93 protein-coding genes and 1 tRNA gene (2 of these 94 cut by a window edge) are annotated in these 115,343 nt (G+C 60.5%); 26 read left to right on the forward strand and 68 right to left on the reverse strand.

What is annotated here, in order from left to right; translation table 11 throughout:
• The 7 genes from RCJ00_RS04950 to RCJ00_RS04980 all read right to left on the reverse strand — a co-directional run.
• On the reverse strand, positions 1 to 481 hold the 5' portion of the coding sequence (locus RCJ00_RS04950; RefSeq protein ID WP_316220628.1) for an ABC transporter permease. It extends 422 nt beyond the left edge of the window; only the first 481 of its 903 coding nucleotides appear in the window; the start codon lies at positions 479 to 481; its stop codon lies beyond the left edge, outside the window.
• Between the two features lie 102 nt (positions 482 to 583).
• Entirely contained in the window at positions 584 to 1,657 is a 1,074-nt protein-coding gene (locus RCJ00_RS04955) for an ABC transporter substrate-binding protein (RefSeq protein ID WP_316220629.1), read from the reverse strand.
• A 249-nt stretch (positions 1,658 to 1,906) separates the two neighbouring features.
• Positions 1,907 to 3,367: a glutamine synthetase family protein gene (locus tag RCJ00_RS04960; protein WP_316220630.1), complete on the reverse strand. Its 1,461-nt coding sequence runs from the start codon at positions 3,365 to 3,367 to the stop codon at positions 1,907 to 1,909.
• Positions 3,364 to 4,698, reverse strand: a complete 1,335-nt coding sequence (locus RCJ00_RS04965) for an aspartate aminotransferase family protein (protein ID WP_316220631.1) — start codon at positions 4,696 to 4,698, stop codon at positions 3,364 to 3,366. The genes RCJ00_RS04960 and RCJ00_RS04965 overlap by 4 nt, the downstream gene beginning before the upstream one ends.
• A gap of 288 nt (positions 4,699 to 4,986) precedes the next feature.
• A complete protein-coding gene (locus RCJ00_RS04970) occupies positions 4,987 to 6,438 on the reverse strand; it encodes an NAD-dependent succinate-semialdehyde dehydrogenase (protein ID WP_316220632.1) in 1,452 nt (483 codons plus the stop codon).
• Between the two features lie 4 nt (positions 6,439 to 6,442).
• Positions 6,443 to 7,960: an aldehyde dehydrogenase gene (locus RCJ00_RS04975; RefSeq protein ID WP_316220633.1), complete on the reverse strand. Its 1,518-nt coding sequence runs from the start codon at positions 7,958 to 7,960 to the stop codon at positions 6,443 to 6,445.
• A 118-nt stretch (positions 7,961 to 8,078) separates the two neighbouring features.
• Complete coding sequence (locus RCJ00_RS04980) at positions 8,079 to 8,789, reverse strand: GntR family transcriptional regulator (RefSeq protein ID WP_316220634.1); 711 nt, start codon at positions 8,787 to 8,789, stop codon at positions 8,079 to 8,081.
• Between the two features lie 131 nt (positions 8,790 to 8,920).
• On the opposite strand from RCJ00_RS04980, the gene aptA reads away from it, so the two are divergent.
• Positions 8,921 to 10,249, forward strand: a complete 1,329-nt coding sequence (gene aptA / locus RCJ00_RS04985; RefSeq protein ID WP_316220636.1) for an omega-aminotransferase AptA — start codon at positions 8,921 to 8,923, stop codon at positions 10,247 to 10,249.
• A gap of 31 nt (positions 10,250 to 10,280) precedes the next feature.
• On the opposite strand, the gene RCJ00_RS04990 is transcribed toward aptA, so the two are convergent.
• Positions 10,281 to 10,559, reverse strand: a complete 279-nt coding sequence (locus RCJ00_RS04990; RefSeq protein ID WP_316220637.1) for a hypothetical protein — start codon at positions 10,557 to 10,559, stop codon at positions 10,281 to 10,283.
• Positions 10,560 to 10,699: 140 nt separating this feature from the next.
• Between RCJ00_RS04990 and RCJ00_RS04995 the strand changes: the two genes are divergently transcribed.
• On the forward strand, positions 10,700 to 11,269 hold the full coding sequence (locus RCJ00_RS04995; RefSeq protein WP_316220638.1) for a hypothetical protein: 570 nt from the start codon (positions 10,700 to 10,702) through the stop codon (positions 11,267 to 11,269).
• A gap of 100 nt (positions 11,270 to 11,369) precedes the next feature.
• Here RCJ00_RS04995 and RCJ00_RS05000 read toward each other — a convergent pair whose 3' ends face one another.
• The 3 genes from RCJ00_RS05000 to RCJ00_RS05010 all read right to left on the reverse strand — a co-directional run bounded on the left by RCJ00_RS05000 (position 11,370) and on the right by RCJ00_RS05010 (position 13,235).
• Positions 11,370 to 11,570 carry a DUF3126 family protein gene (locus RCJ00_RS05000; RefSeq protein WP_316220639.1) on the reverse strand — a complete coding sequence of 67 codons (201 nt, stop codon included), beginning with the start codon at positions 11,568 to 11,570 and terminating at the stop codon, positions 11,370 to 11,372.
• Positions 11,571 to 11,755: 185 nt separating this feature from the next.
• Complete coding sequence (cysE, locus tag RCJ00_RS05005) at positions 11,756 to 12,583, reverse strand: serine O-acetyltransferase (RefSeq protein WP_316220640.1); 828 nt, start codon at positions 12,581 to 12,583, stop codon at positions 11,756 to 11,758.
• A 19-nt stretch (positions 12,584 to 12,602) separates the two neighbouring features.
• Positions 12,603 to 13,235, reverse strand: coding sequence for an NUDIX domain-containing protein (locus RCJ00_RS05010; RefSeq protein ID WP_316220641.1), 633 nt, complete (start codon positions 13,233 to 13,235; stop codon positions 12,603 to 12,605).
• Positions 13,236 to 13,283: 48 nt separating this feature from the next.
• Here RCJ00_RS05010 and RCJ00_RS05015 point away from each other — a divergent pair, with 48 nt between their 5' ends.
• Entirely contained in the window at positions 13,284 to 13,904 is a 621-nt protein-coding gene (locus RCJ00_RS05015) for a nitroreductase family protein (RefSeq protein ID WP_316220642.1), read from the forward strand.
• 7 nt (positions 13,905 to 13,911) lie between these two features.
• On the opposite strand, the gene RCJ00_RS05020 is transcribed toward RCJ00_RS05015, so the two are convergent.
• Positions 13,912 to 14,388, reverse strand: a complete 477-nt coding sequence (locus RCJ00_RS05020; RefSeq protein WP_316220643.1) for a hypothetical protein — start codon at positions 14,386 to 14,388, stop codon at positions 13,912 to 13,914.
• Between the two features lie 5 nt (positions 14,389 to 14,393).
• Positions 14,394 to 14,855, reverse strand: coding sequence for a preQ(1) synthase (queF, locus tag RCJ00_RS05025; RefSeq protein WP_316220644.1), 462 nt, complete (start codon positions 14,853 to 14,855; stop codon positions 14,394 to 14,396).
• 123 nt (positions 14,856 to 14,978) lie between these two features.
• Between queF and RCJ00_RS05030 the strand changes: the two genes are divergently transcribed.
• A complete protein-coding gene (locus RCJ00_RS05030; RefSeq protein ID WP_316220645.1) occupies positions 14,979 to 15,935 on the forward strand; it encodes an NAD(P)H-dependent flavin oxidoreductase in 957 nt (318 codons plus the stop codon).
• Between the two features lie 8 nt (positions 15,936 to 15,943).
• Here RCJ00_RS05030 and metC read toward each other — a convergent pair whose 3' ends face one another.
• The 4 genes from metC to RCJ00_RS05050 all read right to left on the reverse strand — a co-directional run bounded on the left by metC (position 15,944) and on the right by RCJ00_RS05050 (position 21,917).
• Positions 15,944 to 17,113, reverse strand: coding sequence for a cystathionine beta-lyase (gene metC / locus RCJ00_RS05035; protein ID WP_316220646.1), 1,170 nt, complete (start codon positions 17,111 to 17,113; stop codon positions 15,944 to 15,946).
• 198 nt (positions 17,114 to 17,311) lie between these two features.
• The gene (locus tag RCJ00_RS05040) at positions 17,312 to 18,196 is read right to left on the reverse strand and encodes a hypothetical protein (protein ID WP_316220647.1); all 885 of its coding nucleotides are present in this window, start codon (positions 18,194 to 18,196) and stop codon (positions 17,312 to 17,314) included.
• 254 nt (positions 18,197 to 18,450) lie between these two features.
• Positions 18,451 to 20,676 (reverse strand): 3-hydroxyacyl-CoA dehydrogenase NAD-binding domain-containing protein, encoded by a 2,226-nt coding sequence (locus RCJ00_RS05045; protein WP_316220648.1) that lies wholly within the window; start codon positions 20,674 to 20,676, stop codon positions 18,451 to 18,453.
• 23 nt (positions 20,677 to 20,699) lie between these two features.
• Positions 20,700 to 21,917 carry an acetyl-CoA C-acetyltransferase gene (locus tag RCJ00_RS05050; RefSeq protein WP_316220649.1) on the reverse strand — a complete coding sequence of 406 codons (1,218 nt, stop codon included), beginning with the start codon at positions 21,915 to 21,917 and terminating at the stop codon, positions 20,700 to 20,702.
• A 192-nt stretch (positions 21,918 to 22,109) separates the two neighbouring features.
• On the opposite strand from RCJ00_RS05050, the gene dgoD reads away from it, so the two are divergent.
• The 4 genes from dgoD (at position 22,110) to RCJ00_RS05070 (ending at position 25,950) form a co-directional block, all read left to right on the forward strand.
• Entirely contained in the window at positions 22,110 to 23,291 is a 1,182-nt protein-coding gene (dgoD, locus tag RCJ00_RS05055; RefSeq protein WP_316220650.1) for a galactonate dehydratase, read from the forward strand.
• Positions 23,292 to 23,406: 115 nt separating this feature from the next.
• Entirely contained in the window at positions 23,407 to 24,267 is an 861-nt protein-coding gene (locus RCJ00_RS05060) for an SMP-30/gluconolactonase/LRE family protein (protein ID WP_316220651.1), read from the forward strand.
• Positions 24,268 to 24,397: 130 nt separating this feature from the next.
• Positions 24,398 to 25,312 (forward strand): 2-dehydro-3-deoxygalactonokinase, encoded by a 915-nt coding sequence (locus tag RCJ00_RS05065; protein ID WP_316220652.1) that lies wholly within the window; start codon positions 24,398 to 24,400, stop codon positions 25,310 to 25,312.
• A complete protein-coding gene (locus RCJ00_RS05070) occupies positions 25,309 to 25,950 on the forward strand; it encodes a 2-dehydro-3-deoxy-6-phosphogalactonate aldolase (RefSeq protein WP_316220653.1) in 642 nt (213 codons plus the stop codon). The genes RCJ00_RS05065 and RCJ00_RS05070 overlap by 4 nt, the downstream gene beginning before the upstream one ends.
• Positions 25,951 to 25,956: 6 nt before the next feature.
• Here RCJ00_RS05070 and RCJ00_RS05075 read toward each other — a convergent pair whose 3' ends face one another.
• From RCJ00_RS05075 to RCJ00_RS05095, 5 genes are all read right to left on the reverse strand, one after another.
• Positions 25,957 to 27,021 carry a hypothetical protein gene (locus tag RCJ00_RS05075; protein ID WP_316220654.1) on the reverse strand — a complete coding sequence of 355 codons (1,065 nt, stop codon included), beginning with the start codon at positions 27,019 to 27,021 and terminating at the stop codon, positions 25,957 to 25,959.
• 127 nt (positions 27,022 to 27,148) lie between these two features.
• Positions 27,149 to 29,551, reverse strand: coding sequence for a membrane-bound PQQ-dependent dehydrogenase, glucose/quinate/shikimate family (locus RCJ00_RS05080; RefSeq protein WP_316220655.1), 2,403 nt, complete (start codon positions 29,549 to 29,551; stop codon positions 27,149 to 27,151).
• Positions 29,552 to 29,721: 170 nt separating this feature from the next.
• Positions 29,722 to 31,320: an ATP-binding protein gene (locus RCJ00_RS05085; RefSeq protein ID WP_316220656.1), complete on the reverse strand. Its 1,599-nt coding sequence runs from the start codon at positions 31,318 to 31,320 to the stop codon at positions 29,722 to 29,724.
• On the reverse strand, positions 31,310 to 32,878 hold the full coding sequence (locus RCJ00_RS05090) for an ATPase domain-containing protein (RefSeq protein ID WP_316220657.1): 1,569 nt from the start codon (positions 32,876 to 32,878) through the stop codon (positions 31,310 to 31,312). Before RCJ00_RS05090 ends, RCJ00_RS05085 begins: the two co-directional genes overlap by 11 nt.
• A 72-nt stretch (positions 32,879 to 32,950) precedes the next feature.
• Positions 32,951 to 33,376: a winged helix-turn-helix transcriptional regulator gene (locus RCJ00_RS05095; protein WP_316220658.1), complete on the reverse strand. Its 426-nt coding sequence runs from the start codon at positions 33,374 to 33,376 to the stop codon at positions 32,951 to 32,953.
• A gap of 100 nt (positions 33,377 to 33,476) precedes the next feature.
• Here RCJ00_RS05095 and RCJ00_RS05100 point away from each other — a divergent pair, with 100 nt between their 5' ends.
• Positions 33,477 to 34,340 carry an SDR family oxidoreductase gene (locus RCJ00_RS05100; RefSeq protein ID WP_316220660.1) on the forward strand — a complete coding sequence of 288 codons (864 nt, stop codon included), beginning with the start codon at positions 33,477 to 33,479 and terminating at the stop codon, positions 34,338 to 34,340.
• A 179-nt stretch (positions 34,341 to 34,519) separates the two neighbouring features.
• On the forward strand, positions 34,520 to 35,038 hold the full coding sequence (locus tag RCJ00_RS05105) for a GNAT family N-acetyltransferase (RefSeq protein WP_316220661.1): 519 nt from the start codon (positions 34,520 to 34,522) through the stop codon (positions 35,036 to 35,038).
• Here RCJ00_RS05105 and RCJ00_RS05110 read toward each other — a convergent pair.
• From RCJ00_RS05110 to RCJ00_RS05140, 7 genes are all read right to left on the reverse strand, one after another.
• A complete protein-coding gene (locus RCJ00_RS05110; protein WP_316220662.1) occupies positions 35,013 to 35,882 on the reverse strand; it encodes a LysR family transcriptional regulator in 870 nt (289 codons plus the stop codon). The genes RCJ00_RS05105 and RCJ00_RS05110 overlap by 26 nt on opposite strands.
• A gap of 70 nt (positions 35,883 to 35,952) precedes the next feature.
• Positions 35,953 to 36,951, reverse strand: a complete 999-nt coding sequence (locus RCJ00_RS05115; RefSeq protein WP_316220663.1) for a YeiH family protein — start codon at positions 36,949 to 36,951, stop codon at positions 35,953 to 35,955.
• 85 nt (positions 36,952 to 37,036) lie between these two features.
• On the reverse strand, positions 37,037 to 37,489 hold the full coding sequence (locus RCJ00_RS05120) for an NUDIX domain-containing protein (RefSeq protein ID WP_316220664.1): 453 nt from the start codon (positions 37,487 to 37,489) through the stop codon (positions 37,037 to 37,039).
• The gene (locus RCJ00_RS05125) at positions 37,476 to 38,486 is read right to left on the reverse strand and encodes a phospholipase C/P1 nuclease family protein (protein ID WP_316220665.1); all 1,011 of its coding nucleotides are present in this window, start codon (positions 38,484 to 38,486) and stop codon (positions 37,476 to 37,478) included. Before RCJ00_RS05125 ends, RCJ00_RS05120 begins: the two co-directional genes overlap by 14 nt.
• 35 nt (positions 38,487 to 38,521) lie before the next feature.
• A complete protein-coding gene (locus tag RCJ00_RS05130; protein WP_316220666.1) occupies positions 38,522 to 38,851 on the reverse strand; it encodes a 2Fe-2S iron-sulfur cluster-binding protein in 330 nt (109 codons plus the stop codon).
• A gap of 69 nt (positions 38,852 to 38,920) precedes the next feature.
• Positions 38,921 to 39,274 carry an Hpt domain-containing protein gene (locus RCJ00_RS05135; RefSeq protein WP_316220668.1) on the reverse strand — a complete coding sequence of 118 codons (354 nt, stop codon included), beginning with the start codon at positions 39,272 to 39,274 and terminating at the stop codon, positions 38,921 to 38,923.
• A gap of 99 nt (positions 39,275 to 39,373) precedes the next feature.
• Positions 39,374 to 39,841 (reverse strand): YaiI/YqxD family protein, encoded by a 468-nt coding sequence (locus RCJ00_RS05140; RefSeq protein ID WP_023458896.1) that lies wholly within the window; start codon positions 39,839 to 39,841, stop codon positions 39,374 to 39,376.
• 111 nt (positions 39,842 to 39,952) lie between these two features.
• Between RCJ00_RS05140 and RCJ00_RS05145 the strand changes: the two genes are divergently transcribed.
• Positions 39,953 to 41,107, forward strand: coding sequence for an FkbM family methyltransferase (locus RCJ00_RS05145; RefSeq protein WP_316220669.1), 1,155 nt, complete (start codon positions 39,953 to 39,955; stop codon positions 41,105 to 41,107).
• A gap of 124 nt (positions 41,108 to 41,231) precedes the next feature.
• Here the strand turns inward: RCJ00_RS05145 and RCJ00_RS05150 are convergent, their stop codons facing one another.
• Together RCJ00_RS05150 and RCJ00_RS05155 are read right to left on the reverse strand one after the other, a co-directional pair.
• Entirely contained in the window at positions 41,232 to 43,403 is a 2,172-nt protein-coding gene (locus RCJ00_RS05150) for a TonB-dependent receptor (protein WP_316221085.1), read from the reverse strand.
• 428 nt (positions 43,404 to 43,831) lie between these two features.
• Complete coding sequence (locus RCJ00_RS05155; protein ID WP_316220670.1) at positions 43,832 to 45,358, reverse strand: esterase-like activity of phytase family protein; 1,527 nt, start codon at positions 45,356 to 45,358, stop codon at positions 43,832 to 43,834.
• A 277-nt stretch (positions 45,359 to 45,635) separates the two neighbouring features.
• On the opposite strand from RCJ00_RS05155, the gene RCJ00_RS05160 reads away from it, so the two are divergent.
• Both RCJ00_RS05160 and adhP read left to right on the forward strand, forming a co-directional pair.
• A complete protein-coding gene (locus RCJ00_RS05160) occupies positions 45,636 to 46,736 on the forward strand; it encodes a DUF5694 domain-containing protein (protein WP_316220671.1) in 1,101 nt (366 codons plus the stop codon).
• Between the two features lie 134 nt (positions 46,737 to 46,870).
• Positions 46,871 to 47,899, forward strand: coding sequence for an alcohol dehydrogenase AdhP (adhP, locus tag RCJ00_RS05165; protein WP_316220673.1), 1,029 nt, complete (start codon positions 46,871 to 46,873; stop codon positions 47,897 to 47,899).
• A gap of 120 nt (positions 47,900 to 48,019) precedes the next feature.
• Here adhP and RCJ00_RS05170 read toward each other — a convergent pair whose 3' ends face one another.
• The 6 genes from RCJ00_RS05170 to RCJ00_RS05195 form a co-directional block, all read right to left on the reverse strand.
• Positions 48,020 to 50,896 (reverse strand): TonB-dependent receptor, encoded by a 2,877-nt coding sequence (locus RCJ00_RS05170; RefSeq protein WP_316220674.1) that lies wholly within the window; start codon positions 50,894 to 50,896, stop codon positions 48,020 to 48,022.
• 353 nt (positions 50,897 to 51,249) lie between these two features.
• The gene (locus RCJ00_RS05175) at positions 51,250 to 52,848 is read right to left on the reverse strand and encodes a rhamnogalacturonidase (RefSeq protein WP_316220676.1); all 1,599 of its coding nucleotides are present in this window, start codon (positions 52,846 to 52,848) and stop codon (positions 51,250 to 51,252) included.
• Between the two features lie 32 nt (positions 52,849 to 52,880).
• On the reverse strand, positions 52,881 to 54,011 hold the full coding sequence (locus RCJ00_RS05180; RefSeq protein WP_316220678.1) for an enolase C-terminal domain-like protein: 1,131 nt from the start codon (positions 54,009 to 54,011) through the stop codon (positions 52,881 to 52,883).
• Between the two features lie 13 nt (positions 54,012 to 54,024).
• The gene (gene uxaC / locus RCJ00_RS05185) at positions 54,025 to 55,452 is read right to left on the reverse strand and encodes a glucuronate isomerase (RefSeq protein WP_316220679.1); all 1,428 of its coding nucleotides are present in this window, start codon (positions 55,450 to 55,452) and stop codon (positions 54,025 to 54,027) included.
• Positions 55,453 to 55,465: 13 nt separating this feature from the next.
• Complete coding sequence (locus RCJ00_RS05190) at positions 55,466 to 56,239, reverse strand: SDR family NAD(P)-dependent oxidoreductase (protein WP_316220680.1); 774 nt, start codon at positions 56,237 to 56,239, stop codon at positions 55,466 to 55,468.
• A gap of 76 nt (positions 56,240 to 56,315) precedes the next feature.
• Positions 56,316 to 56,969, reverse strand: coding sequence for an RraA family protein (locus RCJ00_RS05195; RefSeq protein ID WP_316220681.1), 654 nt, complete (start codon positions 56,967 to 56,969; stop codon positions 56,316 to 56,318).
• A gap of 265 nt (positions 56,970 to 57,234) precedes the next feature.
• On the opposite strand from RCJ00_RS05195, the gene RCJ00_RS05200 reads away from it, so the two are divergent.
• On the forward strand, positions 57,235 to 58,002 hold the full coding sequence (locus tag RCJ00_RS05200; RefSeq protein ID WP_316220682.1) for a FadR/GntR family transcriptional regulator: 768 nt from the start codon (positions 57,235 to 57,237) through the stop codon (positions 58,000 to 58,002).
• Positions 58,003 to 58,132: 130 nt separating this feature from the next.
• Complete coding sequence (locus RCJ00_RS05205; RefSeq protein WP_316220684.1) at positions 58,133 to 58,378, forward strand: hypothetical protein; 246 nt, start codon at positions 58,133 to 58,135, stop codon at positions 58,376 to 58,378.
• Positions 58,379 to 58,461: 83 nt separating this feature from the next.
• On the opposite strand, the gene RCJ00_RS05210 is transcribed toward RCJ00_RS05205, so the two are convergent.
• Complete coding sequence (locus tag RCJ00_RS05210; protein ID WP_316220685.1) at positions 58,462 to 60,162, reverse strand: methyl-accepting chemotaxis protein; 1,701 nt, start codon at positions 60,160 to 60,162, stop codon at positions 58,462 to 58,464.
• A gap of 443 nt (positions 60,163 to 60,605) precedes the next feature.
• On the opposite strand from RCJ00_RS05210, the gene RCJ00_RS05215 reads away from it, so the two are divergent.
• Positions 60,606 to 61,094, forward strand: coding sequence for a hypothetical protein (locus RCJ00_RS05215; RefSeq protein WP_316220686.1), 489 nt, complete (start codon positions 60,606 to 60,608; stop codon positions 61,092 to 61,094).
• 63 nt (positions 61,095 to 61,157) lie between these two features.
• Here RCJ00_RS05215 and RCJ00_RS05220 read toward each other — a convergent pair whose 3' ends face one another.
• From RCJ00_RS05220 to RCJ00_RS05240, 5 genes are all read right to left on the reverse strand, one after another.
• Complete coding sequence (locus tag RCJ00_RS05220) at positions 61,158 to 62,462, reverse strand: hypothetical protein (protein WP_316220687.1); 1,305 nt, start codon at positions 62,460 to 62,462, stop codon at positions 61,158 to 61,160.
• A 366-nt stretch (positions 62,463 to 62,828) separates the two neighbouring features.
• Positions 62,829 to 62,904: transfer RNA gene (locus tag RCJ00_RS05225), tRNA-Lys, on the reverse strand.
• A 261-nt stretch (positions 62,905 to 63,165) separates the two neighbouring features.
• Positions 63,166 to 66,057 carry a TonB-dependent receptor gene (locus tag RCJ00_RS05230; RefSeq protein ID WP_316220688.1) on the reverse strand — a complete coding sequence of 964 codons (2,892 nt, stop codon included), beginning with the start codon at positions 66,055 to 66,057 and terminating at the stop codon, positions 63,166 to 63,168.
• 103 nt (positions 66,058 to 66,160) lie between these two features.
• Positions 66,161 to 67,132 carry a FecR family protein gene (locus RCJ00_RS05235; RefSeq protein ID WP_316220689.1) on the reverse strand — a complete coding sequence of 324 codons (972 nt, stop codon included), beginning with the start codon at positions 67,130 to 67,132 and terminating at the stop codon, positions 66,161 to 66,163.
• The gene (locus RCJ00_RS05240; RefSeq protein ID WP_316220690.1) at positions 67,119 to 67,745 is read right to left on the reverse strand and encodes an RNA polymerase sigma factor; all 627 of its coding nucleotides are present in this window, start codon (positions 67,743 to 67,745) and stop codon (positions 67,119 to 67,121) included. Before RCJ00_RS05240 ends, RCJ00_RS05235 begins: the two co-directional genes overlap by 14 nt.
• Positions 67,746 to 68,079: 334 nt before the next feature.
• Here RCJ00_RS05240 and RCJ00_RS05245 point away from each other — a divergent pair, with 334 nt between their 5' ends.
• Positions 68,080 to 68,355 (forward strand): hypothetical protein, encoded by a 276-nt coding sequence (locus RCJ00_RS05245; protein WP_316220691.1) that lies wholly within the window; start codon positions 68,080 to 68,082, stop codon positions 68,353 to 68,355.
• Positions 68,356 to 68,409: 54 nt separating this feature from the next.
• Positions 68,410 to 69,096 (forward strand): DUF6445 family protein, encoded by a 687-nt coding sequence (locus RCJ00_RS05250; RefSeq protein WP_316220692.1) that lies wholly within the window; start codon positions 68,410 to 68,412, stop codon positions 69,094 to 69,096.
• Positions 69,097 to 69,126: 30 nt separating this feature from the next.
• Here RCJ00_RS05250 and RCJ00_RS05255 read toward each other — a convergent pair whose 3' ends face one another.
• From RCJ00_RS05255 to RCJ00_RS05300, 10 genes are all read right to left on the reverse strand, one after another.
• Complete coding sequence (locus RCJ00_RS05255; RefSeq protein WP_316220693.1) at positions 69,127 to 70,977, reverse strand: family 43 glycosylhydrolase; 1,851 nt, start codon at positions 70,975 to 70,977, stop codon at positions 69,127 to 69,129.
• Positions 70,978 to 70,979: 2 nt separating this feature from the next.
• Positions 70,980 to 73,268 carry a glycoside hydrolase family 3 N-terminal domain-containing protein gene (locus RCJ00_RS05260; protein WP_316220694.1) on the reverse strand — a complete coding sequence of 763 codons (2,289 nt, stop codon included), beginning with the start codon at positions 73,266 to 73,268 and terminating at the stop codon, positions 70,980 to 70,982.
• A 91-nt stretch (positions 73,269 to 73,359) separates the two neighbouring features.
• Positions 73,360 to 76,254 carry a TonB-dependent receptor domain-containing protein gene (locus tag RCJ00_RS05265; protein WP_316220696.1) on the reverse strand — a complete coding sequence of 965 codons (2,895 nt, stop codon included), beginning with the start codon at positions 76,252 to 76,254 and terminating at the stop codon, positions 73,360 to 73,362.
• Positions 76,255 to 76,345: 91 nt separating this feature from the next.
• On the reverse strand, positions 76,346 to 77,353 hold the full coding sequence (locus tag RCJ00_RS05270; RefSeq protein ID WP_316220697.1) for a LacI family DNA-binding transcriptional regulator: 1,008 nt from the start codon (positions 77,351 to 77,353) through the stop codon (positions 76,346 to 76,348).
• A gap of 277 nt (positions 77,354 to 77,630) precedes the next feature.
• A complete protein-coding gene (locus RCJ00_RS05275) occupies positions 77,631 to 79,160 on the reverse strand; it encodes a tryptophan halogenase family protein (protein ID WP_316220698.1) in 1,530 nt (509 codons plus the stop codon).
• 17 nt (positions 79,161 to 79,177) lie between these two features.
• Positions 79,178 to 81,448 (reverse strand): glycoside hydrolase family 3 N-terminal domain-containing protein, encoded by a 2,271-nt coding sequence (locus RCJ00_RS05280; protein WP_316220699.1) that lies wholly within the window; start codon positions 81,446 to 81,448, stop codon positions 79,178 to 79,180.
• 24 nt (positions 81,449 to 81,472) lie between these two features.
• A complete protein-coding gene (locus tag RCJ00_RS05285) occupies positions 81,473 to 82,303 on the reverse strand; it encodes a carbohydrate ABC transporter permease (protein WP_316220700.1) in 831 nt (276 codons plus the stop codon).
• Entirely contained in the window at positions 82,300 to 83,193 is an 894-nt protein-coding gene (locus RCJ00_RS05290; protein WP_316220701.1) for a carbohydrate ABC transporter permease, read from the reverse strand. Before RCJ00_RS05290 ends, RCJ00_RS05285 begins: the two co-directional genes overlap by 4 nt.
• Positions 83,190 to 84,461: a sugar ABC transporter substrate-binding protein gene (locus RCJ00_RS05295; protein WP_316220702.1), complete on the reverse strand. Its 1,272-nt coding sequence runs from the start codon at positions 84,459 to 84,461 to the stop codon at positions 83,190 to 83,192. Before RCJ00_RS05295 ends, RCJ00_RS05290 begins: the two co-directional genes overlap by 4 nt.
• Positions 84,462 to 85,925 (reverse strand): glucoamylase family protein, encoded by a 1,464-nt coding sequence (locus RCJ00_RS05300; RefSeq protein WP_316220704.1) that lies wholly within the window; start codon positions 85,923 to 85,925, stop codon positions 84,462 to 84,464.
• Between the two features lie 194 nt (positions 85,926 to 86,119).
• On the opposite strand from RCJ00_RS05300, the gene RCJ00_RS05305 reads away from it, so the two are divergent.
• Positions 86,120 to 87,469 carry a GH1 family beta-glucosidase gene (locus RCJ00_RS05305; RefSeq protein ID WP_316220705.1) on the forward strand — a complete coding sequence of 450 codons (1,350 nt, stop codon included), beginning with the start codon at positions 86,120 to 86,122 and terminating at the stop codon, positions 87,467 to 87,469.
• A gap of 12 nt (positions 87,470 to 87,481) precedes the next feature.
• Here RCJ00_RS05305 and RCJ00_RS05310 read toward each other — a convergent pair whose 3' ends face one another.
• Both RCJ00_RS05310 and RCJ00_RS05315 read right to left on the reverse strand, forming a co-directional pair.
• The gene (locus tag RCJ00_RS05310; RefSeq protein WP_316220707.1) at positions 87,482 to 88,591 is read right to left on the reverse strand and encodes an ABC transporter ATP-binding protein; all 1,110 of its coding nucleotides are present in this window, start codon (positions 88,589 to 88,591) and stop codon (positions 87,482 to 87,484) included.
• A 91-nt stretch (positions 88,592 to 88,682) separates the two neighbouring features.
• Positions 88,683 to 89,588 (reverse strand): DUF4198 domain-containing protein, encoded by a 906-nt coding sequence (locus RCJ00_RS05315; protein ID WP_316220708.1) that lies wholly within the window; start codon positions 89,586 to 89,588, stop codon positions 88,683 to 88,685.
• 205 nt (positions 89,589 to 89,793) lie between these two features.
• Here RCJ00_RS05315 and RCJ00_RS05320 point away from each other — a divergent pair, with 205 nt between their 5' ends.
• The 3 genes from RCJ00_RS05320 to RCJ00_RS05330 are packed head-to-tail and all read left to right on the forward strand — an operon-like array spanning position 89,794 to position 93,348.
• A complete protein-coding gene (locus tag RCJ00_RS05320) occupies positions 89,794 to 92,025 on the forward strand; it encodes a TonB-dependent hemoglobin/transferrin/lactoferrin family receptor (RefSeq protein WP_316220709.1) in 2,232 nt (743 codons plus the stop codon).
• A 22-nt stretch (positions 92,026 to 92,047) separates the two neighbouring features.
• Positions 92,048 to 92,845: a DUF4198 domain-containing protein gene (locus tag RCJ00_RS05325; protein ID WP_316220710.1), complete on the forward strand. Its 798-nt coding sequence runs from the start codon at positions 92,048 to 92,050 to the stop codon at positions 92,843 to 92,845.
• A complete protein-coding gene (locus RCJ00_RS05330; protein WP_316220711.1) occupies positions 92,842 to 93,348 on the forward strand; it encodes an EF-hand domain-containing protein in 507 nt (168 codons plus the stop codon). The genes RCJ00_RS05325 and RCJ00_RS05330 overlap by 4 nt, the downstream gene beginning before the upstream one ends.
• A gap of 153 nt (positions 93,349 to 93,501) precedes the next feature.
• Here the strand turns inward: RCJ00_RS05330 and RCJ00_RS05335 are convergent, their stop codons facing one another.
• The 10 genes from RCJ00_RS05335 to RCJ00_RS05380 form a co-directional block, all read right to left on the reverse strand.
• Positions 93,502 to 94,824, reverse strand: a complete 1,323-nt coding sequence (locus RCJ00_RS05335; RefSeq protein ID WP_316220712.1) for an NADPH cytochrome P450 oxidoreductase family protein — start codon at positions 94,822 to 94,824, stop codon at positions 93,502 to 93,504.
• Positions 94,825 to 94,837: 13 nt separating this feature from the next.
• Entirely contained in the window at positions 94,838 to 95,830 is a 993-nt protein-coding gene (locus tag RCJ00_RS05340; RefSeq protein ID WP_316220714.1) for an FAD:protein FMN transferase, read from the reverse strand.
• Entirely contained in the window at positions 95,830 to 96,378 is a 549-nt protein-coding gene (locus RCJ00_RS05345) for a DUF2271 domain-containing protein (protein ID WP_316220715.1), read from the reverse strand. The genes RCJ00_RS05340 and RCJ00_RS05345 overlap by 1 nt, the downstream gene beginning before the upstream one ends.
• 13 nt (positions 96,379 to 96,391) lie before the next feature.
• Positions 96,392 to 97,024 (reverse strand): PepSY-associated TM helix domain-containing protein, encoded by a 633-nt coding sequence (locus tag RCJ00_RS05350; RefSeq protein WP_316220716.1) that lies wholly within the window; start codon positions 97,022 to 97,024, stop codon positions 96,392 to 96,394.
• A gap of 189 nt (positions 97,025 to 97,213) precedes the next feature.
• Positions 97,214 to 99,325, reverse strand: a complete 2,112-nt coding sequence (locus RCJ00_RS05355) for a glycoside hydrolase family 97 protein (RefSeq protein WP_316220718.1) — start codon at positions 99,323 to 99,325, stop codon at positions 97,214 to 97,216.
• 159 nt (positions 99,326 to 99,484) lie between these two features.
• Positions 99,485 to 100,465, reverse strand: coding sequence for a LacI family DNA-binding transcriptional regulator (locus RCJ00_RS05360; RefSeq protein WP_316220719.1), 981 nt, complete (start codon positions 100,463 to 100,465; stop codon positions 99,485 to 99,487).
• Between the two features lie 3 nt (positions 100,466 to 100,468).
• Positions 100,469 to 101,983 (reverse strand): tryptophan halogenase family protein, encoded by a 1,515-nt coding sequence (locus RCJ00_RS05365; protein ID WP_316220720.1) that lies wholly within the window; start codon positions 101,981 to 101,983, stop codon positions 100,469 to 100,471.
• 92 nt (positions 101,984 to 102,075) lie between these two features.
• Positions 102,076 to 102,759: a TetR/AcrR family transcriptional regulator gene (locus RCJ00_RS05370; protein WP_316220721.1), complete on the reverse strand. Its 684-nt coding sequence runs from the start codon at positions 102,757 to 102,759 to the stop codon at positions 102,076 to 102,078.
• A gap of 84 nt (positions 102,760 to 102,843) precedes the next feature.
• Complete coding sequence (locus tag RCJ00_RS05375) at positions 102,844 to 103,296, reverse strand: Lrp/AsnC family transcriptional regulator (protein WP_316220722.1); 453 nt, start codon at positions 103,294 to 103,296, stop codon at positions 102,844 to 102,846.
• Complete coding sequence (locus RCJ00_RS05380) at positions 103,293 to 105,242, reverse strand: isoaspartyl peptidase/L-asparaginase (protein WP_316220723.1); 1,950 nt, start codon at positions 105,240 to 105,242, stop codon at positions 103,293 to 103,295. The genes RCJ00_RS05375 and RCJ00_RS05380 overlap by 4 nt, the downstream gene beginning before the upstream one ends.
• 233 nt (positions 105,243 to 105,475) lie before the next feature.
• Here RCJ00_RS05380 and RCJ00_RS05385 point away from each other — a divergent pair, with 233 nt between their 5' ends.
• The gene (locus tag RCJ00_RS05385) at positions 105,476 to 108,235 is read left to right on the forward strand and encodes a TonB-dependent receptor domain-containing protein (protein ID WP_316220724.1); all 2,760 of its coding nucleotides are present in this window, start codon (positions 105,476 to 105,478) and stop codon (positions 108,233 to 108,235) included.
• A gap of 258 nt (positions 108,236 to 108,493) precedes the next feature.
• Here RCJ00_RS05385 and RCJ00_RS05390 read toward each other — a convergent pair whose 3' ends face one another.
• Together RCJ00_RS05390 and RCJ00_RS05395 are read right to left on the reverse strand one after the other, a co-directional pair.
• The gene (locus tag RCJ00_RS05390; protein WP_316220725.1) at positions 108,494 to 109,357 is read right to left on the reverse strand and encodes a TraB/GumN family protein; all 864 of its coding nucleotides are present in this window, start codon (positions 109,355 to 109,357) and stop codon (positions 108,494 to 108,496) included.
• A gap of 288 nt (positions 109,358 to 109,645) precedes the next feature.
• Positions 109,646 to 111,421, reverse strand: coding sequence for an amidohydrolase (locus RCJ00_RS05395; RefSeq protein WP_316220726.1), 1,776 nt, complete (start codon positions 111,419 to 111,421; stop codon positions 109,646 to 109,648).
• A gap of 80 nt (positions 111,422 to 111,501) precedes the next feature.
• Here RCJ00_RS05395 and RCJ00_RS05400 point away from each other — a divergent pair, with 80 nt between their 5' ends.
• From RCJ00_RS05400 to RCJ00_RS05410, 3 genes are all read left to right on the forward strand, one after another.
• Positions 111,502 to 112,437, forward strand: coding sequence for an ABC transporter ATP-binding protein (locus tag RCJ00_RS05400; protein ID WP_316220727.1), 936 nt, complete (start codon positions 111,502 to 111,504; stop codon positions 112,435 to 112,437).
• Positions 112,434 to 113,195, forward strand: coding sequence for an ABC transporter permease (locus tag RCJ00_RS05405; protein WP_023458079.1), 762 nt, complete (start codon positions 112,434 to 112,436; stop codon positions 113,193 to 113,195). The genes RCJ00_RS05400 and RCJ00_RS05405 overlap by 4 nt, the downstream gene beginning before the upstream one ends.
• A 406-nt stretch (positions 113,196 to 113,601) precedes the next feature.
• Positions 113,602 to 115,200 carry a phospholipid carrier-dependent glycosyltransferase gene (locus RCJ00_RS05410; protein WP_316220729.1) on the forward strand — a complete coding sequence of 533 codons (1,599 nt, stop codon included), beginning with the start codon at positions 113,602 to 113,604 and terminating at the stop codon, positions 115,198 to 115,200.
• Positions 115,201 to 115,204: 4 nt separating this feature from the next.
• On the opposite strand, the gene RCJ00_RS05415 is transcribed toward RCJ00_RS05410, so the two are convergent.
• Positions 115,205 to 115,343: the final stretch of a dioxygenase family protein gene (locus tag RCJ00_RS05415; protein WP_316220730.1), read on the reverse strand. 809 nt of this gene lie beyond the right edge of the window; the window shows 139 of its 948 coding nt (coding positions 810-948); the start codon falls outside the window, past its right edge; its stop codon occupies positions 115,205 to 115,207.

The following is a 115,343-nucleotide window of genomic DNA, read 5'->3' on the forward strand; positions in this document are numbered from 1 at the left end:
TCGGCTGGAACGTGCCCAGATGCCCGCCCGCCACCGCGTTGGCCAGGTCAAAGAACAGGTGATAGGTGGTGTTGATATAGCCTTCGGTCCGCAGGAAGGCCATGAGGGCATAGGTGCGGATCAGAAGATTGGTCCAGAACGGCAGCATGACGAGCAAGAGCAGCCAGGCCTTGGCCTTGGGCGGCGCAAACGTGATGGCCAGGGCGACCGGAAAGCCCAGCACCAGGCAGAAAAAGGTGGTGAGCGTCGCGATCCACAGGGATTTGACGAAGATGTCGAGATAGGGCTGACTGAGATCGAAGATATGGGCGTAGTTCGACCAGGTGCCAGTAAAGACGATATCGATCAGGCCGCGGTTTTCCCCGAAACTGTACAGCCAGACAATGCCCAGCGGCACGAAGAAAAAGACCACGAGCCAGAACAGGGGCGCAGTGAGCATCGCCCAGAACATGCCTTTGGCCTGTCGCCAACCTTGTTCCATTCTGTCGCTCCATAGACGGCGCACACGCCCGGAGGGGGCGAAGGCCGGAGGGGGATTTCAGTTGAAAAACGCGCCGCAGTGACCTGCGGCGCGTTTTCGGGTTTAGGCGGATTTGATGCGCGTCAAGGCCGCGTCGTAGACCTGGGCGCGGGCCGGGCCTTCGAAGGCCGCGTATTCGCACTTGGCCATCACCTCTGCAGACGGGAAGATGACGGGGTTGTTCTTGTAAGACTCCGGCATCAGAGCCTTGGCGGCGGCGTTTGGCGTCGGATACAGGATTTTCTCGTATATCTTGGCGCCCGCCTCTGCATCCATCATGTAGTTGATGAAGGCATGGGCTTCTTCCGGGTTCGGCGCATCCTTCGGAATGGCCAAGGTGTCGGAATTGATTTGCGAGCCTTCCTTGGGCACAATAAAATCCAGGTCCGGGTCTTCCTTCATTACCTGCGCGATGTCGCCATTATATTCCATGACGATATCGACTTCCTTACTGAGCAGCATGTCCTGGCCGTCGTCACTGTGGAAGGCCTTGATATAGGGCTTCTGCTTGATCAGCATGGCCTCGACCTGCTTGAGCACGTCATCAGGTATACCATTGACCGAGTGGCCGAGATATTTGGCGCCCAGGCGCATCAGGTCGCCGGCTTCCTGTAGCAGGGCCATGCGACCCTTGTACTGATCGGAATCGAACAACCACTTCCACGAATCGGGCACCTTGCCATCTTTCATGGCCGACTTGCGATAGCCGATACCCAGTACCAGCCAGGTATAGGGCACGCTGAACTTGCGGCCCGGATCGTAAGGCGGGTTCATGAAGGCCGGATCGATGTTCTTTAGGTTCGGCAACTTGGCGTGATCGAGCGGCAGCAGAAGCCCGGCTTCGGACATATAGGTGACGAAATCGTTGGACGGCACGATGACATCGAAGCCGGCATTCCCCGTCTTGATCTTGGCGAACAGTTCGTCATTCGTGGCGAAGATAGACATCTTCACCTTGACGCCCGACACCTTTTCGAAGTCGGCCAGAGTCGTGTCGCCGATGTAGGTGTCCCAGTTATAGAAGTTGATCGACTTGCTGACAGGCTTGGTGCACCCGGACAGGCCACCGAAGCTGATCCCCACGGCGGCGGCCCCCATGGCGGTCAAAAGCGAACGACGCGACGAACCCAAACTCATAAGCCTGTCTCCTGTGAAGATGTCTTCTGCAAAACCCGGAAGGGCTTAGAGGAATACGGGATGGCAAGGCTGTCAATCCCAAAATGTGATCACAACCCGGCTTATTGTTAATATTTTGCCCGGCGTGACAATCCGGCCCGATCGCCGCCGTGTCGCCCAGCCTCGACCCCTTGAAAAATAGCAGGCATGGGCACGCAGGCCGCCCCGCGACCCGCGCCATTTTACCGTTCGCGCCCGCCTGCGTTCAGATCAGGCGTTACGTAGATACCAGTCGTAATCCAACTCGGTGATTTCCTCAAAGAAACGCGCCTGCTCGGTGCGCTTCACCTTGACATACATGTCGATGAACCGGTCGCCGAGATAGTCGCGCAACACCTTGGATTTGTCGAGATAATCTATCGCCGCGAACCAGTTGGTCGGCAGCATGGCCCCGCTTTCGGCCGCCGCCGCATAGCCGTTGCCGGTGACCGCTGGGCCGGGATTGGTCTTTTGCGTGATGCCGTGGTGGGCGCAGGCCAGGATGGCGGCCAGCACCAGATAGGGATTGGCGTCCGCACCGGCGACGCGGTGTTCGACATGGCGCGTGTGTGCCGGCCCGGCCGTGACGCGCAGGGAAACGGTGCGGTTATTGACGCCCCAGGTCAGGCCGACCGGCGCGTAGGAATTGGCCTTGAAACGCTTATATGAATTGGCGCCCGGCGCCAGTATGCCCATGCAGTCGGCCAGATGGTCCTTCATGCCGCCGATCATAGTGTGCAAAAGCTTCGATCCTTGCGGGTCCTCGCTGGCGCACAGATTGTGCCCGTCGCGGTCGGCGACGCTGATGTGGACGTGGAAACCCGATCCGGCACGGTCTGACCACGGCTTGGCCATGAAGGTCGCCTCGATCCCTAGGGACAGGGCCACGCCCTTGGCCAGGCGCTTGTACATCACCGCGTCATCGGCGGCGCGCAGGGCGTCGGGCTTGTGCTTCAGCGTCAGTTCGACCTGACCGGGCGCGAATTCCGAAATCGCGCCTTCCAGCGGGATGTTCTGGGCGTCGGCGGTTTCCCAAAGCTGGCGGAAGAAGGCGCCGTGCTGTTCGATTTCCGGCAGGCCGTACACTTGAATGCCTTTGGGCGTTTCATCGGTATTGAAACTCGTCGCCGGCTGCAATTTCCCGTCATGGCCGCGTTCGATATCGACGAGATAATATTCCAGTTCGCACGCCACCACCGGCGTCAACCCGTCGGCGGCATAGCGGTCAAGCACCCCTTGCAGCACGTGGCGCGGATCGAGATCATTAGGTGTGCCGTCCAGTTCGTAAAGCGACAGCATGACCTGGCCAACATCATCGCCCAACCACGGCGCGGGCACCAAGGTGCCGGGCACCGGCCGCGCCACGCGGTCGGCGTCGCCGTCTTCCCACACCAGCCCGGTATCTTCGCAATCGGCCCCCAGCGTATCGACGACCAGGATCGAACCTGGCAGGAAACGGCCGTATTCATAGATGGGCAGAAGCTCATGACGGCGCAGGCGCTTGCCGCGCGGCACGCCTGTCATCGACGTGAACAGGATTTCGAAATAGACGATGTTCGGGTGAGCATCCAGGAAGGCCTGGGCCTCCTCGACCGTCGCGACACGCGGCGACGGCGGCAGGCCGCGATCGGATTTGGCCACGGCCTTGGAGGTGGTTTTGGCGGGAAGTTTCGACTTGCCGAATGTGCTCATTTGGGTAGGTCCTCAGAAAATTGCGCCACCGCCGCGACCAGCCGGTCGATCGCGTCGAATCCGGTCTTTGGCGAGATAAGCATCATATTGTGAAACGGCGCAATCAATACGCCTTGATTGATCAGATAGAGATGAAACGCTTCCAGTCGGTCGTGGTCCAGCACCGCGCGCATGGCCGCGGCATTTTGCGGCGCTTCGGGGGTGAAGATCAGCTCGGCACGCGCGCCGACATGGGCCACGCTCCACGGCAATGCCTTGTCAGCAATGACCCCACGCAGGCCGTCGACCAGCCGCGCCGCCCCATCCAGCATATGGGCATAGGCGGCGTCCGTCATCACCTCAGTCAGCATGGTTTCGATCGCCGCCATGACCAGGGCATTGCCCGACAAGGTGGTGCCGATGCCCGATTGCCCCGGCCCGATCCGCGCCTGAGTGGCATCCATGCGGGCGGCCACGTCCGCGGTCACGCCCCAAACGGCGGCCGGTATGCCCCCGGCAATCGCCTTGCCGACCACGAACATGTCCGGACTGAGGCCGTGAACGCCGCAATAACCGGCCGGCCCAGACGACAAGGTGTGGGTTTCATCCATGATCAGCAGGGTGCCATGACGCTGTGTCAGTTCGCGCAGACGCGCATGATACCCTGGCGATGGCGCGATCATGCCGCAATTGGTCATCACCGGCTCCGCCAGGACGGCGGCCACATCGCCGGTTTCCAGCGCCTCTTTAAGCGCCGAAACATCATTGAACGGAATGACGCGGGTGGTGCGCGTCTGATCGACGACCTGGCCAATCAGCCCCGCCTTGTTGACCGGCTGGCCATCCTTCAGCGCCACAAAACAGTCATCGACCATGCCATGGTAACAGCCGTCGAAAATCAGGATCTGGTCGCGGCCGGTAATGGCGCGCGCCCAGCGGATGACGGCACGATTGGCGTCAGACGCCGTGGTCGCCACCTGCCATTGCGCCAGACCGAACCGACAGCGCAACAGCTCGCCCACCGCATTGGACCGCGCGGTCGGCAGCATGAAGCCGACGCCCTCCCCGGCCTGACGCGCCACCGCCGCCGCCAGCTCAGGACGGGCATGGCCGAACATGGACGGCGTGTCGCCCAGGCAAAAGTCATCATAGGCCACGCCGTCGGCATCGATCAGGGTCGCGTCATGCGCCGATGTCACATAGATCGGAAAGGGCGTCGCCCAGTCGCGCATCCAATGCATGGGCACACCACCACGCCACGCGTTCCCCGCCTCGGCCAGCCGCCGCGATTGCGGATGCGCGCCTGCGAATATCTCGCGTTGTTCGGCGATGAAGTCGTGCAGCGTGCTCAAACCAGCTCCCCACTGAAAGGGCTAACGGCCTGCCCTCTTATACCGCCCCACCTGTGGGGCGGGGGACCGCACGAAGCGCGTCGCATTGACGGAACATATTCAAATACTTGCGTTTCCGTCGCGCAAGATCTGGGGGTGGGGGCCTTACGGACGTCTAAAACTACATTGAACAGGTTCTCACTAAGGACCAACTGGCTACTGGGTGTTTGGCGAAGCAAGTCCCCCGCCCCGCAAGCAGGGCGGTATAAGGAAAGGCACGCCTGACGCTGGGTCGCTTCCTTGAAACCTCTAGATCGCACCCAGGCCCCCATAGGAAATATATTTGACGCTGAGATATTCCTCCAGCCCCTCAACTGCCCCTTCGCGGCCGATGCCGGATTCCTTGATGCCGCCGAACGGCGTCACCTCGGTCGAGATCACGCCGTCATTCATGCCGACCATGCCATATTGCAGCTTCGACGCCACACGCATGGCCCGGCCGATATCGCGCGTATAGGCATAGGCCGCCAGACCGAACGGCGTATCATTGGCCATGCGGATGGCCTCATCCTCGCTGTCGAACTTGAACAGAGGCGCCACGGGGCCGAAGATTTCGGTCGAGAAAATCTCCATGTCCTCGGTCACATTGGTCAGGACCGACGCCTGATAGAACAGCGGTCCCTGGCCATCGACATGGCCGCCGGTGGCGACCTTCGCCCCATGCGCCACCGCGTCATCGACCAAGTGCACCACCTTGTCGATAGCCTTCTGGTTGATCAGCGGCCCAAGCTGAGAGTCTTCCTGCCAGCCCGGTTCCAGCTTCATCGCCTTGACCCGCTCGACCAGAGCGGCGGTAAAGCGGTCATAGATACCGGCCTGGACCAGGATACGATTGGCGCAGACGCAGGTCTGGCCGGAATTGCGATATTTCGATGCCAGAACCCCTTCGATGGCGTCGTCTATATTCGCGTCGTCAAACACCAGAAACGGCGCATTGCCGCCCAATTCCATCGACACCTTCTTCATGGTCGGCGCGCAGGCCGCATAGAGCAGCTTGCCCACCGGGGTCGAGCCCGTAAAGCTCAGCTTCTTGACGCGCGGGTCAGAGGTCATCGCCTCGCCCACCTCTTTCGCCGTGGTCGAGGTGATCATGCTGATCACGCCGTCGGGCATACCCGCCTGGCGGGCCAGTGTCAGCAGCGCCAGGGCCGACAGCGGCGTCTCTTCCGACGGCTTGATGACCACGGTGCAACCGGCGGCCAGGGCGGGCGACACCTTGCGTGTGATCATCGAAATCGGAAAATTCCACGGGGTGATGGCGGCGCATACCCCGACCGGCTGCTTGATGGTCTGAAGATGCTTACCCGGCAAGGTGGCCGGAATGGTGCGGCCATAGGCGCGCTTGGCCTCTTCGGCGAACCATTCGATGAAGGAGGCGCCATAGGTCACTTCGCCGCGCGTTTCCTTGATCGGTCGCCCCTGCTCCAGCGTGACCAGCATGGCCATGTCTTCGAGATGGGCCAGAACCAGCTCATTCCATTTTTTCAGGATGATCGAGCGCGCCTTGGCCGTAAGCCCGGACCAGCCGGCGAAAGCGGCATCGGCGGCGGCGATGGCGGCGGTCGTCTCCGCCGCGCCCTGATTCTGGACGTAGCACAGGGTCGAGCCGTCGGCCGGATTGAGAACGGCGAAACGGCCGGGTGCGGCGTCGGCGTGGATATAGTCACCCAACAGGGCCTTTTGCGCGGAAGACAATTGCATGAAATTACGCCTTGAAACTGATGGAAACCGCCTTGAGGTCGGCATATTTGTGGAGGGCGTGCAGGCTGCGATCGCGCCCGAATCCCGACTGCTTGACGCCGCCGAACGGCGAGGTGATGTCGCACGCGTCCCAGCCATTGATCCAGACCAGCCCGGCCTTAAGCGCCTTGGCGGCGCGCATGGCCTTACCGATATTGGCGGTCCAGACGCCGGACGCCAGACCGTAGATGGTGTCATTGGCAATGCGATAGGCGTCGGCTTCGTCGGTAAAGGTCATCACGCTGAGCACCGGCCCGAACACCTCTTCCTGCGCCAGTATGTTGTCGGGCGCGATATCGAGCACGGACGGTTCGACATAGAAACCGCCACTGTCGCCGCGCGCCTGTACGCCGCCCATCAGCAACTTGCCGCCGCCCGCCTGACCGCGTTCGATATATTCCAGAGCGGTATGCATCTGGCGCGATGAAATCATGGCGCCGAACCGCGTGGCTGGATCGAACGGGTCGCCGACCTTGATGGACCTAGCGACCGCCAGGACCTTTTCAACGAAGACGTCCTTGATCGACGCCTCGACCAGCAGCCGCGACGCCGCCGTGCACACCTGGCCCTGATTGTAAAAGACGCCCCAGGCGGCATTCGCCGCCGCGCCGTCCAGATCGTCACAGTCGGCGAAAACGATCTGCGGGCTTTTGCCGCCAAGCTCCAGCGACACCCGCTTGAGATTGCTGTCGGCCGAGGCGTGCATCAGCATCCGCCCGACCGGACCGGAGCCGGTAAAGGCGATCATATCGACATCCATATGCAGGGCCAGCGCCTCGCCGGCCTCACCGCCCAAACCGGGCACGACATTCCATACACCCGGCGGCACACCGGCTTCGAGCGCCAGGGCTGCGGTATAGAGGGCCGTCATCGACGAATTTTCCGCTGGTTTCAGCACCACGGAATTACCCATGGCCAGGGCGGGCGCCACCTTCCACATCGCCATGTGCAGCGGGAAGTTCCACGGCACGATGGCCCCGATCACGCCCAACGGTTCGTGGACGACATAGCTCAGACGGTCCTCAGGCGTAGGCGCGACCTCGCCATAGACCTTGTCGATGGCTTCGGCGTAATAGCGCGTGCTGTTGATGGCCAGCGGGATATCGACGGCGCGGGCGTCACTGATCGGCTTGCCCGTGTCCAGGCTTTCCAGCAGGGCCAGGTTTTCTGCATGGGCACTCATCAGATCGGCCAGCCGGTGCAGGATGATTTTGCGCGCCTTGGGGGCCAGGTTGCGCCAGCGGCCATCCTCGAACGCTGTGCGCGCCGAATGAACGGCGGCATCGACATCGGCGGCATCGCAGGCGGCAATGCGGTTGATCAGCGATCCATCGCGCGACGACAGGTTGTCGAAGGTCCGTTGCGAGGCCGACCCTACCTCCATGCCTTCGATGACGGCCTTGTCGGGCTTGGCGATCGCCGCCATCGCGGCCAGAACGCCGGTAAGCGTATCAGCGGGGGTCTGCGGCGGAGAAGTCGGCATGGGTCACCTCAGGCGTCTTGTGATCACAATTAGACAATGCCGGTCATGCGGGTGTCAAGGCCCCGCAGCGGTAGAGTTTACGTGAGGAGGCCCCGGCAAATAACCTGCCCGCGACGCGCTATCCCCGCTTGCGCCGCTTGGCGGGCTCCGCCTGCGACTGGGCCTTGATGGCGTCGAGCATCAGGTTCATGCCCTCATGGATATCGGCGGCCATCGATGCCTTGACCGCTTCGGCATCGCCGCGCTCAAAGGCGGCGATCATTTCCTGATGGTGATCCTTGGGCAGATGCACCGTGCCCATGCGCCCAAACACAACGCGCATGAACGGCCCGACCTGAAGCCACAGCGTCCGCGCCATGTCGTAGAACAGGTCGGCATCGGCGCGGGCATAGATCGAAAAATGGAAATCCTGGTTGGCCTGCATGTAGCCCGACACATCGCCCTTGCTAAGCGCGGTCATCAGCTTAGCGTCGTCGTCGCGCAGGCGTTTTATGCTGTCGCGGGTCATGCGCGAGGTCGCCAGATAGGCCAGCTCCGGCTCGACCCACTGGCGCGCCGTCATCAACTGTGTCAATCGCTTTTCCGTAAGGTCCGGCACCCGCAGCCGCTTGTTCGACGGTTGCAACTCCAACGCCTTTTCCGCGATCAGGCGGCGCACGGCTTCGCGCACCGGCATGGGCGATACGCCCAGACCTTGCGCCAGCGATCGCAGGGACACCGATTTCAGGGGGGGAATCTGGCCCTGAATCAGGGCCTCGGCCAGGCGGTCATACACCTGGTCGTGCATCTTGGCGTCCCCTGACGCGGTATCCAAACTGATGACGACCATTCACTCCACCTCTTGCAGCCCGAAGGCTTTTGTGATCACACTCAGGCAATCTTCCCCACCTTAGCACAGATCGTGCCGGATTCGTAAACGAAACCGAACCTCTCTGTTAAGCCTTGCGACGTAAAATCAAAATGAACACACACGCTTCGACCGAAAATATTAATCTCGAAAACTTCTGGATGCCGTTCACGCCCAACAAGGCGTTCAAGGCACGGCCAAAACTGTTGGTCAGCGCGCGCGACATGCATTACCGCGATGTCGATGGCCGCGAAATCCTGGATGCCACCGCCGGGCTATGGTGCGTCAATGCCGGCCACGGGCGGGCCAAGATCACCGAAGCGATCCAGGCCCAGGCGGCCATTATGGATTTCGCCCCCACCTTCAATATGAGCCACCCCCTGGCCTTCGAATTCGCGCACAAACTGGCCGGCATACTGCCCGGTGACCTCAAGCGTGTCTTTTTCACCAATTCGGGTTCGGAATCAGCCGACACGGCGCTCAAAATCGCGCTGGCCTATCAACGCAATCGCGGCCAGGCCAGCAAGACCCGCCTGATCGGACGCGAACGCGCCTATCACGGCACCGGCTTCGGCGGCATCAGTGTCGGCGGCATCGTGCGCAATCGCATGTATTTCGGCTCGCTGCTGACCGGTGTCGATCATCTGCCGCACACCCATGGCGTCGGCGGCAACCTGTTCGCCAAGGGCGAACCCGATAACGGCGCCGACCTGGCCGATGGGCTGGAACGGCTGGTCGCCCTGCATGATGCCTCCACCATCGCTGCGGTCATCGTCGAGCCGGTGGCCGGATCGACAGGCGTTCTAGTGCCGCCCAAGGGCTATCTGCAACGCTTGCGCGCCCTGTGCGACAAACACGATATTCTGCTGATTTTCGACGAGGTCATCACCGGTTTCGGCCGCCTGGGCGCGGCCTTCGCCACCGACTATTTCGGCGTCATGCCCGACATGATCTGTATGGCAAAGGGCATCACCAACGCCACCGTGCCCATGGGCGGGGTCGCCGTGTCCAACCGCATCTACGACACCTTCATGCAAACGGCCGATACCCCCATCGAACTGTTCCATGGCTACACCTATTCCGGCCATCCCCTGGCCTGCGCCGCCGGCATTGCCACGCTTGACGTCTATGCCGAAGAGGACCTGTTTGCCCGCGCCGCCACAATGGCGCCCTACTGGGAAGCGGCCGTCCATTCGTTGCGCGACGCCCCCCACGTCATCGATATCCGCAATCTCGGCCTCATCGGCGGCATCGAACTGCAATCAAGGCCCGGCGCGCCCACCGCCCGCGCCATTGAGGTCTTCGACCGGTGCTTTGAAAAAGGCCTGCTGATCCGCGTCACCGGCGATATCATCGCCCTGTCCCCGCCGCTGATCATCGAAAAATCGCATATCGACCGGACCGTCGAAATCATCCGCGACGCGCTGAACGAAACCGCATAGGGCCAGTTATGCCTTGCCAATCAGGCCTCACTCAGGCTTGCCCCGTCATGCCCTTGGCCTGGAGAATGGCGACAAAAACGAAAAACACCAGGCAGGCGGCGACATTGAACACCGCCGCCGTCACAACCCGCTTCACCAGCACGATGCGCAGGCAGAACAGGCAAATGACAAAGCCGACACAGACCTGACCCAGCAGCGGATCCTTGCCCCACTGCATGAGCCCACCCCACAGGAAGCCCAGCGACATAAGCCAATATAGCCCCGCGCCGATCACCTTGGCCGAATGCCATATGCCCTGAAGAAACAGCATGCGTCCTGAAATCCACCCGTTAATCTTTGGCCGTGTCTACCACGTGGCCTCGTGCGACATAAAGGGGCTTTATTCATATTGTCCTTTTATATATTTGTGCCGTTAGATCGGCCCAAGTGATCAGATTCCCAGGAAGCCAAATGTTCAATTTTTCCCACCAGTTCGAAAATTTCAAATCCTCACTGATCGGGCTGGTGCTGATCCTGGCCTCGGCCATGCTGGGTTTGATCTGGATCAGCATCGGCATCCACAAGATCGCCGTCCAATTGCTGGGCGAACTGTGGGGCCCGCTGGCCCTGGGCGGCATCTTCCTTTTGCCGGTCGTCATCTATTTCGGCCTCAAGGCCTTGCCGCAAAACCAAAAGAAGCGCCGCCAGTCGATGATCGACGAAGCGTTTGCCAATTCATCGGTCGGCAGCATTTCGCGCATCATCGATACCCTGTCGCCCGTGTCACCTGTGCTGGCCACAGTGGCGGCAATCGTCGCGGGCTTTGTTGCCACACGCTTCCCGCAACTCCTGCCCACCTTCTCGCAGATCGTTCAGGCCTTGGGCGAGGAACTGCAATTGCGTAAGGTCAATAAGGCCGAGGCCAAGGTGCGCAAGGCACGCGCCGAATATGAACGCACCGCCACTCCGCCGCCGCCCGACGTGGTGCCGGTCGCCAAGCGCCGCCGCAAGAAGGACGCCGACCCCTACGCCGAGATGTAGGGACATATTTTCAGCTCAGACTAAACCAAAGCCAATAAAAAAGCTCCGGACATCCGCCCGGAGCTTTTTCAATTGTATCTTAGGCGGGAAACGCCCCGGCTTACAGGTCTTCCTTGAGGATCGCCATTTCGAAGATGTAGGAACCTTCCTCGTCTTCATCGACATAGACCACGCCGATGAAATCTTCACCGATATAGACTTCGGCCGAATCCTTCTGCTTGCGCGGCTTGAGCTCAAGGCCCTTGGTCTTGAAAGTGTTGAACAGGTAATCCTGAACCTTGGTGATTTCTGCGGGGGTCATATAGGGCCTCGGATGGATGTACGGGGTTCGTCCTGCGGTTATGCAGACTAAGCACAATTCGCCCGGACGAGGGATAAACTTTGTGTGTGGCGAGCTTTAAAGCGCCCACGCATCCGGCGCAAACCCTTTTCGCGTCCGAACCCCATCAATCCCCAAGCTATCAGCCCGGTTCTCCGCCGAGGGTATCAAATCGAATAATCGATATCGATATCCGGCATGGTGTGGTCCATCTGGCGGGCCGGGTCTTCGCAGGTCTTGCAATTGATCAGCTTGGCCGGCACACCCGCCGCCGTACAATGGGCCGGAACTGGCTTGAGCACCACGGAGCCCGAGGCGATCTTGGCATAGTCGCCGATGGTGATATTGCCGAGCACATTGGCGCCCGCGCCCAAAAGCACGCCGCGGCCGACCTTGGGGTGACGATCGCCGCGTTCCGCCCCGGTCCCGCCCAGGGTCACCCCTTGCAGGATCGAGCAATCGTCGCCGACCACTGCCGTTTCACCGATGACGATGCCCGTGCCGTGGTCGAGGAAGACCCCCTTGCCGATACGGGCGGCCGGGTTGATATCGATCTGGAACAGTTCCGACACCCGGCTTTGCAGAAAATGCGCCATGGTGTGGCGGCCTTCCTGCCACAGGCGGTGCGATACGCGGTAAATCTGAAGCGACAGGAAGCCCTTGAAGAACATGAAGGCTTGCAAATAGCCCTTGGCGGCGGGATCGCGCTCATAGACGGCCTGCAAATCGGCCTGGGCATACTCGACCAGAGCCGGTTCGGTGGCGTAGGCCTTGCGCACGATTTCGCGCAGGGTCATGCCGCGAATGGTGTCGTCGCCCAGCTTGCGCGCGATATGATAGCTCAGCGCGCTGGCCAGATCGTCGTGCGACAGGATGGTGGAATGCAGCATGGACGCCAGGCCGGGCTCAGCCGCCAGCGCATCCGACGCCTCTTGGCGCAGATTGAGCCAGATCGGCTTGTCGTCCGGGTTGATGACTTCGAAAACCTGAGCCATGAGACTCTCCTGCATTATCTCAGCCAACTATAGCATCTCGCAGATGCGGCGGCAAATCACCCGTCACGGCCATATGGTACACGCGCCATACGCTGACAACGGTCAGGACATCGCGCACCTGATTATTTTTTACCGCTTCAAGCAGATCGCGGAACGGCACGCGCGCATGGGCGAACACTTCGGTATCGTCCGGTTCGACATCGCCTTCGCTCAAACCCGTCGCCAGATAGCAGACCGCCACCTCATCGGTCACCGAGTTCGATAGCTCCAGCTGCGCAATCTGTGTCCAGTTGGCGGCAATCAGGCCTGCCTCCTCGCGCAGTTCGCGTTTGGCGCCATCGAGCGGATCTTCGTCAAAGGGCGCGCCGCCTTCGGGTATTTCCCAGCTATAGGACCCGAGCGCAAACCGCGCCTGCCCGACCATGGGCACCGTGCCGTCATCGAACAGGGGCAATACACCGATGGCGCGATTGGCGAAGCGCACCACACCGTAATGTGCCGACCGCCCGGTGGGGGCGACAACATCGTGGCTTTCGACGGTGATCCACGGGTTCTGGAAGGCGACATGCGATTTGACGTTTTGCCAGCCCGGGCGCTGGGCCAGGGCGGTTTCGCTATCCCAGGGCGGCAGGTTGGGTTTCTTATCGGTCACGGGTCACCTATATGTGGACGCATCGAGTCTCTTCGCGAAAGCCATAGCATGTCCCTCCCCGCCTTTGACCAGACCCCGATCGAATTCGGCCAGCCCGTACCGCAAAAAAAGTCCGCCGAAACCCTGGATGCGTTGTTCCATCGCCGCAGCGCGCCGGCGCCGACGCTCGGCCTGCCCGCCCCGTCCGAAGACGAGATCGACCTCTTGATCCGCATCGGGTTTCGGGTGCCTGACCACGGCAAGCTGGGGCCGTGGCGCATCGTCCGCTTTACCCCGGACAGCAAGGCGCGCCTGGTCGAACGGCTCAAAGCCCTCGCGGAATCGCGCGATGACCGCAAGGCGGTGGGTGCGTTGCAAAAACTGTCCATCCCGCCCGAAGCCCTGCTGGTCATTTCCAGCCCGGTCTTTCCGTACAAGAAGCCGTTGTGGGAACAGCAATTGTCCGCCGCTGCCGTCTGCCAGAACCTGCTGATCGCTGCCGGCGCGCTCGGCTACGGCGCCAACTGGATCACCGACTGGTACAGCTATGACGACGAGGCCAAGGCCCTCCTCGGCCTGAGTGACGGTGAAAACGTCGCGGGCTGGATCTTCCTCGGCACCCCGTCGGAAGCGCCGCTGGAACGCGAACGTCCCGACTACGCCAGCCGTGTGTCGTGGTGGCAGGGCTAGGCGAAGCCTAAAACACGTCCGGAATTACGGGCGGCCGGCGATCTTGCCTGCGTCGCCAGAACCGGTAATAGCCGTAGCCGGCGCCACCGGCCAATAGGGCCGCCCCCAAATAACAGCCAAAAAGAATCCCCAGATTCAACATGGGGTCAGTTAGGCCATATTGAACCAGCACAAAAAGGGACAAAAACAGGACCAGAAAAAACACCACCACAAAGGTCAGGTAACTGGCGAACGGCAGCGGCGCCCGGCGTCCCCACAGGCGCGGTTCGGCCAACAGCCAAAACGGTAAAAGAGGCAAGGCGGCTAAAAACATGCTGGGTCGAAATGCAAAGCTGACATCCTGCGAAATACCTTTGATGCCGAAAGCCGCCCCCAAACCGACAGCTATATAGGGCGTAATCCAGAGCGCCAAGATGGCTATGGGCAGTGCAATAGCCACCACCACTACCGTCCGAAACCAGAAATTCCCCCACAGCCCCTGCATAGAATTTATCCCCGGCCGCGATAGGTCGGCACGCCGAAGTCCGGCACATAGACGCCCTTTGGCGCGTCGCCGGTTTGCCAGAAGACATCGATCGGGATGCCGCCGCGTGGATACCAGAACCCGCCAATGCGCAGCCAACGCGGCTCAAGCAGGTCCTTCAAACGCTTGGCGATATAGACGGTGCAATCCTCATGAAAGGCGCCGTGATTGCGGAAACTGGTCAGGAACAGCTTCAACGACTTGGATTCGACCAGCCAGTCCCCCGGCACGTAGTCGATGACCAGATGGGCGAAATCGGGCTGGCCCGTCACGGGGCACAGGGAGGTAAACTCCGGCGCAGTAAAGCGCGCGACATAGTCGACATCACTATGCGGATTGGGCACGCGTTCCAGCGTCGCCTGGGCGGGATCATTGACCGGACGGGCATCGCCGCCCAGTTGCGTCAGACTATCTGTGTAATGGCTCATCCGCTGGATATAGCCCGCCAACCGCGCACTTTCAACTTTACGCGAACGTCAATTTCAGCGTAATCTCTGCAAAACGCTCCCGTCGTTTTGGCACGCTTGAGCGGAAGATAAAGAGGAAATGAAATGGCCGTCCCCGCTTCGCTGAGCAAAAACCTGCGCTTTCCCGCCGTCGCCGCCCCGATGTTTCTGGTATCGGGCCCCGAACTGGTCATCGCCACCTGCAAATCAGGCATGATCGGCACCTTTCCGGCGCTCAATCAACGGACCAGCGAGGGCTATGCCGAGTGGCTGGACCAGATCAAGGCAGCGCTGGGGCCGAATGACGCCGCCTTCGGGGTCAACCTGATCGTTCACAACACCAATACGCGCCTGATGGCCGATATTCAGATCACGGTTCAGCATCAGGTGCCCCTGGTCATCACCTCGCTGGGCGCGGTCAAGGACATCGTCGATGCCGTCCATTCCTATGGCGGCGTCGTTTTTCATGATGTCATCAATGCCCGCCATGCGCGCAAGGCGATGGAGGCCGGCGTCGATGGCCTGATCCTGGTGTCGGCCGGTGCGGGTGGCCATGCCGGCAATCAACATCCGTTTGCCCTCCTCAACGAGGTGCGCGAATTTTTCAAAGGCACCATCCTGCTGTCCGGCGCGCAATCGACCGGCGGCGACGTAGCGGCGGGCCTGATGGCAGGGGCCGACCTGGGCTATATGGGCACGCGCTTTATAGCGACCCAAGAGGCCCGCGCCGTCGAAGGCTACCGCGAAATGCTGATCGAAAGCTCGGCCAAGGACATCACCTATACCGACGCCATTTCCGGCATCAATGCCAACTTCCTGACGCCGTCCCTCATCAATAACGGCCTGGATCCGGCCGCGGCGAAAGACCCGCACCACAAGATCGACATGGCCGAGGAACTGAACACCGAAGCCAAGGCGTGGAAGACCATCTGGTCCGCCGGTCAGGGCGTCGGCTCCATTCATGACATATTGCCCGTCGCCGATCTGGTCGCGCGGCTGAAAACCGAGTTCCACGCCGCCCATGCGGCCTTTACGGCCAAGGCCGGGCTGTACGACCTTTGAATCCGCCCTTAGGCTGAAAAGACGCTCAGCGCCTGTTCGATATCCGCGATCAGGTCGTCGGCATCTTCCAGCCCGACATAGAAGCGCACCGCCGACCCTTCGCGGTACGGATCGGGCGCGTCGCCTATGCGGGTGCGCGTGCGGATCTGCGGCTCGCAATTGGTCGCCAGGCTTTCGTAACCGCCCCAGCTGAACCCCAACCCGAACAGCTTCAGCCGGTTAAGGAAGGCCTGCGAATCGGCCTCGCCGTTGCCCTTGAACAGCACCATGAACAGGCCGTTGGCCGCGGTGAAATCGCGGGCGAAGATGTCGTGGCCAGGATGACTGGCCAGCCCCGGATGGACGACGCGCAGAACTTCCGGACGGCCTTCCAGCCATTTGGCGATCTTCAGCGCGCTGTCGCCCGACTGCTTGATGCGCAGATGCAGGGAACGAATGCCGCGCGACGCCAGATAGGATTCGTCGGCCGAGGTGAAGAAGCCCCACGCCTTGATGGTGTCGTAGATGACCTTGCCCAGTTTGGGATCGGACACCGACAAAGACCCGATCAGCACGTCGGAATGCCCGCCGACATATTTGGTCAGGGCCTGCATGCTGAGATCGACACCGTGCTGCAACGGCTTGAATAGCACGCCCGCGCCATAGGTGTTGTCGCATAGGGTCAGGATGCCGCGTTCGCGCGCCAGCCGGGCGATGCCGGGAATGTCCTGAATATCGAAGGTCAGCGACCCCGGGCTTTCGACATAGATCATCTTGGTGGCCGGCGTGGCCAGGGCCAGCACCGCCTCCGCCGTCAGGGCCGGATCGTAATAGCGGGCGGTCACGCCGTAACGCTTCAACTGGGTATCGAGGAACCGCCGCACCGGGCGATAGGCGGCATTGGCCACCAGTATCTCATCGCCCGCCGCCAGAAAGGCGAAGATGGGCAGGGTCAGGGCCGCCAGACCGCTGGGCAGAATATAGGCCTCGCTCGCCCCTTCCAGATCGGCGATAAGCCGGCACAATTCGGTCTGGGTCGACAGCCCATCCGTACCGTAGGTCGGCTTGATATCGTCATTGTAAAGGACTTCGGCGCTTTCCATCAGCACGGTCGATCCGCGTTCCACCGGCGTGTTGACCGCCCGGCGGGAGTTGGCGCGGCCATAGGTGGCGCTGGTCAGGCGGGTCGTTTCTTTCATGTCGGGTCTCTCGGCAGGCGGACAGCTTGGTATACGATTGTCTTCAAGCGCGAAACGCCACGCCGCGCAAGCCATAAGACCTAACCGAACGCGTCAGTTTTTGTGCGCGACGGGAAATTCGGCACAAACTGATATTTTATAGCAAACACGCGAGCCGGAAGTGGGGGCTGGGATCAGCATTGCAATTTAATAGCTACTCTATGTTGGAGGCAGAGTGAAATCGCTCTGGAAAATGCGTCCCAAATCTCTGCTTTCCATGACGTCAGCATTTATTCGCCCGTGCAATCCGTGATATTGCCAGACGAAAGGTGTAAAATGCCGACTTCCCTTCGGCGAGAATTGATATTCCACCCAGCCGGTAAGCACGCGTGTGGTGAACTCAATTTGATTGTCCATGATAGTTCCGACTCTATATGCGATCTGCCGCGTGAATTTTTCGCCTTGGAATAAAGTTCTCCGATTAGACGATTCAGCGCCTTCTCTTTCTTGTATAGCTTCTTGCATCTCAGCCAATATAAAATCGCCATCGACAATATAGTCCCTAAAGGACAAAATTCTGACATTGAAAGCATTCCCCCGACCGACGTTTTCAACAGTGACGTCTATATTGACCTGAAAGCTTCCTCCGTTTGCAATATAGATCTGGCTAGCAACGGCGGGCGTTATTTTCACCCATGGCCTATTCTCAACCTCGAAGTGCTCTTGTGTCAATTTAATTGCCACTCTGGCATCACGGAGAGAAAACCACACAAACAATATACCAATCAGTGTTCCAATAGTACCAAGTATTGCAACCACGAGGGATACCAAAGCTATGTCGTTCGCAGTCCCAGCAAGCTCAGAACTCCGCAACTCTATGCACAATACAGTATCATCGTGGTCTTTGGGATATTGGCAGGAATAGGAATATTTGGCGGGAAACGCGGCACTTCGAGTCGATGTCGACTTAAGTTCCACATGTATTGCAGTCGGGGCGTTTCTGTTCTGGGATTTATTATTGCTTTCATGGCCCAAGACACCTACTGCGATTATCGCAATAGCAATCCCAATTGCAGCGTAGAGGTTCCAATCGCCTTTAGACATGTTGAGAAATAAGCCGCCGCAAAATTACCCTAGATAGCTCATTCCGCACAGTTGCTCTTTATCGTCAACTACAATTGCAGTCAGCTAATCTACAAACGGCACTGAAGTGATGCCTTTCCAGTTCGTTTCGGCTTAACGATGGTATTTTACAGTTAGTCTTTCAACATTTATGTGCAGTACAAAATCCGCCACAAAAAACCTCCCCGCCGCCGGCGCGACAGGGAGGTGATAGCATCTATCTAACGGCCGCGTCCTTACGCCGCTTTTCCGGCCTTGGCGTCCTTGCCGAAGCGGCCGTAGAAGGTTTCGCCCTTGGCCGCCATATCACGCAGTAGCTTCGGCGGTTCAAAGCGCGGACCATAGGCCTTGGTCAGACGATCCAGTTCCGTGACGAAAGCCGCCACGCCGATGGAATCGATCAGCGAGATAACCCCGCCCGACCAAGGCGCAAAGCCCCAGGCCAGGATGGAGCCGACATCGGCTTCACGCGGATCGGTGATGACGCCTTCTTCGAAGCAGCGCGCCGCCTCGACGGCCTGACGGTACAGGAGGCGCGTCTTGATTTCGGCGACGTCTGACGGTTCGGCTTCGGTGACGGTCGGCGTGAAATAGTCGGACAGGCCGGACCACAGGGTCTTGCTGGCGCCCTTTTCCGCCGGATAGTCGTAGAAGCCCTTGCCGTTCTTGCGACCATAACGGCCCTTGGCCACCATGTCGGCGACTTCCTTTTCGCCGGCCAGCGGGACATAGGCATCGCCCTGCGACTTAGCCATCTCGGCCTGGACCTTGACCATAAGATCAAGCGCCACGTCGTCGTTCATTTCCAGCGGGCCGCGCGGCATGCCGGTCATGCGACCGACATTGTCGATGATAGCCGGGGCATAGCCGTCGGCCCACAACGCCATGCCTTCGGCCACGAAGGTGGCGAAGCAGCGCGACGTGTAGAAGCCGCGGCTGTCATTGACCGCGATCGGTGTCTTGCGGATCTTGAGGACGTAGTCGATCGCCTTGGCCAGGGTCTCGTCAGAGGTTTCCTTGCCGAGAATGATTTCGACCAACATCATCTTATCGACGGGCGAGAAGAAGTGAATGCCGATAAAGTTTTCCGGCTTTTGCGACGCGGTGGACAGGATCGTAATCGGGATCGTCGAGGTGTTGGAACCGAAGATGGCGCTATCGGCCTTGTCGCCCGAATAGAGGCGCGCCTCGGCGTCCTTGGTGACCTTTTCCTTCAGTTCGGTGTTTTCGAACACGGCTTCGATGACCAGCTCAGAGCCCTTGATCTGGTCGTAATCGGGTGTCGCCACGATCAGGTCCAGCGTCTCCGCCATCTTTTCCTTGGTCATCTTGCCGCGCGATACCTGCTTCATGAGCAGATCTTCGCAATGCTTGCGGCCCTTGTCGGCGCTTTCCTGGTCGCGATCGATCAGGATTGTCTTGATACCGGCCAAGGCCTGGACGTAGGCGATGCCCGCCCCCATCATGCCCGCGCCCAGAACGGCGACTTGCGTGAACTCGGCCTTGGGCACGCCCGCCGGACGGCCGGAGCCCTTGGCGATGGCCTGCATGGAGAAGAAGAAAGTGCGCAGCATGGCCTTGGCCTGCGGCGTCATCAGCGTCTTGGCGAAATAGCGCGTCTCGACCTTGATCGCCGTGTCGAACGGCAGTTGCAGGCCTTCGTAGACGCTGTGCATCAGGTTCACCACCGCTGGGTAATTGCCGTAGGACTGCTTGCGCAGCAAGGCATTGCCCATGATGAAGACCTGAGCGCCCGCCGGATGGTACGGACCGCCACCGGGAATCTTGTAATCCTTCTTGTCCCAGCGCTGGACCGGATCGCCCTTGGTCTTGATCCAGGTCTTGGCAGCTTCGACCACCTTGTCATTATCGACGACTTCATCGACCACGCCCGCGCCCAGCGCTTCGGCGGGTTTGAACGACTTGCCTTCCGACATGGCCATGAGCGCCGCCTGCGCGCCGATCAGGCGCGGCAAACGTTGCGAACCGCCGCCACCGGGGAACAGGCCGATCTTGATTTCGGGCAGGCCGACCTGGACCTTCGGCCCATTCGACAGCACGCGATAATGACAGGCCAGCGAAAGCTCCAGCCCGCCGCCGAGCGCCAGGCCATTGATCGCCACCGCGACCGGCTTGCCGCAGGTTTCCAGCAGGCGATAGACGCGGTTCATTTCGAACGCGGCGTCGAAGGTGGCCTTGAGCAGGTCTTCGCCCTGCAAAGAGCCATCGGCTTCCCAGCCGCCGCCAAACAGTTCCTCAAGATCGGCGCCGGCGCAAAAGCCGTTCGTCTTGCCCGAGGTGATGACCACGCCCTTGATTTCGGCTTCGCTCTTGGCGCGATTGGCAATGGCTTCGACATCGGCCAGGGCCGATTTGGTGAAGGTGTTCATCGTCTTGCCGGGCACGTCGAAAGTGCAGAGCAGGATGCCGTCGGCGTCGAGATCGGTCTTAAAATTTTCCATAGTGGTTATTCCCTGCTGTTTTCTTATACGCGCTCGATGACCGTGGCGGTAGCCATGCCGCCGCCGACACACAGGACGGCCAGCCCGGTCGATTTGCCGGACCGTTCCAGCTCGTCGGCCAGCGTGCCCAGGATCATGGCGCCCGTGGCGCCCAGCGGATGGCCCATGGCGATGGCGCCGCCGCAGACATTCATCTTGTCGTGCGGAATATCGAGCACTTGCATGTAGCGCAGAACCACGGCCGCAAAGGCTTCGTTCAGTTCGTAAAGGTCGATGTCACCCACGGTCATGCCCAGCTTCTTGAGGAGCTTTTCGGTGACAAAGGACGGACCGGTCAGCATGATCGACGGCTCCGAACCGATGGAGGCCGTACCCAGGATGCGCGCCTTGGCCTTCATGCCCGTGATCCGGCCGGCCTCTTTCGATCCGACCAGAACGGCGGCCGCGCCATCGACGATAGAGGAAGAATTGCCCGGCGTGTGGACGTGGTTGATACGTTCGACCTCGGGATAGCGCTGGTTGATGACCGAATCGAAAGCCATTTCGCCCATCATCTGGAAGGACGGATTGAGCCCGCCAAGCGTCTGCATGTCCGTATTGGGACGCACGCTTTCATCGTGATCCAGCGCGGTAATGCCCATCTGGTCCTTGACCGAAATAACCGAATTCTTGAAACGGCCTTCCGCCCACGACCGGGCGGCGCGCTTGTGGCTTTCGACGGCATAGGCATCGCAGTCGGTACGCGAAAAGCCCCACTTGGTGGCGATCATGTCCGCCGATACGCCCTGCGGCACGAAATAGGTCGGAAAGGCCGCATTGACGTCGATGGCCCACGCCCCGCCGTCCGATCCCATCGGGACGCGGCTCATGCATTCGACACCGCCGCCAATGGCCATGGTCGCTTCGCCCGACACCACCTTGGCGGCGGCGATATTGACGGCTTCCAGACCTGAGGCGCAGAAGCGGTTGACCTGAGCACCCGCCGTGGTTTGCGAATACTTGGCGGCCAGAACGGCGGCCCGGGCGATGTCCCCACCCTGTTCGCCGACCGGCGTCACGCAGCCCCAGGTCACGTCGTCAACCAGGGTGGTGTCTAGGTTCGAGCGATCGCGCAAAGTGCTCAAAACCTGAGCCGACAGGTCCAGGGCGGTAATCTGGTGGAGGCTGCCGTCCTTCTTGCCCTTACCGCGCGGCGACCGCACATGGTCATAGATATAGGCTGAATTTTCAGGGCTGGGCATCAACGGGGCTCCTCTGTTTATTGGGGCATTTTTTGGTGCAGCATAGATGCGCTTTGTTTACGCGCACGTCAAGTAGTCGCAAAAATAATCTGGCGGAAATCCCGCGTTTGCGCATCTAATTATAATACAATTTTCTTGACCCTCGACACCGGAACGCGTAGGTCATTTATAAGATAATTAGAGAGCTTCGCCATGGACACTGCCGCCCCCCTCGCCCGCACGAATACCCGTACGACCTTGCGCAAGATCGAGACCTTCGCGGTACCGCCGCGCTGGCTGTTCGTGCGCATCGAAACCGATGACGGCGCAGTCGGCTGGGGCGAAGCCTCGCTTGAAGGCCATACCGAAGCGACCGAAGCCACCTTCGCCGAAATCCGCGAACGCTTTATCGGTTTCGACGCTGACCGTATAGAAGATATGTGGCAGGTTTTCTACCGTCTCGGCTTTTATCGCGGCGGCCCGGTCCTGATGTCGGCCCTGTCCGGTTTCGACCAGGCGCTGTGGGATCTCAAGGCGCGCCGCCTCGGCGTACCGGTATGGCAGTTGCTGGGCGGCCAGGTGCGCGACCGCGTCCAGGTCTATGCCTGGATCGGCGGCGACCGTCCGTCCGACGTCATCGACGCCGGTAAGGCGCGCCTCGATCAAGGATTCAAGGCCGTCAAGATGAACGCCAGCGAAGACATGGGCTGGCTCGATTCGCCCAAATGCCTCGATGCAGTGCTTGACCGCTTCACTTCGGTGCAAAGCCTGGGCCTCGATGTCGGCATGGACTTCCACGGCCGCGTTCACAAGCCGATGGCCAAGCAATTGGCCCACGCGCTGGAGCCCCTGCGCCCCCTGTTCATCGAAGAACCGCTCCTCAGCGAACATATCGAAGCCATCGAACAATTGTCCAAGCTGACCACCACCCCCATCGCCCTGGGGGAGCGCCTGTACAGCCGCTGGGACTTCAAACCCTTCTTCGAAAAAGCCTGCGTCGACATCATTCAGCCGGACCTCAGCCATGCCGGTGGCATTTCGGAATGCAAGCGCATCGCCGCCATGGCCGAAGCCTATGACGTGGCCATCGCCCCGCATTCGCCGCTGGGGCCGCTGGCGCTGGGCGCCTGCATGCAGTTGGCCCTTTCGACGCCCAACCACGTCATTCAGGAAATGTCGCTCGGCATCCATTACAACACCAATGGCCACGACCTGCTCTTCTACATGAAAAACCCCGAAGTGTTCGACGTGAAGGAGGGCTATGTCGAGGCCCTGACCGGCCCCGGCCTCGGCGTCGAAATCGACGAAGCCAAGGTCCGCGAAATGGCCAAGGATTGCCCACCGTGGCGCAACCCGGCCTGGCGCGGCCCGGACGGCTATGTCCGCGAATGGTAGGTGGCGCGGACCGTGTGTAAAAGGCGGATTTCCGCCTTTTCATTTGGCCGAACCTATCCTAAAACCCAAACCTTTCCTAAACGCAGATAACTCAGACAAAAACAGGAACAGGGATATGTCCAACATCCTCCGCCGCTCCGCCCCTGGCGCCATTCTCGGTGAAGGCCCGCTGTGGTCGAAGCGTGACCAGTGCGTCTATTGGGTCGATATCCTGGCGCACAACCTGCATGCCTATTATCTCAACGGCGAAAGCCGGACCTGGCACTTTCCGGAACCGATCGGCTGGGTCATCGAACGCGAAAAGGGCGGCTTCATCGCCGGCCTGATGTCCGGTTTTGCCGAGGTCACGCTCGATCCCCTGACCATCACCCATATCGCCACCCCCTACCCGCACGAGCCGGAAAACCGCCTGAACGACGCCAAGGCCGACGATCTGGGCCGCATCTGGGCCGGATCGATGCACAAGCCGATCGCCAAGGTGTCGGGCGCCTTCTACCGCCTGAACGTCGATCTGACCTGGCAGGAGGTCGATGGCCCGTACAAGATCGCCAACGGCCCGACCTTCTCCGCCGACCACGCCACCGTCTACCATACCGATACCGGCAAGAACGAAATCTACGTCTTCGACGTCATCGACGGAGAACTGGCCAACAAGACGCTCTGGCTGACCTTCCCGGAAGACTGGGGCGGTCCCGACGGCATGACCACCGACGCCCAGGGCGGCATCTGGATCGCCCATTGGGGACCGGGCAAGGTCACGCGCTTCAATCCGGACGCCAGCGTCGACTTCTCCATCGACCTCCCGGCCAAGCAGATTACCTCGCTGTGCTTCGCCGGCGACCGGCTCGACCGCGTCTTCGTGACCTCGGCGGCGGAAGGCCTGCCGGAAGATCGTGAAGGCGGGACATTGTTCGAAATACCTTCTGATCTGTTGCGCGGCCATACCGGCCTTGAACCCCAGAAGTTTAAGGGCTAGACCAAACTTCATTGCTGTCATTCAGGCGCCGCCGGCCGTTCCGGACGCATGAGCGGCCAGGGCGCCCTCGCCCTTGCCAAAGCGCTGGACGCAGCACCTGGAACAACCCTTTACCAAGAGACTCCACCGCATGACCTACGCCGCGCCCGCCCTGATCGCCGCCGACTGGGGCACCACCAATTTCCGCCTGTTCCTCTTCGGCACGGATGGTGAGATCATCGCCAAGCACACCGCCAATATCGGCCTGAAAAACCTGGGCGTCCTGTCCTTCGAACAGGCGCTCTTGTCGGTCATGAAGGGCGATTTCGACCGCCCGGACCTGCCCATCCTCCTGTCGGGCATGGTCGGTTCGCGCACTGGCTGGGTCGAAGCCCCCTATCAGTCCTGCCCGTCCAGCCTGTCCGCCATCGCCGCCACCCTGGTCGATGCGCCCTCGTCCAAGCTGAAGGTCAAGATCGTCCCTGGCCTGTCCGCCCCGGCCGACCACGAAGGCCTGCTTAACGTCATGCGCGGCGAAGAAACGCAATTGTTCGGCCTGTCGGCGTCGCACGGCGACGGCGTATTCGTCCTGCCCGGCACCCATTCCAAGTGGGCCAAGGTCGAAAACGGCATCGTCGAAGGCTTCAGCTCCTATATGACCGGCGAAATGTTCCAGGTCCTTAAATCCCATTCGATTCTGGGCGACCTGATGCATAACGATAAGGATGACGAAGCGGCCTTCAAGCTGGGCGTCGATCGCGCCATGGCCGACAAGTCCTTCCTGTCCCTCGTCTTCTCCGTCCGCACCGAAGGCCTCTTCGGCCACATCGCGCCGGAAAGCCTGTCGTCCTACCTGTCCGGTCTGCTGATCGGCTCCGAAATCCGTGCCGAAAGCATCCGCCACGGCGTACGCCCCGTCGGCATTGTCGGCGACGGCACCTTGTCCAACCTCTATAAACGCGCCCTGCTCCACACCGGGTTTACCGATGTCGCCATCCACGATGGCGATAACGCGGCCGCCCGTGGTCTGTGGGCAATCGCGCACGAAGGAAAACTGGTATTATGAGCTTGATGGAGCAATGGCGCGCCGCGCTTGACACCCTGCCCCTGGTCGCGATTCTGCGCGGCCTGCGCCCGGACGAAGCGCTCGCTGTCGGCGAAACCCTGGTCGAAGCCGGTTTCCGCATCGTTGAGGTGCCGCTCAATTCGCCCGATCCGTTCGACTCGATCAAGTTGCTGGCCGAAGCGCTGGGGCCGCGCGCCATTGTCGGCGCGGGCACCGTGCTGAACGTCGCCGATGTCGAAACCTTGAAGGCGGTCGGCGGTCAGATCTGCATCTCGCCGAACACCAATACGGACGTCATCCGCCGCGCCAAGGCGCTGGGCATGATTTCCTTCCCCGCCTTCTTCACGCCGACCGAAGCCTTCGCGGCCATCGACGCCGGCGCGGACGCCATCAAGCTCTTCCCCGCCGAACTGGCCGGGACAAAGGGCCTCAAAGCCATGAAGGCCGTCCTGCCCAAGACCGTGCCGGTTTTTCCGGTCGGCGGCGTGGAACCGGGCAATATGAAGGAGTTCCTCGACGCCGGGGCCGCCGGCTTCGGCATCGGCTCAGCGGTCTTCAAACCGGGCGACAGCGCCGAGGTCGTCTACAAAAAGGCCAAGGCCTTCGTCGATGCCTGGAACGCGATAAAAGGGGCTTAAAGCCCCTTATTTCACCATCTCGACATCTGCGATCTGGCGGGCGATCTGCGTCACGGTCATGACCGCAGGCTTGTCTTCGGACGGGCCGCGCGGCGCCATCTTGCCCATATCCATGATCATGACCGTGCTGGTGCTGCAGATGGTACGGGTATCGACATAGTTGACCAGGCTCAGCTCCGTTTCACACGTCATGGACATCTTCATATCCATGGCTGCGACCATCCGGTCGAACATTTCGTTCATCGCCTTGGCGGCCTCCGGATCCTTTTTGGTGGTGTCCATGGCCGCGACACTGCCCATCATGTTCTTGATCACGCCGCCGATAAAGGCGCGCAAATCGTCCTGAGTCGGGGCCATGACGGAGGTCAGGTGGGCCGTCTTGCCGTCCTCCCATTTGGTCAGGGTCACGGTACCGCCCATGCGGAAGGTGCCGCCCATCAGCGATATCGGCTCGCCGCCAAAGGCAACCGGTTGGCCGACAGTCAGGGGCTTGTTGAGATAGCTGCCACGCTGGCCGTTCTGACGCAGCAGGCCCGCCGCCGTTTCCGGGGTCAGATTGCCGATCATCATATTGTAGAGCATGGTCCCGGCGGCGCCCGGCATGGCGGATGAGCCTTCGAGCGACGTCTTGATGTGCGCCTTGATGTCTTCAATATTGTCGATGCTGACCGGGTCGAGATTGCGATCAAGCGTCAGTTTCGCCGGTCCGATGCCCCGAATAACCTTGGCCAGTTCATCGATGACGGGTGCGCTCTGGCTGGGCTGGCCGGCACCATCCGTCGATTTCATGTCGAGCGTGTCAATCGTATAGACGGCGTGAAAGCCATCGCCAGCCCGGTCCGTCTTGCCGGTGAACGACAGGTTCGTCGTAGTCTTTTCCGTCTTGGCCGGGGTGCCGTTCATCGCCGTTTCCTGCGACTGATCGGCGGTCTGGGTCGCGCGGATTTCGAAATGATCCGGAAATGTGGGCGAAATCGTGTGGGTCTCCTGCGCCATCACTGGCGCAGCAAACAGAACACTCGCCAGAATGGGCACCAAAACGGCGGTGGACGCGAACGCAGTGATTTTCATGGAAACTCCCCTCGGCCATACGACATGGCTCCCGAGGGGAATCTATAACCGACGCCGCGTTGCATGGAAAGAGGTGAGCAGCCGGGGAAATCCCGGCTGCCCCTGGGCTAAGCACGCGTGTGAGCACCTATTTCCGGTCCGGCAAAGCATAGGCGATCAGGTAATCGCCCTCCGGCGTCTTCATGAAGTGGTGGCCGCCCGCCATGATGACCACATACTGGCGGCCATTCTGTTCATAGATCATCGGGTTGGCCTGGCCGCCCGCCGGCAGGGTGACCTGCCACAGGGTCTTGCCGGTGCGGATGTCGATGGCGCGGAACTGGTTGTCCGTCGTGGCGGCAATGAAGATCAGCCCACCCGCCGTCACCGCCGGTCCGCCATTATTGGGCGTGCCGATGGTGATCGGCAGAAGCGACGGTATGCCGAAGGGCCCGTTGCGGCGGGCATCGCCAAAGGCGTGATCCCACAGCGTCTTGCCGGTCGTAAGATCGAAGGCGCGGATGCCGCCATAGGGAGGCTGCTTGCACAACATGCCCGTCACCGGCATCAGCCAGCCCGCATTGACATTGATGGCGAAGGGGGCGCCTTCTTGCGGTCCGGCGCCTTCCGCTCCGCCCTTGTGCGTGCCGCGCGGATCGCCAACGGCATATATGCCCCGGTCGTCCGCCTGCTTGCGCGTCAACAACTGATCGTAATTGGGCGTCAGGTTGTAATTGGCAACCACCACACCGCGGCGCGGATCGACCGCCACACTGCCCCAGTCGGATCCGCCATTATAGCCGGGATACTGGATATAGGGTCGGTCGAGCGTCGGCGCGGTATACATGCCCTTATAACTGGCCTTGCGGAACTGGATGCGGCAGATCATCTGATCGATCGGCGACATGCCCCACATGGAGGCCTCGGTCATGTCCTTTTCGCGCACATTCTGGTACTTCGAATAGGGTTGAACCGGGCTGCGCTCCTGCGGCTCGACACCGCCGACTTCGGCCTTCATCTGACCGACCTCGGTCAAAGGCTTGCCGGTGCGGCGGTCCAGAATGTAGAAATCGCCCTGCTTGGTCGGCAGCAGGATAGCCGGGACCATCTGGCCACCGACCGGGAAATTGACCAGCGAGACCTGGCTGCCCTGGTCGTAATCCCACACGTCATTGATCGCCGTATGGAAGACCCAGGCCGGTTTACCCGTATCGACATTCAGCGCTACCAGGCCGGAGGAATACATCTTTTCCGCCGGACGGCGCTGACCACTGAGATAGTCGGCGGCCGAATTTCCCATGGGCAGATAGACCTGGCCCAGTTGCTCATCCGCCGTGGCGGTCGTCCACATGTTCGGCGTGCCGGTGGTATAGGTCTCTCCCGGCGGCGGCGCGCCGGTCCGGTCCGGGCGCATCATGTCCCACGCAAAGCGCAACTGGCCGGTGATGGCGTCATAGCCCTGAATGACGCCCGATGGCGCCCATTTATACTGGCCATCCTGAACCTGATGACCGGTGATGACGATGCCGTGGACGATGGTCGGCGCGGCGGTGATGGCGACCATGGACGGAATGACCTTGCCCATGCCGTCCGTGATCCTGACCTGACCGCCCGTGCCGAAGCCGGAACAGGCCAGACCTGTGCGGGCATCAACGGCGATAACGCGGCCGTCCAGCGTGCCTTCGAAAATCCGTTCGGCGCACGGCGTCCCGGGCATTGCGGCCGGAACCTTATAATAGGCGACGCCGCGACACGCGGCGGTATAGGGGATGGCATTGTCCGGCACCTTGGGATCGAAGCTCCAGCGCTTCTTGCCGGTGGCGGCATCCAAGGCGTACATCTCGTTCATGCCGGTACAGCCATATAGCGTGTCACCGATCTTGAGCGGTGTCGTCTCGGCGCCCCACTTGTCCGGTTGATTGCCGGTGCGATAGGTCCAGGCGACCTTGAGATCCTTGACGTTGCCAGTATTGATCTGGTTGAGGTCGGCATAGCGTTGTGCGCTGGGGCCGCCGCCATAGGTCGGCCATTCCGTGCCGGCCGCCGCGGCCGTGTCAAAAGCCAGGGTGTTTTTCGCGTCCGGCACCGGCGACAACACGCCCGACCGGTTGGTGACGGCAACAGCCAGACCGAGCACAACGACGAAAATGCCGATCCCGGCAAACCCTTGCAGACGGCGCTTACGCCCATCAAACCGATCGAGCGCCGGAAATAGGCCGATAACAAACAACAGAAGCACCAGCGGCGCGACGATGCGCGGGACCAGCGCCCAGCCGTTCAAGCCCGATTCAAACAGGGCCCACAGGACGGTCAGGATAAAGGTGGCAATATAGACCCAGGCGCCGAGCACCCGCCCGGTAAAGATCAGGCCACCCGACGCCGCCAGCGCCAGTCCGGCCAGCAGATAATAGGCACTTCCGCCCAGAAGGACCAGCTGCGCCCCGCCGATAATCAGGATCACACCGATTATGGCCAGGACGGCGCCGAGCACCTTCAGAGGCCATCGCGCCTCCACTTTCGAAAACAAATTGGGGGACGACAACGCCGACATGCCACGCTCCTGACATCTGCGTTTCGGCGGTCCGCAACCCGGCATTGGGGCAGTCGAAACTAGTTTCAAATTTAACTAGTTTAGAATAGGCCCAAAAAAATAAGAATGAAATTGGACTCGTTACCTGCGTACCGTCCCAGACGATTAACGTCTTTAGACGATCAGCGCACTCAGGCGATTAGCGAACTTAGGCGTTTCTCCAGATCGGCCGGCGCGAACGGCTTTGATATGTATTCCGTCATGCCGGCATCCAGGCATTTTTCACGAATATTGTCGAGCGCGTGGGCAGTCATGCCGATAATCGGCGTACGTCTGTTGATGGCGGCGCGCTTTCCGGCGCGAATGACTCGGGTCGCTTCGAAACCGTCCATCTCCGGCATCTGGATATCCATCAATATGGCGGCGTAAACGGTTTTATCCGCCTTCTCTACCGCCGCCACGCCGCTGTCTGCCAGATCGACGTCGTAACCGAACATTTCCAGGAAGGTCTTGGCCACCAGCACATTGGGCGGATAGTCTTCGACCAGCAGAACGCGCCCCTTGCCCGGCACGGCCACTGGCGGGGCGCTGTCCTCGCGGAAGGTGGCGACAGCGGCCTCGGACGTGGTTTCAGCGAGCGGCAGGTACAGGGTAAAGCACGACCCGGTGTCCGGCGTGCTAATGACCGCCAGACTGCCGTCCATCAATTCGGCCAAGGTCTTGCTGATCGTCAGCCCCAGCCCCGTGCCGCCGAACTTGCGGCTGATCGTATTGTCGGCCTGGGTGAACTTGTCGAAAATCTTGGTGAGTTTTTCCGGCGCAATGCCTATGCCGGTGTCCGCCACGGTGATGACCACGCCGTCCCCGTCATGCTGGACACTTTCCATGGTGATGGCGCCCTGTTCGGTGAACTTGATGGCATTGGAACATAGGTTCATCACGATCTGGCGGATACGGTTCGGATCGCCGATAAACCATTTGTCGCGGATATTGCCGATATGCAGGTGCAGGTCCAACGTCTTTTCCGTGGCCCGCACCGACGCCACGCTGACAATATCCTCCAGAAGCGTATCGAGACGGAAGGGCATGCGCTCGATCTCGATGCCGCTGGCCTCGATCTTGGAAATGTCGAGCAGATCGTTGATCAGCATCAGCAGGCTTTCGCCCGATGTCCCCAGGGTCTCGATATATTTGCGCTGGTTGGGCGTCAACGGCGTGCTGCGCGACAGGATGGTCGACAGGCCCAATATGGCATTCATCGGTGTTCGGATTTCATGGCTCATATTGGCCAGGAATTCCGACTTGGCGATATTGGCCGCATTGGCCTTTTCCGCCGATACCCGCAACGCCTCGGCCTGGGCCGCCCGGTCCTTCAAGAGGTTGCGCACATCGTACTGGCGCTGGCGGTCGCGCAACGACGACCGGATAGTGGACATGAAGTTGTTCATCTGCACCGGGCGCTTGATCAGGGTCATGTGCCCGATCGCCTCCAGCCGGCGCAGAATGGCCGGATTGTCGGCCCCCGGAGCGGTCAGCAGGATGATGGGGATGTCCGACCAGTCGTCCTGCATGAACAAAGACTGCTGCAACAGGTTATCACGGTCGGTCAGCACGGCTTCCTGTGTCAGGATAAGCAGGGCCGCGCCCTGACTCATTTCGTGGCATAGGTCGGCCAGGCTGCGGCACGCCACCGCCTCCATGCCATCGCGCTTCAGCAAGGCCGCCGTCATCTCGCCGTCCTTCACCGTGGGCGGCAAGATCAAAATCCGTCGCTCCAGATCAGGCGCCATGAGGTGGGCCCGACATGACATCGCCGCCAGAAACCGTGTCAGAAACCGTGCCAGAAGCTGTACCAGAGCCTGTACCGGAGACCGTCAGGAACGGCGTGCCCGTCAGGACGCCTTGGAACTGATGCAAGGGTTCGCCTATGCGGATCCCCTCATCGCTCAGGCTGAATTCACGGATGGTGCGTTCATGGCGGCCATTGCGTTTCTTGACCACGGATATCAGCTGCTTGACCTCCCCTTCCGCTTCGTAATAGCGGAACAGGATCACCGTATCTGCCAGGTAGCTGGTGTCGATAACCGTCTGCATCGAGTTGCCGAGCAGGCCGTGCTGGGCGACCACCAGGAAGGTGATGACGCCGCGATGGCCCAGATAGGTCAGCAATTCATGCAATTGTGCCGTCAGGAAGCGTTCCTCAGGCATGGCGTTGAGATAGCCGTTGAGACTGTCTATGACGACGATCTTGATCGGTTTGCGACCATTTTCGCCTTCTGCCGCCAGACGCAGCCGGTGCGCAAATTCGCCCGGCGACATTTCGGCCGGATCAATGGAGCGCACCTCGATCAGGCCGGCTTCGACATATTGGCGCAAAGGGATATTCAGCCCATCGGCCCGTTCGTACATGGTGGCGACACGCTCGTCGAACGCGAACAGAAGACTGCTCTGGCCATTTCGGGCAGCCTCAGCGGCGTACTGTATCCCCAAGGTTGACTTGCCGACACCGGCGGGGCCGAGCAAAAGCACACTGGTGCCTGAGGTAAGCCCGCCGCCCAGCAAGCTGTCCATCTGCGGCAGGCCGCTTTTCACAATGGCGGTTTCGGTCGGCTGGCTATGTTCGCCCGCCACAATGCGCGGAAATACGCACAATCCGCCCCTGACAATGCTGAAATCGTGATAACCGCCCCGGTACCTCTGCCCACGCAGCTTGGTGATGCTGAGACGGCGACGTTCGGAACCGTATTCCGGCGACAACTGCTCCAGGCTGATCACCCCGTGGGCGATACTTTCCAGTTGCAGATCGTCCTCCCCTTTGGCCGTCTTGTCGTCAAGGAACAGAACGGTACAATCGCGGCCAACGAAAAATTGCTTGAGCGCCAGCACCTGACGGCGGAACCGCAGCGCGCTTTGCGCCAGAAGCTTGATCTCCGACAGCGAATCGATCACGACGCGGGCCGGCTTGAGCCGCTCGATCTCGTCGAGAATACGCCGGGTCGTGACGTTAAGCTCGACTTCCGACGGCTGAAACATGGTGTACTGGCTGTCCGGGTCGAGGTCGCGTTCCTCCGCGATAAGCTCGAAAATCTCGACGCCCTCCAGTGACAGGCCGTGAGATCTGGCCACCGAAAGCAGTTCCATCCGCGTCTCGGACAAGGTGATATAAAGCGTGCGTTCGCCGTGCGTCACCCCCTCCAGCAGAAACTGCAAAGACAGGGTCGTCTTGCCCGATCCCGGCGTACCGTGAAGCAAATAGACGCGATTGGCCGTCAGCCCGCCGCCCAGGATATCGTCGAATTCGGCTATACCCGTTTTAATGATCCGTGTGGAATGTTCCGCCGCGTGCACGCTCTGTCTCTCATTGATTGCCCCTCCAACCAACTTCAAGGGCCATAAACTTTCAATGAGGAAAACCGGTCCTTACGCCGCCGCGCTTTCGGCGAAGTCCAGGCGCGCCTGGCGAATCCGGGCATGATTTTCAGCGGCCCATTTCATCAGTTCCATCAGCGGCGGCATCATCGATTCCCCCATCGGGGTCAGGCGATATTCGACGGACGGTGGCACGGTCGGAAAGACGTGGCGGCTGACCAGACCGTCGGCCTGAAGATCACGCAGGGTCTGAGTCAACATGCGCTGGGAAATATCCGGCACCGCGCGTTTCAGTTCGCCGAAGCGGTGCGGCCGCGTGCCCAGGGCCACCATCAGCAGGCTCGACCACTTGTCGCCGATGTGGTCCATCACGTCGCGCACCGGACATTTGCTGCTGTCGATCTTGCCGCCGACATAGACCATGACGCCGCGCATGGCCTCATGGAGTTCCGGCGTGATATAGGGTGGTTCCTTCAAGGTAACTATCTCCCGAAAACCTGCCGTCTTTACAGACCGGCATAACGTACTATTTTAAACATGGTCTCAATTAGTAACTATATATCACAAAGGAACCGAAATGTCCAATCTGCTCGTCACCGGCGCCAATGGCAAGCTCGGCCGTCACGTCACCCAACTGCTGCTCGAAGCCGGCAGCGACCACATCATCGCCGCGTCACGCGACACCGCCAAGATCGCCGACCTGGCGGCCAAGGGCGCCGAAGTCCGCCGCGTCGATTTCGATGATGCCGCCTCGCTGGCCGAAGCCTTCGCGGGTGTGGACCGCGTGCTGATCATCTCGACCGACTCCTTGGGCACCGGCCAACGCCTGAACCAGCACAAGGCCGCTGTCGCCGCCGCCAAGGCCGCCGGGGTGACGGAGATTGTCTACACCTCCATGCCCAAGCCCGATGTTTCGGCCGTCAGCTTTGCCGGCGACCACTTCGGCACGGAACAGGCCGTGATCGCCAGCGGCCTGGCCTACACCATCCTGCGCGACGCCTGGTATCAGGAAAACCTGTTCATGAACCTGCCCGACGCCTTCAAGGGCGGCACCCTCTATACCTCCGCCGGAGATGGCAAACAGGCGCACGTGTCACACGCCGACGTGGCCCGCAGCGCCGCGGCTGCCCTCAGCCGACCCTCGACCAACCAGATCTTCACCCTCACCGGCCCGGAATTGCTGACCATGCCGCAGATTGCCGCCTTGGCCAGTGAGGCAACCGGCAAACCGCTGGCCGTGGTCAATGTCACGGATGAACAACTGGCCGATGGCATGAAGGCCCATGGCGTGCCCGACGGCTGGGTGCCTGTCCTGGTATCCTTCGACACCGCCGCCCGCCGCGGCGATTTCGAGATCCTGACCGACGATGTCGAGACCCTGACGGGCCGCAAACCGACCTCACTGCAGGCCTTCTTCGAAGCGAACAAAGCGGCGTTTTAAACCCATTTGGGACCTCCCCATCTTTGATGGGGAGGGGAACCGCACGAAGACGCGCAGCAGCAAGATGCGCGTTGTGCGGTCCCCCTCCCCAAGCAAGTTGGGGAGGTGCAAGATAATGCAGGCCCGCCTTCGAAACGACGGACTTGAATCAGCCAGGACCTTGAGGCTATTCAGAGCCCATGCTGATCCTGCCCGTCGAACCGCACCATATCCCGGCCCTGTCGCAACTGGCCGCCGACACCTTTACCGAGACCTTCGGCCACCTCTATCCGCCGGAGGACCTCGATGCCTTTCTGGTCAAATCCTATGCGCCGGATGTTCTGACGCGTGAGACCGCCGATCCGGCACAATTCTGGCGCATCGTCTTCGACGGCGAAAACGCCGTGGCCTATCTGCATTGCGGCCCGGTTGGCCTGCCCCATCCCGATGCCGATCCCGCCCGCGAAGGCGAACTGAAGCGCCTCTATGTCCATTCCAGCCAGCAGGGCAAGGGCCTGGGCAAACGGTTGCTGACCCTGGCTCAGGACTGGATGACGGACACCTACGGTCCCGCCGCCCAATGGATCGGCGTCTGGAGCGAGAATCATAAGGCGCAGGCCCTATATGCGGCCCACGGCTACGAACGCGTCGGCGAATACCAGTTCCCGGTCGGCCAGACGCTCGACGACGAATTCATCCTGCGCCGAGCGCCGCGATAAGGGCCGTCTCCGCCCGCGTCTGCCCCCGCTCCCGCCGGCGCAGGACATAGAAATCACGCGGCGGCAGGCCGATATCGTGCCCTTGCAACAGCCCAGCCCTGACCGCACGGTTGGCCACAAGCGCCGAAATCAGCGACAGCCCCGCGCCCGCCTCGACCGCGGTACGCACCGCCTCGTTCGACGGCAATTCCATAACGATATTGCCAGCATCTAGCGTCAGCCCCATGCCTTTGAGATGGTCGGCCAGCATCAGACGCGTCCCCGACCCCGCCTCACGCACCACGAACCGCGCCGCCGCCCACTCGGCCACCGTCGATGGCACAGCCCGACCCAAGGGCAGGATAAGCAGCATCGTATCACCGGTCAGCCTCCGCTGGTCGAGGCGCGGCTCATCGACCTGGCCTTCGACAATGCCGATATCGGCCTCGCCCGCCAGAACACGCGCGGCCGCCCGTTCGGTATTGCTGATGTCGAGCGACAGGCCCAACCCCGGCCAGGCCTGGTGAAACCGCGCCATTGCTTCGGGCAGCCAGTAATTGCCTACCGTCTGGCTGGCGGCCAGGCGCAAGGTCCCGCGCAAGGCGCCCGCCACATCGAACAGCGCCGCTTCCGCCTCATGCGCCCGCGTCAGCACGTCGCGCGCTTCAGGCAGGAACAGTCGGCCCGCTTCGGTCAGGGCAATGCCGCGCCCGATGCGGTCAAACAGCTTCACGTCGTAACGCGCCTCAAGTGCCGCCACCGCTGCGCTGACCGCCGACTGCGTCAGGTTGAGCGCCTGGGCCGCCCGCGTCAGGTGTTCGCGTTCGGCCACGGCGATGAAGATGCGAAGTTGTTCGAGTGTCATGCCGATCTGTTTAGTGCGTAAAAGCAAGAAAGTAGAGCGCCGATCTGATTCAGTCAGATCGAGATACCCTCTAAGTCAAAGCGACAATAAGGCCCAGAGTAAACAGCGAGATGAACACAGCACCCGCTGCCGCCAGCGCGATCGGCTTCCAGCCCCGCGCCGTCACCGCGCGCAGATGCGTCTTTAGCCCCATGCCGCCCAGCGCCATAGCCAGCAGAAAGGCCGAAACCTGGCCACTTGCCGTCTTGACCCCCGCCGGCACCGGCATCAGGCTGTTGACCGCCACCAGGGCCAGGAAGCCCAGGACAAACAACGGCACCCCGACCATTTTTCCACCAGCCTGCGTCTTGCCCGCCCGCCGCCACAGGCTCAGTCCCATGACCAGCGGCGCCAGAAGCAGAATGCGGCTCAGCTTGGCGACCGCCCCCGTCTGCTGCGCCTGCGGGCCTGCCCCGGCCGTGGCGCCGACGACCTGCGCCACCTCATGGATCGACGCGCCCGCCCACAGGCCGAAGCGGTGCTCGCCCAGCCACGGCGCCGCCAACGGATAGACCAGCATGGCTGCGGTCCCGAACAGCGTCACCATGGCGATGGCATAGGCCACGTCTTCGTCCGCCGCCTCGGTCACCGTATTGACTGCCGCCACCGCCGACGCCCCGCAAATGCTGGTCCCCGCCGCGATCAGTTCGGCCAGCCGCGCCTCCACGCCCAGCCAGCAGCCCAGCGCGCGAATGACCATGAAGCTTGTGAAGAGCCCCGCCGCCCCTATAGCAAAGCCGGTGACGCCGACAGCCGCGATCTGCGCCACGCTGACCTGAAGCCCCAGGAGCACCACCGCCCCGCGCAGCAGGGTGCGTGAGGCGAAGCTAATCCCGGCTTCCGCCGAGGCCGGTATATGAAGGGTATGAGCCAGCACCATGCCGATCACCGTCGCCAATATAGCCGGTGATACAGCCCCCATGTGCGGCAAGGCGTGAATACCAAAGGCGGCGACGGCGATAAGAACGGTCAGCGCCAATCCGCCCGGTCGGGGCAGGCGAAAGGAGGGGGCGGGAATGGCGGTATGCATGGCGAGCCTCAGTGTGTCTGATACCCGCCACCCTATCGGCTCACATTCGTTCAAACAAACGGATTAAAATTGTCAAATCATTCGATTATTTCGATTGATTGCGCAACCACAGCACAAAGGCCCAGGCGTAGCCGTCATTCTTCAGGTGGGTCGCGACCTGCAACGGCTCCAGCCAGACCAGTTCGTGGTCGGCTTCGCACTTGGCCTCAGGGATTTCACCGGTCAGAGCCATTTCGTAAAAATAGCAGTGATTATTATAGGGCGTGCCGTCGTCGTGAATGAAATAGTGCATGAGATCGGTCACCGGGCGCACCACCGTCACCGCCAGTCCCGTTTCCTCGCCGAATTCGCGCACCACCGCCTGCTCAGGGGTTTCGCCCGGATCGACCGCACCGCCCGGCAGGTCGTACTTATACGGACCGTAACCGATGCGCGCGCAGGCCACCAAACCGTCGCGCACCAGTATGCCATAGGCACCGGTGCGCGGCTTATAGGTCAGGGCCGCGTCGTAGCGGCCATATTGATTAATCGTCGCCATACAGGACTTCCCACGGATCGGTGACCTTTCCGCTCACGAAGTCATCATAGGTGCCGATCTTGTAACCGACCTGCATTGTCTTGGAATCGCGCCATGCGTCGATCAGCGAGTCGCGCAGATCGCCCGCGCCCTGGGCCAGGCGCGCGGTGATGAAGGCCCGGCCGCGGGCATCGCCATCCGTGAAACCGCCTTCTTTTTCCAGCTGGTACAAAGGCACGACCTGGCTAAAGCTCGCCTTGTAGCGCGCCGTAACGCAGGCCATGATCGGCCCGGTGCACGGCACATAGGCCGCCATGGCCGCCTTCACATCGCTTTCCTTGATATTGCGGCTAACGAAGACGCCTTCGATCGGCGAATGGATCTTCTCCATCGTAAAGCCGTTCGGATTGGGGAAGTTGCCCCAGCCGTTATAGTGGATGCTGAGGTGCAGTGGATTGGTGGTGTCGCCGACATAATGGGCCAATATGCCGATATCGCGCAGGATAAGCTGTTCACGGCGAATCCGGTCGGCGCGATACCATGCCTTCTTGGTCTTGTCCTTTTCCAGCGGCTCGACATAGGTCAGCACGCGCCAGAAGGCCATGTCCTTGACGACCTGCTGGTAGGCGTCAACCGTGGCATAGGGCAGATAGCCGGCCTTGTACGGCTCCACGCCCTTGGCGCGCACGGCGGCTTCGTAGTCGGACCGGTTGGCGGGCAGGTTATCGAGCGACACGCCGGCCAGGGTATTGCCGTCGTCGTCCAGATCGATGAAGTGGGCGATGTCGCGATCATTGTCGTGCACCTTGCCCGCCCCGCGCCAGCGATCCGGTTCGCGGGCATATTCGCCGACATCGGCCACCGCCTGCGGCGTGCGCAGGAAGGCCGGCATATAATCCGGCAAGGTCTTGATGGCCAGTTCACCAACCATGCGATGCCCCGATGAGCCCCAGGCCCACGCGGCGCCCGCCACAACCGTACCCGCCAGAACGGCGGCAGCCAAAGTCTTGAAACGCATTGTTCTACCCTCTTTAACCTTCGCTACTACGATATTTAGTCCGTTTCCGGCGCCAGCGTGATTTCGAGCCCGTTCAGGTCGTCACGCATCAGAATCTGGCACGACAGGCGCGAATTGCGCTTCACCATAAAGGCTTCATCTAGCTTTTCGTCTTCCTCGTCCGACTTCGGGGTCAGCTTGGATTGCCATGCATCGGCGACATAAACGTGACAGGTGGCGCATTCCAGCGCACCGCCGCATTCCGCCTTGATCGGCAGGCCGTTGTCGCGGATGATTTCCATGATCCGCCAGCCGTCAAGCGCCGGCAGGGTATGCGCCACGCCCTCGCGGTCGGTACAGATGATGTGCAGCTCTTCGTCGCTCATGTCGGGTTCCCGTCTCTTCGCCCGTGCGTTTAAAGAGCCCTACCCCGCTTGCCAACAAAAAAAGCGGTATCAGCCCTTCAAAGATCGTAACTGCAATTCGTGCAGATAGGCCGCCACATCCATTTGCGCGGCATTGAGCGCCGAACGGACGCGTTCCAGACGCATCTCCGCCCCTTCGTCCTCGCCGCGTTCGGCCAGTTCCGCCGCCGCCGCCAAAATCCCGGCACCGACGCCCGCCGCCGCCCCCTTGATCGTGTGCGCGGCATCGCGCCAGCCGGGGTGATCGGCGCTCAAAAGCGGCGTCCACAGGTCGCACTGCTGCTGGAAGATGCGCAACACCTCCTCCATCACCACCGTGTCATTGAGCGTGTAGGCCTCCAGGTGGCCGAAATCGACGGCGCCGGTGACATCGCGCAGGGCCATTCAGAATCTCCATGGGTCAGAATCGCAGAACCTCGTTTTATCGCACTGCGGCAAGACGCGAAAGCGGGACAATGCCGCCATCGACACATTTCCTCAGAATTAGAAACGTGTCTCCTGCTTGCGGCGTTCCCGCGTGATAACCTGATCCAGGGTCTGGAGGAATTGCGAGCGGTTGGCGTTGGAAAACGGCGGCGGCCCGCCGGTGATTTCGCCGGTCGAACGGATATGCTCCATCAAGGCGCGCTGGGCCAGGGCCGCGCCGATCGAATCCGGCGTAAAGGCTCGTCCGTTCGGCGCGATGGCGTGCGCCGCCTTGGCCAGCACCCGCCCGGCCAGCGGAATGTCATTGGTGATGACGACATCCCCTGCCACGGCCTGATCGGCGATCCAGTCATCGGCCACGTCCGGCCCGGCTTCGACAATCATGCGTGCGATCAGCGGCGATTGCGGGATCTGAATGAAGCTGTTGGACACCACGAAGGTGTGCAGGCCGTAGCGCGCGGCGACCTTGTAGGTCTCGTCCTTAACGGGGCAGGCATCGGCATCGATATATACGGTAATGGGCATGTCGCCTGATTAGCAGAATACGGCGGATGTCGTCATAAAATCCGCACGATATCGCCATCCAGGCCTATACTGACCAGCCTATACTGTTCGAATCGTTATGGGAGTTTGATCATGGCCGCCCCTACCCCCTTCCTGCCCGGCACGCTGGGTGAGCTGGACCTGACCACATCGGCGTTTCGGACCTGGCTCGATGCCACCCGCGCGCGCCAGTACGGGTTGGACGTAGGCCACCGCCCCGTGATCCTGCTGGGCGCGGGCTCCCTTCTGGCGGCGGATTTCGTCGCCTACATGATCGCGACCGGGCGCGTTGTCGCACTGGTCGACAACCACCGGGCGGGTCAGACCTATGGCGACACGCCCTATATCGGCGATGCCGATCTGGCGGACGTGCTGGCGAAAACACCCGACGCCATCGGCATTTTGTGCTGCGGCTCGGAAAACGCCATCGCCCACTTCACGACCCTGTGGTCCGTGCGCCCGCAACCGCTTTTGAGCTATTTCGAGGTCATGAGCCTGGTGCCTGCCTCCGCGTCAAAGGCCCATTGGTTCGTGCCTGCGTTTTCGGACCTCGATATGGTGGTGCGCCTGCATGAAAAGGCACGCCCAGCCTTCGCCGACGACATGAGCCGGCGCACGCTCGACGCCATCATGCTGTACCGCCTGACCTGGGACGCACGATACATCGCCGAGGTGTCACGCGCGGAAAAGGCCATCTATTTCGAAGCCGACGTCATGCCCTTGACCGACCATGAAATCTTCGTCGATGGCGGCGCCTATAATGGCGACACCGTCCACGCCTTTCAGCAAAAGACCAACGGCAAATATAGCCATATCCATTCTTTCGAAATCGATCCCGTCAATTGCGACGCCTTTGCCGCCAACACTCGCGACCTGCCCAATGTGACCTTGCATCGCGTCGGCCTGTGGAACGAACCGGCCGAAATGGGTATCGATCTGCGCTCGGACAATGGCAGCCGGATTAGCGCCGCATCGACCATAACAGCGCCGCTCGACGCCATGGACAATATGGACCTGGGCGCCGTCAGCCTGATCAAGCTGGACATCGAAGGGGCAGAAAATCAGGCCCTGAATGGCGCCCGCCGCCTGATCCAAACCCACAGGCCGCGCCTGGCCATCTGCGCCTATCACAAGCCGGACGATTTCGAGACCCTACTAGACACCCTGTCCAGCCTGCGCGACGACTACCGCCTGACCCTGCGGCACTATTCGCCCATTCTCTTCGATAGCGTCATATACGCCAATTAAGTTGGGAGCGTCCTGGACACCAAGAGAGAAAACATAGAAAGCGCGCGGAACCCAAGCTCCACGCGCTTTACTGCTTTACAACGACCGCCCAACATCGGGCAGAGGGCTACGTCAGGTGAAGACCTTACAAATCCTTGCTTAGGCCGAGGAAGACACCCCGGCGCGGTCCCCATTGCGGAGCGCCGACGCCAATGCCCTTGCCGTCACGGATTTCGTAGGCGCGATCCAGAGCGTTGATCATATCCACGCGCGCATCCAGTCCGCCCGCCCAAGTGAAGTGATGGCTGACACTGAGGTTGACCTGGGCATAGGCCGGCAGGCGCGCGCCATTGGGGACAGCGCCGTCCGTGCGCAGGCCGCTGCCGTACAGACCGTCGAAGGCAAAATTGGTCGCCCCCAGCTTGTACGTCATCCCCAAAGATCCGGTCGTCGTCTGATCATGGTCCACATAGATGAAGTGATCGGCGACATAGGCCTGGTCATCGGGCGAGAAGTTGAACTGCGACGAGACAATCTGGCGCCCCTGGGCCTTGGCGATCGCCAGGCTGGCATAGGCGGTGAAGGGGCCTTTCTCGTAATTGGCCGTGAATTCGGTCCCGTGATTGCGGCCATATTTGTAATTGAAGGGCGTCAGGATGATGGGAGCGCCGAACTGGCCTTCGTCGATCAGGTAACGGGCGACGCGGTTGTAGGCATCGATCCCGACCGTGAGGTGCGAACCCAGTTTTTGCTGAACACCCAGATCGTAATAGTTGTCGCGCTGTGCATACGGCACGTCATTGGCCCCGGAAATGTCAAATGACGTACCGGCGAAAAGCGCCTGGGTCTGGCCCGCGATCAGCTCATAGGGCGGCGGCGTGAAATAACGCGCATAGCCGCCATGAACGGTCGTGCCCTGCAGCGGCGTCCAGACGAAATTGACGCGCGGGCTAAGCTGGTCTTCGTCGCGATAGGAACTCAACTTGTCATAGCGCAGGCCATAGTTAAGGACGAACTGATCGAAGACCTTCCACTCGTCCTGGACATAGAGGCTGACGGTCTGGGAATCCTTCTTACCGTTGTCAGAGATCACGACCGGCACGTCCGATGTGGGGTTTCCGGAATCGTCGAGATAGAAGACGTGGCTAAGGGTCTTGCTGACGCTGTGATCGGCGGAGGCAATTAGCCCGGACCGTACGGTGTGGGCGGGGTTGACGGTCCAGGCGCCTTCGGCCTGAAGGCCAACCGAGGTATCCGTCTTGTTGGCCGCCTGGGCGACGCCGTTGAAGGCCAGTTCCGCATCCCAGTCCGGGCTGTAGGTGAGCTTGGAGGCGCGCGCGAAGATCGAGACCTGACCGGTAAAATTGTCGCTGGTCTTCAGGTAGGACGCGATTGCGTATTGCGTCGTTTCCTTTTGATTGGAATTGAGGTGGTCGCTGGTAAAGGAGGACACGCCGTTCACCGTATAGCCTGTACCGTCATCAACGGAATTCAGGCCGGGTGTGTTCGGTAACTGGAAGGACTGATCCGAGATACCGCCGATCAAGGACACACGACTGCTGTCGTCGATAATGTGGTCGTAATAGCCAAAGCCTAAGAGCTGACTCGTTCGGTCATGAATCGGCGTCTTGGTATTATAGGGCGCTTCGATACCGATCTGAGATTGCTGATAGCTGAGGGAACCGAAATAGGTATCGGTGCTGTTGGAGCCGCCATAGGTGATGCTCGGCTGGTAAAGACCGTGGCTGCCGCCATAGACGGACACGGTGCCGCCCGTCTTGAGACCCGTCTGCGTCGTTATGTTGACGACACCGGCTGTGCGCAATCCATACTCAGCCGGCAGCGCGCCGGTATCGAGCTCAATCGATTTGGCATATCTGGGGCTTAACACCTGGCCGAAGCTGCTCAGGCCTTCCGGCAGGATGATGCCGTTGAGACGAAACTGGATATTGTTGTGGTCGCCGCGCACATGAAGCTGACCGTAGGAATCCTGCGCCACGCCTGGCGCCTGAAGGATGACCTGATTGAGGCCGACATTTTCGCCCCCGGGCAGGTTCTTCACCAGAGCTTCGGGCATGACATAGCTGGAGGCGCCGGTATCGGGCTGAATGGTTTGCCGGGCAGCATCAAGCTTGCGGGCTCTAATCGTGACAACGGTCGTCGCTTCGGTTCCATCGCTCGTCTTGGCGTCGGCCGTCTGCGTGTCGGCCGTTTGGGCGTTCGCTATGCCGGCGCCCATCGCCAGGAGCGATAACCCGGCCAAAAGGATCGGCTTGAGGCTTGGGGGAACGATATGCCCCGCCTTTACAAATTTCATTTTCGACACGTTGGACTCCACAGATAATGCGCTGCAACAAAGCGTTATGTAATAACATAACTCAAGTCAAGCTGTTTCTGTAGCAACAGTATCTGCGCCTTGAAATCCGCTCTCCCGCCGGCCCAAATGCCGGGCCACGATGGGAAAGGCGCACGCCTTCACGGCACGGCGGGAAGCGTCGCAAGCCGTAAAAAGGTAGGCGATATAGCCGCACGACGGGCCAGCCTATCTGTAGGCATATAGGTCCCGAATGCCGTCAGAACTTTGACCGCCCCGCGCCAAACCAAGGCCAGGCGTCTGGGGTCGTAAATTTGCCCACAACACCAAGGTTTTCAGGCACGTACCGTTGCTTTTGCGGCGGGCGCGCTACGTGATTTTTCCCGGTTTATGACGATCTTGAAATAAAGCGCGTAAGGGGAGTCACGGACCTAACGCGCGACCGGCTTCACCACGTATGGCTTCACGCCAATCGGCAGGGTGAGCCGATAGACCAGGATCAGGTTGTCATTGTCCCCGGTGCCGCTCCCCTTGGCATTGGTCAGCGCGGCATCGAAGGCCTGCCCCTTAAGGCGGCCATTCTGCGTTTCGAAATCGTTGTCATTGCCGACCAGAAGAAACACGTCGTTCGGCGCCTTGGGGTCAAGCGCCGGCGCAATGGCCATGGCCTCCAGCTTTTCCGGCAGGGTCATTGAGGTGGACGGCGACACCGTCAGGTTCATACCGAAGCGGGCCAGTTGCACCGGATTGAGCATGTTGATCAGTTCGGTCTGCTGAACCGGCGTGATGCCGGCAACCAGCTGGCCATCGCGGGCCACCGGCTGCGTGCCCTGCTCATAGGGTGTCCCGGCCAGGTTGGTGGCGCCGGTCACGTCAATAAGCAGAACGCTCTTGAACACCGGCGCGTCGGTCGTGCCCTTGCCCCGTCCGTTGCCGTCGCGCGACAGGACAAGAAACTGCGTATCGCTGAGCGCAACCATTTCCGACTGGGCGGCGGTGGCGTCGGCGGGCTGCCCGTCACCGGTCTCACGGTAAGTCGGCAGTTGCAGGACGTAGTGGGAAACCGGTTGCGTCGGCGTCCGCGTCTTTGAGATGTCGTAGACGAGGATACGGGTGTTATTCCGCGTGGCCTTATCCTTGCCTGCCGTGTCCTGGACGGTGGCGCTTTGTAAAATGGTGACCAGGTATTTGCCATCCGGCGTGACCGCCAGCGCTTCAAGGCCCTGATTGTTGCGCCGCCCCGTGTCCGGCGCTTTTTCGGCGTTAAAGTTGAGCGCGCCCTCTGTCATCGGCAACAAGGCCGGAACGGTTTGGATGGCGCCCGTCTGCTTGCCCGCTTTATCGAACACATAGATGCCCGCGGCATATTCGTCGGAAACATAGAAGCTGCCGTCGGGCAGCATGGCTATGGCTTCGGAATCGAGGCTGATGTGACCGGCGCCCTCGCCGCTCGCCGGTGACGGATAGCGAATGCCGTCGCGCGTCACGACATTGACGCCCGGCTCTTTGCCGGTGAAGGTCTGGCCAGTTGCGTCCTTCAGATAAAAGCCGCCGGTCGGCGTAAGGGTCAGATGCCCCTCCGGGCTAAGGCTGAGATGCAGGCTGTGCAGACGGTTGGCGTAGTCGGCCGTGCCCTTGACCGAGCCGACATCGTTAGGGCCACGGTCAGGCAGGGTGTAGATATCGCCGCTATAGCTGCCATCGGGCAGTTTCTTCCACGCCCGCACCGCCATGCCGGAAAACGATCCCAGCGTGTCGCCGGCAAAGTCGGATGTCGCGGCGCTGAGGTGTCCCGCGCCGACCAGCCCCTGATTGACGAAGGTTTGCCCGTTCAAGGTCACGGACACGGCGCCGGGCGCCTCTGTCCAATGCTTGCTGACATAGGTTTGAGATTGCGCGGTGGCGGACGACGCCATGGCCAGCGCGGCCAGCGAGACAAGAACGGACAGGCGAAACATGTTGGCTCCTTGCGTGTTCTCAAAATATAGGTGGCAGCGGCTTCGGACGAGGCCAGTCGTTCTGAGGTGTATAGCTCAGCTATGTGTCAAAAGATTTTGCTTCGGTGCATTATAATATCAAAGAGAAAACCAGGCTGGACAATGACCCGGAATAACGCGGGGCCAATGCTCAAAGACGGGTTTGGCACCGGAACATGACGTAAATTTAACGCCCGCAATCGTTGCGTTGATACCGGTTAGCGGCGATACAGAGTCTTCCGCTGCCAGGTTGTACACCATGCCCCGTTTGTCTGTCCTTACCGGTACTTTCGCCGCCTGCCTTCTCGCAATAGCCTTGCCCGTTCAGGCGCAGGACTATCAGCCACCCTTTCATCCGCAGACGCTGAAACGCCCTGCCATCAGCGCCCCCAATGACGTGCTGGTGCTTGGGACGATGCATGTGTCCGGCCTGCCCGACACCTTTGACCCAAAGACCCTGACACCGCTGCTCGACCGTCTGGCGGCCTGGCATCCAACCGCCATTGCCACCGAAGACATGTCCGGCCTGCAATGCGATGCCCTGCGCCGTTACCCCTCGCGATATGCCGAAACGGTCAAGACCTATTGTCCCGACCCAACCAAAGCCGGCCAGGCGACAGGGCTCGACGTACCGGCCGCCAATGCGGAGGCCGAACGACTTCTGGCTGAATGGCCAGCGGCCCCCACGCCCGCACAGCGCCGGCATCTGGCGGCACTCTTCCTCGCCGCCGGCGAACGCTACTCCGCGCTGGTGCAGTGGTTGCGCCTGGCGCCTGGTGAGCGGCACGCCGGTGACGGCCTCACTGACGATCTTACCGCCGAACTGGACAAGTTGAAGGTCCGCCGCAATGAGACAAGCCTGATCTCCGCCCCTCTGGCGGCGCGCCTGGGGCTTGAGCGGTTATGGAGCGTCGACGATCATTCCGCCGACACGCCCGATCCCACCGATCCGGCGGAAGCAAAGGCCTATGGCGAGGCGATTACCCGCGCCTGGGACAACCCGGCGACCCATGCCCGACAGGCCGAGGATTCGCGTCTGCAGGCTGGCCTCACGCAGCCGGACGGCGTCCTTGCCATATATCGCGCCTATAATGCGCCCGAAGCGGCCATGCGCACCTATCAATCCGATTTTGGCGCGGCCTTGACGGAGCCCTCCCCTCAAGGCTTCGGCCGCTACTATGTCGGATATTGGGAGACGCGCAACCTGCGCATGGTGGCCAATATCCGCGACGTTCTGGGCCAGCATCCCGGCACGCGCCTGCTGGCCATCGTCGGCGCCTCGCATAAGGGCTATTACGAAGCCTATCTCAACGAGATGCACGACGTTAGGCTGGTGGACGCCATTTCCGTCCTCAAATGAGCGCGCCACCAATCAGCATTGGATAACTGCGCCTGCCAAGCGCGGGTTTGACCGTGATCAAAGCCGCCAGCCCTGTCCTGTCATAGAGACGGTGAGTGATTTCCCGACACCCACTGAGACTCAGGAGTTTATGCATGACCACGAAGATGAAAGCCGCCGTCGTTCGGACGTTCGGTAAGGCGCTGGAGGTCATGGAGGTCGATGTGCCGACCCCGGGCCCGGGAGAAATTCTCGTAAAGGTCGCGGCCTGCGGCGTGTGCCACACCGACCTGCATGCCGCCAATGGCGACTGGCCGATCAAGCCCCAGCCGCCCTTTATCCCGGGCCACGAAGTCGCGGGAACCGTGGCGGCAATCGGCCCCGGTGTCGTCGGCCTCAAGGAAGGCGATCGCGTCGGCGTGGCTTGGCTACACGACGCCTGCGGCAATTGTGAGTACTGCCAGACCGGCTGGGAAACCCTGTGCGAGCAACAGCACAATACCGGCTATAGCTGCAACGGCGGATTCGCCGAATTTGTTATCGCCGCCGCCCCGTTCGCCTGTCGCCTCCCTGCCAATATCGGCTTTACGGATATTGCGCCGATCCTGTGCGCCGGCGTCACGACCTATAAGGGGCTTAAGGAAACCGAAGCCCGCCCCGGCGAATGGGTGGCCATTTCCGGCGTTGGCGGCCTGGGGCACATCGCCATTCAATATGCCAAGGCGATGGGCCTGTATGTCGCGGCCATCGACGTGGCGCCGGAAAAGCTGGCGCTTGCCCGCAGCCTCGGCGCAGATCTGGCGGTGGATGGCCGGTCGCCGGACGCCGTGGCCGACATTGTCCGGGCAACCAGCGGCGGCGCGCATGGCGTACTCGTGACCGCCGTCTCGCCCCCCGCCTTCGCCCAGGCCATTTCCGTGGCGCGGCGCAAGGGCACGGTAAGCCTGGTCGGACTTCCGCCCGGCGCCTTTCCCACCCCGATCTTCGATGTGGTGCTGAAACGCATTACGGTCCGCGGCTCAATCGTGGGGACGCGTCGCGATCTGGATGAAGCCATCGCTTTCGCGGCAGCAGGCAAGGTCAAGGCCGATATTCACACGGCGCGTCTCAACGATATCAATACCGTCCTGACCGACCTTGGCCAGGGCCGGGTCGAAGGCCGAACCGTGCTCGATTTTTCATAGAGCGCAGCTTATCCGGAGGTGGGTATCAACCCACCTCTATGCCTTATGAGCGCGCACTCAGGCCGCCGTGGAAGAAGCCGGCTCAGATTGCCGGCTTCTTCCCGTTAAACCCGGTACAGATCAGAAGTTATAACCAAAACCGACCGTAACCTTCCGGCCGCTGTAGGAGCTGTACAGCGCATCCTGGCGGACTGAGTCTTGGTAGAAACCCAGTTCCTGGTTTGTCAGGTTCTGCGCCTCCAGCCGCAGTTGCAGACGTGGCGTGACCTGGTAGGACGCGCTCGCGTCCAAAAAGAAGCCCGCGATATTGCCTTGCACATCGCTGCCGGCCCGTCCCGATGGAACGCGAAGCAGGAATTTGTCCCGCCACGATCCGCTCATGCGCATGCTGAGCTTATCATCTTCATAGTACACGGTCGTATTGAGCGTGTTTTTCGACAGGTTCACCAGTGACGCCTTAACCGTCGTCGTGCAGGCTGCATTGGTGCAGTAGTCGATATTCGATTCCGTGTAGGTATAGGCGGCGATAATTCCGGTGTTCTTCCAGAATCCCGGCAGGAAATCGAAGCCTTGCTGATAATTAAGCTCAAATCCCTTCAGCGGCCCGCCCGGCGTGTTGGTCTTGTTGGACACCGTAAAGATAGTGCTCGCATCGTTGCTGGATCCGTTCAGCAGACTGAGCGGCAAGCCCGTTTCGCCATACGGAATATTGCGCTGAAGCGTCTGGATGTAGCTGTCGATGTCCTTGTAGAACAGTCCGCCCGAAAGCAGGCCGCGCTTGCCGAAGTAATATTCCAGTGAAATATCCGCCGTCTTGGCGCGGATGGGGTCGAGAAGGAAGTTGCCGCTCGATACCGTGCGCGTATTGAGCGCAATCGCCACGGCCCCTGGAAGCAAGTCGGACAGTTCCGGGCGCGACATGACCTTGGCGACGGCAAAGCGCAGGATAAGGTTTTTCTTCAGGTCTGCCGTGACCGTTGCCGCCGGCAGCCAGTCGTCATAACTACGCGTCAAGGCCAGTGGCGTGCCGGAGAACGTGCCTGTCCCGCTCTGCTCGGTATGAACATAACGCGTGCCGACATTACCGCGAATCCGCACGGGCAACATGTCCGTGTCGAAATCGAGCTGGGCATAGGCGCCCTTGACCTTTTCATCGAGAGTCGCTTCGGTTGGCGCGGCCAGGGCGTAAGCGCCGGTCTGGCTGGAGAACCCGAAGACCTGATCGAACTTGTCATAATCGGGCGCTGCCCAGCCTGAAGTGGTGTCGACGGGCACAGTGGTCCCAAAACCCGTGAGGGAACGGGTCAACTGGGCCATTGTCGTCCCGGCGGGCAGGGCCGGCGCCAGGTTTTGCGTCACGCGCGAGGCACTGACCGTATCGAACTTGGCCTCGCGGTACTGCACGCCGGCTTTAAGCGTGAGCGCGTCCGTCAAACGGTAAACGGCGTGAATTTCACTATTGACGTTATCCGTGGTGTCCCGCCCGACCTGCATGGCGAGTACGCCGTTCACCGTCGCATCCGCAGAGTTCGGACCAAAAACATAGTTGGCCGGATTATTGACGTCCATCCCCCAGTTCAGGGTCGGGAAGCGATCATTGTTACGGAAGTCGAAGGAGAAGCCGTTGACATTGTTGGCATACATGGAAATCTGCGTACGCATCGGCTTATCCACCACGGTACGGGAAACCCCCAGATATCCGTCAAGCGTAAGCCGGTCCCATGCCTGGCTGGCCTTGAGGTTCACCTGACTGAAGGTGGTCGTATATTTGGTACGCGTCAGGTCTGAGACAAGATCGACGCCATTAAACAGGCCATAAAGCAAGGTGCCGTCGGGTGCCGCCACCGCATCGACCACTGACGATTCCGCACTGCCGTGCTGTGAGGCCGAACGAGAGAAGGACAGCGCCGAAAGCGAACTGTCGTCACGATCCACGTCATAACGCGAATAGAGCGCATCGAGGGTGATATCGGTTCGATCCGTCGGTTTGTACTGCACGGTAACGGTCGCCCCCATGCGGGTATAGTCCTGATCCGAGCGGATCAGGCGCGGCGTGCGCGGCACATAGGTATTGGCGCTATCAACGAGCGTATAGTTGGCGACGTTTGTAGGCGTATTGGGCAGGCGCGGATTGCCTGTCGAACAGTTGGCTGCGTCCGTGCCCCTGGGAGCGCTGGTGGCGGGGCTTTGCGGCGCGTAGCCCACCGGAGAACAGAAATGATTCAGGCTGCCCTGAAGAATATCGATCGCAGACCAGCCTTCTTCGCGGGTATGTCGCTCGGTCCAGGCCACGGAAGCACCCACGCCGAGTTTATTGTCCAGGAACTTCTTCGCCACGACGGCCGTAAAGCGGGGGCTGTTGTGTTTTCCGAGATCGTCATAGGTCGTTTCAGCGCTCACCGCTGCGGTGAAATCCTTGCTGTAAGACAGCGGACGCGGCGTCTCAAGCTCAACGGTCGCCCCCAGGGATCCTTCTTCCACGTCGGCTTCACTGGTTTTCCGCACCTTCAAAGAACTGAACAGTTCCGAAGGAAAAGCGCTGAAATCGAATGATCGCGAAGAGACGTAACCGGAACGGATATCCGAAGAACCGGTCGAACTGGCCCCCTCCATGCCATTCATCAGAACCCGCGTGAACTGGGCGCCGAGACCGCGTACCGAAATCGTCTTGCCTTCCCCGCCATCGCCGCGGGTGATGGCCACGCCCGGCACCCGCTGCATCGACTCGGCCAGGTTGGAATCGGGAAATTTGCCGATGTCCTCGGAGGTAATCGAGTCGACAATGCCGGTTTCCCGGCGCTTGACGGCCAGCGCATTACTGAGCGATCGGCGGAAACCTTTGATAATGACGACCTGTTCGTCCGCCGCCGGATTTGCCTGAGGCTGATCCGGCGGTGTAGCCGTCTGCGCGAACGCCCAGCCGGGGCTAAACGCCATAATGGCAATGGCAAGCGCAGAGGCGCTGCGGCAGATCGTGATCTTAAGTTCGGAACGCATTGTTTCTTTCCCTATATGGCCAGTTTTGGCTCTAAAGCAGACTCACGGACGTGCTGTGACCCGGATAGGCTTGAAAATCAGATCAAGGTGAAACTTGCAGCCGAAGGTCTCAGCCGTTGGCTGAGAGAGTGAAATCACGACACAGGTCGCACTTCGGGCGCCTCATAGTCTCATGGTCGCTTCTAATCCCTGTCCGGTCACAAGACCGGGGTATTCATTTTTATGAGTTCGCGGCCTTAAGCGAACAAACCTGTAATACAGGATTCATCGGCGGTCGCCAATAGCTGTATTACAGGTTTCTCGAAAACGGGAATTTGTGTCACCCATTTATCACTATCTAACCCTTGGACGCCTTAGCTTACCTGTATATCGCGGCTATTGACGGACTTTACCGCCTGGCCCGGGACAGACAGACTGCTGACCTTGGCGCCGGTAACATCGTCGAAATAAAGAGCCGGGCGTGCATCCGGCGCCGTGGTCTCAAACGACGAATTCCGCACGGTGATATTTCGGGCATGACGCACATAAAGCCCATGGGCCGGAAGCACACCCATGAAGCTGGGCTCCAAACTGGAATTGCGCCTTTCCGGCGGCACGCGTGCCGCATCTTCCGCGCTCCCGCCGCCTGAGTTGACGATATGGACATTGTCGATACTGACGTCTTCGATAATGCCATCCTCGACCCCAACGATACCGCAGGGAAATGCACCCAAAGCGCCCGAAACGTTGATGTCCGAGAACCGCACACGGCGGACCTGAGCTACGCCCGCACCGACAGGCGCGCGATTGCGCACGGACAGGCGCAGGAAGAACGGATGATTGACCGGATTGCGCAGCGATATATTGGAGAATGTCACGTCCTCCAGCACACCGCCATCGATGGCTCCCAGTTGCAGCCCGCGCGAGTTTTCGCAAATACAGTCGGAGATCAGGATGTTGCGGAACCCCCCGACCGAGTCCGTGCCGAGCTTGATCCGCCCCAGAACGCCCAGCTTGTCCGGCGATACGTAAGGCGACGGCACATAGGTCCCATCGAGCATGGTTCCGAGCAAGTAGCCGCTGGTCTTGCAGTTGACGACGCTCACCTCTTCGCAGACGACGCTGCGGTTGAGCGCGCCACTGGACTTAAGGACGATAGCGTCATCCTTCGGCGCATTGACGATACAATTGCTGACGCGGACGTCGCGACAGCAGTCGATGTCGATACCATCGCGGTCGGTGTCGATCATCAGCCCGTCGATCGTCATATTGCTGCACCCCAGGGCGTAGACACTGAAATGCCCGCCTTGCAGGATTGAGAAATCACGCAGCACCACATTACGGCATTCCTTAAGGCCGATGCTCTTGCCGGCACGGCCTTCGTATCTGCGCTCCTCCGGATCTTTCAGACGCGCCGTTTGTGGATCAAGTCCCTGGTCCTTGGGCGATACCCAGCCCGGAATGCCGTGCCAGCGCGGTTCGGGATTTTCACGGTCCAGTCCCAGGCCGTGGATACGCCCGGTACCCACGATCGCGATATTGCTGAGACCGATGCCATATATCAGACTGTTGCGGTAATGGCTCTGTCCGTGCGAGGCCAGTTGTTCCTCGAATATACCCTCCGGCAGGTCATAATGCGCCCCGTCTACATCGGGATTGGCGGCGATGATCGTGGCGCCCGCCGACAACATCAGGGTGATATTGTCCTTCAGCCGGATCGAGAAGCACTTGTAATCACCGGGCGACACCACGACCGTGCCGCCACCGCCACGCGCCGCCGCCTCGATGGCCTTGTTGATGGCGCCGGAATCGATCGTCTTGCCGTCACCCCGTGCGCCGAAATCGCGCACCTCGTAAAACCCGCGCAGCGAAGCGGCCCGGACAAGAGACGGCGCGCCCGCGAACCCGGCCAGCGTTCCAGCAAGCGTGCTCATCACCATCGCGCGCCGGCTTAACCCAGATAAAGAATCCATGATGCTGTTCTTTCAATTGATAGGATGACCGGTCAGGCCTTGCGTTGAAATACCCGGTGAGAGACGCAGCTGTTATCAACCAGGTCCCAGTCGATATCGACGCCAAGGCCAGGCCCTTCGGGCACCGAAATGTCGCCCGCCGAGTCGATGAAGTCATAAAAGCTCTGCTTCATCGGAATCTGGAACGTCTCTTCGGGCACGAACAGCTCGAAATATTCTGAATTGCGCACCGCGCAGGCGACATGGAGGTTAGCAATATCCATGGGCCCCATGGTGGTGGTGTGCAGTTCGCAATTCAGACCATGTGCTTCGGCAAGGTGACAGACCTTGAGCGTGCCTGTAATGCCCCCCTTCCACGACACATCGGCGCGCACCGCGTCCAAAGCATTGGCCTTGATCGCCTGGGCAACGCCCCACGGGCCACCCCGCGTCGTTTCGGTGCCGACGATAGCGATATCGAGCGCGGCGCTCAGCTTGGCATATTTGTCCAGCTCATAGTCCCGGAAGGGTTCTTCAAACCAATGATAATTCAATGTTTCGAGGTGCCGGCCAACCTGTATGGCTTCCGCCAGGGTGTATTCCGCCACCGGATCGCTCATCAGGACCATGTCGGGCCCCACGGCCGCGCGCACGGCGGCATGTATCTCCATATCCATCGCACTGGGGCCACAGGGATGGACCTTGTAAGCCTTGAACCCCTTGGCCTTGTAATGCAGGGCCTCGCGGACATAGTCCTCGACGGCGGGCAGCCACAAACTGCTGGCATAAACCGGCATCTGGGTCCGGTAGCTGCCGATGTAGCGATGGAGCGGCAGCCCCGCCGTCCGGGCCGCGGCATCCCACAGGGCGACGTCGATCGGGCCCGGCAGGAACACCGGGAAAAAGGCGCCGTGCCGGTCTATGTTCCAGAAATCCTGCCAGATCCGTTCCCGGTCGTGAATGCTGCGGCCCAGAATGACGGGCGCAATGACGTCGGCCAGATAGGCCTCCGTCACCGCACCGGAACGTGCCGCCCAAAAGGTCGCGATGCCTTCGACGCCGTCGGAGGTCGTGATGCGTCCGACCGCGTAATCCCAAGGCATGGGCGCCGCCCCTTCGCGCGCCTCGTCGAACAGGCCCTTGGGACGTTTGCACGTCCAGGTTTCGAATTTTTCGATATACATAGGGCTCTCCCGGTTACAGACGATAGGCGCGCTTGGCGAGGTGATAGCCGAGATCGGCGGCCACGATGTGCGCCTCATCCCTGTCGAGGCGGTGCTCAACAACAAGACGCGCCAGATAGGAACAGTCGACGCGCCGGCACACATCATGACGCGCCGGTACCGAAAAGAAGGCGCGCGTGTCGTCGTTGAACCCGACGGTATTGTAAAAGCCGCCGGTTTCGGTCGTCTGCTCGCGAAAGCGCATAATGCCTTCCGGACTGTCATGAAACCACCAGGCAGGCCCAATGCGCAGGGCGGGATAATGCCCGGCCAGCGGCGCGATCTCGCGCGCATAGGTCGTTTCATCCAGGGTGAAGAGAATAATGGTGAGGTCTTTATTGTTGCCGAAACGGTCAAGCAACGGCTTGAGTTCATGGACAAAATCCGTGCGCGACGGGAAATCATCGCCCTTGGCTTCACCGAAGGTTTTCTGGATGTACGGGTTTTGACCGCGAAGCGCGCCGGGATGAATTTGCATCACCAGGCCGTCTTCCAGGCTCATACCCGCCATCTCGGTTAACATCTGGCCGCGAAACACCTCCCGGTCACGTGCGCTTGAATCTGCAGACAGGATGCGGGCAAACAGCGACGCCGCCTCCTCCGGGCTCAGGTCTTCGGTATGGGCGGTCGGATGACCATGGTCGGTGGACGTGCAGCCCCCGTGTTCGATAAAATACCGCCGCCTGTCCCTGAGCGCATCGAGATAGCCGGACCACGTCGCCGTATCCCGGCCGGTCAATTGGCCCAGCCTGGCCACGTCCGCATGGAATCCCGGCGCGTCCGGGTCAGTGACCCCGTCGGGCCGGAATGCGGTGATGACCCGCCCGGACCAGCCGCTTGCCGCCACCGCGCGGTGATGGCGCAGATCGTCCAAAGCGCCTTCCGTCGTGGCCAGGACCTCGATGTTGAAGCGCTCGAACAGAGCGCGCGGCCGGTATTCCGGACTTTGAAGCCGCTCGGCGATGTGGTCGTAGACCCGGTCCGCGCTTTCGGCGCAGAGCCGCTCAGTTACGCCCAGAATGTCGTGAAAGGCGTGATCGAGCCACATGCGGCTTGGCGTGCCGCGCAACAGATGCTGGTTTTCGGCAAAAATCCGCCAGATGCGGCGCGGGTCAGTTTCGACCGGACCGCCGTCGATCCGCGGCACGCCCAAGTCTTCCAGCGCCACCCCTTGGCTATACAGCATCCGGAAAATGTAGTGGTCCGGAATGATGAACAGGCTGGCCGGGTCTGGAAACGGGGCATTTTCGGCAAACCACGACGGATCGGTATGCCCGTGCGGGCTGATGATGGGCAGGGCACAGACGCTGTCATACAGATCCCGCGCGATGGCGCGTGTCGCGGGATCGGACGGCAACAGCCGGTCGGGATGGAGGTTCAGGGGCGCAGATGTCGTCGTCATAGGTACCCCCGCCTTAAAAGCCTTGCGCCGCGCCGCCATCGACGGGCAACACCACGCCCGTGACGAATTGCGCCGCCGGTGAGCACAGATAGACGGCGGCCCAGCCGATATCGTCCGCCTGGCCAAACCGTTTCATCGGTGTCCGCGACAATATCTTGGCGGCGCGCGCCTCATCTCCGGACAAGGCCTTTCGCAGCATTGGCGATTCGATCCACCCCGGCGCGATGGCGTTGACCCGCACGCCGTGTTCCGCCACTTCGGCCGACAGGGCGCGCACCATGCCGACATAGGCGGACTTGGCGGCCGAATAGGCGATGACCTGGGGAATACCGATAAAGGACGTCATTGAGGCAATGAACAGGATGTTTCCGCGCCCGCGCGCGATCATGCCGGGAAGCACGTAGCGCGTCAGGTTGTGGGCCGCTAAAACATGCGTATCCATCACAGTCGCGAACTCTTCGACCGGCGTATCGACCGCCAGCTTCTTCAGATGGTTGCCCGCATTATTGACGAGGATCGAAATCGGCCCCACCCGCGCCTCGACCCGCGCGACAAAGGCCTCCATCTCATCGAAGGCGGTAATATCGACGGTTTCGGCATAGGCACCGTCTCCGAGCGCCTGGGCCTCGGCCTCAACCAGATCGGCCCGCCGCCCGGCCAGAACCACTTTTGCGCCAGCGGCATGAAGGCACCGAGCCATGGCCAGGCCAAGCCCGCTGCCGCCACCGGTGACAAGGGCAACCTCTCCGTCCAGAGAAAACGGGAGTGCAGATAAAGTCGCCGTCATAGGCCCTGTCCTTTTCTGAAGATTGGCGCGGTCCGGCCGTTTGCGGACACGTCGAATGTGAAACCGTCGCTCATGACTAAAGAATTCCGTACTTGGCGAAGGCGGCCGTGCTGGACAGTCCGGCCTCGATATCCTGGCGGACACGCTTTTCGCCGCGCGCCTTCGCTAAAGCCTTTTCCACCACCACCCCTTCCTGGCTGGCGGGAACAATGACGACGCCATCCATGTCGCCAAAGACCAGATCGCCCGGATTTACGCGGACGGCGCCAATCTCGATCGGGCAGCGATAATCCGCTACCTTTGTCCGGACGGCGGAATCCTGCGCGAAACGGCCACGGCTGAACACCGGCCAGTTCTGCGCCAATACCTGCGGCGTGTCCCGATGAAACCCGTTGATAACCGCGCCCGCTGCCCCGCGTGTCCGCGCCGTTGTGGTCAGGAGCTCCCCCCAATAGGCGCATCGCATGTCGCCACCGCTGGCCAGGTAGATCTCGCCGGGCTGCAACTGGTCCAAGGCTTGCGTCAACAGGCCGAACGGCTGATCCTGACGGCCATAAACATCGATCATCAGGACCGGCATTGCCCGGCCAACAAGCTTCATGTCGGTGTGCATCGGCTGGATCGGCTGCGGAAGGAACTGATGCGTAAAGCCAAGGTCGTCGAGGATGTCGCCGACGACGGGCGTATATAATTCGGCTCTAAACAGGTCAAAAAGGCTCGCATCATCCATAGTCCGTCACCCTTCCCTGCCGTTATAAGGTATTTTTGCACCCCATTGCGGAGGGTGCGCGGGACGCCTGTGTCGGCGGCCTCTTACCTCAAGGCTAAAACCTGTATTACAGCTTTATCTGCATTTTTTTGCCCCGGCAAGACCTTTCACAGTATTTATGGACACCCGAACGCGGGACGGTGTAGTTTGGCCGGTCTAATGTGGCCAGTGTTGGCTGGCGAGTGTAGGCTGGCGGCGGCTCGGGCCGCCAACCCGCGGATTGAGAGTGCGCAAAGACGTGAATAAACTGGCGGCAAAAGACGTGCCCTTGAAACCGGCGACCGGGACCGGGCGGGTCGATCAGGTCATTGACTACATCCGGGACTATGTGGCGCGGGAAAACCTCAGGCCCGGCGCCAAGCTGCCCAGCGAGACCAAGCTCAGCACCCTGATCGGCGTCAGCCGTCCGGTTGTGCGCGAAGCCATGCGCGCCCTGGCCGGCACAGGCCTGATCGAAATGGCGGTCGGCAAGCGTGCGATCATCACGCCGCTCGATGGGGAGATGATCGGCCAGGTTATTGAGAATGCCGTTCTTATCGGACAGGCTGACACGCGTAACGTGCTTGAGCTGCGCCGCAGCCTGGAAATCGGCATGGTGGCCCTGGCGGCGACCCGGCGGTCGCCCGACGATATCAGCAAGCTGCGGTCGCTGCTTGAGGCGATGCGCAAAGCCTTGCACGCCGGCGCCGAATATTCCGCGCTCGATTTGCGCTTCCATCTGGCGCTGGCCGAAGCCGCCGGCAACCCGCTCTATGTCATCCTGATAGAAGCCTTCCGCCAGGTCTTCGAAGCCTCCATGCGCGACGGAATGGAACGCCGGTCGAGCAACTCCGAAGTGGAGAAGGTGCAGCAATTGCACGAAGCCATTACCGAAGCGGTAATCGCCGGCGATCCGGCCGGCGCCAGCCGCGCCATGTCGGACCATTTCGATGAGGCCTATGACAAGTTCTGGTCCGACCGCATCGGCCGACTGTCCGAATTACAGCGAGAGTAATTCTGGCGAGACGTCCGGATATAAAGACGGCATGTGGATTTGATTCTGGCGCCCGGTTATGGACTGGACACGCGCCGCATGGCTTGGCATAGGCCTTTGTAATAAAAGGCATACGAAGGAAAGTGCGGCAATGGCAATCGGTAATATCGTAATGATCGCCCTCGGTCTCCTGGCCATGGTTCTGGGCTGGTTCATGTTCGCGTCGGTGAAATTCCGCGCCTGGACGATGAGCTACGGCCGCGGTGCCATGTGGACCAAGCTCCTGGGCGAACGCCGCGCCGACTGGGCGACCCGCTTTATCTTCGGTCCGGTATGTCTGATTTTTGGTGCGCTGATGGTTTTGGTGTCCGCGTTCGGTGGCCCCATCGGGTCGTAGGACGTAGACCTTACCGGCGGCGAACAGAGCAATAAAAAAGGCGGACCTTTGAACGGTCCGCCTTTTGTTTCTGCCTGCCAGGCTTACGCCGCTCTGACTGTGAAAAGAAACTTATCCATCTCATGCTGAAGCCGTTCAGCTTGTTCCGCCAATTCGCTGGATGAACTCAGAACCTGTGACGCCGCCGCCCCTGTTTGTTCGGCCGCACCGGCGACACCCGTAATATTCGAGTTGACTTCAGACGTACCGATCGAGGCCTGATTGACGGCCTGTACGATCTCTTGTGTGGCCGCCGTCTGCTGCTCGACGGCGGAAGCAATCGCGGTAGATGTCTCGTTGATGTTCTGAATCGTACCGGAAATGTTCTGCATGGCCGCAGACGCTCGCCCGGTCGCTTCCTGTATTCGTGCGATCTTGGCCGAAATCTCCGTGGTAGCACGGGCAGTCTGGCCGGCCAGGGCTTTAACCTCGGACGCCACGACGGCAAAGCCTTTACCGGCCTCACCCGCACGGGCCGACTCAATGGTCGCATTTAGTGCAAGCAGATTGGTTTGCGAGGCGAGCCCGGTGATCATATCGACAACGCCGCCAATGGAACCGGCCACTTCGTTCAACTCGTCGACGATGCTGGCGGCATGATCGGCTTCGCGTACGGCGTCAGCGGACATATGAGCCGATGTCTCGACCTGGCGGCCGATCTCACTCACAGAGGCGCCAAGCTCTTCGGCCGATGAGGCCACCGAGGTCACATTCGCACCGGCCTCTTCCGCAGCGGCAGAGACAGCGACAGACTGAGCCGAAGTCTCTTGTGCGGTCGCGCTCAACTGGGCGGCCGCCGCCTGCATCTCCGTGGCCGCCGAGGAGACAAGAGTGACAATGACACCGACAGATTTTTCGAAATCGTCAGCCAGTTTAAGCGTGGCTTCCTTACGTTCACGAACGGCTAAGGTTTCCTGTTCAAGCTGCTGCTCCGCAAGGGCCGCTACCCGCTGGGCGTTATCCCCGAAAGCGCGTGACATCGCGCCAATCTCGTCGCCGCGTTCGACGCCCGGAACCTTGACATTGTCGTCGCCACGCGCAACGGCCTCCATCGCCGAGGTCAGGCTGGCAATGGGACGCACCAACTGAACGCGACTGAAGACAACACCTATCACTATGCCAATACCCATGCCGCCGGCAGCGACCAATAGCATGATCAGGATTGCGGATTGGCCTGCGGCTATGGCGCCATCACTTGTTTTCTGAGCCTTGTCATCGAGATAATCCACATAGGTCTTGATGGTCTTCTGCAGGTTATCCGCTCGGCTTCGATTGAGCTTCACCTGATCATAGATCTTTCTTTGCGCATCACTCATGGAAGCCAACTGGCCGACTTGCCCGGCCGTTTCATAGGTGCGGTCGAGTCCGTCCTCATAGTCCTTATAAGCCACCTGGATGCCATTCAGGTGCTGTTTTTCGGTATCTGATTTTGCGGCGGCAATCGCAGTGGCCATCCGCTCGCCAAACTGTTTGCGATTGGTGTCCGCCACGGTTTTGGCCGCCGCGATCGTGTCGGCTGAAGGATCTGCGGCGACCCGATATTCCGATCGGTTCATAATGATCAGGTTCTGGTTCATGCGGGCGCCCAGAAGGGAAACATCATCCACCGATGTCACATTATGGAGGCCGGCGTTCAGAAAGTTAATTCGCGTCACCCCGACCACCGCGACAACAGCCGTCACAAGGCTCATTAAACCGATCAGCAAGAGAACCTTCGTGCCGATTTTCATATCTTGAATTTTCACGCTTTGCTCCAGAACCCGAATTTACAACTTCCGGTACTATGGGAACGCGTTTTTGGTTAATTTTTTATGTAAAACAAATTTTTATATCTGGCAATTTTGGCGGCGCCGTGTCGTCCCTCCCGTCAATGTGAAGACCGCCCCGACCTTCTGCTTTATAAAAGAACAGGTTGCGGCAGGAAACAATGATCAGGCAGCAGAACATGCCTTTGAGCCAGGGCAAATGTGGGCTTTGGTTTGTGCCGCAGCGAACCTAAATCAGATCAAGTCCGTCGGCACAGATTGCCGATGATAATAAAATTGCCTGACCTGCAAAGTCCTTCTTCGGTTTCCTATTCGGCACACGAAAGCGGAAAATGTTGCTTACTTGCTATGGTTTAAATTTGCGTGTCTGCTATGCTGAAGTAGCAGCGACGGACCTCTAAAAGTTGCATTTAAGGTTTTTTATGGAAACAATCACTTTGCCGAAATTTACTTCTCCATTCTCATCTGCTCTCGCAGCACTGACTATGTTTATGGCCTCGTTCCTTGGGGGGCAAGCATGCGCAGCTCCGAATGCGGTCGCTGATCCAAATTCAGCGTATCATGATGGGAAGTTCGACATCTACATGGTGGGCTGTGTTGAAGAGCCAGTAGCAGTGTGTACTTTAAGGGTCAGCGCCAAAAGGAAGACCTTCTGGGACAACTCCAGTGAAAATCGACTTATTGATATAGACGGCGTGTCCATTCCCGCCACATCTATTGCTGTGGGAGGCGATGAGGTAAGTTTGCCGGCCCACGCAGGTCAATATTGGGCCCAATTAGAAGAGGGAATATCGACTAAGATCGAAATCAAGTTCGATGGGCCTGTGAAGCGCAGCGATATACAATTTCTGATTTTATATGTCGGGCATTGGTCTGCTAAAACGATAAAACTAAAGCCGATTTGGAAATAGTATAGAGCGCAGAGATAAGTGTTGTGTTTGTAGCCGAAATGCTTACGGCCAAACTGACCCATGCTAATATACTCTTGTCACTCTCACGGTGAAACCAAGATCATTAGGATCAAAGCCAGCAGGGTTTGCTAGTCTTAAACGTAATCCCAAAGTGTGAATGCCCCCGCCAAGGCCAGAATGGAAATTGCATTCAAATTGATTTTGATCTGCCATATTTCCCACTAACATGCTGTCACAATCTGCATCCTTCATTTCAGCCCATAGCCGATAGCTTTGAGGAAGGTTAACACCTGCCTGCCTAACGACCCTAATATTTAAAACGCCCCCTCCCTCGAAGGTGCAATCCGCAACGGCAATTTTACCTCTCGTGTCAAACTGACCACATGAGACATTTTCGGATTTCGGTTGTATGGCTGGAGGACGGGAGTTGGTTGTTGCTGATGAACTCTGCGGTTGGGGATCGATTGAAGGCTTCTCCGGTTTAACGCCATCCTTCAAATTTTCATCGACGACCGGCTTTTTTCCGAAGGGCAGAGACAACACGAAAGTCCTACCAGAATTGACATCGCTGAAAATCAATTCCGTCTTGTAACGGGCATCCAATTGGCCATTAACGAGAATTTGGCGAAGCTCTGGTGTAGCGTTAGGAACGACAAACGCAAAGGCACCTGACATTATTTTCCCCGGCGCTAGAAGGTAAGGCGAAAGAGTCCAGTCTTGGTCCATCGAATGATGCTCCGACGTGTAGAGCACATCGTTGACATTGAGCTGTCGTTGCCAGCGCCCTTTGCCGTCGCCCTTAAGCTTGAAATCCGATCCTTCTCCCGTGATATGCAGTAGCCATGTGAGACGCATGGGCTTGTCGCTTACGTTGCGAATGCTGATCTGATCGATGCCAAGCATCACATCGTCCTTATCGTTGTCATACGTAAATCCGGCAAAGCCGCTTTCTGGAGACGATATGTAGTCAACGATCAGTCCCTCATCTTTGATGAAGGCTGGAGAATGGACTGCAAAAAGTTCTCTGGGCCGGAACATGAGGCGAAGGGGCGGAATAGACATCCTGCCAGGAGACGTTGTGGCCGTGGAAGAAGCCGGTTTTGGCTGCTGAGCGGTCTCGTACCGTTCAATGGCGATGACACCAAGAGTGAAGAAAATCCAGACAATGATCCGACTTTTGCGCGACTGCGACCGCGAATAAGCACTTCTGAACAAGACCCAGGTTATTCCCGCCAAAGCTATTATCAGCCAGCCACGGGCAACCCATATGGTGTTGATCCCAGCCGAAGCGAACGATGCTGTTATCATCGCGATCGCCAACGTGATGGTCCAATTGGCGTAGGTGTTCTTAAGCACTTTTTCCAGCATTCGGGCGCTCCTCCAGCATGAGCATCATACCGGGATAAAATGGATTTCGATAGGCTATGACCTGAAGACGTCCGGCTTAATGCAAGCGGACCTCTAGAAGAGTCTTGGAGCGGAAGACTATTCTTTTAAGCACGGCTTCTAAGAATTTACTGAACGTGGGCGAAACCGCAAACAAAGACACACTTGAACTACGTCACGTACTTTTCGTGGATGACGGAGTTCACAAATATTTGCCCAAGATGTTGGAGCCAATAGGCGACTGGGCCTTAGATTATTGGGTGACGCCGGCTTTGTTACCCAAGGCGCAACAGGGGGGTATGCCCAGATGGGCGATATCTGCAATGTATTGAAAAATAAAGAAGAAAGTGGTGGGTGGGCACGGACTCGAACCGTGGACCCGCTGATTAAGAGTCAGCTGCTCTACCAACTGAGCTACACACCCGAACCAACTTCCTATCCGGCCGGGCTTGGTAACCCCGGCGGTGAGGCGCGGAACATAGCCAAATTCTGACCGGTTTCAAGCCAAAAATGCGCTTTATCCAAGTTTTTTACTCAAGTTCTCGCAAACCCTTATATCGTAAGGGTTTAGGCACCTCACTCATTGGCTCCCCTCCCCTGTGGACGCCCATCCGACCGCCTGGCGCAAACAAAAAAAGGCCGGAACCCGAAGGTCCCGGCCGAAAAGACATCCCGAAAACGGAAATCAGTATTTGAATGTCAGGTCGAGCAGGTAGCGCTTACCGTAGAGGTCATAGCGCCCCAGCCGCGTCGGCCGATTGTCGCTATAGGTGCGCAGCGGCGTGTCGAGCAGGTTGTTGGCCTGGAACCGCACCTGGATGCGCGGATTGACCTGATAGCTGACGCTGAGGTCCATCGTCGTTTCCGGACGCACACGGATAAGCTGGGAATCATCCCACCCGTAGATGGCGGTATATTCCGAATGGTACTTGGTGCCCAGGCGGGCATCGACGCCATGGTTGGAATACCAGAAGTCGAGTGTCGCCGTGTGGCGGGCCAGACCGTTGAGCGGCAGCCCCGCCGTCATCTCCTTCAGGTTGGAATCGACATAGGCGTAGTTGGAATAGATGCCAAACGCGTCCAGCCCGACGAAGGCGAATGACGACTGGTAAGTCAGTTCGACGCCGTCGATGCGCCCGCCCTTCGTCGAATTGACCGGCGAGGTCAGGGTATAGGCGTTACCGTTGATGGTTTCCTGACGCGAGGCGTAACCGACGAAGTGGCTGACATCCTTATGATAGGCGCTGACCGCCGCCAAGGCATCCTTGCCGAAATAGTATTCGTAGCTGGCGTCGATCTGGTTGGCTTCGAACGGCCGCAGATACGGATTGCCCGACGAGCCGGTATAGGGCGCGGTCGAAGATATCTGACGCGTGATGATCATGTCATTGAGCGGCGGGCGCGAAATAACCTTGGCTGCCGACAGCTTCAGGAAGCGTCCCTCGCCGAAATCGAAACGCGCCGTCGCCGACGGCAGGACCTTGGTGTAGCTGGTGCCGCCGGTGACCGGCGTGGTCACCATCTGCTGCACCCAGACGCCGCTGCCCGGCGGTGTTTCGACCCAGTTGCCCGCCACGGTCGATGTGCCGGTCGAATCCGCCTTCACGTCAACGACACGCACGCCGATATTGCCGTCCACCTGCACGCCGGCGAAGGTGGTGGCGTAGGTGCCTTCGACATAGGCCTCAGACACCCGTTCCTTGACCGTGTCGGTGATCGGCGTCGTCTTGGGATCAATGTCGAACGACGTGCCGTAGATCGTCCGGGCCAGCGCGCCGAAGTCACCGGTCAGAATGGTGGGCACGTTGAAATTCTTGAATTGATAGGCCGTCAGCATACTGGCCGGAACCGTGCCGATGATCGGCGTGACCGTGCCGCTCTTCTGACCCAGTTCCTTGGTGCGTTCCGATGTCCGCGCGCCGAACAGCAGGCTCTTGAACGGGCCGCCGTCGAAATGACGCTCGGCATCGATATGCAGCGCGGTCAGTTCGTCGGTGACGGCGCCAAGCGTCGTCTGGCCGGTCGCCGTCGTCTGGGCATTGGATTGCGGCGCCGAAGAAACGGTGATCACCGGTTTGCCGGTGAAATCGTAGCTCATCTGGTTGGGCCAGTACTGGAATTCGTTGGCGGCCCACAGGTTATGCCGTTCGGCCTTCGAATAGGAGGCGTCCGCGCTGACCGTCCAGCGTTCCGAGGTCCAGCGGCCATTCAGGCCCTGAACGATCAAGGTCTTGTCTTCGGTGTAGCGCGCCACCACTGACTTGTCGCCGGCCCAGGTGACGGTCGCCGCCACCACGTCGCCATTGACGATGGTCGGCTGCTTGCCCGATGCCGCGGCACCGTCGACATAGTTGGTGTAATTGCCGCCGTCCCAATTGCCCCAGACGCCGTCACCGTACCAGGCCTGATCCTGCAACTCATTGATCTTGATATCGGAATAGAGCAGGTCGTAACCGAGCTGGAAATTCTCGCTCGGGCGATATTGCAGGCCGAGCGAGGCCCCTACCCGTGTTTCCTTGAGGCGTTTGGCTTCGGCCTGCGCGCCCCATGGGGTGTTGTATTTGGTCGTCGGCTGGCTGGCCAGAACCGGCCCGTTGTCGGCGCCGGAATTGTAGCCCCAGCCCTGAACCGACTCATAGCCGTTCTTCTGGACCTGGGACGTCAGGCCCAGTACGGCGGCGAATTGGTCGGAGAACTTATGGACGAAGGAGGCCGAGGCGCGGTAGCCCGTGCCGTCATAGCCCGGAAACGCCGAACCCCCGTCATAATAGACCGGTCCGGCGCGCACAACGACGGACGGCCCCTTATATTCCAGCGGGCGAATGGTTTGCAGATCGACCGTACCGGAAATGCCGCCCGAAATCAGCCGGGCTTCCGACGACTTATAGACCGACGCCCCGGCGATGACTTCCGACGGATAGACTTCCCAACGCACATTGCGGTCCGGTTCGGACGACGCGACTTCACGGCCATTGACCGTCCCCAGCACCATGCGCGCGCCTAAGCCACGGATCGAGGCCTGGCTGTCATTACCGCGATCGCGGGCGGCCATGACGCCGGGCAGGCGGTTCAGCGTTTCGGCGATGGTGACGTCCGGCAAGGCGCCGATGTCCTTCGACGACACGGCTTCGACAATGCCGGTGGCGCGGCGTTTGACGTCGAGCGCGTCGCGCAACGATTTGCGCATGCCGACGACGACCACTTCCTGGGGGTCGGCGGCGGCCTCTGCGGCGGCAGGCGTGGCGGCGGCTTCGGCGGTGTCGGCCCGGACAATGACGGCGGAGGCGCCATCACTGGTCTTGATGCTGAGGCCCGTGCCCGCGATCAGCGACTTCAGCGCGGCATCTGTGGTCAGGGCGCCTGAAACCGCGTTGGTGCGCACCCCTTCCAGATCGGACGCCGTGGCCAGGATCTGAAGACCCGATTGCCTGACAAAGGCCGGAATGGCGGTGGCGGCGTCCTGCGCCGGAATATTGAAGGTGCGGGTGGCCTGAGCGGCCGCGGGCTGAGCGACCATGACGACCGCCGCAACCGTGCCCATGAGGGCGGCGCGCAGGCCTGAATTCCAGTATGTCATAAGATATGTTCCCTGAATCTTGTGTTTCCGAGAGGCTTCGTCTCCCCTTCTGCAAACCAAGATGTGCGGGCACGAAATTTCCGCCGAATTGTACGATAAACTTTCAGGATGTGGCGGCGGCTGTACCAATTATGATACGGTCGTCGCCTATGGACACCGGCACATTGAGGGCACCGTGTACCGCACGGGCAAAGGTGTCGGGCTGATCAACGTGAAATCCGCCGACAAGGGTTTCGCTGCCTATGGCGGGGTCGGCAATGATGATTTGCCGGGCATTATAGCGGTTGAATTCGGCCACCGCCTCGCGCAGGGTTTCCGAATTGAGCACGATTTCACGTGTGCGCCACGCCAGGCGGCGTTCGACATCGTCTGGCCGGAAAGTCACGGCGACGGTTTGCGGCGTTTCCGGCATGAAGGCTTCGTGCCCGGCGGTCAGGGTGACGCGCCGCTCCGTGTCATGCACCGTCCAGGTTTCAACCGTACCTTCGGTGACCAGCACATCGGCCCCGCCGGCCCGACGGCGGACGCTGAACGCGGTTCCTACGGCGCGCACGCGGATATCACCCGCCGACACCACGAACGGCACCTCCGGATTTTTGGCCACCTCGAACCAGGCCTCCCCTTTGACCAGGGCGACGTGGCGCAGGCGCGAAGTCATGTCCACGTCGATGCGGCTATCGGTATTGACGGCCGCGACCGACCGGTCCTGCAACGGCACGCTGCGCAGTTCGCCCAGGCGGGTCGCTATGCTGAGGCGGTCCTTCAGCGCGAACCCAATGGCGACGGCCACCGCCACACTGGCGGCCATGCCTGCGCCCATGGCGTAGCGCCGCGTCATCGCCGACCGGGCTGTGCGCACCGTGCGGTCCAGCGCCTGTTGCGCCCGTTCGGGATCGCCGTGCGCCATCACCTCGGCGCGGTCCAGCATCGTCCAAGCCGCTTCGGCACGCAGATAGGCGCCCTGATGACGCGGGTCAGCGGCGTACCAGGCGTCGAACGCCACCCGGTCCTCTGCGCTGGCGTCACCATTCAGACGCGCCACCCATCGTGCTGCGTCTTCGTCAATCCGCGACATATAACCTCTCGCCGCCCCGCTTATCGTCGCCTGGCTGTTGCGACAGTTTGGGCTTAAGCGCCTTAACCACGGCCGCGCCATTGTCCGCCATCTGGCGCAGGATGAGGCTGAGCCCCTTGGCCGTTTCCTTTTCGACGATGTTTTCGCTGATCGACATGGCGCGGGCGGTTTCCGCCTGGGACAGGCCATGCACCTTGCGCAATTCGAATACGCGCCGGCACCGTTCGGGCAAGGCCTCGATCAAACCCAGCACACGCGTCAACTCGGCTCGCGACCCGGCGGCGGCTTCGGGGCTGGCCCCCATGTCGGCAATGCCCAGTTCGTCGAGATTCTGCACCGTCACGATCGATACCACGCGGTTGCGGCGGACCTGTTCCAAAAGGACATTGCGCGCCGACCGGAACAGATAGGCGCGCGGGTCTTCGATATGCTCGAACCGCTCCAGCCGAAGCAGGCGGCAATAGACATCCTGAACGATATCGTCGAGTTCATGCGCTTTCACACCCAGTCGCAACAGCCATTGCCGCAGGTCCGCCTCATGCGGCAGTATCTGCGTACCGACAAAATTCAGAAGCGCGCGCCGCGCCTCACTGTTATGTACGATGCCTGCCATCGATTTTTCCGCCGCTCCCCAAGACTCTTTTATGCGTGTGTCCACGTCTTTTTATCGGGCGAACGCAATTAGCGACGCCCGATGCCGTCATATCATAGAATCTGCGATATTATACTACAATTCAAAGAGCCGCGATCAGCATCCGGTTTTGCCCGCGACCTGTGGCTTGCCCACCACAGGCCACGACCAGCAGGCGTGTGGTAAACTCTTGATTCACGAATCGCTCCTCATCGCAAATTTATTTGCTCCCCCCTACACCAGTGCCCGGATGTCCGTCGAAAAACATCGGCCCAACCGGATTAAAAATTCATAAAAACAAGATCTTAGGTGGCGAATGGAACTGAACAGCGAAATAGATGTCGTCATGCGCCGCCTGCAACAGGGGATAACGGACAGCGATATGGTCCATACGGCGCTGAAGCAGGTGATTCGCGCCTGGTGCGGCGGCGCGGGACGCGACGACCTGGCCCGAATGGATGCCTATATAGACGAGATCTTCGCTACGCCGGTATCGAAGGCCCGCGCCGGAGACGTCGCGACACTTATAAAAACGCGGGCGGCTACCCTGCACCGCAGTCCTCGCACCGATGCGGACATTCACTGGCTCTGACCACTTTCCATGCGTGGCACGATCGGCCATAGTCCGGACAAACGGGACCTATGCATGAAACCGCAATTGCTGACCTTTGGCCAGGATGACAGCCGCGTCGTCGTCATCGACGGCTTCAGCCAGATGACCGGCCATATCCGTACCCTGGCCGCAGCCCTAGCCCCGTTTCCACCAGCTACTACCTACTATCCCGGCGTGCGGCGCCTCATTACGCCGGACGACACGGCCGCCTATGCCTATGCAGAGCGCCTACTGGAAGACGCGGCCCCCTTTATAGGCGGCACCTTCGATGTCGATGCGTTCGATTGGCTGGAGACGAGCTTCTCCATGGTGACCCGGACGGCAGCCGAGCTGACTCCGCGCCAACGCGCGCCCCATTTCGACGACACGGACCCAAACCACCTGGCCGTCCTGCATTATCTGAGCCCGACACCGGGCAGCGGCACGGCTTTTTTCCGCCACCGCGCTACAGGCATCGAACGGGTGACGGAAGACAACATGCCCATCCTGCTCGACGCCATGAAGCGCGAACACGCCGAGGCCCCTCAGTCAGGTTATATCCTGGGCTCAAACCCGTTTTTCGAGCAGATCGGCCAGGTCGACGCCGTGCCGGACCGCGTGACCATCTATCAGGGCAGCCTGCTCCATAGCGGCATCATCCCGCCGGACATGGTCCTCAGTGACGACCCCATGACCGGACGCCTGACCGCCAACCTGTTTGTGCGCGGGCGTGCGGCTTAGCGCATTTGCCGCACACAAACGCCGGCCGGCTTAGCGGATCTTCACCACAGGGCTCAGGGTCGATACACCTGTTTCGTTGAAGGCTTCGACGGCCACATAGTAGCCGACGCCGACATTGAGCGCACGCAGGTCCAGCGCGTTCCCATGCTGACGGCCACCGAACTCCTTATCGTCGTCTTCGGCGAAGATCTGATAGGTCAGGGTCAGACGATCCGGCCGGATGCCCCAGCGGACATTGTACCCGACAGCGCCCTTCACCGGCTTCCAGGCGATATGGGCGTTGCGTTGATCGGTATCGCGCACCGCCTTCACGCCCGACGGCCGGCTGGGTGCCCGCCCCGGCGCGGTGCCGAAAACGCGCAGATCAGCGATGGCCAGGTTCGGTGCGCCGATATGGCCGTGGACGTAGCGGATATAGCGCGCCGTCACCGGGTGTTCGAGTTCGAAATAGGCGTTTGGCCGGTCGCGGCGCGGCGCTTCGGTTTGCGCCACCCGGGTCCAGGTCTGCCCGTCGGAAGACGCCTCAAGCGTGAATTCGGTATAGATGTCCGGGCTGTCGGCATAGAGGCCGGACTTGTAGTCGGCATAATTGACCTGAATCGCCCGCACCGTCTTTGGCCCACCCAGATCGACCGTCAGGGTCTGGCCCGGTGTGTTGTCGGCGGCCAGCCAGAAGCTGCGCGGATTTTCGTCCGTGGCGTTCTTGGCCGAAAAATCCTGGCCTTCGACCGGCGCGTGCTGGGACGATACTGCTACCGGCTTGCGGTAGGACAGCAGCATCCAGCCGGTAAACAGACTGTCCGGATCATCGACCTTACCGGTCGGGACATAGTGCGGGAAATCGCCAAAGCGCGCCGACACCGCCATCTGGCCGTCGTCGTAGAACTTGGCCGGGAACATGGCGATACGGCGTTCGAACGTCCAGTTATAGCCAAGCCACGGCGTGCCGGTGTTCCAGTAATTGCCGTGCAGGTCCTTGAAGGTCGAGCCATGCCCCGCCCCTTCGACGAAGCCGCCGGGCTTATAGGCCACGGGGTTGTAATCGGCATAGGTGAAGGGCCCAAGCGGTTTGTCCGATACGTAGGTGCCGTTGGCATAGACATTGTATTCTGTGCCCGGCGCACCGTATTGCAGATAGTATTTGCCATTGACCTTGGTCATCCACGCCCCTTCGCTGTAGGGGTTGATCGGCGTGCCGTTGGGTAGCGTGCCGGAATGGTCCTGACCGAACCGTTCCCAGCCGTGGTGTTCGGGGTCCATCCAGATGAAGCGCTTGGGTTTGCCCTTATAGGCAAAGGGTTGCGGCGTCATTTCGATGCCATAGATGGGATAGACGTTGGACGATCCCCAATACATGTACCATTTGCCGTCATCATCGATGAACAGGCCCGGATCCCACGGGCTGGGCTGAACCTGATCGGGCCCAAGATGGCTGTCGTCCGCGCCCTCACGCACCGCGGTCGGCACGGGCGGCGTGCGACGTACCCAGAAATCAAGCTTGCCCGACGCCGGATCGTCGCTTTTGAGCAGACCGGTCTGGCGGGTATGCGACTGCATGATGTAGAGCGTCTTGCCGTCCGACACGAGCGCGGGCGCCACGATGCTTTCGAACGGCCAGCGGCTCGGGGTGATGAAGTCCCAGTGGATCAGGTCGGTCGAACGCCAGTAGCCGTCGGCCAGGGTCTGGAACATGTAATAGGCGCCGTCATGCGTCACCACCGCGGGGTCAGCCCCGGTCCGGTAGGAAATGCCTTCGTTCATCTGCTCGAAATTGTAGCGGTAATCGATATCGACCGGATTGGCGTAGGTTTTCTGCTCCGCGTGGGCCGGCGCGCTCATCGCCAGCAGCGACACGGTAATCAGGGCAAGCGTCTTTTTCATCGTCAAGCCTTCAGCAGCTTAAGACGGGCGGATGTGCCGGCGGACGATGACGGGGCGATCCAGATATCGAACTCACCCGGTTCGGCCTGCCAGCTCATGGAAAGCCCAACAAACGCCAGGTCGGCGCGGGTCAGGGCAAAGGTGACGGTCTTGCTTTCGCCCGCCGCCAGATCGAGATGGCGCACGCCTTTCAGCGAACGGATCGGCTGAGTCACCGAGGCGACACGGTCGCGGATATAAAGCTGAGCCACCTCATGCCCGGGACGCGTGCCCGAATTGGCGATGGTGACGGACACCGTCACCTGACCCGCCCACGGCAGGCTGTCGGCGCTGAGCTGCGTCGGTCCATAGGCGATGCGGCCATAGGTCAGGCCGTGGCCGAAGGGATAGAGCGGCTCGAAGCTGGCGTCGCGATAACGCGTGCGATAATTGACGTCGGTTTCCGACAGTTGCGGCCGCCCGGTGGTGCGGTGGTTGTAATAGAAGGGTTCTTGACCGGACTTCTGCGGGAAGCTGCACGGCAGGCGGCCCGACGGACTGTGATCTCCAAACAGAAGATCGGCAACGCCATTGCCGGCCTCCGAACCGAGGAACCAGGTGCACAGGATGGCCTGGGCGTTGCGGACGGCGCCATCTAGCGCCAGCGCGCGACCATGGCTGAGGACGACAACCACCGGCTTACCCGTCGCCGCCACGGCTTCGGCCAGGGCTTGCTGCGCCGCCGGCACGGTGATTTCGGTGCGCGACTGGGCCTCTCCCGACATTTCCTGGCCTTCGCCGATACACAGCACCACGACGTCCGCCGCCTTGGCCGCAGCCACGGCCGCGTCGATACCGCCGGGGATGGGCGCGTCGATGTCCGCGCCCTTGACCACGTTCAGATTGCCGTCACCGACAATGCCGCGCATGGCCATGGCCACTGTGGTATCCTTGCGCGTATCGGGGAAGACGACCCAATAGCCGTTGAGTTGGTTCAGGTCGTCGGCCAGCGGCCCGATCAGGGCGATCTTCTGGCCGGTCTTCTTTAGGGGCAAGACATCGCCATCATTCTTCAGCAGGACGCAGGCGCGCCGGGCGGCTTCGCGCGCCAGGGCCAGGCTTTCCGGCAGGCGCATTTGCGTTTGCTCGCGTTTGGCGTCGAGCGAGCGGTACGGGTTATTAAACAGGCCGATCGCCTGCTTGACGCGCAAAACGCGGCGCACGGCCTCATCGAGCACAGCCATCGGCACCTCGCCGCTGCGGACCAGGTCGGGCAGGTATTTCATGTAGATACCGGATTGCATGGACATATCGCACCCGGCCAGAATAGCCTTCTTGGCGGCGTCGCGGCCATCGGCGGCGAAGCCATGCAGGATCAGTTCTTCTTCGGACGTGAAGTCGGACACCACAAAGCCCTTGAAGCCCATTTCCCCACGCAGGATGTCGGTCAGCAGACGCCGGTTGCCGGTGGACGGCACGCCGCCGATGTCGTTGAACGACGACATGACGGATAATGCCCCGGCGGTAATGCCCGCTTGGAACGACGGCAGATGGGTCTGACGCAGGGTTTGTTCGGTGATTTCGACGGTGTTGTAGTCCATGCCGCCTTCGACGGCGCCATAGGCGGCAAAATGTTTCAGGCAGGCCAGCAGCGAGGTCTCGGCCTTCAGGTCGTCGCCCTGGAAGCCCTTGACGCGCGCGGCGGCGAACTGACAGGCCAGCCAGGTATCTTCGCCGGCGGCTTCGGCCGTGCGCCCCCAGCGCTGGTCACGCACCACATCGACCGCCGGGGAAAAGGTCCAGTGCAAACCGCACGCGGTGGCTTCCAACGCGGCCACACGGTTGGTGCGGCGCGACAATTCGGGATCGAAGCTCGCCGCCTCGGCCATCGGGATCGGGAAGACGGTCTTCATGCCGTGAATGATGTCTGCGGCGAAGATAAGGGGAATACCGTGCGGCGAGGTTTCAACCGCGGCCTTTTGCAATTCGCGCCCCAGCGCCACGCCCATGCCGTTGAACAGGCCGGTGATCTTGCCCGCCGCAATATCGGCCAGCATCTGCGTCTTGGGCACGCTGGCCACCGACGGATTGAAAGTGGCCGCTTCGGTGCGCACCGGATCGCTGTACAGGCTCAGTTGCCCAGCCTTTTCCTCGAGCGACATCTTAGCGATCAGGCCGTCGATAAAGGCATCCTTGGGAGCGGCGAAGGCGGGAGCAAAGCCCGAGGCCACACCGGCAATGGCCAGGCCGGACACGGCCCCGCCCAGAAAGCCACGGCGCGACACCCCGGCCTGTACGCGAGAATTTGACATAAAAAACGCCCGAAATTTTGGAATAAAAAAGGGGGGAAAACAAACCGCTCTCCCCCCAGCAAAGTTACTCAGTCACCAGGATACTAAAGACTTACCACTTGTAACGCAGACCGACCTGGAACGAACGGGCCGAGCCGGTGGTATTGTTGTCACCGGCGCCGGTGGCACCACTACCGCCGTTGAAACCGCCACCCCAGCCGGAGTAGGTCCGATTCACTGAATCGAACAGGTTATAGACCTGTCCTTCAAGCGTAATCGTCTGACCGCTGGGCAGTTCGAAGTCCTTGGAGATACGCATATCGACGTTCTGGTAAGCGATCTTGTCCTTCGGATAGATGCCGCCCGGAATAATGCGAAGCGCCGGCCCCGTATTATCGATGTAATCGAACGGCGCCCCGGAAGCCAAGGTGACGAAGGCCGAGACCTGGGTATCCCATGGGCCATCGACAATGCCGGTACCGACGAAGCGCCACTTATCGACACCTTCCGCACCGTGCCATCCGGAGTCATGCGGCATGGCATAGTCGAAGATGAAGCGATCATTGTGACCGGTGGCTTTCGCGTCCGTCAGGGTCAGGGTACCGCTGTAGCCATAGTGCGAAGAGCGGGTATAGGGCTTGTCCACCGTCAGATAGATGGCTTGATACTTGGCCTGCTGATCGTTGGTCGAAATGATCAAGTTGCCATATCCAGGCAGGCCATAAGCCCACGGCTGGCACGCGTATTGCGGACCATACTGACACCAAGAACCATCAGGCTGACGGTTGCCCAGCACATAGCTGAACATGTTCTTCGAGTTGATATCCGCCAATGTCAGGCTCGTGGAGATAGCGCCAAACTGCTTGCGCACACCGATATTGAACTGATCGGAATACGGCACCTTGGTTTCGTTATTCAGAGCGAAGATTTCGCCCTTTTGACCCGTCGCCTTAGCCGCCGCCAACAGAGCTGTGTAGTCTGTCGCATAGGCGGGGTTCCACGCAATGGTGTGATTATCGGGCGGCGTCGTACCCGCAGGCACCACGTCGAGTGTTACGATGTGCAACTGAGTGCGGCGTGTTTCCAGTTGCGCGTTATCATATATGGACCGGTCGTAGTAACGGCCAAAGCCGCCAAATACGACCAGATTGCGATCGCCGCGAACATCATAGGAGAAGCCCAGACGCGGTGCAAAGGCACCGGTGAAGGACTTACGGTTATGACCATTGCTGATGTAGTCTTCCGGATTAAATCCGCCATTCTTGAAGTTGGTAAAACTGCGGAGTGCCGCAGCGACTTGCGGATCGGTTACGAACTTGTTGTTCAGCATGTTGGTCTCATAGTCCCAACGCACGCCGAGATTTAACGTCAGGTGCTCGTCAACCGTCCAGTCGTCCTGAATGAACAGCCCCCACTGATTATTCTTACTTGTCAGGCGCGGATCACCATCCGAAATGATGAGGCGTATTGGGACGTTGCTGGAACCACCGTACGTATAGTTATTTGCTGCGTACTGAAATTCCGGGACAAAGTGGTCAGCTTCGTTGGCGATATAGTTATAAAGCGCCAGCTTTACGCCTGCTTTGATGACATGCTGTCCGTGCCAATCAATACCCGTAAAGGTCATGTTGTTTCGGAAGGTTAGATTTTCCTGAGCCTTTTCCTGAGCATAGGACAGACCACCCAAGGTCGCCAGAACGTCGAAAGAACCACCGCCCTTGACCAGAGCAATTGCCGGATCGGTCGAGAGCGGCGTGTTGCGCCAGTGGTAGGACTGGTACTCAACCGCCATTTCGTTGAGAATATTTTCCTCACGATACTTCCAGGAGATAGAGCCCTGACGGACATACTGGTTCTGCGTATTCCAGCGTGAGTGCGCGGCGGTGGTGCCTGCGCTGCGCAAATCATCCTCTTCCCGATCCTGAAGGGCGAGGTCAATGGTATTGGTATCATCCGGCGTCCAGGTCAGCTTGCCGAAATATAGGTCTTCGGTGAAGTCCTTCGGGAATGCCCCGTTTTCAGCCTGCAACGCCGTGGCCAAAGATTGCGGAATGAATGTAGATGCAGATGGCATCAGGATGGCGTCGGTGGGACGCTGGTCCTTGCGGTGTTCATAGGCGGCGTAGAAGTGCAGCACGTCCCGGATAATCGGACCACCTATGTCAGCGCCATATTCCGTGTTCTGATAGTCGCCTTTGGGGGTATCACGCTGAAACTTCGGCTGACCGATCATGTCCTTGGACTGATAGGTCGCAAAGGCGCTGCCATGGAATTCGTTACCACCGGTCTTGGTTACGGCCGAAATGATGGCTGTACCGGCCTGCTCATATTCGGCCTTGAAGTTCTGGGTCGAAACCTTGAATTCCTGGATGGCGAGTTGGGGGAACGGATTGCCGCGCGAACCGTCCTGGCCCATCGTGCCGCCCTGCAACACCTGGTTCTTCTGGCTTTGTCCATCGATAAAGACATTGACCTGATTGGAATAGGTGGCGCCACCGCGAAACTGCTTATTTTCAGCATCGGCGCTCACCGACACACCGGGGGCCAAGGCCGCGAAGTTGAGGAAGTTACGGCCATTCTGAGGCAGGCTGTTGATCTGGGTCTGCGACACGCTGGTCGCAACTTCAGACGTGCGCACTTCCTTGCGGCGGGCCGTGACCGTAACAGTCGTCGTCGGCTCCGGCGCGGCAGCGGCGTCGAGATCGAGCGTCGTCGTTTCGCCCACGGCCAGCGTTACAACTTCGCTGGCAGCGCCAACAGCTATCTTATAGTTGCCCGGGCGCAGACCGACAATAACGTAGGTCCCATCAGCTCGAACCGAAGCTGAAGTCTTGGCACCGGTATTGGTGTCGGTCGCTGTAACCTGCGTACCGGCCGGGGCGCTGACGACGTGGCCCTGAAGGGTCGAGGTATCGGCGGCGAACGATGGCGAGGCAACAACCAGCGCCGCCGACAGGACGACTATGGAAGCGCTTACAGCCAAACGCGATTTTGAAAACTTAATCATTACTCTTCTTCCTCCACACTATTGTGTAAGCTTGTTTTAGATGCCGCAGCCTCGCCTTTGGCTTGAGGCCACTCTGTGTATGCTTCGCCGGTCAGACTTTCTTACTGCTTTCCCGAATGACCAATTCGGGAGAAATCACTATGCGCTCGGCCGATGGCGCACCGCTCGGTCGGGCAAGCGCCTTGACCAGCAGTTCCAGACCCTGCCGACCCAATTCATAAACACCTACCCTAAGCGTGCTGAGGGCCGGCTGGACGAAGCGTGCGATGGGCACATCGTCAAATCCCAAAACGGCAATATCGTCCGGCGCCTTAAGCCCCGCCTCTTTCAGGGCGAAGAGCGCGCCGACCGCCATCATGTCGTTGCCTGTAAAGACGGCGTCAGGCCGTACATCGGCGGCCAGCAGGCGGCGCATGGCCTGAAATCCAGAATCCTCACCAAAGTCACCGGCTTCGACCGCGCTCCACGCCACGTGCGTGCCGGCCTCGGCCACCGCCGTCTCGAACCCGCGCTGGCGCTCGCGCGCCTCGTAATTGGTTGCCGGACCGCTGATGTGTGCCAGCCGCGTGCAGCCCTGGCGGATGAGGTGATCGACCGCCATACGGCCGCCGGCGAAATTGTCGACGGTTATCGAGCCAGAACTGCCGTCTCCGATACGGCTGGCAATGGTGACGAGCGGCAGGCTGACCGGAAGGACCGCGCCCATATCCTGCGAATCGACGAAAGGCGACATGACCAGAAGCCCATCGACACGACCGGACATGGCCATAACCGCCACGCCCGCTTCCCGGATATCGCCGTGGGAACCCGACACCAGCAGATGCAAGCCGTGCGCCCGCGCCGCGACATCGACGCCGCGAATGATTTCGGAAAAGAACTCGCCGTGAATGTCGGGCAGCAGCAGGCCAATGGTATTGGTGCGATTCATGGCCAGCGCCCGCGCACCGCCATGTGGGATATAGTGCAGCCGGGCGGCGGCTTCGAGAACGCGCGTCCGCACACCTTCGGCCACATTGTCGAGGCCGTTTATGGCGCGCGAAGCCGACGCGATGGAGACGTCCGCTTCCTTGGCAACATCCTTTAATGTGGCGCCGCGCATTGACCGAAATCACTCCCGTTATTTATGCCATTTTCATGCCGCAATTCGAGCCATTCATGAAAATTCTGTCATATTTGGGCCACCCGTAACCGCTTACACCTTGATTGTCAACGCGTTTGTAAGCGCTTACACAAATTCAGACAGATGTCCGACAAATAAAAAATGCTAATGAAAACAACTAAATATGAAAATGTACGGTAAGCTGAGGCATGTTGATGACCGCCGTTGGACGCCATAATCCGCCGATACAGTGGCCAGCGGGTTACACCATCAAGACCTAAAGCGGCGGGGCCTTACAATAGCGGGCGATGAAGTCGGCATGGGTCGGCATGCCATCGGCATATTCGTTTATGACCTCTTCGATATCGCGCAGATAGGCGGCAACCTGGTCTTCCGGTATCATGTCCACCATCGGGTCGTAACGCATATCGAGCCCCTGCCCCAACAGGACCTGAACCCAGCTTTCCTCATGGAACAATTCGGTGGCCGAATGCTTGAAGAAGCGGGCCGACGACCGGAAGAGGTCTATGCGCTGCGCCAGGGAGTCCGGGATCTCCATATGCTTGAGATAGGCCCAGTACGGCGTATCCTCGCGATCCGTGACCTTATAGTGGGCGATGATGAAATCGCGGACGTCGCGATATTCGAAATCGGTCTGGGCGTTATATTCGGCAATGTCACGCGCGTCGAACGACGAACCGGGGAACAGGGCCAGCAGGCGCAATATGCCGGTCTGGATCAGATGGATGCTGGTCGATTCCAGCGGCTCCAGAAACCCACCGGACAAGCCGATGGCGACGCAGTTCTTTTCGAACGCCCGCAGGCGCTTGCCGGGACGGAACCTGACCTGACGCGGATCGGCCAAGGCCTGGCCATCCAGATTCCTGAGCAAGGTCGTGGCGGCTTCGTCATCGCTCAGATAGGCGCTCGAATAGACGTGACCATTACCGATACGATGTTGCAATGGGATGCGCCATTGCCAGCCCGACGCTTGGGCGGTGGACCGGGTATAGGGGGTTAGACTTCCCGAGATATCACCCTCTAAGCGCCCATGTGCGCACGGCACGGCATAGGCCCGGTCGTTAAGCAGCCAATGGTTCCAGTCTTCGTAACCGACACCCAACGCCTCTCCGATCAAAAGCCCGCGCATCCCCGAACAGTCGATGAACAGATCCCCGCCCACCGTCTGGCCGCTTTCCAAAACCACAGTGTCGATATAGCCGGTGTCTGGCCGCAGCACGACCTGGGTGATCCGGCCTTCGATGCGCCGCACCCCGCGCCGCTCCGACAGGCCGCGCAGGTGGCGGGCATAGAGGGAGGCGTCGAAATGATAGGCGTAGTCCATATCCGACATCGGCGGGGAATCGTCGGGACGGCGGATATTGAACCGGTTGCGCCGCGCCGCCAGCGTGTTGAGCGCGTAGTGGTCGAAATCCTTAGCGCCCCCCTTCGGGAACATTTTCAGCCAGAACTGATGGGTATGCAGCCACATGAGATCGACGCCGATCTTGCCGAAGCCGTGGATGTAGCTGTGCCCCTTGTCACGCCAGTTGACGAATTCGATGCCGAGCTTGAACGTGCCCTGCGTCGCCTTCAGGAACGCGACCTCGTCGAGGTCGAGCAACTGGTTGAAGACCTTGATCGCCGGGATGGTCGCCTCCCCCACCCCGATCGTGCCGATGTCCTCGGATTCGATCAGGGTAATCTGGAAGCGCCCGAGCAGCAGCTTGGACAGAAGGGCCGCGGTCATCCATCCCGCCGTGCCACCGCCGACAATGGTGATGGTCTTGATCAAGGAAGTCTGCACGACCACGCCCCTATCTATCAGGCCTTAAGTTCAAACGTCGCCGGCGTACCGCCCGTGGCCGACGGCGCGACCCAGACGTCGAAGCGTCCGGCTTCCGCTGCGGTTTTGAGGTTCGGATGCACAAAGGCCAGATCGGCGGCCGTCAGCTCGAACGTCACCGTAGCGCTCTGACCAGGCTCTAGGTCAAGGTGCTTGATGCCTTTCAGAGCTCGGATCGGCTGGGTCATGGAGGCCACCTTGTCGTGGATGTAGAGTTGAGCCACTTCGTGCGCCCGGCGCGCGCCAGTATTGGTCACGGTAGCCGTCACCTGGATCGACCCGGTCAGGGTCAGGGTGGCCGTCGATACCGCCGTCGCGCCATAGGACAGGGTGGAATAGGTCAGGCCGTGCCCGAACGGATACAGCGCTTCATTGGTCACTTCGCGATAGCGCGACTTGAAATTCTTGTCGTCGGTGATCTGCGGGCGACCGGTGATGCGGTGATTGTAATAGAACGGCTCCTGGCCGGAAGCTTGCGGGAAGGACACCGGCAGACGGCCCTGAGGCGCGAAGTCGCCGAAAACCAGATCGGCGACGGAATGGCCTTCTTCCGAGCCAAGGAACCAGGTGCACAGGATGGTCTGGGCATTCCTGACCGCGCCGGTCAGCGCGATGGCGCGGCCATGCTTGAGCAGAACGACGACCGGCTTGCCCGTGGCGGCGACCGCCTCGGCCAGGGCCAGTTGCGGCGCGGGCACGGAAATATCGACGCGCGACTGCGCCTCACCCGACATGTTGCCGGCCTCACCGATGGCCAGGACCACGATGTCAGCCGCCTGGGCGGCCTTGACCGCAGCGGCGATACCGCCATCGATCGGGGCTTCGACATCCGATCCCTTGACCACCGTCAGTCGGTCGCCCAACACGGCGCGGAAGGCGGGCTCCAGCGGCACGCATGAGGCCACGTCGGGGAAGACCGCCCATGGCCCGGGGCAATTTTCCTTGTCGTTGACGAAGGGCCCGATAAGGGCAACCGTCTTGCCAGTCTTGGGCAGTGGCAACAGATTGCCTTCGTTTTTGAGCAGCACGCACGACTTGCGTCCGGCCTCGCGGGCCAAGGCAATGGTGTCGGCACGGCGCACATCGGTCTGCTCCCGGCCCAGATCGAGCGAACGGTAGGGATTGTCGAACAGGCCCAGCGCCTTTTTGACGTACAGCACACGGCGCACAGCCTCATCCAGCGTGGCCATCTTGACCTTGCCCGACTTCACCAGCTCGGGCAGGTACTTGATATAGAGACCCGACTGCATCGACACATCGCAACCGGCATTGAGCGACTTCGCCGTCGCGTCGGCGCCGTCGGCGGCATAGCCGTGCAGGATCAGTTCTTCTTCGGAGGTGTAGTCCGATACGACCAACCCTTTGAAGCCCCACTCCCCGCGCAGGATATCGGTCAGCAGGTAATGATTGCCGGTCGACGGCACGCCCGCAATGTCATTGAACGACGACATGGTGGTGATAGCGCCGGCGTCGAAGGCGGCCTTGAACGGCGGCAGGTGCACTTCGCGCAGGGTGGTTTCGGGAATATCGACGGTATTGTATTCCATGCCACCCTGCACCGCGCCATAGGCCGCGAAATGCTTCGGACAGGCCAGCATGGTACGATCGTCCTTCAGGTTGTTGCCCTGGAAGCCCTTAACGCGGGCAATGGCCAGCTGGATGCCCAGCCAGGTGTCTTCACCCGAGCCTTCGGCGACGCGGCCCCAGCGTTGATCGCGCGCCACATCGACCATGGGCGCGAAGGTCCAGTGAATGCCCTTGGCCGTGGCTTCCAGCGCCGATGCACGCGCGGTGCGCATGGCCAGGTCGGTATCGAACGAAGCGGACTCGCCCAGCGGAATCGGGAAAGTCGTCTTGAGGCCGTGAATGATATCGCCGCCGAAGATCAGCGGGATCTTGCTGCGTGACTGCTCGATCGCCACCTGCTGCAATTCGCGGCCACCGGCAACGCCGATGCCGTTGAACAGGCCGGTGATCTTGCCCGCGGCGATGTCGGCCTTGACCTTTTCCTTGGTCTGGGCCTGTTCGGAGGTCGGGTTGATCGGTGCGCCGTCAAAGCGGGTGGAATCGCCGTACAGGCTGAGCTGGCCGGCCTTTTCCTCGACCGTCAGGCTCTTGATCAGCTTCTCGATGAAGGGATCGGGCGCCGGTGTCACCTTGGCGAAGCCGGGAGCGGCGACCGGCACCAGGGCGGCCGTGGCGACGGCGCCTTTCAGGAAAAATCGGCGGGAGGGGTTAAAGGCGTTCATTGAGCGTTACTCCTGTGAATATAATTAGCCCTTCACGCTGCCCGCGAGCAGACCGCGGACATAGTGGCGTTGCAGGGCGAGAAAAAGCAGGATGACCGGTGCGATGGTGACCGTGGCGCAGGCCATCACCATACCGGAATCCTGAATATGTTCCTGCGACAGCGAGGCGATCGCCAGCGGCAGGGTGTAGTTGTGATCGTCGGACAGGACGATGAGCGGCCAGAGAAAGTCATTCCAGGCCATGAGGAAGGTAAAGACGCCCAGGGTCACGATAATCGGCGACAGGTTGGGCAGGACGATACGGCGGAAAATCTGCCATTCCGATGCGCCATCGACACGGGCCGCCTGAAGCATTTCGTCAGGCAGGCTGAGCGCATATTGCCGCACCAGGAAAATGCCGAACAGCGAGGCCATGAACGGCACAACAACCCCGCCATAGGAATTGAGCAGGCCCAGGGTCTTCAACTGGAAAAACAGGGGCAGCATGGTCAGTTGTCCGGGGATGACGACGAGGGCCAGCAGAAACTGGAACAGCTTTTGCCGCCCGCGGAACTCCAGCTTGGCGAAGGCATAACCGGCGGTGACGTTGAAGATGAGGGACAGACACGTGGCCAACGACGAAACCAGCAGAGAATTGACCAGGAACCGGCCCATGCGCTGATGGGCGAACAGCTCCGCGTAATTGGCCAGGGTCGGATCATGCGGGAATAGCCGCGCCGGAAAGGCGTTGGCTTCGGCTTCCGGCATGAAGGACATGGAGACCATCCACAGAAGCGGGAAGCTGGCGGCCAGGGAGGCAACGACCAGAAGCGCGGTGACAAGGACCTTTTCCACGGTCAGGCGGGGCATCGTCATGCGAACACCTCCTCGCCCTTAGGCCGCAGGAAGCTAAGCCCGATCAGCACGGCGAACAGGATAAAGGCGGTGGCCGAGGCGTGGCCGAGGTTCCACCACTTGAAGCCATCCTGATACATGAAATACAGCAGCGACACGGTCGATTGCGCCGGGCCGCCCTGGGTCATGACATAGGGCTCCGCGAACAGCTGAAAATAACCGGCGACGGTCAGCAAGGCCACCATCCACAGGCTGGGGGCCACGCCCGGCAAGGTGACGTGGATGAAGCGCTCCCACGGCCCGGCACCATCAACGCGGGCGGCTTCGTACAGGTCGTCGGGGATGCGTTGCAGCGCCGCCAGAAGGATCAGCATGTTGTAGCCGAAATTCTTCCACACCGAAAACAGGATGATCGCCGGCATGGAAAAATGCGGGTTGCCCAGCCAGTCGATGGGGCGAAGGCCGATGACGAGCAGGAACTGGTTGAGCCAGCCATACTGCGCGTCCAGCATGTAGCGCCAGATGACGGCGGCGGCGACCAGTGTGGCAACATAGGGGGCGAACAGGGCCGTGCGGAACACAGGCTTGAGCCCGACGCCGGGCACATTGAGCGCCATGGCCATGCCGAGCGAGACGATGATCGACAAAGGCGCACCGACCAGAGCGAAATAGCAGGTATTGCCGAAGGCCTTCCAGAACAGGGGCGTGTGGAGCAGGTTGATATAGTTGTCCAGACCGATGAAGCGCAGGTTTTTCAGATCGGCCATGGCATAGATGTCGAAATCGGTGAACGACATGGCCAGCGCGCCGAAAACGGGCACCAGGAAAAAGAGGGCCAAGACCAGCATGGCCGGCAGTACGAAGACATGGCCCGGCGCCAGATCGCGCAGCAGGGAGCGGATCGCGGTCATGCCACACCCCGGGTTTCCAGAAGCGACCGGCGTTTGGCCAGGGCCCGCCAGGCGAATTCGTCGAGCGATTTCAGGGCAGCGTCCAGCGTGGTAAGCCCGCGCACCACGCGTTCCAAGGCCGCCCCCATCTCATTGGCGATCCGCTCCCATTCGGGCACCTGGGGCGGCGGACGCGTTCGGTTCAACTGGTCAAAGAAGGTCAGCGACCGCGCATCGCGCATCAGGCTGGTCAAATGCCACGCCCCCCGGTCGGCGGGCAGATCGCTGGTCTGCTGGTAAAAGGCGGCCGCCTGTTCCGGTGCGCACATGTACTGAATGAAGGCGAAGGCCTGATCCGGCTTGCGCGACGTTTTCGGTATGCACATCGACACGCCGCCGGCGGAAGACACACCCGGCCCCTTGGGTCCCGGCAGGGGCGCGGTCGCCCATTTCCCTTGCATGTCTGACGGCAGGCGGCGGGCGAATTCCGCCAGATTCCACGGGCCGGTGATGATGAAGGCAAAATCGCTGCGGGCAAAGGACGAATAGACGTCCGTGACTTCCGAATGGGTCAGCCGGTTGGCGAAGCCGCGCGTATACAGGGACGCAGCATAAGCGAAGCTGTCGCGAATGCTCTTCTGACGGAAACCGCCCCGCGTCGCGCTGTCCATCAGGATCGGTTCGTCCGCCTGAAGACAAAAGGCGACCAGGGGTTCGTATTCAGCGAACGGCATGAGGAGCCCATATTTGCCGCCGCGCCGTGCCCCAGACAGCGCCGCCAGTTGCTCATCCCAGCCGCCCCAGGTCTTGGCCACGCTGCTGAACCCGGCCGTGGCCAGAAGGTCCTTGCGGTAGAACAGCAGACGCGTATCGACGTACCACGGAACGCCCAGTATGTCGTCGCCGACCGTCACCGCCTTACGCGGACCGTCGAAATAGCGGTCGAGGTTGATGGTGCTGTGCGCCAGGCGCGCATTGAGCGGTTGCAATGCCCCCAATGCCGCAAACTCGGCGATCCAGGTATTCCCCAGCGCCACCACGTCGGGCAAATTGTCGGCGGCAAACGCGGTCAGCAACTTTTCATGCCCGGCGCCCCACGGCAAGGCCTGGACGCGGACCGGCATGTCGGGATGCAAGGTTTCGAAATCCCGGCCAAAACGGTCGAGCGCCTCACCTTCCAGGCCCATCGCCCAGATACGCAAGGGGCGCTCCGGCCGCGCGCAGGCCACCGGCGTGGCGGCCGCAAGGGACGCCAGAGCCAGTCCAAACCTGCGCCGGTCGGTATGCATCTAGGTGTTCAACCAATGGCCGGAAGCAGCGACCGGTTCGAACCCAGCCGCCAGGAACGCCTTGCGAACCAATGGACCGGTCGTGGCGCTGCGGTTGAATATATCCCAAACGAAGCCCGAGCGGTAGTTTTCCAGGCCGATCAGGATCGCGCCCTGATCGATGCCGAGATAATCGTTCGACACCCAGCCCGCCTTGGCCGTGTGGATGCCCGTCTTTGACGGCAGGTCCGACGGAAAACTGGGGTTAAAGGCATCCAGGAAGCCATACTTGCCATACAGGGCACTGCCGTACCGATCGATCATCGCCTTGATGGCCGGCACGCATATATCCGGCGCGAACATGACCGAACCGGCCGCGGCGGTGGGCGCGATAGTGCCGTCGTCCAGCCCCTCCTTGTCACCCGTCTGTGGTCCGCGCGCACTGTATTCCTGGAACTGGACCTCACGGCCGTTGACCATGCCCTTGACATAGGCCGGCCCACGGCAGGCGGTCAGACCCCATATATCGGCGCCGTAATCCTTGAAGCCGCCCGGATTCTTGACGGCATAGTTGCGCTGCGCTTCGGTGGCGCGCTTCGAATTGATGAAATAGTCGATGCCCTTGCCGCGCATATAGGCGTCGGCAATGCCGCGATAATCGTACCAGCCGTGCGAATACTGATGCCCGAACATCGGCGCAAAGCCCAGGTGCGGTTCGCCGTAATTGTCGCCCCACGTATTGAGCGTCGCCATCCAGGATTGCCAGGCCTTGGCGGGCAAGGGATGGGTCGGCGACGCCATGCCGAGGTGATAGACAATCATGCCTTCGTTGTAGCGATCCCAGTTCCGGTTGATCAGGCCCTGCGCGTCGTGGTCGCGCATACCGCTTTCGGGATGCCAGCCCATACTGACCAGCCCCGACTCGCGCGCCAGGAAGGTCCAGTCGACCCGCTCATAGATCTTGCGCGCCAGGTCACGAATTTCGGTTTCGATCGCATTACCGCCGTCGAAGAAGCCGGCCGCCGTCAGCACCCCACCCAGCAGCAAAGCGGTATCGATACTCGACAGCTCGACATTACGATAGCGCAGGCCGCTGTCCATATGCAGAAAATGGTAGAAAAAGCCCTTATGGCCCATGGTACCGCTGGTGTCCGGCCCCTGCGGCCCGTTCCAGAAGGTGCGCAAGGTGATGCGTGTGCGTTCGGCGGCGTCGAAGCGGCTGACATAGCCGTTCTTCGTGCCGATACAATAGGCGGTAAGCGCAAAGCCGGTCGCCGCGATTGAGCAGAAATCCGGATTGGGCCAGTTGTCCGGCGCAAGGCCGGTGCGGGCGTCTGTCGTATCCCAAAAATAATTGAAGGTACGTCTGTGCAGATCGGCCAGTTGCGGGTCGAAGTCCGTCGTCTGCGCCTCCGGTTTTTTGGCACAGGCCGCCAAACCAACGACAGCCCCCGTGGCGAGCAACAGATTGCGACGACTAATCATACCTTTTCCCTGTACTACAGACGGCCCAAATTGGACCGGACAGCGGCCCTTACTCGGCCTTATATGCGAACTTGGGTCAAGGCTGTAAACGCTTACAATTTTCTTGTCAACGCCGATATATGCCGTTACACACGAACAAAAGTGCCCAGATTAAAGCCCGGTAAAGGCCCGTTTAAAAAAAGGAAATGGGGGTTATGTCGCTGCGTTTTCCAGACGGATTCCTGTGGGGATGCGCCACCGCCGCCTATCAGATCGAAGGCGCGCCCGATGCCGACGGCAAGGGCCCCAGCATCTGGGACCGTTACGCCCATACCCCCGGCATGATGGTCAATAACGACACTGGCGACGTGGCCTGCGACCATTATCACCGCTTCCGCGACGACATCGCCCTCATGAAGCGGCTCGGCATGCAGGCCTATCGCTTCAGCCTGTCCTGGGCGCGCATCCTGCCCAATGGCACGGGCGATGTGAACCCAGCCGGCCTCGCCTTCTATTCGGATCTGATCGATGAGTTGCTGGCCAACGAAATAGAGCCAATCGCCACCCTGTTTCACTGGGACCTCCCGGCTGCGTTGGATGATCGCGGCGGCTGGCTCAACCGCGACAGTGCCGACTGGTTCGCCGACTATGCCCGCGTCGTGTTCCAGGCCTTCGACGGCCGGGTGAAAAAATGGGCCACGATCAACGAGCCGTGGGTGGTAAGCGACGGCGGCTACCTCAACGGGACCATAGCGCCCGGCCACCGCAACCGATACGAAGCCCCCCTGGCCTCACATAACCTGATGCGCGCCCATGGCGCCGCGGTGAAGGTCTATCGCGAAATTGGCCGTAATGAGATCGGCCTGGTCGTCAATATCGAACCGAAATATCCGGCCAGTCCATCCAATGCCGATGTCGCCGCCGCCCGCCGCGCCGCCGCCTACATGAACGAGCAATATCTCGACCCCGCCCTGCTGGGCACCTATCCCGTTGAATTGCGCGAGGTCTTCAACGGCGCCTGGCCGACGCACGATCCGGCGGATTTCGACCTGATCCGCCAGCCGGTCGATTTTATTGGCATCAACTATTATACGCGCGCCGTTGTCCGCCATGCCGACGACGCTTTTCTCCAAGCCGCCGTCGTGCATCAATCCCAATCGACCTACACCGAGATGAACTGGGAAGTGTTTGCGCAAGGCTTGACCGACACGCTTCTGTGGGTCCGCCAACGCTATGGCGATATCCCGATTTATATCACCGAAAACGGTGCCGCCTTTTACGATCCGCCCGCCGCCCACGACGGGCGAGTCCGCGACCCCCTACGCGCCGACTACCTGCAAAAACATTTGGCGGCGGTGCACGACGCCATCCAGCAGGGCGTAAACATAAAGGGGTATATGGTGTGGTCCTTCATGGACAATCTCGAATGGTCGCTGGGTTACGGCAAGCGGTTTGGCATCGTCCACGTCAATTTCGACACGCTGGAACGCACGCCCAAGGACAGCGCCCTCTACTATGCGCACGTCATCGCCAGCCATGGCGAAATCCTGTCCAAGCCTCTTTAGGCTCGCCCTCGCTCAGGAGGTCCGCCCGCCAGGCTTCAGGCGGACAAACGCCTGGCCGCCGGCATCGAACAGATGGGCGTCGGCAGTCGCAAAATGCAGGGTCAGGGAGTCGCCGTGCTGCACCTGATGATCACCGGGCAGGATAGCGCACACGGCGGGTTCGACGCCAGTCATCAGGGCATAGACGGACTGCGAACTACCCAGCCGTTCGACCACATCGACCGTTACCGGCACGGCATTGGCCGAGCGCCCGTTGCCGAGCGATTCGGGCCGTATCCCAAGGGTGACCGCATCGCCGATCCGCGCGGCCCCCGCATCGACGGCCGCCGACACCAGCGCACCCGATGCCAGCCGAACCTTGACCGCCGTCTTGCCGATCGCCGCGATCTCTCCGCCGATCAGGTTCATGCGCGGCGAACCGAGGAAACCGGCGACGAACAGGTTGCACGGCGCGTGATACACCTCCAGCGGCGTGCCGATCTGTTCGATGCGCCCGCTATTCAGCACCACGATCCGGTCCGCCAGGGTCATGGCCTCGACCTGATCGTGGGTGACATAGATCATGGTCGTCGCCAGTTCGCGGTGCAGCCGGGCGAATTCATGGCGCATATGGACCCGTAGGCCCGCATCGAGGTTCGACAGAGGCTCATCGAGCAGGAAGAGACGCGGCTGGCGGACGATGGCCCGGCCGATGGCGACGCGCTGGCGCTGGCCACCGGACAGGGCCTTGGGCCGATAATCGAGCAGGCTTTCGATACCGAGCAATTGCGCCGCCTGCGCTACGGCCACCTTAATTTCGGCCTCAGGCTTGCCCGCCATGCGCAGGCCAAACGCCATGTTGTCGCGGACATTGAGATGCGGATAGAGCGCGTAGGATTGAAACACCATGGCGACACCGCGCTGGGCCGGCGGATCGTTGAGCGCGCTGCGGCCATCGATGCAGACATCGCCCGCCGACGGTGGCTCCAGTCCGGCGATAATCCGCAACAGGGTGGATTTCCCGCACCCTGACGGACCGACGATGACCAGGAATTCGCCATCCTGTATGGCCAGGTCGATGCCGGTCAGAACGCGCTGCGTCCCGAACCGTTTTTCCAGCCCCGTCAGTTCGACATTCGCCACGTTTACCGTCCCTTTCGGTCAGATTACGCGGACGCCACATCATTCACAAGCACATGATGCTATCAAATCAAACTGTTGGAGTTGCACGCCCTCAGGGCGCGACCTCGACGGTCAGGCTATAGCTCCAGTTGCGCGGATCGGACATGTCCCCGTCCAACCATTTGCGGCTCATCTCGATGACATAGATGCCCGGCGTCTGAAACACGACCTCGCCCTTCCCGCCCGCGGCGCTGTCGGCGCTGAAGGCATAGCTGGAATCGGCATATTGGTCGCCGCCGCGCGACACCTTGTAGGTCACGCCTGACAGCGGTTGACCGTCGAAGGTGACAATAAAGTCGAAGGCGTTGCCGCTGAACAGCCGGCTGGGGTGCGTCACCGGTACGATTTCAAGTCCCTTGCCCTCGGCCGGCGGCAAGGTGTCGGACGGCTTCTTGTACGAGATATAGCTGTCGGCGCGCATCATGCTCTTGACCGTGACCGTCTTGGCATCGGCCGGAATGGCCTGAGACGGTGCCTGAGCCTTTGCCTCAGTCTTTGCCTCAGTTTGCGGGCCAGGTTGCGCCGGGGTTTGAGCGGGGGTTTGGGCCACGCCCTCCGCGGGCTTGCCCTGACCACCTGGACCGCCAGGTCCACCTGGGCCGCGCACCGGACGCCATTGGCCATCGACCTGCATCATCTGCATGGTGCGCATTTCGCGGTTGCCGGTCGTCAGCCGAAACGTGCCTTCATGCGGCAGGGCCGATTCAAACAGGGTCACCTCTTTGAACGTAACACCCTTGGCCGTGGTGACCACGCCGGAACTGTCGATCAACTGGAAGGCATCGATCTTGAGCGCGCCTTCGGGCGTGAAGACGTTTTCCGAGGTCGCCGCCTGGGCGGTGACATAGGCGTCGGTCGGCGCGAAATTATACGGCAGGATGTAGCTCGTGCGCGCCTGCGCCGAAACGGCGGCAAACGCGAAGACGACAGCAAGACCAGTGAGCAGCGGTTTGAACATGCGGCGGATTCCCTGAAACAGTCGCGCGAGAATTAATGCAAACTATTCGCAATTGCAAACCCTATCCTGCCCTCTGCCGACCTTTTTACGCGTTGCGAGCACCAATATCACAAATTGCGAATTATTCTCAAAAATGACCGCGTTGCGATTGACTCTGAGAATTATTCTCATTATCGCAGATCCATCATTATCTGAGGAGACTTCCATGCGTATTGCGTTGCTTACGTCCGCTTCCCTGCTCTGTCTGGCGCTTGCCAATCCATCCTATGCCATTCCATCCTATGCCAGCCCAATTCTCGCCGAATCGGCTGGGGCGCCTGCTACGACCGACGCCACCACCGAAGTCACCGTCATCGCAACGCGGAGCGAGAAAAAGGTCGACGATGTGCCCGCTACGGTCAGCGTCATCACCGCCCACGACATGGAAGACCGCATGGTCACCGACATCAAGGACCTGGTCCGCTACGAACCGGGCGTCTCCGTGCGCTCTGCGCCGTCGCGCTTCACCGCCGCTGGGTCCAATACCGGTCGTGACGGCAATTCGGGCTTCAACATTCGGGGCCTGGAAGGCAATCGCGTCCTGATCCAGATCGACGGCGTGCGCGTACCGGACGGGTTTGCCTTCGGCGGCCAGTCGGTCGGCCGGGGCGACTATGTCGGTCTGGACCTGCTGAAATCAGTCGAAATCCTGCGTGGTCCCGCCTCTGCCCTCTATGGCTCCGACGGTGTCGCCGGCGCGGTCAGCTACACCACGAAAAACCCCACCGACTATCTCAATCCGGATCAGCATTTCGGCGGCCAGGCCAAGCTAGGCTACAGTTCCGCTGACGACAGCTGGAGCAAGGGCCTCGTCTTTGCGGCGCGGAACGACAGCGGATGGTCTGGGATGCTGGCCTTTACCCGCCGCGACGGGCATGAACAGGCAACCCACGGCAAGAACGACGCCCCCAACATTACCCGCACCAAGGCCAATCCGCAGGACATCGATTCCAATGCCGTGCTGGGCAAGATCGTCTACCAGCCGTCAGAGGCGCACCGATTCCGCCCGACACTCGACCACCTCGACGCGGTGGTCGATACCAATGCGCTCAGCGCCGTCGCCGTTCCGCCCCTGGCGAGCACCAGCGTGTTGGCCCTGACGGCCCACGACACAACCGATCGCGACCGCGTCAGCCTCGACTACCGCTATGTGGGGACCGGCCTTATCGACAGCGCCTTCGTGGTCGTTTACGGCCAGACGAGCAAGTCCAGCCAGAATGCCTTCGAAGATCGCAATACTGCCGCCGACCGCACGCGCATCAATGATTTCGACAATAAGGTCTATGGCGGCACTGTCGAACTGACCAGCCGCTTCGATACGGGCAGTGTCACACATAACATCGTCTATGGCGGCGATTATTCCAAGACCCAGCAGGAATCGTTGCGGGACGGCACCGTGCCCCCGGCGGGCGAAGTCTTCCCGACCCGCGCCTTCCCCAATACCGATTACGAACGCGGCGGCCTGTTCATTCAGGACGAAATCACCCTGGCCGATGGCCGTCTGTCGCTGTACCCCGCCCTGCGGTACGACAGCTACAAGCTGACGCCCAAGCCTGATGCGCTTCTGACCTCAGCGGCCAATGGACAGGACGGCAACCACGTTTCGCCCAAGGTGTCCGCGCTCTGGCGCCTCACGCCGGACCTGTCGGTCTTCCTCAACTACGCCGAAGGGTTCAAGGCCCCATCGCCCAACGAGGTCAACAACGCCTTTGCCAATCCCATCGCCAACTACAAATCGATTCCCAATCCCAACCTGAAGCCGGAGACCAGCCGCTCGCTCGAAGGCGGCGTGCGCTTCGGCGGCCGCGCCTGGAACGCCGGAGTCACGGCCTTCACCAGCCAGTACAAGAACTTCATCGACCAGATCATGATCGGGGGCGCCTTCACCCCCGCCAATCCCGCCATCTACCAATATGTCAACTATAGCCGGGCCGAGATATCGGGCGTCGAAGCCAAGGCCGCCGTAAGGCTAAGTCAGACGGTCTCCCTGACTGCCGCAGGATCCTTGACCACCGGCACCCAGACGACGCTGGGCGTCGCCAGACCCTTGGCCAGCATCGATCCGGCCAAGGTGGTGGCTGGCCTTACCTATCGCGCGGCTACCGGAAACTATGGCGGTGCGCTGTCCGTAACCCACGCCGAGAAAAAGACCGCCGCCCGCGCCGGCATCACCTGCACGCCGTCGTGCTACCTCCCCGATGCCTTCACCACGCTTGACGTCACGGCCTTCTGGAACGTCACCGACCGCGCCACCGTGCGCGCCGGTGTCTTCAACCTGACCGATGAAAAATACGTCTGGTGGAGCGACGCCCGCGGCCTGTCCAGCACCTCGACCGTCATCGACGCCTATACCCAGCCGGGCATCAATGGCTCGGTTTCGCTCAGCTACCGCTTCTGATCCTCACATCGCGAGACACGTCATGAAATTCCACCCTTTAAGTTTGGGCCTGCTCATCCTGCCCTTCGTGGCCGGGACAGCCCTGGCTCACTCCCCCTATCTCAAGCCCAATACCTTCACGGCCGACGCCCGGCTCGACCACGTCACGGTCGAAGCGGCCTTTGCCGAGGGCGCCCTGCGACCGGAAATCGCCATGAAGGCTGACGGCTGGGCCGTCATCGCGCCGGATGGCACCCGCACCGCGCTGACGCCGGCCGCCGCGCTCAAGGACGCCACCTTCCTGGAAGTGCCGCTCCCGCAGGACGGCACCTACCGCATCACCAGCGGCGAACGCATGGGGCGCATCGCAAAGGCGGGCCTGAAAGGCGGCGCCTTGCGTTTCATTGAAGGCAATGAAGGCGCGAAGGACGGTGAAACCCTGGTCGATGTCCAGAGCGTCACCCGGGCCGACGTCTATGTCACCCGGGGCAAGCCCAGCCCCGCCGGCAACCCAACCGGATTTGAAAAGGGCGTCGAAATCCATCCGACAACCGCACCGAACGATATCTATGCCGGCGAAGCCATCATCCTAACCGTCCGCGATTCCGGCACGCCTGTCGCGGGTGCCGCCATCACCGTCATGCGCGACGGCGACATGTACGAAAGCCAGAAGACACCCGAGCTGCAACTGACCAGCGATGCCAACGGGGCATTCCGTTTCACCCCTAAAACGGCCGGCCTCTACCTGGTGCAAACCCGCGTGCGCAATGCCGCTCCCGGCAACCCCAATCTGTGGATCAGCCACACCGCTACTCTGACACTGGAGGTTCTCCCGCAATGAAAACCCTGATACTGCCCCTCACCGGCTTTGGCCTGCTCACGGTTCTGGCCCCGCTGTCGCCCGCCATGGCCGCGCCGCACGCGATCAGCGCCATGATCCGCGACTATGACACCAACCATGATGGCAAGGTGACGCGCGACGAATTCGACGCCGAACGCCGCGTCCGCTTCGACCGCACCGACGCCAATCACGACGGCGTTCTCAGCGATGCCGAATATGTCGCGGAATTCGAAATCCGCCTGAAGGCCGATGTCGCCAAGATCGCCGATCCGGAAAAGGCGAAGGAAGAGTATGATCGTGAAATGCGCCAAGCCTATGTCCGCTACGGCGTGCTTGACGCCAACCATGACGGCGCCATGACATGGGACGAATATCAGGCGTCGGGTCACGCCATGTTCGACCGCCAGGACCGCAACCACGATAAGGTCATCGACGAGACCGATCGCCGGATTCTGGAACAGGAAGAAAAGGACCACAAGGGCGACGATTTCATCTCGCCGTAAGGCCGTGACAGCTACGCCCGCAAGGCCCCTGCTCTCCCCGGCAGGGGCTTTTTCATGTGCCGTCGGCTACAGCAAAAACTGAGTCCCGCTTATACCGCCCTGCTTGCGGGGCGGTATAAGTCATCAGATATCTATGGCTACTGGAAGCCGGGCCTAATACAGGTCCCGGCGGTAGCGTCCAGACACCTTGGCCGCATCGACCCAGGCCTGGCCAAGCAACGCCGTCAGGGCCGCCTCGACGCCCAGGCCCATGTAGAGTCCGCCGCACACCATGACGGCGCCATCGTCGCCAAGAAAGGCCGGAATATCCGAACCACGCGCCGTCACCACCGCCTGGACATATTGCCCGTTGCCAGCATCCGGCCGCGAAAAGGCCAGGTCGAGCCGCTCAAACCGCCCGGCGACCTGCCAGCCGCGCATGGCTTCGGCCAAGGCCCCGTCGCGCACCGGATGACGCTCGCCATAAATCAGCCATACCCGACGCCCCGCCTTTGCCGCCTGAAGGATGTGGGCGCGCAGTCCCGCCAGCCCTGATCCCGCCCCGACCAGCAACAATGGCCCCACGCCATCGGGCGCATGGAAATTGCGATGTGCCTTCACACGCATCGGCAGGACATCGCCGGGCCGCAGATCGTTGATCAGCAGGCCCGATCCGTACCCGGGGCTACCGTCGTCGCGCACCACCTGACGGACATAGAGATCAATCCCACCCTCGTCAGGCAGGCTGGCCAGCGAATAGTCGCGGCGATGGCCGTTCGGCGTTACAATCTCGACCAGATCGCCGGCCTGCCAGTCGACCGGCGCGTCGCTCAAAAAGCGCAAATGATAGAGGGGATTGTCGCCGTCGGGATTAAGGCGTGTCCGCGCCGCCAGCCGCCAAGGCTGTGCGGTCGCGTCGGTGTCTTTGGCATCACTCCATCCCTGGCCGCCCAGACTGGCGACCACATCGCGCCACTGCGCCAAGGCCTCTGCGTCAAGATCGTCCGCTTCGATAAGCGGCACAATCGCCACCCCGCCGCAGGCCGTCAGCCAATCGAAGACGCGCCGTCCGAAGGCACAGAACGCGTCATAATTGCGATCGCCGAGCGCCAGTACCGCGATCTGACGACCGCTGAGGTCGAGCCGCTGCGCCATAAGGGTGCGTTCGAAGGTCAGCGCCTCATCCGGCGCATCGCCTTCGCCGGTCGTCGAAGCGACGCACAGAATATATTTCGCCGCCTGCAACTGGCCGCCCGTGACCGCCGATGTCGAGACCGCCCGCACATTGCGCCCCCCGGCCGACAAGGCCTTGGCGGCATGGCGCGCGATCTCTTCCGCCTGCCCGGTCTGGGAGGCATGGAGGACGATGATGTCGCTTGTCCCGCCACCCCTGGACCGGCGCTTCACCACCGCCCACAGGCAGGTGACGGCGAACAGCGCGCCCCAGGCCACGGCCGCCGTCAATCGTCCCGTATCCTGCGTCAAACCCTCGATCATGACCTCTCCCCCGTCATAGCCACGCTTCCAGCGCCGGGCTGAGACAATCGCGAACCGTCGCCCCCTCCCGCAGGGATAGCAGGCAGGGAATATCGTGTTGGGTGGCAAAGGCCAGGGCGCGCGTTCCGCCCATGACCGTCAGGGCCGTAGCTACAGCATCGGCGCGCCAGCACGCCGGATCGAACACCGTGGCGCTGACGACGTCAGACCGGGTCGGCGATTGTGTCGCCCCGTCTATCGTATGGGAATAGAGCTGCCCGCCGTGGCTGAAATGGCGGATGACTTCGCCCGATGTCGCCACCGCCCCGCCGCACAGCGCCGCCACGGTCCGTTTGCCCGATGGCGTTTCAATATCGATCCACCACGGCTGGCCGTCAGCCTGGACACCCCAACCGGCCAACTCACCGCCGATTTCGACCAGGGCAGACCGCACACCCAGCTCGGATTGCACTAGGCGCAAGACCTCATCGACGGCAAATCCCTTGGCGATGGCGCACAGATCGATGCGCACCTCTGACGGCTTGATCATGCCGTCGGCCCGCCAGGCCAGTTCACGCCAACCGCCGGGCTTCAGCGCAGCGATCTCGGCCGGGTCCGGCACGCCCGGCGCCACCGTCTTCGCGCCAAACCCCCACAGTTCGACCGCCGGCAGGATGGCCGGATCGAACGCGCCCTCGGTCAGGGCAGCCATATCCAACGCATCGGCCACCACCGTCATCACGCGGGGCGGCAGGGCCACGAACTGACCCGCCGGGGTCAGATTAAACCGCGTCAGGTCCGAATCGACCCGGTACGGGCTCATTTCCCGATCAATGTCGTCAAGCCGCGCCTGAATGCGTTCGGTCAGGCCCTGCGGCGCAGCGTCGGCATAGAGACGCACCGACCAGCCGGTGGCAAAGGCCCGCCCGGACAGGGCATAGCCTGTCGCGCCGTCCGGACGTGGCGGCACCGCGTCCAGATCGGGGACCAGGACACGACGGTCATAGGCGGTCGCCGCGGTCTGCATTACGGCTTGTACGTCACCTTGACTTCACCAAGCTCGGTCGAACCCTTGGCCTTGCCGGTGGTCGCCTTTGCCGGGTTCCAGGCCAGCGGCACCTTGACCACTTCATGACCCGCCTGCTCACGCGACGCTTCAACGACAAAGCTGTACTGGCCGGGCTTGAGGTTTTTGAACAGGGGCAGATTGCTGTCGAGCGTCAGCGCGTTGCGGCCCGGTGCCCGGGTTGCGCCGGAAAAACCATCGGTCGAGCTCAGGTCGCGGCCGCTCTTGCGCCACCATGACCGCAGATCCTTCAACCATTTCGCGCCCCGGTTTTCCGGCTTCTTGACGTCGTACCACAGGAAGGCATTGCCCAGATGCGCACCGCTGGCGTCCTCGATCCAGCCTGCAACGTAGGGCTTATGATATTCCGCCACCTTTTGTTGCGGAATTTCGACATCGACGACCACCTGGCCGGCAAAGGCCTGGGTCACGGTGAGGCCGGATGCGGCGACGACACCGGCGAGGGTAAGAAATGGCCTGGACAGAAAAGACGGGGAGACAGCGGACATAGGGTGACAAACCTCAGGCATGAACAAACAATAGGAACAGAATAACGGGCACGACCAGCCCGAGCGTGACGAGCGGCCAGGTGATGCGGCGGCCTTTTTCATAGAGCCACAGCAGCCCCAGGCCGGTAACGGCGAAGACGACGCAGGCGATGGCAATCACGTCGATGAACAGCGACCAGACGGGCCCGGAATGGCGGCCCTTATGGAGGTCGTTCAGCACGGCGATGACGCCGCGATCGGTGCGTTCGTAGGTGGCGCGGCCATCGGCGCGGGCGATTTCAAGGGTGGAGTCGACGCCCGGCTCAGGCAAAGCGAGGTAAATCCCCTCCTCATCGGCATCGACCGTGGCGTTGCGGACATCTATGCCGGTGGCGCCGCGAATGGCCTCAGCCTGCACCGCCGTCAGCGGTGTATTGGCGGTCACGCCTGACAGCTTGGCCAGGGCGTCCAGCGGCAACCGCTTTGCGACGGAGGTAATCTTGGGCTTGGCCTCGATCGAAGCGGCATGATTGAGCGTAAACCCCGTCACCGCAAACAGCAGCAATCCGATCAGCGATACGGCCGAACTGATCCAATGCCATTGCCGCAACTGATTGCGCCAGAAGCTGCCCCACTGGATCGGGGATGGCGACGAAGAAAGGGACATGACAGGATGAGGCCGATGTTGATAATCATTCTCATCTAGCAACAAAGAACCGGACTGACAAGCCTCAATGCGAAAAAGGACCAGAGACCTTGTTTATTCCATAATTTCAGAAACAAATTCGCCCACTGGGTTAATTTCACAAAATTCAGAAGTCCCATTAGGCGAAACGCGCTGCCAAAAAGAGGGGCTTTACTTTCGAACCGCCTTGGCGGAGGTCCTTGCCTTGCCCTTTACCGGCGTGAATCGGATCGCCTCGCCGCCGCCGGGCGCCAGGGTGAGCGTGAGCGTATCGGTGCAGGTGACCGCGCGGGTTTCGATCACCATATCGAAGCGCGCATCGCCCTTCAGATCGGCCTTGGGACCGTCGCGATAAATCTGGGCTTCATAGGTCACGCCCGGCGTCAGGAAGGACAGCGGCACGGACAGGGTGCGGGCGTTCTCATCGGTGATAGAACCGATGTACCAGTCTTCGGAATGCCGGTCCTTGCGGGCAAAGGTAACGTAATCGCCGACCTCCCCGTTCAGAACCTGTGTGTCGGCCCAGTCAACCGCCACATCCTTTATGAACTGGAACGCCTTCGGATACTTGTCGTAGTTTTCCGGCAGGTCGGCCGCCATCTGGATCGGCGAATAGAGCACGACATACAGCGCCAATTGCTTCGCCTGGGTCGAATACAGGTCTTTCTTATTGCCCTCCAGGCTCAATATGCCGGGCGTGTAGTCCATCGGTCCGGCCAACATGCGCGTGAACACCAGGTTGACGTCGTGTTCGGGCGGATTGATCGGATTGCCCCAGGCATTGTATTCCTGCCCCCGCGCCCCTTCGCGCGATACCCAGTTGGGATAGGTCCGGCGCAGGCCCGTATCCTTGACCGGTTCATGGGTATCGATGGCCACATGATATTTCGCCGCGGTGATGACGTTTTTCAGATAATGCTGCACCGCCTGCTGGCTATCGGTATTGCCGTAGAAAATGCTGCCGTCGGGGGCGCGCATCCGCGCCGCGCCGAACTCATGGACATAGCCGGTCTTCACGCTGTCTATGCCTAAGGACTGATCCAGTTTCAGGGCGTCGTCCATCTGGTCTTCATAATGGGCGATATTGCCGCCGGTCTCGTGATGGCCGATCAGGTGCACGCCCTTTTTCAGACCATAGGCCGATACCGCCTTGATGTCGAAATCGGGATAGGGCTCGGTGTAGGAAAAGTCGGCGCCGTTACCGTACCACGTGCCGTCCCATCCCTTGTTCCAGCCTTCGACCAACACGCCGCGGAAGCCGTTTTTCGCCGCGAAATCGATATAGTGCTCGGCGTTGGCGGTGGTGGCGCCATGCCTGGGGCCGGAGCTCCACGTCGCCTTGTCCAGGTGCATTTCCCACCAGATGCCGACATATTTGTACGGCTTGACCCAAGATACGTCACCCAGCGCGTTCGGCGCATTGAGGTTCAGCTCAATGTTCGACATGGGCAGGTCGGTCGCCGTGTTGGAAATGATCATCGTGCGCCACGGCGTATTGAAGGGCGCCTGACGCACCACCGCCGGCCCCAGGCTGGACGGCGCCAGTTGCGCGCGCAAGGTCTGTCCGTCGGTTCGGCGCAGCCAGATGGCGGCATAGTCAACCAGGGCGGCCTCGTGTATCGAAATATAGGTGCCGGTTTGCGTCTTGAGCGTCACCGGGGTCTGGGCCTGGCTGACCTGGTCCAGAGGTGTCTGCTTGTAGAGATATTCCAGATTGGACAGCTCGCCGCCCAATGCCCACCAGGCGGTCGCCATGTCGGCGACATGGAACTCCGTCAACTCATCGGTGATGCGCACCTCACGCAGTTGCGACTGGTCGGGAAATTCATAGCGGAACCCAACCCCGTCGTCGAAGACGCGGAACACGACCGCCAAACGCCGATTACCCTGGGCGGCCTGGACCGCCTCGACGCGGACCTCGTTATAGTGGTCGCGGACGAACTGGCGCTCCCCCCAGGGCTGTTCCCACGTCTCGTCATGCGACGCGTGGGTGATGGCCCCCGCCGCGAAGCCGCCGTCCAGTTTCGGCGTATTGGCCAGAACGAACCCGAGGCGCGATGGCGCAATAACCAGCTTACCCGCCCGCGTAACGGCATAGGACAGACGCCCTTCGCCATCGATGGATATATCGACATGCAACTGGCCATTGGGCGATTCCGCCGACGCCACGACATTCTGAACCACAGCCGATGCACTGACCGCGTCGGCATGGGCCTGTGCCAGACCGGCGCCAAGCGCCAGAAGGCAGGCAGAGGTGAAAACTACGCTGAGCTTGAGCCCCATGATCTGTCCTGTTCCCATACGGGGCGCGGATACAAAACCGCCGCCCCTTTTATATATTGTTGGCCGCCATCATTAAATGATGCGCGTCATATCGAAAAGCCTTTAAACTGAAATCCATACCTATTCAGTTTAGGCATCCCCGCAGGCCGCAACCTGCCGTCAGTGCCGCCGAATATTCAATCCGCCACACGATTCGCGGATCACCAATTGGGTCGGCATGCGCGTCAGATGGACAGGCTCGTTTTCGATCAGGCAACTGAGGCCGTCGATGAGCGCGCGGGCGGCCGCCCCGGTATCCTGGCGAACAGTCGAAAGCGAGGGCGACAGGGACGAACAGACCCATAGATCGTCGAACCCCATAACCGACACATCTTCCGGCACGCGCAGGCCGCGCCGGATCAGTTGCTGCATGGCGCCCATGGCCAGTAGGTCCGTGGCGCAAAACACCGCGTCGAACCTGATGCCATCGTCCAGCATGGAATCCACCGCCGCCACAGCTTCCTCACGTTCCAGGAAGACGTCACCATGCAGGGCGTCCTCGACCGGCAGTCCCGCTTCGGTCAGGGCGCGGCAATAGCCTTCGTAACGCTCTTTGAATTCCGGGTGCTCGGGCGCCGACTTGCCCAGATAGGCGATGCGCGTCCGCCCAAGCCCGACAAGGTGGCGGACCGCGTCATAGGCCCCGCCCTCATTGTCGGAACCGATACACAGCTTGGCGCAGTCCGGCCGGTCGACGCCCCAGACGACCCAGGGGTCACCGACCGCATTGAGGTATTCGAACTTATGGGTATAGGACTCATAGTCCTTGCAGCCGAGGAAAATGATGCCGTCGGCGCGGCGCGAAAAGCCGTAGTCCGTCCCCCAGTCGTCGCTTTGCTGCTGAAGCGATACCAGAACCTCGTAACCCTTCTGACCGGCATATTTCAGGATCGATCCGATCAGCGGCAAAAAGAAGGGATTGATCGGATTGTCGGTCTGGTCGAGGTCTTCCGAAATCAGGACGGCCAGGGTGTGAATCTTCTTGGAACGCACCCGGCGCGCGCTGAGATCGACCTTGTCATTCAGCGCCCGCGATACCGTGGTATGGGAAACGCCCGTCATGGCGGCGATATCGAGCGATGGCGGTCGTTTCGTACCCATGCGCTATCCTGCCGCCCGCAGCGCACCGATGCGCCCGACAAAGGCGTCATGCGCCGGCAATCCATTTACCCGGTCGGTAATGCCGGTGCGAATCCGGGCCAGGCGCTGGCGCAGAGCGTCTTCCGATATGGTGTCGGCCAGCGGGTGGTAATTGTCGGGGAACAGCCCCTGCCCCACCAACACCGCGAACCAGCTCGCTTCCTTGAGCAGCTCATGAGGTTGCACGTGTATATGCCCCGTCGTCTTGAATATTTCCAGACGATGCTTCAGGCTGTCGGGAATATCCATGTACTTGCAGCGTTTCCAGAAGGGCGTGTCTTCACGTCCCGTCACCTTGTAGTGCGCGATCAGGAAATCCTTCACGTTCACATAGTCGGCGAGGATATCACGGTTGAACTGATCGATCACGCTCTGATGCACGCCAAATTTGGGGAACATCCCGATCAGCTTGGTGATGACCGACTGGGTCAGGTGGATGGAGGTCGATTCCAGCGGCTCCAGGAACCCGGAGGCTAATCCCACGGCAATGACGTTCTTGTCCCAGATCTTGCGGCGATGACCGGTGGTAAAACGCAGGACCTTCGGATCTTTCTGCGCGGCACCGTCGAGGCGCCCCAGAAGGTTTTCGCACGCTGCATCCTCGCTGATGAAGTCAGAGCAGAAGACGTAGCCATTGCCGGTGCGGTGTTGCAACGGAATCCGCCACTGCCAGCCCGCCTCCTGCGCCGTCGATGTCGTATAGGGCGTGAGCGGCCCCGGAGTCCTGTCGCAAGGCACGGCGGCGGCACGGTCACACGGCAGCCACTCGCTCCAGTTCTCGTAACCCGCCTTCAGCGTCTCCTCGATCAACAGGCCGCGAAAGCCGGAGCAGTCGATAAACAGGTCGCCCGCTATGGTCGGCCCCTCTTTCAGACGTACGCCAGTGACGAAGCCGCTTTCGGCATCCTGATCGACGGCGACCACCATACCTTCGACCCGCTTCACGCCGCGCTTTTGGGCGTACTTGCCCAAATAGGCGGCGTAAAGGGCGGCGTCGAACTGAAACGCGTAGTTGATACTGTATTTTTCGCGTCCATCGGCGGGTGGCGTCCGGCCGAAGCGGTTGTCGCTGGCGGCCATGGTTTCGACATTGAACCGGCCAAAATCGAAATTGCCGCTCAGGCGGGCAAATCGCATCCAGAAATGCGGAAAACCGATCCCGTCCATGTCCTGGCCCATGAAGCCGAACGGGTGGAAATAGCTCGACCCCGGCATGAACCAGCTGTTGAAACGGATGCCGAGCTTGAAGGTCGCATTGGTTTCGCGGATGAATTCATCCTCGTCCAGTTCGAGAACGCTGTTGAACATCTGGATCGGCGGAATGGTCGCCTCTCCGACCCCGACCGTGCCGATCTGTTCGGATTCGATCAGCGTGATGTCATAGGCCTGCGTGCCCATGGTCTTGGCCAACATAGCTGCGGTCATCCAGCCAGCGGTGCCGCCGCCGACGATGACCACCTTGGTGATCAGTTTATTCATTTATGTCTCCCCAGAACCACCAATGTGCACCGAAACGCAACGTCCGGAAAGTCCCTTTTGGAAACGGCAAAAGCGGAACCGCATTCAAAGTATCAATCGGCGCCCAGGGCCGCCTTACGCGCGGCGGGCTTGCGGCCGGGCCTGACCGGTGCGGCCTCGCCGTCTGGCATCAGACCGAAATCGGGCTGATAGATGCGCAGCCGATTGAGAATCGCCGTCTGCGCCGCCGACGTGATGTGCTTTTGCATGACCGCCGACTTGACGGCCCGCGCCATGACGACCGCGCCGGACAAGTCAGCCAGCAGCGCAGCCGCCTGGTTCATGGCCTCTTCCGGAGCGAAGGCCATCTGGCGGAACTGGTCGGCGATCAGCTTTTGCAAGGTGGTGACACCGACCTCGAACCGCTTGCGCGCCTCGGGTTCCAGACGCGCGACATCTCCGGCGGTGGCCGGAATGGCACAGCCCTGGCCCGGCTTGTTGTAATGGGCCGGTGACAGGTAATAGGTGATATAGGCCATCAGCGCCGCCTGTGGCTCCAGCCCCCGCGTCCGCATCTGAAACCGCTCGCAGGTGCGTTCGAACATCACGTCTATGGCCTGGGCGATCAGGTCGTCCTTGGAGGCGAAATGGGCATAAAATCCGCCATGGGTCAGGCCCTGGCGCTTCATCAGCGTGACAACGCTGAGGCCGTGCGGCCCTTCTTCGCGCAGCATGATCGCCGCTTCGGTCAGAAGCCGCACACGGGTCCGTGCCTTGTGCTCGGTGTCGTAACGCATAGTCCATCCCGGAAAGTCTGAGGCAGAGTCGTGTTTTTCAACCGCTTGTCAAGCGGCCATGGGCGACGTCCGCGCCAGGTCATCTTACCGCTCCAGCTTCGCCGCCAGGATGATCGAGGTCGTCGTTCGCTCCACGCCTTCGAGGAGCCCGATGCGATTGATCAGCTCATTCATTTCGATGCTGTCGGCCGCCTCGACCAGGACGATGATGTCGTACTCGCCGCTAATCGCATACACCGCCGACACTTCCGGAATGTCAGGCAGCTTCATTTCGACTTCCTGACACAGGCGCGGCAGGGTCTTGATCATGACGTGCGCACGCAGCCGGGTCTTGGAATAGGCCTGCCCCAGCCGCACGGTATAGCCGTCGATGACGCCTTCGCTTTCAAGCCGCTCCAATCGCGCATAGACCTGGGCGCGGGGAATATCGAGCATGGTCGCCAGTTGCGACACCGGCAGGCGCGAGTTTTCACGCAAGGCAGCCATCAGCTTGCGGTCTATGGCGTCAAGCTCGGCGGCAGGGCCTTTTCTGGTCATTTCAGCGTTTCGTCAACATAGATCGCGGTTTGGATAACAGGGGAATCGGAAGAGACCGCCCCACGATACATGCCCAGATCGTTTATAGCAAAGCTTGCCTTTCCCGACGCATCCATGGCGATCAGGCCACCGTCGCCGCCGATCGAGCCGATCGACAGGATGGTGTCATTGGCCGCCGCATCGATGCCTTGGTGGTTCCAGCGCACACGGTCGCATACCTGACGACCGGCCGAATCCCGAATGAAGAACTCGCCTGTTCCGGTGGCCGATACGGCGCAATCACCGTTGCGCGCATAGGTGCCTGCGCCGATCAGGGGGGAATCGCCGATGCGGCCCCACTGCTTACCCGTCAGGCCGCCGGTCGAGGTCGCCGCCGCCAGATTGCCGTCAGAATCGACCGCCACCGCACCGACCGTGCCGTACATGTGCGTCGGATTGATCATGGCCTGATGGTCCTTCTTCCAATCCACCAGCATCTGTTCGCGTTCCGGTGTATGGAAATAAATCGGATCGACCTGCGCAAGACCCTGGGCTTTCGCGAAGGCGTCGGCGCCCTCTCCGGCCAGGAAGACATGGCGGGTCTTATCCATCACTGCGCGGGCGGCGAGGATCGGGTTCTTGGTGCGCGTCAAGGCGGCGACGGCGCCGGCCTTCTGGGTCGCACCATCCATGACAGCGGCGTCCAGATAGACATTGCCGTCGGCGGCGATGGCCGCGCCCTTGCCGGCATTAAACAGCGGATTGTCTTCCAGAACCATGACGGCGGCCTGGGTGGCGTCCAGAGCAGTGCCGCCCTTTTCCAGCACGTCCTGGCCGGCCTTCAGCGCCTGGCTAAGCCCGCCGCGGTAAGCCGCGTCCTTTTCCGGCGTCAGGTCGGCGCGGTCGATGATTCCTGCGCCACCGTGGATGGCCAGCGACCAGTGGACGCGCTTGCTCAGAACGCCGTCCTTGACGTCGTAAATCCGGGTGAAGGCCGGCAAACCAACCTCCAGCGTCCTGACATTAAAGGTGCTGGTCTTGCCGATGCCGGTGACATGCACATTGGCGATATTCAGCGGCTTGCCAGGCGCCAGATCATGGACCTCTCCGCCTTGCACCAGCCACGCATGACCATCCGTGTTGGAATGCACACGCGCCGTTCCGTCGCTTTCAACCGTCATGGCGGCGGCCTCGTCAATGCCGAGTCCGACCAGCGGACGCGCGTAACGCTTATTGGGCGCGGCCCGCAGCTGTTCCGCCTTGACCACGAAAGCGATGAGGCGCCCCAGACGGTCGCGAACCTCGAAATGGCTGTCGGTGACAATATCGGCCAGAAGCGCCGAATGCAGGAAATCCCCTTCGATCGTATTGGCGGCGCCCAGCGGGTCACTCATCGCCTCCTTGGAAGTGATACTGCCGCCATCCATCGCCCCGTAAAGCCACGATCCCTGCACAGCCAGCCCGGCGGAGGTGCCACCAAGCGGCTTACCCGCGGCGACGTGGGCGTCCAGCGCGGCATTGAGCGGCGTGCCCTTCCACATACGGACATAGTTCGATTGATCGCCACCGGCCAGGAAAATGCCGTCGGCCGACTTGATCGCCGCCAGCAGCTTCGCGTCATAGGCCGCCTTACGGTCAGTGAACAGGAAGGTGCGTACACTCGTGACACCCTTTACATGATTATAGAATTCGTCCTGGCTTTCGGTCGTGCCCGATGCCCGCAGCACAACAATATGGCCGTGGCCGGAATGGGCGGTGAACCAACGGAAGGCATCGAGCGCCCAGTCCCCGCCCCCGCTCAGCAGAAAGCCGCCCTTGACCGGATCGGGGGTCGGCTTGGCTTCATCACCGATCACGAAGGTCTTGTAGCCCGGCCCACCCGTCCAGGTTTTGGTCGCCGCGTCAGCAACATTACCGAGATTTAAGGCCAAAAAGGCAAAACTGAAGGTGAGAATCAGGCGACGCATGGGGGCTCCTGCAGGGGAATGGCGGCGAAGTCGCGCAAATTAGTGCGCAAATGCAACATATCGCCGCAACTGTGATCTCAAATTCAAATTATGGCAACAATTTGATTGCCAAGATTGACACATTGATGTCAGTTTTCAGCAAGTTTTTGCGAAAATGGTGCAATTTGATACTATTTTTTCGCGCGCTTTAGGATTTGCAACCGCGAACACCTCACATTCAAGGAGCCGGCGACATGACGAAATCGAGATCTCACTCCAGATTTAGGCACCTATGCAAGCTGACCTTGCTGGCCGGTTGCAGCCTTTATGGGCTTACCGCAACCGCCCATGCGCAAACGACCACATCCGATAGCACGCCTGCCGAAGAAACGACAACCATTACCGTACTGGGCTCACGCATTCCGCGCACCCAGAAGGAAGGCCCCGCTCCGGTCACCGTGATCACATCCAGTGATATCAGCGCCCGCGGCTTTGCCAGCGTGCCGGATATCTTGAAGTCGGTCACGCAAAACAGCGGTGAAACCTTAAGTCAGCAATCCTACGGTGGCGCCATCATGACACCGGGTTCGGCGCAGGTCGATCTGCGTGGCCTCGGCCCTAACCACACGCTGATCATGATCAACGGCCGTCGCGTGGCGGACTTCCCGATGCCGTTTAACGGATTGAGCAACTTCACCGATATTTCCAATATTCCGGCCGCCCTCATCGACCGAGTCGAAGTTTTGTCAGGTTCGGCCTCCGCCATCTATGGTTCGGACGCCATCGCCGGCGTCGTGAACTTCACCTTGAAGAAAAACGTTGAGGACACCACACTCAACTATCGCTACGGCATGACCCAGCACGGTGGGGGTGCCAGCCACCGCCTCTCACTGGCGACCGGATTTAATAAAGACCGCCTGAGCATTTCCTTTGGCGCGCAATACGATAAGCAAGACCCTCTATGGGCCTTTGATCGCAAAATTCAGGATTCCCGCGACGACGCGCCGACAGCGCGCGCCCGTTATCCATTCAAGGTGGCGCAGCGCTATGACGAAGACGCCTCCACCGCCACTGAGGGCGGAACGAACTGTTCTGGTCTGACACAGCTGGCCGGCGGTACGGTCACCAAAACAACGGATCGGTTTGGTGATTATTATTGCGCCTCGCCTACGGCTGTTTCCTACGGCACTATTCTGTCGCAAAGGGAAGCGCTCAACACCTTCACCAACATCAATTATCAGCTCAACGATAAGACAAGCCTGTTCGCAGAAGTGTCCCTTGGCACCAGCGATACAGCCCTGATGAACGATGTCACCTACTGGCGCTATCAACTGGCCGATGGCAGCAAGGCCGACTTCTACAATGAATACTCCGGCAGCTATGAAAACTGGGCGCGTGTGTTCATGCCAGAGGAGATGGGCGGTCTGAAAAAAGGCATGATCACCAACCACTCATCGACCATCTCGGTGTCACCGGGCATTCGCGGACAGTTTGGCGACCAGTGGACCTATGAAGCCGCTTTGAATTATTCGCAATATTCCAGCACGATCAAAATTCCGCAGATTGTTGCCAGCAAGGCCAATGCCTACTATCTGGGCGCATCTCTGGGCGTGGATTCGGATGGTTACGATATCTTCAACGCTGATCCTGCCAAACTGTTCACGGCTCTGACACCGGCACAATATGACTCCATTTCCGAAGAAGCCCGCACCAACGCCAAGGCCACGACGAAGGGCGTCTCTCTTACGCTGAACCACCCGGATATCTTCGATCTGCCCGCCGGTCCGGTCGGCTTTGCCGTCGTCGCCGAACTCGACCATCAGAACTACTTGGTCAATCCAAATCCAGAAGCGACGAACTTTGGCTATTACTACCAATATGCCGCAACCTCAGGCGCGGGTGAACGCAGTCACCAGGCCCTCGGCGTCGAATTCAACCTGCCCCTGCTCTCGACATTGCAAGGCAGCCTCGCCACGCGCTATGATCAATATAAGTATGACGGTCACACAATCGGCAAACTCACCTACAATGCGGGCCTTGAATATCGCCCCGTCAAAGAGGTGCTGCTACGTGCCGCTTATGGCACGGGTTTCCGCGCCCCGGATCTGCACTATGTTTTCGCCAATCTCGATCTCTTCCATCCGTCGGTCACCGACTATTACAAGTGTCGCACCGAAGAGCCTGGCACCGATTATTCCGACTGCTCCTACGCCGACGAGGACATTTTAAAGCATCGTGAAGGCAACCGGAAGCTGAAGCCGGAAACCTCATCCTCGTACAATTATGGCGCGGTCTGGCAGCCTAACCGTTATTTCGACATCTCTGTTGATTACTTCAACGTCGACATGAGGGATCAGGTCAATGACATGAGCCTTGATCAGGTGCTGCGAGATGAGGCCGATTGCCGGGTCGGCACCACCGACACAGGCACTGCCGTCAATAGCAGCTCTCCGACCTGCGTTGACGCCCTGTCTCGCGTGCATCGCGACAAGGATGGCAATATTTCCTATGTGTATATCAACCCCATCAACGTCTCGAATGAAAAGACCGATGGCATTGACGTGGAAATGCACGCCCTGTGGCCAACCCCCTACGGTCAGTTCAAACTGTCTGCTGGCCATACCCACGTCCTGAACCACACGTCCGTCCAGTATGCTGGCGACGCCGAGGTTGATCGCCTGGCGCAGGATAGCGGCTACTACATTCCGCGTGACAAGACCAACATGGCGCTGACCTGGTCGCTGGCGCCGGTATCCGTTACCGTGTCGGGCACCCGTATTGGCCGCCTGCCCAACTATGATGAAGATGCATGGGTGAAGCCTTGGACCCTCTATAATGCAACGGCGCTCTGGGACATCACGCCGTCCGTGAAAGCGACCCTGACCATCAATAACCTTCTCGACACCAAGCCGGCCAAAGACAATACCTGGGCGAGCTACCCCTACTACAATTCCAACTGGTACGATTCCGTGGGACGTAGCGCCTATTTCGAACTCAGCTACAAGTTCCACTAAGGTTTTGTTGCTTTAACCAGAAAGGCCGGCGAGTTCCCCTCGCCGGCCTTTTTCTTTGTCAATGACGGCTATTCAATAGTCTGCTCTTCAAACCTTAGAAAGATTTTCAGACTCATCGTCTGATATAATTCAACGAGCGAGCCCCATCCTCGGAAATGGCGCGGAAATTGGCCTACCATCATATTGATCAATGGAGAGATAGTTTGCTGTTTCCAGGATAGGTTTCTGTCTGCGTCACCTCCAACATCAAAAAGACCTCTATTGACGCAAGGAAACAGGCAGTTGCACCAAATATCCCTTGGCGCGCAGCCGATCCAATAGATCGCCTTTAATCAGCACGCTTACCGGCAATATCATGACGCTTCGCTTCGTGTTCCCCAGGGCGCGCTCGATCATCGCAACCGTATCGCTTCCGCTGCGGTCTCTGAAATCCTTGGCCAGGTCGTCATCTTCCATGCACTGCGGCGCTGTATTGCCGGCATAGACGGCTTTGAGTCCGGCGAGATTCCCTGTCGCCCAGTCCGCTGTCAGGCGATTCATGGTCCTGGCGTCGAACTCTATGCCATCAAGCGTCGTGGCGAAACAGTGCCGGCCTTCGGCATCTGTCGCCCGGCTTATTCTTTTCAGGAGTGGCGATATTTTGTATGTGGCGATATGCTCCACCTTGACCTTGTGCCGCTTCGCCAGCTTCAGGATGGCATTGATCACGTCAGAATCGGTGTATCCGCTTATGCTGGAAACAGCGGCCCGAAAACGCAAGGCCGCCCAAATCGCCGTGTCGTTCGCATATCTTGCCGGCTCGATCCCATATTTCGAAGAAAGCGCCAAGAATCTCGCATAGTCTTCGGGCGCCGTGACATCACGTAAGGTCTGCCCCGGCTTCAGCCGTCTGGAAGAGAGATACTGAAACATCGCTCCGACGCGTCCCTTCGCCTCGGGCGGCAGGTAGACAGTTTGGGCTCCGGTCAGAATGGTGTCGATGCGCTTTTGATCGAACTGTGGATTCGCAGTTGTCACCGACAGCACGCCAATAATCCAGACAACCCCATCACCCTTAGTGACCTTCCAAAGCGCAGGCCCCTTGTATTGGCCAGTAACGACGACTTCGGTGGTTGACCACATGTCATCCGGGGGCGAAGGCCTGTCCTCGGCATAGGCGGCATGACTCCAGAAAAAAACGGTGAGCAGGGCGCTGGCAAACCAGACGCGCGTATCTCTAAACATCAAACCAATACCCTATACTACCGAACGACGAGGATCGCACTACGGTTGCACATGATAGATTCACACGCAAGCATTGATTTCGACGGATCTGCCTGCTGTGGAGGCTGCATGAGCCTACCCCTCCCCCGAAGACTTCGCTGCGTCACCTCCCTGGAATGGCGAGATGACACGGCCACGGGATGATCATTAAAACCCTTCGGCCCCGTAGACCACCTTGCCGCCAACCATGGTCAGCCGCACCTGCGTCCCGCCGATCTCCTCGGGCTTGATCTTGAACAGGTTGCGATCAAGCACGATCAGGTCGGCCAGTTTGCCCACCTCGATCGATCCGGTCCGGTCTTCCTGACGCAGGCTATAGGCGGCATTGAAGGTGATAGCCCGCACGGCCTGCGCCACGGTCAGGCCTGGATCGATCCCCAACCGTCCGGGATATTTGACCGCATCGTCGCCAATCGCCGTGCGCGTCACCGCGATTTGAAGCGCCAGCCATTCGTTTAGCGCATCGACCGGCCAGTCCGATCCGTAAACGATCCGCGCGCCATTGATTTCCAACAGCGCTGCCGGTTCCATCAGCGCGGCGCGCACGGGCCCCAGGGCCGGTTTTGACTGATCTATATCGACCGACGGCCGCTCCCATTGAAACGACAGGACCGGCAAGGCGCCAACCTCGGCGAAGCGGGGGAAATCATCGGAATGGACAATTTCGTCATGGGCTATGGCGGGGCGGATATCCTCGCCCGGATGGACCTTGCGCATCGCCGCCACCGCGTTCAAGCCCTGGCGCACCGATCCGTCGCCATCGGCGTGCATGTGCGGATTGAGCCCCACCGCTGCCAACCGCACCAGGGTATCCTGCAACTGGTCGTCCGTGAAAAACGGCTTCGGCCCGCGATTGTGACCGGGTCGGCCATGCTCGAAATAGGGTTGGATCATCATCGCCGAATAGGCGGGCGCGGAATAGACGCCGTCCAGAAACAGCTTGGCCGTATCGACCGTCATTCCGGGCGCCGCGCCGACACCTGGGCGATCGAATTCCGCCTTTTGCCGCAGAACCTCCGCGACCGCCTTGCCCGCGTCATAGCCTTCCGGCGAATCGATCAGCACGGCGAAATGCCCCCGCGCCGTAAGCCCACCTTCGCGCACCACGGTGCGATAGGCCGTCAGGGTTTCAATGTCGGTATAGGCATCGAGGAAGCTCGTAATGCCTTGCTCTCGCATGGCCTTGAGCGCCAGTTGCGTCGCCTTGTAATTCATTTCGACCGAAGGCGCCGGGATAAGCTTGTCTATCAAGTCCTGAGCCGCTTCCTGCAACAGACCGGTCGGTTCCCCCGATGCATCGCGCACGATCGTGCCGTCCTTGGGATCGGGCGTGTCGCGCGTAATCCCCGCCAGCTTGAGCCCCCGCGTATTCGTCAGGTCGGAATGGCCAAAGGAGGAATGCACCTTGATCGGGCGGGTCGTACGCACCCCATCAAGCGCCGCCCGCGTCAGCACCGTGCCCTCCGGCTTCGCGCCTTGCTCGAACCAGTTGATGACGATCAGCCAATCGTCCGGCCCCGCCGTCTTGTCGTCATCGGCGCATTTTTGAATGCGTGCCTGAAATTCCGCCTGGGTCAGTGCGGCATAGTCGAGATTGCAGCCCAGCATCCTCAGCCCGCCGGCTTGCGGATGCATATGGCCGTCGATCAGGCCTGGCATCAACAGCCGCCCGCTCAGGTCCACCACCCGCGTCGCCTTGCCGATCCAGGCCTGCGCCCCGTCGTCGGCGCCGACATAGACGATCTGTCCGTCTCGGACCGCTACGGCTTCAGCCACACTGTCGGCTGCATCGACCGTATAGACATACCCATGCAGGAACACCGTGTCGGCTTTTTGAGGCTTGGCCTGCGCCGGCAGTGCAAGGGCCAGAAGTGCAGGTGCGAGTCCGGCAAACGCCAAAAGCGCAAAACGCGAGGCTTTCATATCGTTTCTTTCCGCTGTCGTTTTTTGGTGAGGATCACGCTATACGAGTCCCGCGTCAGCCGACAAAGGAAATCGCCCAAATGACCCAGACGGATTCGGTAATCTCGATCCAGAAGCTGAACAAGACCTATAAGGGGGGCTACCAGGCGCTGAAATCCATCGATCTCGATATCCGGCGCGGTGAAATCTTCGCCCTGCTCGGCCCAAATGGCGCGGGCAAGACGACCCTGATCGGCGTGGTGTGCGGACTGGTGCGCATGACCGGCGGCACCGTGATTGCCGACGGCCACGACATTACCCGCGATTACCGCAAGGCGCGCGCCAAGATCGGACTGGTGCCCCAGGAACTGGCCACCGATATGTTCGAAACTGTCTGGCATACGGTCAGCTTTTCGCGCGGCCTGTTCGGCATGGCGCCCAACCCAAAGCATATCGAACAGGTTCTGAAAGACCTGTCGCTGTGGGACAAGAAGGACAACAAGATCGCCACCTTGTCCGGCGGCATGAAGCGGCGCGTCCTGATCGCCAAGGCCCTGTCACACGAACCGAAAATCCTGTTCCTGGATGAACCGACGGCGGGGGTCGATGTCGAACTGCGCCGCGACATGTGGACTTTGGTCGGGCGCCTGCGCGACCAGGGGGTGACCATTATCCTGACCACCCACTATATCGAAGAAGCCGAAATGATGGCCGACCGTATCGGCGTCATCAACAAGGGCGAAATCATTCTGGTCGAAGACAAGCACGCCCTGATGCGAAAGCTGGGCCAGACGCGCGTAACCATCGGTCTGAAGGAAAAACGTGATGCGCCGCCGAACCTGGATCAACCGCTTGAGCTGTCCGGCGACGGCATGACCCTCACCCTTAACCTGCACGGCGAAGGGGACGCCGAAGACACCGGCGTTGCGGATGTGCTGAAAGCCCTAATGGCCGCCGGCATCGATTTCAAGACGGTCCACGCCGAACGGTCGTCGCTCGAAGACATCTTTGTCGGTCTGGTGGAGACACGCCAATGAACATGCACGCCGTCCGCGCCATCTACATGTTCGAACTGAGCCGCACCTGGCGGACCCTGTTCCAGAGCATCGCCGCCCCTGTGCTGTCGACTTCGCTGTATTTCATCGTCTTCGGCTCCGCCATCGGCAGCCGCATGACGGTAATCGACGGGGTCAGCTACGGCGCCTTTATCGTCCCGGGCCTGACCCTGCTGAGCATCCTGACCGAAAGCGTATCAAACGCCTCCTTCGGCATCTATCTGCCACGCTTTACCGGCACCATTTACGAACTCCTGTCCGCACCGGTTTCGGTGGTCGAGGCGCTTCTGGGCTATGTCGGGGCTGCCGCGACCAAGTCGATGATACTGGGGGCCATCATACTGGCCACCGCCCGCGTCTTCGTGCCCTATGATATCGAACACCCGCTTATGGCCCTGGTCTTCCTGGCCATGATTTCCCTCACCTTTTCGCTGTTCGGTTTCATTCTGGGTGTGTGGGCCGATGGCTTCGAAAAGCTTCAGGTCGTGCCGCTTCTGGTCATCACCCCCCTGACCTTCCTCGGCGGCACCTTCTATTCCATCAAGATGCTGCCCGCCATCTGGCAGCAGGTCACCCTGTTCAATCCGATCGTGTACCTGATCAACGGCTTCCGCTGGACATTCTACGGTAAGGCCGACGTCAATGTGTGGATTAGCTTCGGTATGACCTTCGCCTTTATGGCGATCTGCACGGCGATCATCGCCTGGATCTTCAAGACCGGCTACCGCCTGCGGTCCTGACAAAAAAGCGCCGGACCTGTTGAACGCAGGCCCGGCGCCAGGAAATGCTCGACCCATCTGCTGAGGTCCGCATAGAGGGATATCATCATCCGATAGGGGGGATTCGAAGACGACAGGCTGAGTTAACACACCTCTGGTTGCAAATCAATTAACGCCGCAACTTAATTTTCAAAAACAACTGTCTTCTTGTCCGGACGACTTCGGCGGTTCCTGCCGCCAAGGTCACCAATTCGATCGCGAACGCCCCACAACCTGTACAACAGATACGCTAAACGGGATGGCAACAAGCCATCGGATTGGTGAGCCCTATGCCTATGAACAGCCGCAATACAGGCGCAATTAAGCCGTAGGCAGACCGTTCCGAATAGGGCATAAGGAGGCAAATCAACGACATGTGCGAGCCTCCATGACCGCCGACCCGAACATGCCTGCAGCCTCATTTTCCCAAAAAACCAAAGCCTTTGCCAACGCCCTGTGGAACGCCGACGAAAAAACCCTGCGCTGGGTTCTGGGCGTCCTGATCGTCATTCTGGCCGGTTTGAACTTCGTCCGCGATCTGGACAATCCGCATCACGCCTTCTGGGACGAAAGCTATTACCTGACCTCGACCCAGCGCTATGTCGAAGATAAGGCACAATATGCCTCGCACCCGCCGCTTGGCTTCATGTTCATGGATGCGGGCGTCAAGGTCGGCAAGCTGTTCGGCATCAACAAGGATATCGACACCCACTTCCTGGGCGATACCAAGAAGATCGACTCACGCGTGGTCCCGAAAGGCTACGACTTCACGCCGATTCGCATGCCCTCGGCCTTGTTTTCGGTCGTCGCCGCCCTGCTCTTCTACCTGATCGTGCTGCGCCTGAGCGGCGAAGCCTTCGAAGCCTTTGTCTTCGCCCTGCTCTTCGTGTTCGAAAACGCCTATATCGTCCATTTTCGCGCCGCGCACCTGGACGCCTATCAGTTCACCTTTACCCTGGGCTCCATCCTGGTTTGGCTGTTCACCTTTGGCCGTGAGCCAAAACGTCCATTGGTAACGTACGCCCTGTTCGGGCTGTTGTGCGGCTTGAGCTTTATGGTCAAGGTCAACTCGCTTGTCATGCTGGCGCTCGGCGCGCTCAGCCTGATCCGCGCGGTTTGGGTGGACCGTTCACTGGCAAACTGGATTCGCCAGTTCTGGCGCGGCACCGCCGTCATCGGCGCCTTTGTAGCAACGGTCGCCGCCATCTTCACCCTGCATTTCGCCATCAACCCGAACCTGCCGGATTCGACAACCCGCGCGGGCCAGCGCGATCTGCGCGCCACCAGCCAGCCCTACAAGGACTATCTGATGGGCAAGCGCGCCCTCACGCCGGTGGTCCTGTGGGCCGCCACCAACGACTACTACCGCTATATGAAGTACGATTTTACCGGCGAGGTGAAGACCGAACCGAACGGGTCACAGCCGGCGCTCTGGCCCTTCATGGCCAAGGCGATAAATTACCGCTGGGATTTCGACGGCAAGAAGACGGCCTATGTCCAGATGGTGGGCAATCCCGTCAACTGGGGACTGGGTATTGTGGGCATAGCCGGCGCTCTGGTTCTTATTTTGCGCCGCCGCTTCGACAAGACCGAGACAGAGGTATCGCAGGATTACGACCGGCTGGAAGCGCTGTTTGCCATGTTCATGATCTTTTGGACCTTCCACATCTATCTCGGCCTGCATCGGGTCATGTACATCTACCACTATTTCATCGGCCTGGCCCTGAGCTTCCTGCTGATTTCGCTGGTCTTCAAGATTGTCTCGCGTCGGGTGCCGCTCATCGAAAAACACCGCTTCAGCATCCTGTGCACGCTGTCGGTCATCATCGCGTGCAGCTACCTCTTCTATGCGCCCCTGACCTATCATCAGTTTCTGACCCGGTCAGAATGCGAACTACGCAACATTCCGGTCACCTTGGTGATCTGTCAGCCGGCAAAAAAGAAAATCAAGGCGCCGCCGGTGCACACCGGGGTCGCCTCCCTGTAAAGCGTCACACCGCGATCCCCAGGTCGATGCTCGCCGTATAGCCCGCTGACAGGCTGCCCGACGGCGTGATCGTAGATGCCGCCAGCTGCGCCGCCGTGTCGTCGCCGAACACATTGTCCGTGGCGAAGGTGATCGCGTTCAGA

The sequence above is a fragment of the Asticcacaulis aquihabitans genome (assembly GCF_032490435.1).
In the GTDB taxonomy this organism is placed as follows: Bacteria; Pseudomonadota; Alphaproteobacteria; order Caulobacterales; family Caulobacteraceae; genus Asticcacaulis.

Coding starts and splice junctions, on each gene's coding strand:
- RCJ00_RS04955 (WP_316220629.1), bottom strand. CDS start 1,657: ATGAGTTTGGGTTCGTCGCGTCGTTCGCTTTTGACCGCCATGGGGGCC.
- RCJ00_RS04960 (WP_316220630.1), bottom strand. CDS start 3,367: ATGAGCACATTCGGCAAGTCGAAACTTCCCGCCAAAACCACCTCCAAG.
- RCJ00_RS04970 (WP_316220632.1), bottom strand. CDS start 6,438: ATGCAATTGTCTTCCGCGCAAAAGGCCCTGTTGGGTGACTATATCCAC.
- RCJ00_RS04975 (WP_316220633.1), bottom strand. CDS start 7,960: ATGCCGACTTCTCCGCCGCAGACCCCCGCTGATACGCTTACCGGCGTT.
- RCJ00_RS04980 (WP_316220634.1), bottom strand. CDS start 8,789: ATGGTCGTCATCAGTTTGGATACCGCGTCAGGGGACGCCAAGATGCAC.
- aptA (WP_316220636.1), top strand. CDS start 8,921: ATGAACACACACGCTTCGACCGAAAATATTAATCTCGAAAACTTCTGG.
- RCJ00_RS04990 (WP_316220637.1), bottom strand. CDS start 10,559: ATGCTGTTTCTTCAGGGCATATGGCATTCGGCCAAGGTGATCGGCGCG.
- RCJ00_RS04995 (WP_316220638.1), top strand. CDS start 10,700: ATGTTCAATTTTTCCCACCAGTTCGAAAATTTCAAATCCTCACTGATC.
- RCJ00_RS05000 (WP_316220639.1), bottom strand. CDS start 11,570: ATGACCCCCGCAGAAATCACCAAGGTTCAGGATTACCTGTTCAACACT.
- cysE (WP_316220640.1), bottom strand. CDS start 12,583: ATGGCTCAGGTTTTCGAAGTCATCAACCCGGACGACAAGCCGATCTGG.
- RCJ00_RS05015 (WP_316220642.1), top strand. CDS start 13,284: ATGTCCCTCCCCGCCTTTGACCAGACCCCGATCGAATTCGGCCAGCCC.
- RCJ00_RS05020 (WP_316220643.1), bottom strand. CDS start 14,388: ATGCAGGGGCTGTGGGGGAATTTCTGGTTTCGGACGGTAGTGGTGGTG.
- queF (WP_316220644.1), bottom strand. CDS start 14,855: ATGAGCCATTACACAGATAGTCTGACGCAACTGGGCGGCGATGCCCGT.
- RCJ00_RS05030 (WP_316220645.1), top strand. CDS start 14,979: ATGGCCGTCCCCGCTTCGCTGAGCAAAAACCTGCGCTTTCCCGCCGTC.
- metC (WP_316220646.1), bottom strand. CDS start 17,113: ATGAAAGAAACGACCCGCCTGACCAGCGCCACCTATGGCCGCGCCAAC.
- RCJ00_RS05040 (WP_316220647.1), bottom strand. CDS start 18,196: ATGTCTAAAGGCGATTGGAACCTCTACGCTGCAATTGGGATTGCTATT.
- RCJ00_RS05045 (WP_316220648.1), bottom strand. CDS start 20,676: ATGGAAAATTTTAAGACCGATCTCGACGCCGACGGCATCCTGCTCTGC.
- RCJ00_RS05050 (WP_316220649.1), bottom strand. CDS start 21,917: ATGCCCAGCCCTGAAAATTCAGCCTATATCTATGACCATGTGCGGTCG.
- dgoD (WP_316220650.1), top strand. CDS start 22,110: ATGGACACTGCCGCCCCCCTCGCCCGCACGAATACCCGTACGACCTTG.
- RCJ00_RS05060 (WP_316220651.1), top strand. CDS start 23,407: ATGTCCAACATCCTCCGCCGCTCCGCCCCTGGCGCCATTCTCGGTGAA.
- RCJ00_RS05065 (WP_316220652.1), top strand. CDS start 24,398: ATGACCTACGCCGCGCCCGCCCTGATCGCCGCCGACTGGGGCACCACC.
- RCJ00_RS05070 (WP_316220653.1), top strand. CDS start 25,309: ATGAGCTTGATGGAGCAATGGCGCGCCGCGCTTGACACCCTGCCCCTG.
- RCJ00_RS05075 (WP_316220654.1), bottom strand. CDS start 27,021: ATGAAAATCACTGCGTTCGCGTCCACCGCCGTTTTGGTGCCCATTCTG.
- RCJ00_RS05080 (WP_316220655.1), bottom strand. CDS start 29,551: ATGTCGGCGTTGTCGTCCCCCAATTTGTTTTCGAAAGTGGAGGCGCGA.
- RCJ00_RS05085 (WP_316220656.1), bottom strand. CDS start 31,320: ATGGCGCCTGATCTGGAGCGACGGATTTTGATCTTGCCGCCCACGGTG.
- RCJ00_RS05100 (WP_316220660.1), top strand. CDS start 33,477: ATGTCCAATCTGCTCGTCACCGGCGCCAATGGCAAGCTCGGCCGTCAC.
- RCJ00_RS05105 (WP_316220661.1), top strand. CDS start 34,520: ATGCTGATCCTGCCCGTCGAACCGCACCATATCCCGGCCCTGTCGCAA.
- RCJ00_RS05110 (WP_316220662.1), bottom strand. CDS start 35,882: ATGACACTCGAACAACTTCGCATCTTCATCGCCGTGGCCGAACGCGAA.
- RCJ00_RS05115 (WP_316220663.1), bottom strand. CDS start 36,951: ATGCATACCGCCATTCCCGCCCCCTCCTTTCGCCTGCCCCGACCGGGC.
- RCJ00_RS05120 (WP_316220664.1), bottom strand. CDS start 37,489: ATGGCGACGATTAATCAATATGGCCGCTACGACGCGGCCCTGACCTAT.
- RCJ00_RS05125 (WP_316220665.1), bottom strand. CDS start 38,486: ATGCGTTTCAAGACTTTGGCTGCCGCCGTTCTGGCGGGTACGGTTGTG.
- RCJ00_RS05130 (WP_316220666.1), bottom strand. CDS start 38,851: ATGAGCGACGAAGAGCTGCACATCATCTGTACCGACCGCGAGGGCGTG.
- RCJ00_RS05135 (WP_316220668.1), bottom strand. CDS start 39,274: ATGGCCCTGCGCGATGTCACCGGCGCCGTCGATTTCGGCCACCTGGAG.
- RCJ00_RS05140 (WP_023458896.1), bottom strand. CDS start 39,841: ATGCCCATTACCGTATATATCGATGCCGATGCCTGCCCCGTTAAGGAC.
- RCJ00_RS05145 (WP_316220669.1), top strand. CDS start 39,953: ATGGCCGCCCCTACCCCCTTCCTGCCCGGCACGCTGGGTGAGCTGGAC.
- RCJ00_RS05150 (WP_316221085.1), bottom strand. CDS start 43,403: ATGAAATTTGTAAAGGCGGGGCATATCGTTCCCCCAAGCCTCAAGCCG.
- RCJ00_RS05155 (WP_316220670.1), bottom strand. CDS start 45,358: ATGTTTCGCCTGTCCGTTCTTGTCTCGCTGGCCGCGCTGGCCATGGCG.
- RCJ00_RS05160 (WP_316220671.1), top strand. CDS start 45,636: ATGCCCCGTTTGTCTGTCCTTACCGGTACTTTCGCCGCCTGCCTTCTC.
- adhP (WP_316220673.1), top strand. CDS start 46,871: ATGACCACGAAGATGAAAGCCGCCGTCGTTCGGACGTTCGGTAAGGCG.
- RCJ00_RS05170 (WP_316220674.1), bottom strand. CDS start 50,896: ATGCGTTCCGAACTTAAGATCACGATCTGCCGCAGCGCCTCTGCGCTT.
- RCJ00_RS05175 (WP_316220676.1), bottom strand. CDS start 52,848: ATGGATTCTTTATCTGGGTTAAGCCGGCGCGCGATGGTGATGAGCACG.
- RCJ00_RS05180 (WP_316220678.1), bottom strand. CDS start 54,011: ATGTATATCGAAAAATTCGAAACCTGGACGTGCAAACGTCCCAAGGGC.
- uxaC (WP_316220679.1), bottom strand. CDS start 55,452: ATGACGACGACATCTGCGCCCCTGAACCTCCATCCCGACCGGCTGTTG.
- RCJ00_RS05190 (WP_316220680.1), bottom strand. CDS start 56,239: ATGACGGCGACTTTATCTGCACTCCCGTTTTCTCTGGACGGAGAGGTT.
- RCJ00_RS05195 (WP_316220681.1), bottom strand. CDS start 56,969: ATGGATGATGCGAGCCTTTTTGACCTGTTTAGAGCCGAATTATATACG.
- RCJ00_RS05205 (WP_316220684.1), top strand. CDS start 58,133: ATGGCAATCGGTAATATCGTAATGATCGCCCTCGGTCTCCTGGCCATG.
- RCJ00_RS05215 (WP_316220686.1), top strand. CDS start 60,606: ATGGAAACAATCACTTTGCCGAAATTTACTTCTCCATTCTCATCTGCT.
- RCJ00_RS05220 (WP_316220687.1), bottom strand. CDS start 62,462: ATGCTGGAAAAAGTGCTTAAGAACACCTACGCCAATTGGACCATCACG.
- RCJ00_RS05230 (WP_316220688.1), bottom strand. CDS start 66,057: ATGACATACTGGAATTCAGGCCTGCGCGCCGCCCTCATGGGCACGGTT.
- RCJ00_RS05235 (WP_316220689.1), bottom strand. CDS start 67,132: ATGTCGCGGATTGACGAAGACGCAGCACGATGGGTGGCGCGTCTGAAT.
- RCJ00_RS05240 (WP_316220690.1), bottom strand. CDS start 67,745: ATGGCAGGCATCGTACATAACAGTGAGGCGCGGCGCGCGCTTCTGAAT.
- RCJ00_RS05245 (WP_316220691.1), top strand. CDS start 68,080: ATGGAACTGAACAGCGAAATAGATGTCGTCATGCGCCGCCTGCAACAG.
- RCJ00_RS05250 (WP_316220692.1), top strand. CDS start 68,410: ATGAAACCGCAATTGCTGACCTTTGGCCAGGATGACAGCCGCGTCGTC.
- RCJ00_RS05255 (WP_316220693.1), bottom strand. CDS start 70,977: ATGAAAAAGACGCTTGCCCTGATTACCGTGTCGCTGCTGGCGATGAGC.
- RCJ00_RS05260 (WP_316220694.1), bottom strand. CDS start 73,268: ATGTCAAATTCTCGCGTACAGGCCGGGGTGTCGCGCCGTGGCTTTCTG.
- RCJ00_RS05265 (WP_316220696.1), bottom strand. CDS start 76,254: ATGATTAAGTTTTCAAAATCGCGTTTGGCTGTAAGCGCTTCCATAGTC.
- RCJ00_RS05270 (WP_316220697.1), bottom strand. CDS start 77,353: ATGCGCGGCGCCACATTAAAGGATGTTGCCAAGGAAGCGGACGTCTCC.
- RCJ00_RS05280 (WP_316220699.1), bottom strand. CDS start 81,448: ATGAACGCCTTTAACCCCTCCCGCCGATTTTTCCTGAAAGGCGCCGTC.
- RCJ00_RS05285 (WP_316220700.1), bottom strand. CDS start 82,303: ATGACGATGCCCCGCCTGACCGTGGAAAAGGTCCTTGTCACCGCGCTT.
- RCJ00_RS05290 (WP_316220701.1), bottom strand. CDS start 83,193: ATGACCGCGATCCGCTCCCTGCTGCGCGATCTGGCGCCGGGCCATGTC.
- RCJ00_RS05295 (WP_316220702.1), bottom strand. CDS start 84,461: ATGCATACCGACCGGCGCAGGTTTGGACTGGCTCTGGCGTCCCTTGCG.
- RCJ00_RS05300 (WP_316220704.1), bottom strand. CDS start 85,925: ATGATTAGTCGTCGCAATCTGTTGCTCGCCACGGGGGCTGTCGTTGGT.
- RCJ00_RS05305 (WP_316220705.1), top strand. CDS start 86,120: ATGTCGCTGCGTTTTCCAGACGGATTCCTGTGGGGATGCGCCACCGCC.
- RCJ00_RS05315 (WP_316220708.1), bottom strand. CDS start 89,588: ATGTTCAAACCGCTGCTCACTGGTCTTGCTGTCGTCTTCGCGTTTGCC.
- RCJ00_RS05320 (WP_316220709.1), top strand. CDS start 89,794: ATGCGTATTGCGTTGCTTACGTCCGCTTCCCTGCTCTGTCTGGCGCTT.
- RCJ00_RS05325 (WP_316220710.1), top strand. CDS start 92,048: ATGAAATTCCACCCTTTAAGTTTGGGCCTGCTCATCCTGCCCTTCGTG.
- RCJ00_RS05330 (WP_316220711.1), top strand. CDS start 92,842: ATGAAAACCCTGATACTGCCCCTCACCGGCTTTGGCCTGCTCACGGTT.
- RCJ00_RS05335 (WP_316220712.1), bottom strand. CDS start 94,824: ATGATCGAGGGTTTGACGCAGGATACGGGACGATTGACGGCGGCCGTG.
- RCJ00_RS05340 (WP_316220714.1), bottom strand. CDS start 95,830: ATGCAGACCGCGGCGACCGCCTATGACCGTCGTGTCCTGGTCCCCGAT.
- RCJ00_RS05345 (WP_316220715.1), bottom strand. CDS start 96,378: ATGTCCGCTGTCTCCCCGTCTTTTCTGTCCAGGCCATTTCTTACCCTC.
- RCJ00_RS05350 (WP_316220716.1), bottom strand. CDS start 97,024: ATGTCCCTTTCTTCGTCGCCATCCCCGATCCAGTGGGGCAGCTTCTGG.
- RCJ00_RS05355 (WP_316220718.1), bottom strand. CDS start 99,325: ATGGGGCTCAAGCTCAGCGTAGTTTTCACCTCTGCCTGCCTTCTGGCG.
- RCJ00_RS05360 (WP_316220719.1), bottom strand. CDS start 100,465: ATGGGTACGAAACGACCGCCATCGCTCGATATCGCCGCCATGACGGGC.
- RCJ00_RS05365 (WP_316220720.1), bottom strand. CDS start 101,983: ATGAATAAACTGATCACCAAGGTGGTCATCGTCGGCGGCGGCACCGCT.
- RCJ00_RS05370 (WP_316220721.1), bottom strand. CDS start 102,759: ATGCGTTACGACACCGAGCACAAGGCACGGACCCGTGTGCGGCTTCTG.
- RCJ00_RS05375 (WP_316220722.1), bottom strand. CDS start 103,296: ATGACCAGAAAAGGCCCTGCCGCCGAGCTTGACGCCATAGACCGCAAG.
- RCJ00_RS05380 (WP_316220723.1), bottom strand. CDS start 105,242: ATGCGTCGCCTGATTCTCACCTTCAGTTTTGCCTTTTTGGCCTTAAAT.
- RCJ00_RS05385 (WP_316220724.1), top strand. CDS start 105,476: ATGACGAAATCGAGATCTCACTCCAGATTTAGGCACCTATGCAAGCTG.
- RCJ00_RS05390 (WP_316220725.1), bottom strand. CDS start 109,357: ATGTGGTCAACCACCGAAGTCGTCGTTACTGGCCAATACAAGGGGCCT.
- RCJ00_RS05395 (WP_316220726.1), bottom strand. CDS start 111,421: ATGAAAGCCTCGCGTTTTGCGCTTTTGGCGTTTGCCGGACTCGCACCT.
- RCJ00_RS05400 (WP_316220727.1), top strand. CDS start 111,502: ATGACCCAGACGGATTCGGTAATCTCGATCCAGAAGCTGAACAAGACC.
- RCJ00_RS05405 (WP_023458079.1), top strand. CDS start 112,434: ATGAACATGCACGCCGTCCGCGCCATCTACATGTTCGAACTGAGCCGC.
- RCJ00_RS05410 (WP_316220729.1), top strand. CDS start 113,602: ATGACCGCCGACCCGAACATGCCTGCAGCCTCATTTTCCCAAAAAACC.